Genomic DNA, 115,077 nt, shown 5'->3' with positions numbered 1-115,077 from the left:
GCTGCACAACCAGGACGTGGTCAAGCTCAAGGGCGTCCTCATCGGCGACACGGTCGTGCTGCGCAAGGCCGGTGACGTCATCCCGGAGATCCTCGGCCCGGTCGTCGACCTGCGTGACGGCAGCGAGCGCGAGTTCGTGATGCCGGCCGAGTGCCCCGAGTGCGGTACGGCGCTGCGGCCCATGAAGGAGGGCGACGTCGACCTCCGCTGCCCCAACGCCCGCACCTGTCCCGCCCAGTTGCGCGAGCGCCTGTTCTACCTCGCCGGCCGCAAGGCGCTGGACATCGAGCACTTCGGCTATGTCGCCGCGGCCGCCCTGACCAAGCCGCTGGAGCCCGAGCAGCCGCCGCTGGTCGACGAGGGCGACCTGTTCGACCTCACCATCGAACAGTTGCTGCCCATCAAGGCGTACGTCCTCGACCAGGACAGCGGCCTGCCCAAGCGCGACCCGAAGACCGGCGAGGAGAAGATCGTCACGATCTTCGCCAACCAGCAGGGGGAGCCCAGGAAAAACGCGCTCGCCATGCTGGAGAACATCGCCGCCGCCAAGGAGCGCCCGCTCGCGCGTGTCCTGACCGGGCTGTCGATCCGTCATGTCGGACCGGTCGCCGCCGAGGCGCTGGCCCGTGAATTCCGCTCGATCGAGCGCATCGAGCAGGCCACCGAAGAGGAGTTGGCGAGCACCGACGGCGTCGGATCGATCATCGCCGCCTCCCTGAAGGAGTGGTTCGCCGAGGAGTGGCACCAGGAGATCCTCCGCAAGTGGAAGGCGGCCGGCGTCCGCATGGAGGAGGAGGGCTCCGGCGAGGACGAGGGCCCGCGCCCCCTCGAAGGCCTCACCGTCGTGGTCACCGGCACCCTCGAACGCTTCACGCGCGACGGCGCGAAGGAGGCCCTGCAGAGCCGCGGAGCCAAGGTGACCGGCTCGGTTTCGAAGAAGACGTCCTTCGTCGTCGTCGGCGACAACCCGGGCTCCAAGCACGACAAGGCGATGCAGCTCAAGGTGCCCGTCCTGGACGAGGACGGCTTCGACGTCCTGCTGGAACAGGGAGCGGAGGCGGCGGCCGAAGTGGCCCTCCCGGCCCAGGAGTAGCGCGAAGGGGCGGTTGAAGGCCACCCGATCGGCGCATACCAGATGCATACGGGTGGCCGGGGCGCATTCGGGCAACCGTCGACGACCGCTGCCCGTGGAAGCCTTCCGCGGCCTACTGTTGAGATGTGCGCCGGCCGTGCCCAGCTGCGGTCGGGGCATCTCCGTGTTCGTGACGGACACGGTAAGGGCTTTCCGACGCGGCGCCGTTGACGGATGTCGGGCACCGGGCCGCGTGGCGCGGGCACCGCCGGCTGTGAGAGGGACGGGAATGGAACCGACCGAGAGCGCCGCCCCGGGCTCACGGCTGCACGGGCGCCGGTTCACCGGCGCCTGGCGGGGGAGCCGGTGGCTGACGCGGTCCGCGGAGCGCCCCGGCGCGGAGGGGCGCGTGGCCGGACAGTACACCCCCGTGGCCGGGCCCGGCCACGCCGGACTCACCGCCGCCCCCGGACTGCACGACGCGGAGCACGAACGGCACCTGTCCTGGCCCGCGTTGCCCGCGGCGGTCGTCGCGGCGGCCGGGTTCGTCCTCGGCGCGGGCTTCTACCGCGGCTTCACCGGCAGCCAGGCCCTCTTCCCGTCCGGCACCGTCGGTTGGTCGCTGGCCGTGCTCACCGGCATCATCGTCGGCCACCTGGTCATGCTGGGCCGCGCCCGCTGGTGGGGCGGCACCGGCTCCGGCGCCGCCCTCACCCTCGCCGTCCTGCTGCTGTACGGCTGGGTGTCCGCCGGCATGGTGAGCCTCACCGTCGTCGTGCTGGTCGGCATAGCCCGGCGCAACCGCTGGCGCCAGGGCGTCCTGCACGGCGCGGTGGACATCCTCGGCATCGGCGCGGGCGCCCTCGTCCTCAGCGCCTTCGGGCCCGTACCGTCCGTCGAGGCCCCCTGGACCCCGGACAGCTGGACGCTCTACACCGGCCCCCAACTGGCGCTGGTCGCGGTCACCTACCTCGCGGTCACCCGCGTCCTGCTCTGGTATCTGCACGCCCCGCGCGCCGGTCTGCCCACGGTCGCCCGTACCGCCCTGGTCAGGCAGGGCCTGGTCGCGGTCGCGCTGCTGGGTATCGCGCCGCTGGTGTGCGTGGTCGCCGTCGCCAAGCCGATCCTGCTGCCGCTGTTCGCCATCCCGCTCATCGCGCTCGACTCCACCCTGTGGATAGCCCGGGCCCGCGCCGAGGAACAACTGCGTGACCCGCTGACCGGGCTGCCCAACCGCCAGTGGCTCCTGGAACGCATCTGGACCGCCCTCGACGACGCCGAACGCATCGACGCCCGCGCCGCCCTGATGCTGATCGACCTCGATCGCTTCCGCTCGGTGAACGACACCCTCGGTCATCTCGCCGGTGACCGGCTGCTGCTCCAGATAGCCGACCGGCTGCGGCTCGCCCTCCCGCGCGGGGCGGAGGCGGCGCGGCTCGGGGGCGACGAGTTCGCGGTCTTACTGCCCGTCGCGGACTCCACCACCTCCGCGACCCGCGTTGCCCGTGGCCTGGTCGCGGCCCTCAGCTCCCCGCTGGACCTCGACGGCCTCACGCTCGTGCTGGAGGCCAGCGCGGGCGTCGCCGTCTTCCCCGACCACGCCCTCGACGCCGAGGGCCTGCTGCGTCGCGCGGACGTCGCGATGTACCAGGCGAAACGCGACCGTACGGGCGTGGAGGTCTACGAGTCCAAGCGGGACTCCAACACCCCCGACCGGCTGGGCCTCCTGGGCGATCTGCGCCGCGCCCTCGACGCCCACGAGGTGCAGCTGCACTACCAGCCGAAGGTCCGCTTCGACGGACAGGTGGCCGGCCTGGAGGCCCTGGTCCGCTGGGTGCACCCCGAGCGCGGCAAGGTGCCGCCGGACGAGTTCATAGCCATCGCCGAGTCCTCGGGGCTGATGCCCCACCTGACGGAGTACGTGCTGGAGACCGCGCTCGGCCAGGTCGCCGCCTGGCGGGCCCAGGGCCTGTTTGTGCCGGTCGCCGTCAACGTCTCCCCGCGCGACGTGCACACCCCCGGCTTCGCGGGGTCCGTCGCCGCCCGGCTCGCGCGCCATGGCGTCCCCGCGGGAGCGCTCCAACTGGAGATAACCGAACACGTCCTGCTGGAGGACCCGCAGCGGGCCGCCGACACCCTCCACGGGCTGACCGGGCACGGCGTGAAGATGTCCCTGGACGACTTCGGTACCGGCTACTCCTCCCTCGTGCACCTGAAACGGCTCCCCGTCAGCGAGCTCAAGATCGACCGCTCCTTCGTGGCGCGGCTCGCCGTCGACACCGAGGACGCCGAGATCGTGCGCTGCACGGTCGACCTCGCCCATTCGCTCGGCCTGCTCGTCGTCGCCGAGGGCGTCGAGGACGACGAGACCTGGGAGCGGCTGCGCGACCTCGGCTGTGACGCCGTACAGGGCTGGCTGGTCGCGGCCGCGATGCCGCCCGAGGAGACCACGGCCTGGCTGCGGGCCCGCGGCTCCCGCGGCTGGCAGCGTCCCGCGGCCGCCCTCCCGGCAGCGGCCACCGACGAGTAGCGCGCAGGGCCACCGGCCCTCCCGTCACGTCGTCGGTCACCGACGAATCGCGCGCAGGGCCACCGGCTGAACTGTCCACGTCGGCGGTCACCGACGAATGGCCCGCAGGGCCACCGGCCAGCCCGTCCACGTCGGCGGCCAAGCGGACGTTCCCCGTGGAGCCGCCCGCCGCCGCCGGCGGCCCTCCACGCGTCGGCTGCTCCCTCAGCAAAGCCGCCGGTGGGCCCCACGCCTCAGCTCACCCCGTCGGTGGCCCCCGCGCCTCGGCTCACCCCGCCGCGAAGTGCCCGATCAGCAGCTCCAGGCGCCTGCTGTGCGCGCCCGCCGGCAGGCGGCCGCTGTGCGTCAGGGTGACCAGGCCGTGGAGGCTCGCCCAGTACGTTTCCGTCAGCAGGCCCGGGTCGTCGCCCTCGGTCACCGCCGGTTCCACCGCCTCGACCAGCTCGTCGAAGGCGTCCCGCAGGGCCGCGGGGGCCTCCGGGGTGGCGAACGGCAGGTCCACGGCGTGCGTGAACATCGCGTCGTAGAGGGCGGGCCGCCGCCGCGCGAACGCCGTGTACGCCTCACCCACCGCCGCCAGCCCGTCGCGCGCGCCCTCGGCCGCCGGCCGCGCGGCCCGCAGCACCGCCGCCAGCTCGGCGCAGCCCTCCACCGCGACCGCCGCCATGATCGCGTCCTTGCCCTTGAAGTGGCTGTAGAGGACGGGCTGGCTGTACTCGATCTCCGCCGCGAGGCGGCGGGTCGTCACCGCTCCCCAGCCTTCGGCCTCCGCCAACCCGCGCGCGGCCGTGACGATCAGCTTCTCGCGCTCCGCTCGTTCGCGCTCTCGGCGCCTCTGAATCGACATGCCAGGATTCTAGCGCCACTAGCCATTCTGTCGATGCTCTGATAGCTTCGCTCTTGTCCCTAGCGCTGCTAGTAAGGAGAAGAGACATGACCGTCGCCGCCTACACCCTGGCCATCGTGCTCAACCTGCTCTGCCTGCTCATCGGCTACCGGTTCCTGTTCCAGCCCGCCCCCGCCGCCGCCGGTTACGGCGTCCCGGCGAATCCCTCCGGCGACACCGGCGCCTACCTCACCATCAAGGGCCTCAGGGACGGCACGTTCGGCATCGTGGGTCTGGCGCTGCTGGCCTTCGTGGGGGCGCGCGCCGAGGCCTGGTTCATGCTCTGCGTGGCACTCGTGCCGCTCGTCGACACACGGATAGTCCTGCGGCACGGCGGCACGAAGGCCGCGGCGTTCGGGATCCACTTCGCCACCGCGGTCCTCGTACTGATCAGCGCCGCCCTGCTCTTCATCGTCTGACCACGTCAACCACATCGACCGGGGGTTTCCGACATGTCGCTGTTCGTTCCGGAGTTCGACGAGTCCGTGATCGTGCGCGAGGCCGAGGCCGAAGTCGTCGGCCGCGCGCCCACCACCATCCGCCTGCTGGCCGACAGCAGCCAGACCGGCGGCGCCCTGTCCACCCAGCGCGTCACCCTCAAAGGGGGCGCCGACGGCGCCAAGCCGCACTGGCACGACAACTCCGCCGAGATGTTCTTCCTGCTCGACGGCGCCGCGGAGATCCTCTCCGGCGAGGACGTCGTCACCGCCGGCCCGGGCGACCTCGTCATCGTCCCGCCGGGCAAGCCGCACGCCTTCGCCGCCGTCCCCGGGGCCGACGCCGACCTCCTCATCGTCATCACACCCGGCGTCGAACGCTTCGAGTACTTCCGCCACCTCCAGCGCATCGCTCTGGGCGAGGCCACCCCGGAGAGCCTCCTCGACGTGCAGGAGCTGTACGACAACCACTTTCTAGAGAGCGCGGCCTGGGAAGGAAGGCGCTAGCGGCAAACCGTTTCACGGGCACAGGGCGCCGCACCCTAGGATTGGGCCCAAACACCACACACTCACCCCAGAGGATCGCTGCATGCCTGGCATCACGCGCGAGGAGGTCGCCCACCTCGCCCGGCTGGCGCGTCTGGAGCTGAAGCCCGAAGAGCTCGACCACTTCGCAGGCCAGCTCGACGACATCATCGGCGCGGTCGCACGCGTCAGCGAGGTCGCCGACCAAGACGTACCACCGACCTCGCACCCGCTCCCGCTGACGAACGTCATGCGCGCGGACGAGGTCCGTCCCTCGCTCACCCCCGAGCAGGCGCTCTCCGGCGCCCCCGCCCAGGAGCAGCAGCGTTTCAAGGTGCCGCAGATCCTGGGGGAGGACTGACATGACCGAGATCATCAAGCTCACCGCCGCCGAGACCGCCGCGAAGATCGCTTCCGGCGAGCTCACCGCGGTCGAGGTCACCGAGGCCCACCTCGCCCGGATCGAGGCCGTCGACGAGAAGGTGCACGCCTTCCTGCACGTCGACCGCGAGGGCGCCCTCGCTCAGGCCCGCGCCGTCGACGCCAAGCGCGAGCGCGGCGAGAAGCTCGGCCCCCTGGCCGGCGTCCCCCTCGCGCTCAAGGACATCTTCACCACCGAGGGCGTTCCGACGACCGTCGGCTCGAAGATCCTCGAGGGCTGGATCCCGCCGTACGACGCCACCCTCACCAAGCGTCTCAAGGCCGCCGACGTCGTCATCCTCGGCAAGACCAACATGGACGAGTTCGCCATGGGGTCCTCCACCGAGAACAGCGCCTACGGCCCGACCGGCAACCCGTGGGACCTCACCAAGATCCCCGGCGGCTCCGGCGGCGGCTCGTCCGCCGCGCTCGCCTCCTTCCAGGCCCCCCTCGCCATCGGCACCGACACCGGCGGCTCCATCCGCCAGCCGGCCGCCGTCACCGGCACGGTCGGCGTCAAGCCGACGTACGGCGCGGTCTCCCGCTTCGGCATGGTGGCCTTCTCCAGCTCCCTGGACCAGGGCGGGCCCTGCGCCCGTACGGTCCTGGACGCGGCCCTCCTGCACGAGGTGATCGCCGGCCACGACCCGCTCGACTCCACCTCCATCGACGCCCCGGTCCCGCCGGTCGTCGAGGCCGCCCGCAACGGCAGCGTCGAAGGCATGCGCGTCGGTGTGGTCAAGCAGTTCCGCGGCGAGGGCTACCAGGCCGGTGTCATCCAGCGCTTCGACGAGTCCGTCGCCCTGCTGAAGGAGCTCGGCGCCGAGATCGTCGAGCTGGACTGCCCGTCCTTCGACCTGGCCCTGTCGGCGTACTACCTGATCGCCCCCTCCGAGTGCTCGTCCAACCTCGCCCGCTTCGACGGCCTGCGCTACGGCCTGCGGACCGGCGACGACGGCAACCACTCGGCCGAGGAGGTCACCTCCCTCACCCGTGAGGCGGGCTTCGGCCCCGAGGTCAAGCGCCGGATCATCCTGGGCACGTACGCCCTGTCCAGCGGCTACTACGACGCCTACTACGGCAGCGCCCAGAAGGTCCGTACGCTGATCAAGCAGGACTTCGACAAGGCGTTCGAGCAGGTCGACGTGATCGTCTCCCCGACGACCCCGACCACCGCCTTCGCGATCGGCGAGCGCGCCGACGACCCGATGGCGATGTACCTCGCCGACCTGTGCACCATCCCGACCAACCTGGCGGGCAACGCGGCCATGTCCCTGCCGTGCGGCCTCGCCCCGGAGGACAACCTCCCGGTCGGCCTGCAGATCATCGCCCCGGTGATGAAGGACGAGCGCCTCTACAAGGTCGGCGCCGCCGTCGAGGCCGCCTTCGTGGAAAAGTGGGGGCACCCGCTGATCGAGGAGGCTCCGTCGCTGTGAGTGCACTGAACAAGGCCAAGGGCTTCAAGAAGTCCAAGTCCGGTACGTACCTGTCCATGGCCGCCACGGCGTTCGGCGCGTTGGGTGTCGCCAAGCGGCTGAAGAAGGCCCGCGCCGAGAAGGACACGCTCGTCCTGATCGACGCCACCGTGTCCGCCGCCGCGATCGTCACCGGCCTCGCCATCCTCTACCGCGAGCTGAAGCGGCTGGGCGACGACGACGTCCTGCTGGGCTGAGAGGGAAGTTACACCGTGACCACCACGACCGACCTGGTGTCGTACGAGGACGCGCTGGCGTCGTACGACCCCGTCATGGGCCTCGAGGTCCATGTCGAACTCGGCACCAAGACCAAGATGTTCTGCGGCTGTTCGACCGCTCTCGGTCAGGACGCCAACACGCAGACCTGCCCGGTCTGTCTCGGCCTGCCCGGCGCGCTCCCGGTCGTCAACGCGACCGGCGTCGAGTCCGCGATCAAGATCGGTCTCGCGCTGAACTGCGAGATCGCCGAGTGGTGCCGCTTCGCCCGGAAGAACTACTTCTATCCGGACATGCCGAAGAACTTCCAGACCTCCCAGTACGACGAGCCGATCGCCTTCAACGGCTACCTCGACGTCCAGCTGGAGGACGGCGAGACCTTCCGCGTGGAGATCGAGCGCGCCCACATGGAGGAGGACACCGGCAAGTCGACCCACGTCGGCGGCGCCACCGGCCGTATCCACGGCGCGTCCCACTCCCTGCTGGACTACAACCGCGCCGGCATCCCGCTCATCGAGATCGTCACCAAGCCGATCGTCGGCGCCGGCGAGCGCGCCCCCGAGGTCGCGCGCGCCTACGTTCGTGAGCTGCGCGAGGTCATCAAGGCGCTCGGCGTCTCCGAGGCCCGTATGGAGATGGGCCAGATGCGCTGCGACGTGAACCTGTCGCTGATGCCGAAGGGCGCCGAGAAGTTCGGCACGCGTTCCGAGACGAAGAACGTGAACTCGCTGCGGTCCGTGGAGCGCGCGGCCCGCTTCGAGATCCAGCGGCACGCCGCCGTGCTCCAGAGCGGTGGCCTGATCGTCCAGGAGACCCGCCACTTCCACGAGGACACCGGGTCGACGACCCCGGGCCGCGTGAAGGAGGAGGCCGAGGACTACCGGTACTTCCCGGAGCCCGACCTCGTCCCGGTCGCCCCGTCCCGCGAGTGGGTCGAGGAGATCCGTTCCGCGCTGCCGGAGCTGCCGCTGGCCCGCCGCAACCGGCTGCTCGCGGAGTGGGGCATCAGCGCCGTCGACATGCAGTCGATCACCAACGCCGGTGCCCTGGACCTGATCGTCGCCACGATCGACGCCGGTGCCGACGCGGCCTCCGCCCGCAAGTGGTGGATGGGCGAGCTGGCCCGCGCCGCCAACGAGTCGGGCAAGGCCCTGGACGAGCTGGCGATCACCCCGGCGCAGGTCGCCCGGGTCACGGAGCTCGTCTCGAAGGGTGACCTGAACGACAAGCTGGCCCGACAGGTCATCGAGGGCGTCCTCGCGGGCGAGGGCACTCCGGACGAGGTCGTCGACAAGCGCGGTCTGAAGGTCGTCTCCGACGAGGGCGCGCTCACCGCCGCCGTCGAGGAGGCCATCGCCGGCAACCCGGGCGTCGCGGACAAGATCCGCGGTGGCAAGGTGGCCGCGGCCGGCGCCCTGGTCGGCGCGGTCATGAAGGCCACCCGTGGCCAGGCGGACGCGGCCCGCGTCAAGGAACTGATCCTGGAGAAGCTGGGCGTCAGCGAGGGCTGAGCCCTCGGCGGTGAAACCCTGGGGGGATGCATCGAACCCGATGCATCCCCCCAGTACGCGGCACCAGGCACTTACACGCGGCGACCGACGACCCGGGCGAAGCCCAGGAGGTGCTCCACGTCGGCGTGCATCAGCTCGACCGACCAGCGGGCCATCTCCGCCATGAACTCGCTGGAGCTCTCCTCGGCGCACACCTCGCTCCACAGCAGCCAGTCGCGCCAGCCGTCGTCGAGCCAGTCGGCCGTCTCGACCTCCACGGCCCCGCTCCGCGTCCACAGCCGCCGCCACCAGGCGGGGGAGTGGAACGCCCAGAATCCGGGATCCTGCTTCCAGTACTCCTTCAGGTGCGCGGGCGGCTCGTCGCCCTCCGGCTCCTCCCGCAGCGCCGGCATCACGACCCCGATCCGCCCGCCCGGCTTCAGCAACCGGGTCAGGGTGGGCAGGTAGAGGTCGTTGGTGCCGAAGTACTGGTACGCGTCGATGCTCACGATCGCGTCGAAGGTGCCCTCGCCGAACGGCAGGTCGTGCGCCTCGGCGAACACGGGCAGGACACGGTCGGCGACGCCCGCCTCGGCGATGCGCGGCGCGTTCTCGTCGGGCTTCACCCACAGGTCGGCGGCGACGACCTGGACGTCGTACTCCCTGGCGAGGAACACGGACGTCATGGCGCGGCCGCAGCCCAGGTCGAGCACGCGCGCGCCGGGGCGCAGAGCGTCGAGGCCGAGGGCGGGGGCCAGCCACTCCAGCAGCCACAGCGCGTGGGGACCCATCTGGTTCTCGGTGGTCCAGCGGGCGTCGTAACGGCTGCTGCGCGGGTAGCGCGGGTGGGTCAGCCGGCTAGTGAGTTCGTCGTTCGAGGTCGTCGATGTGATGTCGGTCGTGGTGTCGGACATCGGTGAACGGGCTCCTTGAGTCCTTCGTAGGGGAAAGAGATGCGTAGGAGCTCGGTCGGACCTTCAAACAATGCACCTGCTTCGGTCGGCGGCGATGAGCCGGAGACGACGGACGGCGGGACCGTAGCAGTGCGCCGTGCTGCCCCGCATCCGATTTCCCGGCCGGAGGCGCTACGCTCGCCCGCCATGAGTGGAAGCGGTGATTCCGAGATACCCGACGGGGCGGCTGCGGAGGATCCGGACCTCGAGGATCCGGCGGAGGACGCCCGGCGTGCCCGCTGGACGGCGGCCGGGACCGGGGTGCTGCTGGCCCTCGCGGGGCTGGCCGCCTCGGCCCTCCGTCTCACCGGCTCCGCCCCGACGCTCGTCCCGGTCGCCTACGCCGTCGGTGCCGCCGTGTGCGCGCTCGCCTCCGTCCTCGGGTCCCGGGGACGCACCCGGCGGGCCCTGTGGCTGCTGATCCTCGGGGTGATGGTGATGGCGCTGGGGGACCAGTTCGACTGAGGCGGGCGACGGGGATGACAGAGGCGACAGAGTGAACGTTACTGTCCTGTGATCTGCCTCCCATTCCTGTGAATAACCCCACGAGCGACGCAAACGATCACTTCTGCCTGCAAGAGTGGCTTCGCATTGCTCATGCGTTCTTTGCGGGCTGTTCAGTTCATGGACGACGATTCCCGGCCAAAGATCCACAATTTGACTCCGGGAGCACGATCCGTGGCAGCCCTTGCACGCTGGTGTGTCGAACGCCGCCTCGTCGCCGTTCTGCTGTGGCTCCTCGCCTTCGGCGGGGTTGCCGCGGCCGCCACCGCCACGGGCTCCGCGTACTCCAACGACTACGACGTCCCCGGCACCGAGTCGGGCCGCGCCACCCAGCTGCTGGAGGACGGCTTCCGGGGACTCGGCGGCGACAGCGACACCGTCGTCTGGCACACCACGTCCGGCACCGTCCGTGCCGCCGACGTCGAACAGACGATGACCAACACCCTGGAGAAGATCGCCGACCTGCCCGGTGTGGCCGCGGTGACCAGCCCCTACGACGACCAGGGCGCCGGGCAGATCAGTGAGAACGGCCACACCGCGTACGCCACCGTCACCTTCGACGACCCGGCGCAGGACATCGACCGGTCCGAGGCGCGGGCCGTGGTCACGACCGCCGAGGCCGCCGAGACGGACGGGCTCCAGGTCGAGCTGGGCGGCACCGCGATCGGGCTCACCGAGTCGTCCGGCGGGCACCTCGCCGAGGTCGTCGGCGTGGCCGTCGCCGCGGTCGTGCTGTTCCTCGCCTTCGGATCACTCGCGGCCTCGCTGCTGCCCATCGCGACCGCCCTGGTGAGCGTCGGCACCGCGTACGCCGGGATCGTGCTGCTCGGCCACGCCATGACCGTCGCCGACTTCGCGCCCATGCTCGGCATGCTCATCGGGCTCGGCGTGGGCATCGACTACGCGCTGTTCATCGTCACCCGGCACAGACGCGGACTGAAACGGGGGCTGCCGGTCGCCGAGGCCGTCACCAACGCCGTCGCCACCACCGGACGCGCGGTCGTCTTCGCGGGTGCGACGGTGTGCATAGCCCTCCTGGGCATGCTGATCCTGCGACTGAACTTCCTCAACGGCGTCGCGATCGCCGCGTCCCTGACCGTGGTGCTGACCGTCGGCGCCTCCGTGACCCTGTTGCCCGCGCTGCTGTCCTTCATCGGCATGCGCGCCCTCAGCCGCCGCGAACGGCGCCGTCTGGAGGAGCACGGACCCGAGCCGGAGCTGCCGACCGGGTTCGCCGCCCGCTGGTCGGCGTTCGTGGAGCGCCACCCCAAGGTGCTCGGGGCCGTCGCCGTCGTCGTCATCGCCGTGCTCGCCCTGCCCACGTTCTCCCTGCGCCTGGGCAGCTCCGACCAGGGCAACAACCCGCGGTCGTCGACCACGCGCCAGGCCTACGACCTCCTCGCCGACGGCTTCGGCCCCGGCGTCAACGGGCCCCTCACCCTCGTCACCCCTGTCGACGGCGCCGAGGACAAGCTCGCCCTCGACAACCTCGACGCCACCATCCGCACCACCGAGGGCGTCGCCTCGGTGACACCGGTGACGTACGACACCGGCGGCGACACCGCGTACTTCACGATCGTCCCGGAGTCCGCGCCGCAGTCCCAGAAGACCAGCGACCTCGTGGACCGACTGCGCACCGAGGTGCTGCCGCGTGCCGAGACGGGCACCTCGCTCGATGTGCACGTCGGCGGTGTGACGGCCTCCTACGACGACTTCGCCGCGGTCATCGTCGGCAAGCTGCCGCTGTTCGTCGGGGTCGTCGTCGGGCTCGGCTGCGTGCTGCTCCTGCTCGCGTTCCGCTCCCTCGGCATCCCGCTGAAGGCCGCCGTGATGAACATCGCCGCCGTCGCCGCCGCCTTCGGCATCGTGGTCGCGGTCTTCCAGTGGGGCTGGGGCAGCGAACTCCTCGGCCTCGGCCGCGCGGGGCCCATCGAACCCTTCCTCCCCGTGATCATGGTGTCGGTCCTGTTCGGCCTTTCCATGGACTACCAGGTCTTCCTGGTCAGCCGGATGTACGAGGAGTGGCTGGAGACCGGCGACAACCGGCGCGCGGTGCGGGTCGGTCTCGCCGAGACCAGCCGCGTGATCAACTCCGCTGCCGTCATCATGATCTCGGTGTTCCTCGCCTTCGTCCTCAGCGGCGATCGCGTGATCGCCATGTTCGGCATCGCGCTCGCCTCGGCCGTCGCCCTGGACGCCTTCGTCCTGCGCACCCTCCTGGTCCCCGCCCTCATGCACATGCTCGGCGGCGCCAACTGGTGGCTGCCCCGGTGGCTGGACCGCCGTATGCCGCGCATCAGCATCGAACCGCCCGAGAGCCGTGCCGCCCATGAGAGGCTCACGGACGTCGTGGAGGTCATGGAGAAGGAGCGGCAACAGGATGTACGCGATATCCCTGGGTGACGGAGCCGAGCTGCGCCCCCTGGAGCCCTGGCACGCCGAGGAATTCCTCGGCCATCTCGACCGGGGACGCGCGTTCATCACCCAGCACATTCCCTTCGGGGCCCACGCCACGGACGTCGCCTCCGCGCGCGCGGTCCTGCAGAACTACGCCGACAAGCGCGCCGCCGACACCGGCTCCCTGCACGGGCTGTGGCTGGAGGGGAAGCTGGTGGGCGGCCTCCTCTTCCGTGTCTTCGACGCGGCCACCGGCAGCTGCGAGATCGGCTGCTGGCTGGAGCCCGCCGCGACCGGACGGGGCCTCGTCACGCGCGGCGCGCGCGTGCTCATCGACTGGGCGTTTGACGAACGCGCCATGCACCGTGTGGAGTGGCATGCGTCGTCCGCGAACACGGCGAGCATCAGCGTGGCGCGACGGCTCGGCATGAGCCGCGACGGGGTGCTCCGCGAGGACTACCCGTACCGAGGCGTACGGCAGAACACCGAGATCTGGTCGGTGCTCGCCCCCGAGTGGCGCGAGGCACGCGCGCGTGCCGCACACAACGATCATTAAGAGACCTCTCAGAGAGCGTCCGTACGGTGCGAGGCATGGGAACCAAGACTGACGAGGCCGGCACGGCCGAGGCGAAGCACGACGACGAGACGGCGGTCGTCACCGACAAGACCACCGACGCCCCCGAGGCGACCGGGGTGACCGAGACGGACGAGATCGAGGCGGCCGACCTCGCGGCAGCGGAGGGCGCGGCGCAGGACGAGGGCCCGACCGGGGTCGGCCAGGGTGCCGGCGCCGTCGTCTCCGCCGGGCTGGGCATCGTGTCCCTGACCGGTAGCTGGGTCGGCACGGTGGCCTCCGCGCGGGAGTCCCTCATCGGCCAGCTGCAGAACTCGCAGTCCTCCAGCGTGGCCAAGATGATCAAGGAAGGCTACGGCGACGCCTGGCAGGCCACCGCGCTGTGGGGCGGCGTGTTCGCCCTGGTCGCGCTGGTCGTCGGCGTCTTCGTCCTGGCCCGGCCCGCGTTCGGCGCCCCGGGCCGCCCGCAGGCCCCGTGGATCAAGTCGGTCGCCTGGGCGGGCGTCTCGCTCGGCGTCCTCGGCCTGTTCCTCGCCGTCCTCAAGTACACGGACGTCCTGCTCGGCCTGCCGTCGGCCGGCTGATCACTGGCCCACATCACCGCGGCCCACGAGGGGTCTTAGGTTCGCCGTACGACATCTACGGCACGCCTAAGACCCCTCACACGCGTCTAAGGCCCCCTCGCCGGCCGAAGATGCGGAACTCTCCCGATGTGGCGGACCCCCCTGGGAGACGAAGGTTGAGGCATCGCAACGAGCGACGCACCACAACCCACCTCTCTCAAGGGACACACCATGTACGAGCACGACCTCCAGCGCGCCCGGTTCGCCGAACTCATGCGTCAGGCCGAGCACGAACGGCTGGTCCGCGAGGCCGCCCGCGGCCGCCGCGCCGCCCGCCGCGAAGCGGCCCGACGCACCGCCGAGCACGACTCCCATACCGACCGCCGGTGGCGGCCCTGGCCCGCCCGCGTCGCGTGAACCCGGCGACGGCCGACCCGGAGCCCTCCCTCGCCACCCGCCTTGCCACCCCCCTCACCACCTCCTCCCTCGACGAGCGCTCCCTCTCCCTCCCGAAAACCGGACCCGTGCCATCGCTCCCGCGTGCGATGCTCGAGCCCGTGGAGAACAGATGCGTCAGCCCCGTGTTCGTCGGCCGGGCCGACGAGTTGAGCGCGCTGCACGAGGCGCTCGACCGGGCCGCCGAGGGCGAGCCGCAGGCATGGGTGATCGGCGGGGAGGCGGGGGTCGGCAAGACCCGGCTGGTCGAGGAGTTCGCGGCGGCGGCCGCCCGCAGGGGCGCCGTCGTCGCGATCGGCGGCTGTGTCGAGATCGGCGCCGACGGGCTGCCCTTCGCCCCCTTCTCCACCGCCCTGCGCGCCCTGCGCCAGGCACTTCCGGACGACCTGGCCGCCGCCGCGGCGGGCCAGGAGGAGGAACTCGCCCGGCTGCTGCCCGAACTCGGCGAAGCCCCCTCGGGCAGGCACGACGAGGAGGGCACCGCCCGCCTCTTCGAACTCACCGCCCGCCTGCTGGAACGCGTCGCCGCCGACCGCACGGTCGTCGTCGCCCTGGAGGACCTGCACTGGGCCGACACCTCCACCCGTCACCTCCTCACCTACCTCCATCGCACCCTGCGCACCGGCCGCCTCGTCGTCCTCGCCACCTACCGCGCCGACGACATCCACCGCCGCCACCCCCTGCGCCCCCTGCTCGCCGAACTCGACCGGCTGCGCTCCGTCCGCCGCCTCGAACTCGCCCGCCTCACCCGCGAGGAGGTCGGCCGCCAGATCGCCGGCATCCTCGGCACCGAGCCCGCCCCCGACCAGGTCGACAAGATCTTCGCCCGCTCCGACGGCAACGCCTTCTTCGTCGAGGAACTCGCCGTGGCCGCCGCCGCCGACGGCTGCCGCACCGGCCTCACCGCCTCCCTGCGCGACCTGCTCCTCGTCCGTGTCGAACGGCTGCCCGAGACCGCCCAGCGCATCGCCCGGATCGTCGCCGAGGGCGGCTCCACCGTCGAGTACCGGCTGCTCGCCGCCGTAGCCCGGCTCGCCGAGGACGATCTCATCGAGGCGCTGCGCGCCGCCGTGAACGCCAACCTCCTGCTCGCCACGCCCAGCGGTGACGGCTACCGCTTCCGCCACTCCCTGGTCCGCGAGGCCGTCAGCGACGACCTGCTGCCCGGCGAGCGCTCCCGCCTCAACCGCCGCTACGCCGAGGCCCTGGAGGCCGACCCGTCGCTCGTCCCCGCCGACGAACGCGTCACACGCCTGGCCAGCTACTGGTACCAGGCCAACGACCCGGCCAAGGCCCTCCCCGCCGTCCTCGACGCCTCCGTCACCGCCCGCCGCCGGCACGCCTACGCCGAACAACTCCGGCTCCTTGAACGTGCGATGGAGCTGTGGGACACCACCCCCGAGGCCGTACGGGCCACCCTGCGCCCCGTCGACCACGCCGAGTTCTACCCTCCCTGCGGCTGCGACCCGGCCACCACGCCACTGCGCTACCTGGACCTGATGGCCGAGGCCGCCGTCGCGGGACGCCTCTGCGGCGAACGCGAACGCGCCTTGAAGATCACCAAGCGGGCCCTGCACCTGCTGGAGGACGAGCACGACCCCCTGCGCACCGCCTGGTTCCTGCTGCAACGCTCCCGCCTGGTCCACGCCCTGTCCCGGGGCGACGGCCGGGAGGACCTGGCCGCCGCGGAGGACCTGGTGCGCGGTCTGCCGCCCAGCGAGGTGCACGCCGAGGTGCTCGTGCACGTCGCCTGCTGGACCATGATCCACGCCCCCGGGCCCGAGGCCTACGCGGCCGCCGAGCAGGCGGTGGAGTACGCCCGCCTGGTCGGCGCCCGCGAGACCGAACTCGACGCCCGCCAGGTCCTGGGCGTCCTCAAGGTCGACGCCGGCCACATCGAGGACGGCCTCGGGGAACTGCGCGAGATCAAGGAGCAGGCGCTCGCGGAGAACATCCCCCACGTCGCGCTGAACGTCTACGTGAACCTGCCGGCCGAACTCGAGGCGGTCGGCCGCTCCCGGGAGGCCGTTGTCATCGTGGAGGAGGGCCTCGCCTTCGCCAGGCGGCACGGGCTGCCCGACACCGAGGCATGGATGTGGGGCAACCTCGCCGAGTCCCTCTTCTCCCTGGGCCGCTGGGACGAGGCGGGCCGGGCCGGAGCCACCGCACGCCGGCTCGGCCGCAGCGCCAAGACCCGCGGCTTCCACGCCACCCTGCGCGCCGAACTCGCCCTCGTACGGGGCGACCTGGCTGAGACAGCCGACCAACTGGCCGCCGCGCGAGCCCACTTCGGTGACCACGAGGACGCACCTCAGCACGAACTGCCCTTGGTCCGCCTCGAAGTCGGCGTCGCCGCCGCCGAGGGCCGCCTCCCGGACGCCCGGGCCCATCTCGAACGCGCCCTGGCTCCGGGCCTCCCGCCGGGAACCCAGCGCTACGCCTGGCCCCTGCTGCTGGCCGCCGCCACCGCGGAGGCCGAGGCCCGCAGCCCCGCCGCCCAGCAGGGGCGCACCGAGGCCCTGGAACGCCTCTTCGAGACGGCCAGGAAACTCACCACGAACGCCCCGGTCTGGTACGCCCACGAGAAGTGGGTCCGCGCCGAACTCCTGCGCGCCGAGCACCGGGACACCGCCGACACCTGGACCGACGTGGTCACCGCCTTCGAGTTGCTGGAGCGCCCCTACGACCTCGCCCGCCTGCGCCTGCGCCTGGCCGAGGCCCTCCTCACGGTCGGCGGCGACGACGAGCGCGCCCGCGCCACGGAGCTGCTGCGCCTCGCCCGTGCCGTCGCCGACCACCTCCGGGCCCGCCCGCTGGCCGACGCCGTCACGCTCCTCGCCCAGCGGGCCCGCCTGTCCCTGACCCGTGCCCCGTGCCCGGCGGCCGACCCCGTCGAGGCCCTCGGCCTCACCGGCCGGGAACGTGACGTCCTGCGCCTGGTCTCCGCGGGCCGCACCAACCGCCAGATCGCCGAGGAACTCTTCATCTCCCCCAAGACGGCCAGCGTCCACGTCTCCAACATCCTGGCCAAGCTCAACGTCTCGGGCCGAGGAGAGGCGGCGGCCGTGGCACACCGGCTGGGACTGTTCCCGCCCGACGCTCGCACGGCATCGCTGACGGGCTGAGGCGTACGCTGAAGAAAACCGGCAGGAGGCGTCGTGTTCAACATGTTCGAGGAACTGTTCGCACCCGGCCGCAAACACACCCGCGACGAGCAGAACCGGCTGGAGCTGACCCGGGTGGACGTCGGGGACGCCGATCCCGGGCGCGGACCGATAGACCTCGCCTCGGGAAAGGTCGTCGTACGCCGTCCCGAGCACCCGGCGGAGACGGACGACGGCGCGAAGACGGTCGAGGGGGAGGACTGAAACGCGGGGAGGGGGAGGCGACGGGGGAGAGGGCTCAGCTCACCCGCAGTTCGAGGATCTTGTCGTCCCCGCTCCGCGGCGAGCCGCGGCCGTCCGTCTCGCTCGTGACCAGCCACAGCTTGTCGCCGCCCGCCGACACGACCGTACGCAGGCGGCCGTAGTCGCCCTTCAGGAACGCCTGCGGAGCTGCCGAGGCCTCCGTGCCCTTCAGGGGGACGCGCCACAGGCGCTGCCCGCGCAGGCCCGCCATCCACACGGAGCCCTCGGCGTAGGCGATGCCGCTGGGGGAGGCCTCGTCGGTGTGCCACTGGGCTATCGGGTTCACGTACCCGGAGTCGTTCGACTCGCCCTCCGCCCGCGGCCAGCCGTAGTTGTCGCCGGGCTTGATCGCGTTCAGCTCGTCCCAGGTGTTCTGGCCGAACTCCGAGGCGAACAGGCGCTGCCGGGAGTCCCAGGCCAACCCCTGTACGTTGCGGTGGCCGTAGGAGTAGACGGGGGAGTCGGGGAACGGGTTGCCGGGGGCGGGTTCGCCCTCCGGGTTCAGGCGCAGGATCTTGCCGCCCAGGGACTTCCGGTCCTGCGCCAGGCCCCGGTCACCGCTCTCGCCCGTGCCGGCGTACAGCATCCGGTCCGGGCCGAAGGCGATCCGGCCGCCGTTGTGGATCACGCCCTTGGGGATGCCCTTGAAGATCGTGTCGGGGGCGCCCAGCTGCTCACCGTCGGGCTTCTTCTCGTCGTACAGCATGCGGACGATGCGGTTGTCCGAGGCCGAGGTGAAGTACGCGTAGACCATGTGGTCCGAGGCGTAGTCGGGGGAGAGCGCGATGCCCAGCAGGCCGCCCTCGCCCGCCGCCGACACCCCGGGCACCTCGCCGAGCTCGGTCTTCTTCCCGGTCTGCTCGTCGACCCGGGTGATCGTGCCCTCGTCGCGGGAGGAGACGAGCAGACCGCCGTCGGGGAGCGGGGCGAGGCCCCAGGGCGAGTCGAGGTCACCGGCGACCGTGCGGACCACCTTCACCGTGCCCTTCGCGGGCGGGGTCTCCTCGGACGTCTGCGACGGCGACTGGGAACCCGTGCGACTCGGGGTCGTGTGCGGTGTCGCACCGCCCGCGGCGCCCGTCGACCCACCGTCGTCGGAGGAGCAGCCGGCCGTCACCAGGAGCGCGGTGGCGGCCAACACGGCCGACACCGCTCGGCGTTGCACCATCATCGTCCCCCTTCGACACGGCCGGTTCTCCCTGTCATACGCACCTCGCGCGTCCCGGGTTCCCGATCACGGCCACTGCAAGCAGAACGGGTGACGCGCGCCTCGGTCGGACCCGCCAGACCCGCCAGACCCGCCAGACCCGTGGGACCCGCCGGACCCGCCCCCTCAGTCCCACGACCCCAGCGCCCTGGGCAGCCCCGCCACCTCCGCCAGGTCCAGCTCGGTGAGCCGCAGACCGGCCGCCGCCGCGTTCTCCGTCACCCAGCGCTCCTGCTTCGACCCCGGTACGGGCACCACGTGCCGCCCCTGGGCCAGCACCCACGCCAGCGCCACCTGGGCCGGTGTCACGCCCTCGCCGTGGCGGCGGGCGACGCGGCGCAGGCCGACGACGATGGGCTGGTTCGCGGCCATCATCTCCGCGGTGAAGCGGGGGTGGCGGGCGCGCAGGTCGTCGGGTTCGAAACCCTCGCCGGGGGTCAGTGTGCCGGTCAGGAAGCCGTTGCCGAGCGGCATCGCCGCCAGGAAGCCGATCCCGCGCGTCTCGCACCACGGCAGCAGCGTGTCCAGCGCCTCCGGCGACCACACCGAAAGCTCCGCCTCCACCGCGCTCACCGGGAAGACCTGCTGCACCCGCTCCAGCTGCCGGATCGTCGCGTCGTGCAGCCGCCCCCCGGACCGCCGGCCGCCCCGCGCCCCCACCGCGCACAGCCCCAACGCCCGTACCTTGCCGGCCCGCACGAGGTCCGCCATCGCACCCCAGGTCTCCTCGACCGGGACCTCGGGGTCGGCGCGGTGCAGCTGGTAGAGGTCGATCACATCCGTCTGGAGGCGTCGCAGCGACGCGTCGCAGGCCCGTCTCACGTAGCCGGGACGGCCGTTGGCCACGATGTGCTGCTCACCCACCAGCAGCCCGACCTTCGTCGACACGAAGGCGTCCTGCCGCCGCTCCTTCAACGCCCGCCCCACCAACAGCTCGTTGGTGAAGGGGCCGTACATGTCGGCCGTGTCAAGCAGCGTCGAGCCCAGATCGAGCGCCCGGTGCACGGCCCTGAGCGACTCGTCGCCCCGCTGCCGCGACCCGTTGTACGCCCAGCTCATCGGCATGCACCCGAGTCCGACGGCCCCCACCGCGAGCGCCGCCGCGCCGATCGTCCTGCGCTCCACCTGGTCGTGACCCTCCCTTTCCCGGCCCCCAACCTAACCTCTGCGCCCGCGCGTACCTGACATAGCCTCCTGAGCATGACTGCTGACGTGTGGCTGCCCATCCCGCCGGACGAGATCGAGGGACTCCCCGAGGGGCTCGCCTACCGCTTCTGGGACGGCGAGCCCGAGTTCCCCGCCGACCCGGCCGACTGCGTCTTCTACGTCGTCCCGTACATGAAGCCGCCCCAGGTCGGACAACGCCCGCTGCCCGGGATGAGCTCCGTCCAGGTCGTCCAGACCCTCTCCGCCGGCATCGACCACGTCGAGCCCGCCCTGAGGCACCTGCCTCCCGGGGTGCGGCTGTGCAACGCGCGCGGAGTGCACGAGGCGAGCACCGCCGAGCTCACGCTGACCCTCGTCCTCGCCTCGCTGCGCGGGATCCCCGACTTCGTGCGGGCGCAGGACAGGGGCGAGTGGCTCGGCGGATTCCGGCCCGCGCTCGCCGACAAGAACGTGCTCATCGTGGGGTACGGATCGATCGGGTCGGCGATCGAGGACCGGCTCGTTCCGTTCGAGGTCGCGCGGGTGGCGCGCGTTGCGCGCTCCGAGCGCACCACGGCGCGCGGGCCGGTGCATCCGCTCACCGACCTGCCCGCCCTGCTCCCCGAGGCGGACGTGGTGATCCTCTCGACGCCCCTGACGGAGAGCACGCGCGGCCTCGTCAACGCCGACTTCCTCGCCCGGATGAAGGACGGCGCGCTCCTGGTGAACGTGGCCCGCGGCCCCGTCGTCGACACCAAGGCCCTGCTCGCCGAGCTGGACAGCGGCCGCATCACCGCCGCCCTCGATGTCACCGAACCCGAGCCGCTGCCCCTCGCGCATCCCCTGTGGCGTGCGCCGGGTGTGCTGATCAGCCCCCACGTCGGCGGCCCGACGTCCGCGTTCCTGCCCCGGGCGAAGCGACTGCTGGTGGATCAGTTGAACCGTTTCGTGAACCGGGAGCCGCTCGGCAACGTGATCCTTACGACGGGCGCCACAGACGTCTAGCCCGGTTCGAGCACCCTCCGCAGTCCCGTGAAAGCGGTCCGTACTCGCATCGCCGCTGGTCGTCACGGAGCGTAGAGGAACTATGTCCCTGAGTGACGAGACTGGTGTATCGTCCCGACAGGGGCTGCGCCGCGTACCGTTCGGCGCCGGGGATGGACATTTCAGACTTGTGAGGGGGGCGACGGGCGATGCACGGCCTATGGACGAACGATCCGACGCGGCGGGGCCGCCGACGGCGACCCTGCGACCCGACCGCGCGCAGGCGCGGCCGCCACGGCAGCGACAACGGCCACCACAGTCACTACCACCCCCACCGCGACAACCGCCGCAGGCACGCCCCGCCGGCGCACCGCGGCCTCCGGGACCCGGGAGCGACACGGGCCGGGAGGGACCGGTGAGTTCGCCCCCGCCTCCCGCGACCACACTCGACGGAGCGCTGCGGGCACAGCCCCCGACAGCGGCGCCGCCCGCCCGGCCACCGGCCCCCCGCGACGGGACGAGCCTGGTCCGTCAACTCGTACTGGCCCTGGTCTGCGCGGGATACGCCGTCGGTTCCGCGCTCGGCTGGGGCTCCGACGAACTCGCGCTGATCATGGGCGACTTCGGGCTGAGCGCCGCGGCGGGCACCGCAGCGGTCTCCTGCTTGCTCTACGCGCGCACCCGCCGCGTCCGCTTTCGATCCGCCTGGCTGCTGTTCTCCCTCTCCTCGGCGATGGCGTCCCTGGGCAACCTGGTCTGGGGGTGGTACGAGGTCGTCCTCGCACAGCCCGTGCCCAGTCCCAGTTACGCCGACGGGTTCTTCCTGTGCTTCGCGCCCCCCGCCATCGTCGGCCTGCTCGTGCTGGCCAAGCGGCCCGTGACCAAGGCCGGCTGGGTGTGCCTCGGCCTGGACGCCTCGCTGATCGGCGGCTCGCTGCTCACCCTGTCGTGGAGCCTGGCGCTCGCCCAGGCGGCCAGGACCGAGGGCTCCAGCGTCTCGCACACCGCCCTGTCGCTGGCCTACCCGCTGCTCGACATCGCCCTGGTCAGCATGGTGCTGGCGCTGCACTTCCGGCGCTCGGCGGTCAACCGCACCGCGGTCAACACCGCGATCGGCGCGCTCGCCCTGACCGTGATGTGCGACGCCCTGTTCACCTCACCCCTGCTGCACCACAGCTACCGCTCGGGCCAGCTCCTCGACGCGGGCTGGTTCGCCGGCTCGCTGCTCCTGGCGTACGCCCCCTGGGCCGTGCCCCGGCACGGGCAGCCCGAGGCCGGCCGGCGCCACCCGGACCGGCACGTCCCGGACGGACACACGCGCGTGGTCCACGAACACCTGCCCGGCCGACGCGCCGCCGACCACCACCACGCACCCCCGCAGGGAGGCGATCACAGCCGGTACCCGGCCACCCGGCCCATCACCGGCTCCCTGGCCGCCCTCACGCCCTACCTGGCCGCCGCGGTCTGCACCCTGGGGATCCTCTACAACGTCCTCAACGGCCGCAGCGTCGACCGCGTCGTCCTCCTGACCGGCGGCACCGTCGTGCTCGCCCTCGTGATGCGCCAGGGCATCATGCTGCTCGACAACATCACCCTCACCCAGGAACTTGCGCAGAAGGAGAACCACTTCCGCTCCCTGGTCCAGGGCTCCAGCGACGTCATCATGATCGCCGCGCCCAACGGCATCCTGCGCTACGTCTCCCCGGCCGCCGCCGGGGTCTACGGCCGGCCCGCCGAGGAACTCGTCGGCACCGAACTGGCCAACCTCATCCACCCGGAGGACCTGGGCTGCGTGGTGCACGAGGTGCGCCGCTTCCTCGCCGCCAGCCCGCTCGAGGAACCCACCACCCGCATCGAGTGCCGCTTCCGCTCGGGCGGTGGGGGAGGCTGGCTCAACGTCGAGTCGACCGTCAACCGCCACCACGGCGGCCTCATCTTCAACAGCCGGGACGTCACCGAACGCGTGCGGCTGCAGGCGCAGCTCCAGCACAACGCCGAGCACGACCCGCTCACCGACCTGCCCAACCGCGCGCTGTTCACCCAGCGCGTCCAGCAGGCCGTGTCCGGCCGCCGCGCCACCGACCGCGGCGCCATCCTGCGCGGCACGGCCGTCCTCTTCATCGACCTCGACGGCTTCAAGGCCGTCAACGACACGATCGGTCACCAGGCCGGGGACCAACTGCTCGTCCAGGCCGCCCGCAGACTCCAGGAAGCGGTCCGGCACGGGGACACGGCGTCCCGGCTGGGCGGCGACGAGTTCGCGGCGCTGATCATCGGCGACGGCACCCGCGACCGCGCCGCCCGGGAACGCCACATCGTGGAACTCGCCGACCGCCTCAGGCTCACGCTCTCCCAGCCGTACCTCATCGACGGCAACGACGTCCGTGTCGCCGCCTCCATCGGCGTCGCCTTCGCCGAGCCCGGCCTGGGCGCGGGAGAACTGCTGCGCAACGCCGACCTCGCCATGTACCGCGCCAAGGCGGGCGGCAAGGGCCGGGTCGAGCTGTACAAGCCGCAGATGCAGCAGGACGTCGTACGCAAGGCGGAGCTGGCCACACGTCTGCGGGCCGCGCTGCACGACGGCGAGTTCGCGCTGCTGCACCAGCCCGTGGTGTGCCTGGAGGACGGCCGGATCACCTCGGTCGCCGCCCAGGCCCGCTGGCGCTCCTCGCAGGGCGTGCTGTTCACACCCGCCGAGTTCCTGCGGGTGGCGGAGGACAGCGACAAGACCGCGGAGCTCGGCCGCTGGGTGCTCCAGGAGGCCGTCGAACAGGCCGCCGAGCGCGCGGCGAACGGCATCGACGTACCGGTGGTGGTCCGGACGAGCGCCCGGCGCCTCCTCGACCGGTCGATGCCGCTGGGCACCGTGGAGGCCCTGCTGACCCGGCACGGGCTGCCGTCCGGGTCGCTGGTGATCGAGCTGTCCGACACGGACCCGCGGGTCCCGCTGGACGAGCTGGAACGCCGACTGAGCGCGCTGAGGCGAGTCGGAGTCCGGATCGCGCTCGACGGGTTCGGCAGCGGCTACGGCGCGATCACAGCCCTGCGGCGACTCCCCGTCGACGTGATGAAGCTCGACCGCACGCTCGTCGAGGGAGTCGTGGAGTCGGCGCGGCTGCACAAGATCACCAGCGGGCTGCTGCGCATCGCCACCGACCTCGGGCTCCAGTCCGTCGCCGACGGCGTGGACCTCCCCGAGCAGGTCGTCGCCCTGCGCGCGATGGGCTGCACGCACGGGCAGGGCATGGCGTTCTCCGGGCCGCTGGACGAGTACCGGCTGCGCCGAGCGCTGGGTTCCGGCCACTGTCCGGTGCCGCACGGGCCGGCCGAACCGGCGTTCGCGGGCGGCGTGCGGGAACCACAGGGGCGCGTCGGGGGCACGGGGGTGTACACCAGTGGTGTCACCGCCGTTCTCGGAGGCGGAAGTGCGCTGCGCCCACATAATGAGACTCCCGTCCCACCCACTTGACAGTCGGTGCGTGCCGGGGGGAGGGTCAGAGCCATGCGCACCCGAATTCTCGTACTTGGACAGCGCGTCGGCTGAGCTGGGACGCACCGGACGATCCGGAACCCCCAGCGACCACACCCGGCGCGCTCCCCTCGCTTGCCTTGCGGCACGAGGGGTTTTTTGTTGCACGGGCGCGAGTCGAACTCCGTCCGGGCACGAGCCCAACGTCGTACAAACCTCGCACAAACCCTCAGCATCGAGAAGAGAATGCCGATGACCGAGCAGGCCACCGGGGCCAATCATCCGCAGCCGCGGCCCCGATCCGGAGGAACGCACTCCGCGCCCATTGAGCACGTCACGGGTGCGAAGTCCCTCATCCGCTCTCTCGAGGAGGTCGGGGCCGACACGGTATTCGGCATTCCCGGCGGTGCGATCCTTCCCGCCTACGACCCGCTGATGGACTCGACCCGGGTGCGCCACGTCCTGGTCCGTCACGAGCAGGGCGCGGGCCACGCGGCCACCGGCTACGCGCAGGCCACCGGCAAGGTCGGCGTCTGCATGGCCACCTCCGGACCGGGCGCCACCAACCTGGTCACCCCGATCGCCGACGCGCACATGGACTCCGTGCCGCTGGTCGCGATCACCGGTCAGGTCGCCTCCTCGGCCATCGGCACGGACGCCTTCCAGGAGGCGGACATCGTCGGCATCACCATGCCGGTCACCAAGCACAACTTCCTGGTCACCAAGGCCGAGGACATCCCCCGGGTCATCGCGCAGGCGTTCCACATCGCCTCCACCGGCCGCCCCGGCCCCGTCCTGGTCGACATCGCCAAGGACGCACTCCAGGCGAAGACCACCTTCACCTGGCCGCCCACCATGGACCTGCCCGGCTACCGCCCGGTGACCAAGCCGCACGCCAAGCAGATCCGCGAGGCCGCCAAGCTGATCACCGCCGCCAAGCGGCCGATCCTCTACGTCGGCGGCGGCGTCCTCAAGGCCGGCGCCACCGCCGAGCTGAAGGTCCTCGCCGAGCTGACCGGCGCCCCCGTCACCACCACCCTGATGGCGCTGGGAGCGTTCCCCGACAGTCACCCGCAGCACCTCGGCATGCCGGGCATGCACGGGTCGGTGGCCGCCGTCACGGGCCTGCAGAAGGCCGACCTGATCGTCGCCCTCGGCGCCCGCTTCGACGACCGCGTCACCGGCAAGCTCGACAGCTTCGCCCCGTACGCCAAGATCGTCCACGCCGACATCGACCCGGCGGAGATCGGCAAGAACCGTGCCGCCGACGTGCCGATCGTCGGTGACGCCCGCGAGGTCATCGCCGACCTGATCCAGGCCGTGCAGAAGGAGCACAGCGAGGGCGGCGCGGGCGACTACACCGCCTGGTGGACCGACCTCAACCGCTGGCGCGAGACCTACCCGCTCGGCTACGACCAGCCCGGCGACGGCTCGCTCTCCCCGCAGCAGGTCATCGAGCGCATCGGACAACTCGCCCCCGAGGGCACGATCTTCGCGGCCGGCGTCGGCCAGCACCAGATGTGGGCCGCGCACTTCATCCAGTACGACAAGCCCGCCACCTGGCTGAACTCCGGCGGCGCCGGAACCATGGGCTACGCCGTCCCCGCCGCCATGGGCGCCAAGGCCGGCGCCCCCGGCAAGGCCGTCTGGGCGATCGACGGCGACGGCTGCTTCCAGATGACCAACCAGGAGCTCACCACCTGCGCCCTGAACAACATCCCGATCAAGGTCGCCATCATCAACAACGGCGCCCTCGGGATGGTCCGCCAGTGGCAGACCCTGTTCTACAACCAGCGCTACTCCAACACCGTGCTGCACAGCGGCCCGAACGACGTCAACCCGGACGCCCGCGGCACCCGCGTCCCCGACTTCGTCAAGCTGTCGGAGGCCATGGGCTGCTACGCCATCCGCTGCGAGTCCCCGGACGACCTCGACAAGGTCATCGAGGAGGCGAACTCGATCAACGACCGCCCGGTCGTCGTCGACTTCATCGTCCACGAGGACGCGATGGTGTGGCCGATGGTCGCCGCCGGCACCTCCAACGACGAGATCATGGCCGCCCGGGACGTCCGCCCCGACTTCGGCGACAACGAAGACGACTGAGAGCCGTCAGGACTTTCAAGCAGAGGAAGCAGATCATGTCCAAGCACACGCTCTCCGTCCTGGTGGAGAACACCCCCGGCATCCTCGCCCGGATCGCCGCCCTGTTCTCCCGCCGCGGCTTCAACATCGACTCGCTCGCGGTCGGCGTCACCGAGCACCCCGACATCTCCCGCATCACCATCGTCGTGGGCGTGGAGGAGCTGCCGCTCGAGCAGGTGACCAAGCAGCTCAACAAGCTCGTCAACGTGCTGAAGATCGTCGAGCTGGAGCCGTCGCAGGCCGTGCAGCGCGAACTCGTTCTGGTGAAGGTGCGCGCCGACAACGAGACGCGCTCCCAGATCGTCGAGATCGTCCAGCTGTTCCGCGCCAAGACCGTCGACGTCTCCCCGGAGGCCGTCACCATCGAGGCCACCGGCAGCAGCGAGAAGCTGTCCGCGATGCTCAAGATGCTGGAGCCCTTCGGCATCAAGGAACTCGTCCAGTCCGGCACCATCGCGATCGGACGCGGCGCGCGTTCGATCACCGACCGGTCCCTGCGCGCTCTGGACCGTTCGGCGTAAGCCTTGTCACGACCGTAGACGGGCGATCGGGTGACACCGGCCGCCCGTATACCGAGACCCCGAAACCTCCCTCTCGCTCCCCGTCATACGGTGGACGCAACACCTGCATTCAAGGAGAGAACCCAAAGTGGCCGAGCTGTTCTACGACGCTGACGCCGACCTGTCCATCATCCAGGGCCGCAAGGTCGCGGTCATCGGCTACGGCAGCCAGGGCCACGCCCACGCCCTGTCGCTGCGTGACTCCGGTGTCGACGTGCGTGTCGGTCTGCACGAGGGCTCCAAGTCCAAGGCCAAGGCCGAGGAGCAGGGCCTGCGCGTGGTGACGCCGTCGGAGGCCGCCGCCGAGGCCGACGTCATCATGATCCTCATCCCGGACCCGATCCAGGCCCAGGTCTACGAGGAGTCCATCGCGCCGAACCTGAACGACGGCGACGCGCTGTTCTTCGCCCACGGCTTCAACGTCCGCTTCGGCTTCATCAAGGCCCCGGCCGGTGTCGACGTCGCCCTGGTCGCCCCCAAGGGCCCGGGTCACCTGGTGCGCCGCCAGTACGAGGAGGGTCGCGGTGTCCCCGCGATCGCCGCGGTCGAGCAGGACGCCACGGGCAACGCCTTCGACCTGGCCCTGTCGTACGCCAAGGCCATCGGCGGCACGCGTGCCGGTGTCATCAAGACGACCTTCACCGAGGAGACCGAGACCGACCTGTTCGGTGAGCAGGCCGTCCTCTGCGGTGGTACGGCCGCGCTGGTCAAGGCGGGCTTCGAGACCCTGGTCGAGGCCGGCTACCAGCCGGAGATCGCCTACTTCGAGTGCCTGCACGAGCTGAAGCTGATCGTCGACCTCATGTACGAGGGCGGCCTGGAGAAGATGCGCTGGTCCGTCTCCGAGACCGCCGAGTGGGGCGACTACGTCACCGGCCCGCGCATCATCACGGACGCCACCAAGGCCGAGATGAAGCAGGTCCTCGCCGAGATCCAGGACGGCACCTTCGCCCAGAACTGGATGGACGAGTACCACGGCGGTCTGAAGAAGTACAACGAGTACAAGGACCAGGACTCCGAGCACCTGCTGGAGACCACCGGCAAGCAGCTGCGCAAGCTGATGAGCTGGGTGAACGAAGAGGCGTAAGCCTCATGCCAGGGGGTCGGGGCACTGCTCCGGCCCTCTTGGCCATCCCCGTCCCGCCACGGACGGGTGATCCTTCCACGGAGGCATGAGGCGACCTCCGTCGCAGCACTACACTGCTGTTGTATACGCGTTCAGGCCCACAGCGTCGTGCGTCTTCCACGCGGCTAGCCCCTCCTCCGCCTGCGGCCGTCGGGACGGCCGTCCGCACGCTTTGGACTTGTGAGGACTCACGTGAGCTCGAAACCTGTCGTACTCATCGCTGAAGAGCTGTCGCCCGCGACCGTGGACGCGCTTGGTCCGGACTTCGAGATCCGGCACTGCAACGGAGCGGACCGAGCCGAACTGCTCCCGGCCATCGCCGACGTCGACGCGATCCTGATCCGCTCGGCGACCAAGGTGGACGCCGAGGCGGTCGCCGCCGCGCACAAGCTGAAGGTCGTCGCCCGCGCCGGCGTCGGCCTGGACAACGTCGACGTCTCCGCCGCCACCAAGGCCGGCGTGATGGTCGTCAACGCCCCCACCTCCAACATCGTGACCGCCGCCGAACTGGCCTGCGGTCTCCTCCTCGCCACCGCCCGCCACATCCCGCAGGCCAACGCCGCGCTGAAGAACGGCGAGTGGAAGCGCAGCAAGTACACGGGCGTGGAGCTCGCCGAGAAGACCCTCGGCGTCGTCGGCCTCGGCCGCATCGGCGCGCTCGTCGCGCAGCGCATGTCCGCCTTCGGCATGAAGGTCGTCGCCTACGACCCCTACATCCAGCCCGCCCGCGCCGCCCAGATGGGCGTCAAGGTGCTGTCGCTGGACGAGCTGCTCGAGGTCTCCGACTTCATCACCGTCCACCTGCCCAAGACCCCCGAGACGGTCGGCCTGATCGGCGACGAGGCGCTGCGCAAGGTCAAGCCGAGCGTGCGCATCGTCAACGCCGCGCGCGGCGGGATCGTCGACGAGGAGGCGCTGTACTCCGCCCTCAAGGAGGGCCGGGTCGCCGGTGCCGGTCTCGACGTGTACGCGAAGGAGCCCTGCACGGACTCCCCGCTGTTCGAGTTCGACCAGGTGGTCTCCACCCCGCACCTCGGTGCCTCCACCGACGAGGCGCAGGAGAAGGCCGGTATCGCCGTCGCGAGGTCCGTGCGCCTCGCGCTCGCCGGTGAGCTCGTGCCCGACGCCGTGAACGTCCAGGGCGGTGTCATCGCCGAGGACGTCAAGCCCGGACTGCCCCTCGCCGAGCGCCTCGGCCGCATCTTCACCGCCCTCGCGGGCGAGGTCGCGGTCCGTCTCGACGTCGAGGTGTACGGCGAGATCACCCAGCACGACGTGAAGGTGCTGGAGCTGTCCGCCCTGAAGGGTGTGTTCGAGGACGTCGTCGACGAGACCGTCTCGTACGTCAACGCCCCGCTGTTCGCCCAGGAGCGCGGCGTCGAGGTGCGGCTGACCACCAGCTCGGAGTCGGCCGACCACCGCAACGTCGTCACCGTGCGCGGCACGCTCTCGGACGGCGAGGAGGTGTCGGTCTCCGGCACGCTGGCCGGTCCGAAGCACCTCCAGAAGATCGTCGCGGTCGGCGAGTACGACGTCGACCTCGCGCTCGCCGACCACATGGTCGTCCTGAAGTACGAGGACCGTCCCGGCGTCGTCGGCACGGTCGGCCGGATCCTCGGCGAGGCGGGCATCAACATCGCCGGTATGCAGGTCGCCCGCGCGGCGGCGGGCGGGGAGGCGCTGGCCGTCCTGACCGTCGACGACACGGTGCCCTCCGGGGTGTTGGCGGAGGTCGCTGATGAGATCGGGGCGACGTCCGCTCGCGCGGTGAACCTGGTCTGAGGTTCACCGCACCAACTGGGGCTCCGCCCCCAGACCCCCGCTTTCGGCCTGAACGGCCTTGTCCTCAATCGCCGGACGGGCTGAAGCGGCGGACCCCAGCTGAAAAGGCGCCGGGGGCTGGATCACTCCAGTCCCCGGCGCCTTTTCCGTGTCCCGTTACTTCACGCGGATCCTCCGCAGCGTCACCGACGCCGCCACCGCCGCCCCCGCGAGCAGCACCGCCCCCGCGATCGCCGCCCCCTGCATCCCGCTGGTGAAGGCTTCCCGCGCGGCCGTGGCCAGGGCGTCTCCCGCGCGCCCCGGGAGCCGGTCCGCGACCGCCAGGGCGCCGCCCAGTGTCTCCTGGGCCTGAGCAGGTGCCGAGGCCGGGATCTCGTGGCGGTAGATGGCCGTACCGATGGAGCCGAGGACCGCCATGCCGAGGGCGCCGCCGAACTCGGCCCCGGTCTCCAGGAGGGAGGAGGCGGAGCCCGCCCGTTCGACCGGGGCGGCGCCCATGGCCAGGTCGGTCATCTGGGAGAGGACCATGACGATCCCGGAGGCGAGCACGCCGCAGGCGGCCAGCACGAGCCACATCGAGTCGGTGCCGGCGAGGGCCAGCAGGGCGTAGCCGGCCGCGGCGGTCGCGAAGCCCGCCGTCACGACGTAGGCCCGGTTGACGCCCTTCTGGACCAGGGAGGTGGCCAGCGGGGCGGCCATCCCGATCGGCACCGAGGGCAGCAGCGCCCACAGGGCCGCCTCCAGCGCGCTCTTGCCGAGGACCGACTGGAGGTACTGCATGGTGAAGAAGGCCGAACCCATCATCCCGAACGAGGAGACGAGGTTGAGGACCACGGCGGGCGTGAAGCCGTGGCCGCGGAACAGCGCCGGGGAGATCATCGGCGAGGCCGCCGTGCGCTGACGGTGGACGAAGAGGGCGGCGAAGAGCAGGCCGACGGTGATCGAGACGACGTACTCGGGGTGCCAGCCCTCGGAGGGGATCTCCTTGAGGCCGTAGATCACGGGGAGCACGGCGGCCATCGACAGCGGGACGCTCAGCCAGTCGAAGCGGCCGGGCGCGGGGTCGCGCGACTCGGGCAGCAGGACCGGGCCGAGGACCAGGAGCAGCGCCATCGCCGGCAGGTTGACCAGGAAGACCGAGCCCCACCAGAAGGACTCGACCAGGACACCGCTCATCACCGAGCCGAGCGCGACGCCCGCCGTCATCACGCCGGACCACAGGCCGATCGCCTTCGCGCGCTGGGCGGGGTCGGTGAACATCGTGCGGGTCAGGGCCATCGTCGAGGGCATCAGGGTCGCGCCGCCGATGCCGAGGACGGCGCGGGCCGCTATCAGGGTCTCGGCGCTGTTGGCGTAGGCCGCGATCAGCGACGCCGTGCCGAAGGCGGCCGCGCCGATCAGCAGGAGCCTGCGGCGGCCGATGCGGTCGCCGATCGAACCCATCGTCATCAGCAGACCGGCCAGCACGAACGCGTAGATGTCGAAGATCCACAGCTGCTGGGTGCCGCTCGGTTCGAGGTCGGCGCTGATCGCCGGGATCGCGAAGTAGAGGACCGAGACATCCATCGAGACCAGCAGCAGCGGAAGCATCAGGACGCCGAGGGCGGTCCATTCGCGCCGGCCGGCACGGGAGGTGGTCGTGCTCGTCGAGTTCGTCATGCCGAGAAATATACGAACGTCTTAAACGCTTGTCTAGAACGAATGTATAAGCCATGCGTCTAGGACGTTTGTATGGATTGGCGCTAGGGTGGTCCGCATGGGACATCGCGAGGATCTACTCGAAGGCGCCAAGCGCTGCCTGCTGGGCCAGGGGTTCGTGCGCACGACCGCGCGTGACATCGTCAAGGAGTCGGGGACCAACCTGGCCTCGATCGGCTACCACTACGGCTCGAAGGACGCGCTGCTGGTGCAGGCGTACATCTCGCTGCTCCAGGGGCTCGGCGACACCTTCGACCCCGGCTGGGGCGAGGCCGGGGCCGCATCGCCCCCGGGGTCGCTGGAGCGCTTCCAGGAGGTGTGGGCGACCATCATCCGCTCAGTGCCCGAGGCGCGGGCGATCTGGATGCTGAGCCTGGAGGTCGTCGTCCACGCGGACCGGCTGCAGGAGGTGCGCAAACTGCTCGCCGAGGCGCAGGAACAGGGCCGCTCGGGACTCGTGCCCCTGTTCAGCGGGGTTCCGGAGGCCGAGCTCGACAAGGAGACCGTCGACACGGAGGGGCGTTTCTACGTGACCCTCCTCAACGGGCTCATGGTCCAGTGGCTCTTCGACCCCGACACCGCGACGGACGCCGAACAGCTCACCGAGGGACTGCGCCGGGTCATCGAGGGCGCCACCAAGGGCTGAACCGCCCCGACCCGCCCGGCACCGACTCAGAGCCGATGCGCCTTGAGAGCCATGTGCAGCAGCAGCCGGTCCTCGCCGTCGTCCAGGTCCAGGCCCGTCAACTGCTCCACGCGGGACAGCCGGTAGTACAGCGTCTGGCGGTGGATGCCGAGCTCGGCAGCGGTGCGGCCGGCCTGGCCGGCGCAGTCCAGGTAGATCTCGGCGGTACGGGCGAGTTCGCGGTGGGCGGGGGAGAGGAGGGGGCCGGTCACCGGGTCGTGGGCCGCCTCCGGGGGCAGGGCGGTGAGCAGGCGGTACGGCCCGATCGACGCCCACTCGGCGACCGGACCGAGCCGCGGCTCCGCCAGCGCCGCCCGCGCCGCACCGGCCGCCTCCCACCAGGCGGCCCCCAACTCCCCGAGCCCCGGACGCGCCCCGGCGACACCGGCGACCGGCCCACTCCCGGGCCCCCCGGACCCCGAGCCCACCCCCGCCCGCTCCAGCAGCCTCCCCGCCGCCGACGTCGCCGGTGTCAGCACGTCCGACGAGCGGAGCCGTACCAGGAGGGCGAGGGAGTGGCCCTGCGCTCCCCACGGCACCGTGCACAGGGCGGTGGCCCCCGGCACCGTACGGACGGAGGGGGTGCCCTCCGGGGCGGCGGAGGGCCAGGGGGCCACGCAGACCATGGTGTGGGGGGCGTCCGCGCGGGAGCCCAGGGCCGTACGGAGCTCGGCGATCGCCATGTCGCGCGGCCAGCCGGGCTCGGCGGTGAGGACCGCCCGCAGTTCCCGGGTGAGATCCGCCCCGTGCTGTGCCTCGTCCGCGAGGAGCGCGCCGATGCGGGCCGTCACCTCCATCGCCGCCGCCAACTGCCGCTCGGAGGGCCCCGGATCGTCGGCCAGCAGCCAGACGTAGCCGAGGACGACGCCCCGATGACGTACCGGCAGACAGACGCGCCCCCGGTACACCCCCGCCTCGGGGGTCGGCGGGATGCGGACCGGGCCCGTGGCCCGGGTGATGCCGAACCCCTCGAACCAGGTGCGCACGGCCGCCGTGGAGCGCCGGGTCAGGATCGAGCGGGTCCGCACCGGGTCCAGCGCGGACGCGTCGAGCTCGCCCTCGCTGTCGTAGGCCCCGAAGGCGATCAGCTCGAAGTCGCGGTTCTCCAGGGTCGCCGGCGCGCCGAGCAGCTCGGAGATCTCGTCGACCAGCTCCTGGTAGTCACCTGCGTGGTGGGAAGACGCGGAATCGGCGGTCACCCGGGCATTCTCCCCCATGGTCGCGGGCCCTTCATACATCTGTCTGAGATCTGGGGCACGGATGCGTGACAGCTGTCGATGGCCGACGATCGGAGGGATCCTTAGGTTTCACGGTGGTTCTCCGTGCCGTTCCCGGATCTTCGGGCATCGGCCTCGTATGCGTTGGTATGGAGGTGCCCCGTGCTGGGTCCCGTGATTCTCGCCGCGTCGCGCAGCGACCGGATGCGACGTCTGATCTCGGCGGCACCGGTGACCAAGCAGGTCGTCGACCGCTTCATCCCGGGCGAGACCGTGGACGAGATCGTCCCGATCGTGCGGAACCTGACCGACCGGGGCCTGGAGCTGACGATGGACGTCGTCGGCGAGGACATCACCCGCCCCGAGCAGGCCGCCGCCGCCCGGGACGCCTACCTGAAGCTCGTCGAACGGCTCGAGGAGCTGGAGCTCGGCACCCGCGCGGAGATGTCCGTGAAGCTGTCGATGTTCGGCCAGGCGCTGGCGGACGGCCACGAGCTGGCGCTGAAGAACGTCCGCCCGGTCGTCGAGGCCGCCGCCGCCATCGGTACGACGGTCACGCTGGACGCGGAGGACCACACCACCCTCGACTCGATGTTCGCCATCCACGAGGAACTGCGCAAGGACTTCCCGCAGACAGGCTGCGTGATCCAGGCCTACCTCTTCCGCACCGAGGCCGACGCCCGCCGGCTCGCCGGGAACGGCAGCCGCGTGCGTCTGGTCAAGGGCGCGTACAAGGAGCCGGCCGAGGTCGCGTACCAGGACAAGCACGAGATCGACAAGGCGTACGTGAGGATCCTGCGGACCCTCATGGAGGGCGAGGGCTACCCGATGGTCGGCTCCCACGACCCGCGCCTGATCTCTATCGCCCAGGAACTCGCCCACCGCGCGGGACGCAAACTCGACGAGTACGAGTTCCAGATGCTCTACGGCATCCGCAGCGACGAACACCTCCGCCTCGCCGCCGAGGGCCACCGCATGCGCGTCTACACCGCCTACGGCACCGACTGGTACGGCTACTTCATGAGGCGTCTCGCTGAGAAGCCCGCCAACCTGCGGTTCTTCGCACGAAGCATGATCACAAAGGGCTGAGCCCCGCCCCCGCTCGCAGCAACACCGCTCAGTAAGGAGTTACGGAACCCATGGACGCTGTGACCCAGGTCCCCACCCCCGTCAACGAGCCGGTGCACGGCTACGCCCCCGGCTCGCCCGAGCGCGCCCGGCTGGAGGCCAAGCTGAAGGAGCTGGCCGAGAACCCGATCGACCTGCCCTGCACGATCGGCGGGGTCAAGCGGCTGGGCGGCGGCGAGCGCTTCGACGTCGTACAGCCGCACAACCACAAGTCCGTGCTCGGCACCTACGGCAACGCCACCCGGCAGGATGCCCAGGACGCCGTCGACGCGGCCCTCGCCGCCGCGCCCGCCTGGCGCGCGATGTCCTTCGACGACCGCGCCGCGATCATCCTGCGCGCCGCCGAACTGCTGTCCGGCCCCTGGCGCGAGACGCTCGCCGCCTCCACCATGCTCGGCCAGTCGAAGACCGCCCAGCAGGCCGAGATCGACACGCCCTGCGAGCTGATCGACTTCTGGCGCTTCAACGTCAAGTACGCCCGTGACCTGCTCGCCGAGCAGCCCCCGGCGAACTCCCCGGGCGTCTGGAACCGCCTCGACCACCGCCCGCTGGAGGGCTTCGTCTACGCGATCACGCCGTTCAACTTCACGGCCATCGCGGGCAACCTGCCCACCGCCCCCGCGCTGATGGGCAACGTCGTCGTCTGGAAGCCCTCCCCGACGCAGACCCACGCGGCCGTGCTGCTCATGCGGCTCCTGGAGGAGGCCGGGCTGCCCAAGGGCGTCATCAACCTCGTCACCGGCGACGGCATCGAGGTCTCCGAGGTCGCCCTCAACCACCGCGACCTCGCCGGCATCCACTTCACCGGCTCGACGAAGACCTTCCAGTACCTGTGGAAGACGGTCGGCAACAACATCGAGAAGTACCGCTCCTACCCGCGTCTGGTCGGCGAGACCGGCGGCAAGGACTTCGTCGTCGCCCACCCGAGCGCCGACCGGGCGATCCTCAAGACCGCCCTGACCCGCGGCGCCTTCGAGTACCAGGGCCAGAAGTGTTCGGCGACCTCGCGGGCGTACGTCCCGGCCTCCCTCTGGAACTCCGGCTTCAAGGAGGAGTTCGCCGCCGAGGTCGACGGCATCACCATGGGTGACGTCACCGACCTGTCCCACTTCATCGGCGCCGTCATCGACGAGCGTGCCTTCGCCAAGAACAAGGCCGCCATCGACCGCGCGAAGACGGACCCGGCCTGCACGATCGTCGCGGGCGGCAGCTACGACGACTCGGTCGGCTACTTCGTCCGCCCGACCGTCATCGAGTGCGACGACCCGGAGAACGAGGTCTTCACCACCGAGTACTTCGGCCCGATCCTCGCCGTCCACGTCTACGACGACGAGAAGTACGACGAGATGCTGACCCAGATGGAGTCGGTCTCCGCCTACGCGCTCACCGGCTCGGTCATCTCCGGCGACCGCGCGGCCGCCGCGTACACGATGGAGAAGCTGCGCTACGCCGCAGGCAACTTCTACATCAACGACAAGTCGACCGGCGCCGTCGTCGGCCAGCAGCCCTTCGGCGGCGGCCGCGCCTCCGGCACCAACGACAAGGCCGGCGCCCCGCAGAACCTGATGCGCTGGACCCTGACCCGCGCCATCAAGGAGACGCTGGTCCCGCCGACCGACTACGCCTACCCGCACATGGGCTGACAGCCCCGCACGCGAACGGGCCAGGTCTTCGTCGACCCGGCCCGTTCGCGCGTCCGGGGCGGGCAGACTGGCCGCATGACACGGACGGAGCACGTGCGGGCGGATGACGGTGTGCGCCTGTGGGCGTCCCGGTCGGGCGAGGGCACCCCCCTGGTGCTGTGCCACGGCGGCCCCGGCCTGTGGGACATGTTCACCGACGTCGCCGCGCTGCTCGCCGACCGGGCCACGGCGATCCGCTGGGACCAGCGCGGCTGCGGCCGCTCCGAACGGTGCGCCGGTCCGTGGACGAGCGAGCGGTTCGTCGCCGATCTCGACGCCGTACGCGACCACTTCGGCCTGGAACGCATGACCCTGCTCGGCCACTCCTGGGGCGCACAACTGGCGTTGAGCTACACGCTGGCCCACCCCGAGCGGGTCGACACGCTCATCTACGTCTCCGGGACCGGCATCGGCCCGGACGCCGACTGGAACCCCGCCTACCACGCGAACTTCCGCGCCCGGCTCGGCGAACACCCCGAACGCCTGGCCCGCTGGCAGGAGTTGACCGACCGTCCCGTGCTGACCGAGCCCGAGGAACGGGAACGCGCGGTCCTCCAGTGGTCCCTCGAGTTCGAGGACCGGGAACGGGCCCTGGACCACGCCGCCCGTATGGCCGACCCCTGGCTCGGCATCAACGCCGAGTGCAACAGGGCCCTGAACGCCGAGCGCCGGCGAGCCTGGGGCACCCCCGAGCTGTACGCCGTCTGCCAGGCCCTCGACGTGCCCGTGCTGATCGTCGACGGCGCCCACGACATCCGCCCGCGCTCGGCGGTGGACTCGCTGGAGCAGGCCCTGCCCCGGGGGCGGCGGGTGATCCTGCCGGACGCCGGACACCTGCCCTGGGTCGAGGACCCCGAGGGGTTCCGCCGAGCGGTGACGGACGCGCTGTGACCGAATAACAGCCGTGGTGCAGACGGGGCCGGTGATACTTCCCACCATGGCTCTCGACCTGCGCACCGCCCACACCGCCGACCTCACCCCCGCCGAACTCCGCTCCGTGCGAGGCCTGTTGTACGACGCCTTCGACGCCGACTTCGGCGACGAGGACTGGGATCACACCCTGGGCGGCGTCCACGCCCTCGCGTACGACGAGCGCGGGCTCGCCGGGCACGGCGCGGTCGTCATGCGGCGCGTGCGGTACCGGACACGATGGCTGCGCGTCGGCTACGTCGAGGGGGTCGCCGTCCGCCGGGACGTGCGACGCACCGGGGTCGGCGGCCGGATCATGGGCGCCCTCGAAGGAGTCGTCACCCGTGCGTACGCCTTCGGAGCGCTCTCGGCGAGCGACGAGGGCGCCCGGCTGTACACCTCCCGCGGCTGGCGGACCTGGGCGGGGCGGATCCACGCGCTCGGCCCCGACGGCGTGGTCCGGCTGCCCGAGGAGGAGGGCACGACCTTCGTGTGGCCCGGACCGGCCGACGTGGACGACCCCGAGGCCGAGCTGGTCTTCGACTGGCGCGACGGGGACGTCCTCTGACGTCACGTGGGTCACGTGGGTCACGTGACCACTCCGGAACCCACCTCGACCGCGGCTGTACGGGCACTGGTGAGGGAGTGGAGGGCGATGACGAAAGGCCAGGTCAGCGGCGTGTGACTCGATTCACCGTCTCAGATAGTAGGAAGCCCAAGTAATTGTGGAGACAGGCGCGCTGTCCTCACTTACTTTTGTAGAAGCCGAACGTCTCGCTCGACCAAGCGAATGGCGGTCGTGAGCCGGGCACCGCGCAGGCAACCCCTGCGGCCCGACGCTCCCCGCCCCTTCCGGCGTCTCTTGTCCGCCTCCAGGGTTTTCGAAGGAGTCGATCCCCCATGGCCGAGACGACCGTCCGCCGCCGAGTCCGTCACATCTCCCGTACGAGCGATTCCGACCGCAAGAACGCCGCCGCCGCCCTTCAGCGCGCCCTCGACCGCCGCGACAACGGCGGCGAGACCGGCCACTGAGAAGCCTCACCGGCCGCGCCGCACCTCGAAGTGGTCCACACGCCGACCGGTGTCGGTGAACGCCGACACCGTCAGGCGCGGGTCGGACCCGGCCCGCGCCCGAACCGACAGCAGCGAGAAGCCCCGGTAGCGCACCCGTGACCACTCCACCGTCTCCGGACTGTTCTGCCGTGACTTCGTCCAGTGGAAGGTGTCGACGGACTCCCGCTCGCCGGCGTGCCCCTCGTAGCTCTCCCGCACGCCGGCCGGGAAGCCGTAGAGGTCCTTGCCGCCCCCGCCGGCCGTGACGTACACGATCCCGTCCCGGGTCGGATCCGTGGACCCGCCGATCGGCACCGGCCTGCCCACCTCGCCGTTCTTCACGGCGTCGGTCCGCTCGTAGACGTGGTTGTGCCCGTTGATCACCAGGTCCACCTGGTGCCGGGCGAACAGCGGCAGCCACTCCGCGCGGACACCGCCGTCGGAGGCGTGGGCGGACGTCGAGTAGGCGCAGTGGTGGAAGAAGACCACGACGAAGTCGACCCCCTTCGCCGCCCGCAGCTCACCCAGCTTGGTGTCCAGCCACGCCGTCTGCTTGCCCTCCGAGTAGCCGAAGTTGGCTGGGATCTCGTACGACACGTCGTTCGCGTCCAGCGCCACGACACCGACGTTGCCGTACGTGAACGCGTAGACCCCCGGCGCCGTGCGCGGGTCGAAGCCGCTGTCCGGGAGGGAGAAGCGGGCCAGCTGGCCGCCGTAGCCGTCGGGCGAGTACCAGGCCTCCATGTCGTGGTTGCCGGTCGTCACCATCCACGGCACCGACCTGGCCACCGGCTCGGTCTGCTTCAGGAACAGGTCCCAGAAGCGGGCGTCGTAGCCGTCCGACTCCTTGCCGGTTCCGTTGGTGTCGGCATAGCAGATGTCGCCCGCGTGCAGATGGAAGGCGGGCTTCTCGCGCAGCAGCACATGGTCGTTGGCGGCCGCCGCCTTCCCGACGCCCTGGTCGCCGAACGCGGTGAACACGAACGTCTCCGGGTTCGCGGGCGCCGTACGGAACGAGGCGATGGTGGAGCGGTGCTCCGGGGCGGCCGGGTCGAAGCCGTCGTGGCCGACGCCGTAGTAGTACGTCGTGCCGGGCAGCAGGTCGTCCAGGGCCGCGTGCAGGTAGTACTGCTCGACGGCGGGCCGTACGCCCTCGACCCCAGGGGTGTGCAGATCGCGCACCTCCGCCGCGATCCTGCGGCCCAGGTCGTCCGGCCGCGCCCCGACGCGCACGTAGGGCTTCCTGACCGTGGACGGCACCTGCCAGGAGATCCGCATCTGCGTCCTGGGGTCGGCGCCGAACGCCAGATGGCGGCCGAAGGGGGTGACGGAGGAGCCGGGGGCCTTGTCGAGGGACGAGGCCGAGAGGGTGGGGGTCGCCCCGGCGGACGGTTTCGACCCTCCCGAGCAGCCGGTCAGCAGCCCGCCCGCCACCGCGCCCGCCGTCACCAGCGTGCGGCGCCGGGACAGCCTGGTGCGCAGGTACTCGTACTGTTCCGCCATGCTCATCCGGCTCGCGAGCCTGGGCGGGATGCCGAAGTCCGGGATCTCCATGACGGTGAACTTCCCAGCAAACCCCAACGCCCGTCCAACGTACGGGTGAACGCCACCCGACGGAATGAAGCCGTCACCCCTGGGCGTGTCCGGATGGCGGACGGTTCATGTCATCCCATGGGACGAGGAGTAGGGTGCCCGCATGTCTCGCAGCCTCAATCTCGCAGTGATCCCCGGTGACGGCATCGGCCAGGAAGTCGTGGCCGAAGGTCTGAAGGTGCTCTCCGCCGTCCTTCCGCAGGATGTGAAGCTGGAGACCAAGGAGTACGACTTCGGTGCCCGGCGCTACCACGCCACCGGTGAGACCCTCACCGACGCCGACCTCGACGCGCTGAAGCAGCACGACGCCATCCTGCTGGGCGCCATCGGTGACCCGTCGGTGCCGTCCGGCGTCCTGGAGCGCGGCTTCCTGCTCAAGCTCCGCTTCGCCTTCGACCACCACGTCAACCTGCGCCCGTCGAAGCTCCTGCCCGGGGTCGCCACCCCGCTGGCCGGCGAGCCGAACATCGACTTCGTCGTGGTCCGCGAGGGCACCGAGGGCCCGTACACCGGCAACGGCGGCACCATCCGCAAGGGCACCGAGCACGAGGTCGCCACCGAGGTCTCCGTCAACACGGCCTTCGGTGTCGAGCGCGTGGTCCGTGACGCCTTCGCCCGCGCCCAGGCCCGCCCGCGCAAGAAGCTCGCACTGATCCACAAGAACAACGTGCTGACCTTCGCCGGTCACCTGTGGACCAACACCTTCAACAAGGTGGCCGCGGAGTTCCCCGACGTCACCACCGAGTACATGCACGTCGACGCGGCCACCATCTACCTGGTGACCCAGCCCGAGCGCTTCGACGTCATCGTCACCGACAACCTGTTCGGCGACATCATCACCGACCTCGCCGCGGCCGTCTCCGGCGGCATCGGCGTCGCGGCCTCCGGCAACATCAACCCGTCCGGTGAGTTCCCGTCCATGTTCGAGCCCGTCCACGGCTCGGCCCCGGACATCGCCGGCCAGGGCAAGGCCGACCCCACCGCCACGGTCCTGTCCGTCGCCCTCCTGCTGCGCCACCTCGGCTACGACACCGAGGCCGCCCGCATCGACGAGGCCGTCTCCACCGACCTCGCCGAGCGCACCGGCCAGCCCGCCCGCTCCACCTCGGAGATCGGCGACGCCCTCGCCGTACGAGTAGCCGGCTGACCCGGGCTGCTCCTCTCTTACGCAGCCGCCGGGTCGCATCCGCACCCGGCGGCTTTTCGTATGCCTCGCCGGGTGCCACCATCATCCCGGGCCCGAATTCACCCTGTTTTCTTCCGCCGTCAGGCTCGCGAGATAATCGAACGCGGAGCCGCGGTGCGAGGAAGTGCTCGGACGTCCTAGCACTGACGACTGGCAGTACAGGCGTGAGCGCGGCCCGTCACTACAACCGGTGAAGGACAACCACTCATGACGACGCCCACGATCGAGCTCAAGCCGTCCGCCCACCCGCTCTCCGCCGCGGAGCGCGAGGCGATCCTGGCCGACCCCGGCTTCGGCCGCCACTTCACCGACCACATGGTGACGATCAAGTGGACCGAGGGCCGCGGCTGGCACGACGGCCAGCTCGTTCCGTACGCGCCGATCCCGCTCGACCCGGCGACCAACGTCCTGCACTACGCCCAGGAGATCTTCGAGGGCCTGAAGGCCTACCGTCGCCCCGACGGCTCCGTCGCCACCTTCCGCCCCGACAAGAACGCCAAGCGCTTCCAGGCCTCCGCCCGGCGCCTGGCCATGCCCGAGCTGCCCGTCGAGACGTTCATCGAGGCGTGCGACGTCCTGGTGAGCCAGGACAAGGACTGGGTCCCCGCCCACGGCGGCGAGGAGTCCCTCTACCTGCGCCCCTTCATGATCGCGACCGAGGTCGGCCTGGGTGTGAAGCCGGCCAACGAGTACCTCTTCATCGTCATCGCCTCCCCGGCCGGCGCCTACTTCCCCGGCGGCGTCCAGCCCGTCTCCATCTGGGTCTCCGAGGACCACGTCCGCGCCGTCCCCGGCGGCATGGGCGACGCCAAGACCGGCGGCAACTACGCCGCCTCCCTGCTCGCCCAGGCCGAGGCCGCCGCGCAGGGCTGCGCCCAGGTCTGCTACCTCGACGCGGTCGAGCGCAAGTGGGTCGAGGAACTCGGCGGCATGAACCTGTACTTCGTCTACGGAAACAAGATCATCACGCCGTCCCTCACCGGCTCCATCCTGGAGGGCGTCACCCGCGACAGCCTCCTCGCCGTCGCCCGCGACCTCGGCTACGAGGCCGAGGAGGGCCGCGTCTCCGTCGACCAGTGGCAGCAGGACTCGGCCGACGGCACGCTGACCGAGGTCTTCGCCTGCGGCACCGCCGCCGTCATCACCCCCGTCGGCACCGTCAAGCGTACCGGCGCCGAGTGGCAGCAGTCGGGCGGTGAGCCCGGCAAGGTCACCCTCGAACTGCGCCGGGCCCTGCTGGACATCCAGCGCGGAACGGCCGAGGACAAGCACGGCTGGATGCACGAGCTGGGCTGAACGACGCCACACGGGCCGCTGCTGGTGCGCCGGCGTGAAATCAGCAGCGGCCCGGACGGGCGACCAGCTAGAACGTACGAGTGAACGTATTGCGCTGTGCCTCTTGCGGACGCCGGCTGACCCAACCCGTCCGGCAGCTCGACGAGATGCCCCCGCACCCCGGCTGGGACGGCCTCCCCGGCCCGGACGGCCCACCGAGCGTCCCGGTACGTACGTCGTCGATCCGCTGCCCTTCGGGGCGCCGTTCGAGCCGGTCTCGGAGGACGCGGAGGACGATTACGACGGCATCGTGCCCGGCGGCATGTGGATGTCCGACGAGCGGGGTCTGCTCGTCTCGGCCGGGCCGCGCGGCACGTACGTCCTCCATCCGGACGACGTCGTGGACCTCGACTTCCACCCGGACACCTCGCGCTGGGGCGGCTGCTGCGGTGCCTCCCCCCATCGCGGCATCAACCGGGTCTGTTCCTGCGGGGCGGAGATCGCCATCCAGGCCGGCGACTGCTCGGGCGGCTACGAGACGCGGCTCGTCCCGGACGCCCGTCCGCGTGGAAGCGGCTGCGTGACCCGGCGCAGACTGCTCGCATCCTGAGACACACGTGAGACGGCGGCAGGGCTGTGCCAGACTGCCTCCGTGCTCTCGTTCGCCACGATTATTGGCAGCAGGCGCGCCGGTCCGCAGTGACCGCCACGTACGACCAGGTACGGGCGGCCATCGTGTCCTCGACCCGCGCGCAGACCTCTCGCACCCGCGAGAGGTTTTTCGTTTTCCTGGCCCACCTTCAGCCGGGAAGAGAGCGCGAGGGACCATGGGGGGACGGTGGAGCCGGTCATTCCGGTAGACCGAGTTTTCATACAGGAGCCTTGACACCATGACGGAATCCAGCGAGCTCGACGACTCGTTCCACGTCTTCGACACCACCCTCCGCGACGGCGCCCAGCGTGAGGGCATCAACCTCACCGTCGCCGACAAGCTGGCCATCGCACGGCACCTGGACGACTTCGGCGTGGGCTTCATCGAGGGCGGCTGGCCCGGCGCCAACCCCCGCGACACCGAGTTCTTCGCCCGCGCCCAGCAGGAGATCGAGTTCCGGCACGCCCAGCTCGTGGCGTTCGGCTCCACCCGCCGCGCCGGCGCCAAGGCGTCGGAGGACCCGCAGGTCAAGGCGCTCCTGGACTCCGGAGCCCCGGTGATCACCCTGGTCGCCAAGTCCCACGACCGGCACGTGGAACTGGCCCTGCGCACCACGCTCGACGAGAACCTGGAGATGGTCCGCGACACCGTCTCGTTCCTGCGCGAGCAGGGCCGCCGGGTCTTCGTCGACTGCGAGCACTTCTTCGACGGCTACCGCGCCAACCCCGAGTACGCGAAGGCGGTCGTCCGCACCGCCTCCGAGGCCGGCGCGGACGTCGTCGTCCTCTGCGACACCAACGGCGGCATGCTCCCCGCGCAGATCCAGGCCGTCGTCTCCACGGTCCTGGCCGACACCGGCGCCCGCCTCGGCATCCACGCCCAGGACGACACGGGCTGCGCGGTCGCCAACACCCTGGCCGCCGTGGACGCCGGCGCGACCCACGTGCAGTGCACCGCCAACGGCTACGGCGAGCGCGTCGGCAACGCCAACCTCTTCCCGGTCGTCGCCGCCCTGGAGCTCAAGTACGGCAAGAAGGTCCTCCCCGACGGCCGCCTGCGCGAGATGACCCGCATCTCCCACGCCATCGCCGAGGTCGTCAACCTCACCCCCTCCACCCACCAGCCCTACGTCGGCGTCTCCGCCTTCGCCCACAAGGCCGGCCTGCACGCCTCCGCCATCAAGGTCGACCCCGACCTGTACCAGCACATCGACCCCGAACTCGTCGGCAACACCATGCGGATGCTGGTCTCCGACATGGCCGGCCGCGCCTCCATCGAGCTCAAGGGCAAGGAACTCGGCATCGACCTCGGCGGCGACCGCGAACTGGTCGGCCGGGTCGTCGAGCGGGTCAAGGAACGCGAGCTCAAGGGCTACACGTACGAGGCGGCCGACGCGAGCTTCGAACTGCTCCTGCGCACGGAGGTCGACGGCGGGCCGTTCAAGTACTTCGACGTCGAGTCCTGGCGCGCCATCGTCGAGGACCGCCCCGACGGCACCCACGCCAACGAGGCCACGGTCAAGCTCTGGGCCAAGGGCGAGCGCATCGTCGCCACCGCGGAGGGCAACGGCCCGGTCAACGCCCTCGACCGCGCCCTGCGCGTCGGCCTGGAGAAGATCTACCCGCAGCTGGCCAAGCTCGACCTGGTCGACTACAAGGTCCGCATCCTGGAGGGCGTCCACGGCACCCAGTCCACGACCCGCGTCCTGATCTCCACCACCGACGGCTCGGGCGAGTGGTCCACGGTGGGCGTCGCCGAGAACGTCATCGCGGCGTCGTGGCAGGCCCTGGAGGACGCGTACACGTACGGGCTGCTGCGGGCGGGTGTGACGCCGGCGGAGTGACCGACGAAGAATCGTCGCGTATGTCTGGCATTGAGACACTTTGGGTAGCTTCACAGTATGAAGGTCGTGACACCGACCCGAGGCCTCGCCGGACTGCTGATCGCGCTGGCGCTCGCCGCCCTGACCCTGCTGTCGGCGGGCGCCCCGCGTGCCGGTGCCGTCACCAGTGTGTCGACGATCGCCGCGGCCCTCCGTGAGAGCCCGGTCTACGTCGACCCCGCCGCCTCCGGCCAGCTGTCGCGGGCGGACGCGAACGCCCTGGAGAAGCAGATCAAGGACGCGGACAAACCGCTGTTCATCGCGGTGCTGCCCGAGGGCTACCCGAAGCAGGACCTCTTCACGGACCTGCGCGCGGCCACCGGCGTCACCGGCCTGTACGCGATCCGCCTCGGCGACGAGTTCAGTGCCCGCGCCGACTCCGCCGTCATGTCCAACGCGGCCGTACGCAACCTCGTCACCAGCGTCAGCGACGAGCCGAACGCCAGGATCCAGCTGGACGACTTCACCGACCGCGCCCTGGTCAACATGGGCGGCTCGGCCCCGAACAGCTGGGGCTCCACCGGCGGTGACGGCGGGGTGTCGGCCGCCGGCCTGATCACCGCGGGCGCGGTCCTGGTCGCCGGCAGCGCGGGTGCGTACACCCTCGTACGCCGCAACCGCCGCCGCCACGAGAACGAACAGCGGGCCGCCCTGGAGCGACTGCGCGTGGTCGTGGACGAGGACATCACGGCCTTCGGCGAGGAACTGGACCGCCTGGACTTCCATCCGGCCGAGGCGGGCGCCGACGACGCGATGCGCGCGGACTACGAACGTGCGCTGGACGCCTACGACAAGGCGAAGACGTACATGGCGCAGGCCCGCAGACCGGAGGATGTCCGCGCGGTCACCGAGGCCGTGGAGGACGGCCGTTTCTCGCTCACGCAGCTGGCCGCCCGCCGTGAGCACCGCCCTATGCCGGAACGCCGTCCGCCCTGCTTCTTCGACCCCCGCCACGGCCCGTCGGTGGCCGACGCCACCTGGACGCCGCCCGGCGGCGCCTCCCGGGAGGTCCCGGTCTGCGCGGCCGACCGCACCCGCCTGGCCGACGGCCGCGACCCCGTCATCCGCGAGGTGGACACCGACTACGGCCGCCGCCCGTACTGGGACGCCGGCCCGGCCTACGGCCCCTGGGCCGGCGGCTACTTCGGCGGCGGCCTCCTGCCCGGCCTGCTCGTCGGCACCCTGCTCGGCAGCATGATGGCGACCCCGTCCTACGCCACCGACTACGGCTCCGGTTACGGCGACTTCGGGGGCGGCGGCTACGAGGGCGGCGACGTCTCCGGCGCGGACTTCGACGCGGGCGACTTCGGCGGGTTCGGCGGGGGAGGGGACTTCGGAGGGGGCGGCGGGGACTTCGGGGGAGGGTTCTGATCTCTGCGCGAGGCACGGGCCCGGCGCGGGGAGCGCCGGGCCCGTGGACGTCGTACGGATGAGCCGGTGCGGCGGGCGCGTCAGAGGGTGGACGCCGCCGAGGCGATGGCCGAGGCGAACGTGGAGACCTCGGTGTAGACGCCGGGGGCGTTGGGCCGGGCGCAGCCGTCGCCCCAGCTGACTATGCCGACCTGGATCCAGGCACCGGCGCTGTCCTTGCGGAACATCGGGCCGCCGGAGTCGCCCTGACAGGTGTCGACGCCGCCCGCGGCGAAGCCGGCGCAGATCTCCTGGCTGGCGACGAGGCCGTTGTAGAGGCCGCCGTACGCCTTGCAGGTGGCGTCACTGATGAACGGCACCGTGGCCTTGAGCATGTAGCGCTGCTGGGCACCGCCCTCGCGGGCCGCTCCCCACCCGGCGACGGTGAAGTCACCGGTGTTGTACTGCGTGGTGGTGGCGATCTTCAGCGTCGGCAGGTTGATCGGCTGGGCGAGCTTGATGAGCGCCCAGTCCTTGCCGGTGCCGTTGTAACCGGGTGCCTGCAGGACCTTGGTGGAGCGGACCTGGACACGGCCGCTGCTGGACTGGAGGTCCACGACCCCGGCGGTCGCCGTGATGCTGGTGTTGGCGCCGGAGCCGTCCACACAGTGCGCGGCCGTCAGCACGATCTGCTGGGTGTAGAGCGCCCCGCCACAGCCCATGGAGAGCCGGACCATGAACGGGAACTCGCCCTGCGCGGCGCGGGTTCCGCCGACCACGGGCGAGGGGGCCGCCTGCGCGGCGGAAACGGGCTGAAGGCTGGCGATCGCGAGGGCGGCGGCGCCGATGGCGGCGCATCTCTTGAGGGCCGTGAGGAGTTTCTTCAACGTGATGCCTTCCGTGGGGGGCAGACATGAAGGTGGTGACCTCGTAATGACCTGTTCATGTCAAGCTGCGACCGTAAAGATTTGATCGTGCAGTGACATGGTCTGGTCAAATTCCGCTGCTGGATTATGAGAACGCCCCGAGCCCCCGCACAAGGGGCGGGATCCGGCCACACGCCGAGCGCCCGCCCTCCCCAAGGCGGGGGAGTGGAGGGCGGGCGCGCTCAGGGGAGGGCGATCAGGAGACCGCCGTGGAGGACGGGGCCTCACGCGTTGCGGATCGCCGAGATGTCGAAGTTCAGCTTGATCTTGTCGGAGACCAGGACACCGCCCGTCTCCAGCGCGGCGTTCCAGGTCAGGCCCCACTCGGAACGCAGGATCTCCGCCTTGCCCTCGAAGCCGACGCGCTCGTTGCCGAAGGGGTCCTTCGCGGAGCCGTTGAACTCGAGGTCGATGGTGAGGGGCTTGGTGACGCCCAGGATGGTGAGGTCGCCGGTGATGCGGTAGTCGTCGCCGCCGAGCGCCTGCGCCGAGGTCGAGCGGAAGGTCATCGTCGGGAACTCCTCCGTGTTGAAGAAGTCCGAGCTCTTGAGGTGACCGTCGCGGTCGGCGGAGCCCGTGTCGATGCTCTCCATCGTGGCGTCGATGGAGGCGGTGGACGCGGACGGGTCAGTGCCGTCCAGATGCAGCGAACCGCTGAAGTCGAGGAACTTGCCCTTGACGTTGGTGACCATCGCGTGGCGTGCCACGAAGCCGAGCGTGGAGTGGGCGGCGTCGATCGTGTAGTCGCCGGTCAGCGCGGCCAGGTCGGGGTTCACGGCCGCGGCGGTGGTCTCGGCGGCGGTCGTGTCGGTGGTGTTCTTGCGGCCGAAGATGCCCATGACGTGCTCCTGGGGGATGAGTTCAGGTGTTGTTGAATCTTCAATCAGATTCAACAGTGACGACCATAGCCCCATTCTGTTCAAGATTCAACATCATCCGCAGCGTATTGAGGAAACTACACTCTGTTCATTTACGTCGCTCACCGTGATGCGGTGCAGGCCCCCTTGGTGGGGGTGGTGCGGGCGGACGCGGGGGTCGGCGTACTCTCGACGAGCCGCCGTACGGGACTCCGTGTCACTCCGGGGGCGGTATGCGTCCCATGTGTCTGTGAGCTGCCTCTCAGCCCCTGACTTTGTGTGACTCCTACAACGGGCGGGCCCTCCGAGCAGTCAGAAGGGCTGCATGGTGGTGTGGTTCTGTTCAGTGGTACCAGGAAAACGCGCCGGAGACTGTGAGGAGTCGACGGCCCGCTTTCCTTGCTTGTCTTCGTATGGTCGCTACATGACCGTTTTGGAAGAGACGACGGGTGAGTCGACCGACGGGCCGACACAGGAGCCGACGGACGCTCGCGGCCGTGTCGCCGAGCTGCACGGGATTCGTGAGCAGGCGCTGGCCGGGCCGAGCGAGAAGGCGACCCAGGCGCAGCACGCCAAGGGCAAGCTGACCGCCCGGGAGCGGATCGAGCTGCTGCTCGACGCCGGATCCTTCCAGGAGGTCGAACAGCTGCGCCGGCACCGGGCGACCGGGTTCGGTCTGGAGGCCAAGAAGCCGTACACCGACGGTGTCATCACCGGCTGGGGCACGGTGGAGGGCCGTACGGTCTTCGTCTACGCCCATGACTTCCGCATCTTCGGCGGTGCGCTGGGCGAGGCCCACGCCACCAAGATCCACAAGATCATGGACATGGCCATCGCGGCCGGTGCCCCGCTGGTGTCCCTGAACGACGGTGCCGGCGCCCGCATCCAGGAGGGCGTCTCCGCGCTCGCCGGGTACGGCGGCATCTTCCAGCGCAACACCAAGGCGTCCGGTGTCATCCCGCAGATCTCGGTGATGCTCGGCCCGTGTGCGGGCGGCGCGGCCTACAGCCCCGCCCTGACCGACTTCGTGTTCATGGTCCGCGAGACCTCGCAGATGTTCATCACCGGCCCGGACGTCGTCAAGGCGGTCACCGGCGAGGAGATCACCCAGAACGGCCTCGGCGGCGCCGACGTGCACGCCGAGACCTCCGGCGTCTGTCACTTCGCCTACGACGACGAGGAGACGTGCATCGCCGAGGTGCGCTACCTCCTCTCGCTCCTCCCGCAGAACAACCGCGAGAACCCGCCGCGCGTGGAGTCCTCCGACCCGGCCGACCGCCGCGGTGACGTGCTGCTCGACCTGGTCCCGGCGGACGGCAACCGGCCGTACGACATGGTCAAGGTGATCGAGGAGATCGTCGACGACGGCGAGTACCTGGAGGTCCACGAGCGCTGGGCGCGCAACATCATCTGCGCGCTGGCCCGCCTCGACGGCCAGGTCGTCGGCATCATCGCCAACCAGCCCCAGGTGCTGGCGGGCGTACTGGACATCGAGGCGTCGGAGAAGGCGGCACGCTTCGTCCAGATGTGCGACGCCTTCAACATCCCGATCGTCACCTTCCTGGACGTCCCCGGGTTCCTCCCCGGTGTCGACCAGGAGCACGGCGGCATCATCCGGCACGGCGCCAAGCTGCTGTACGCCTACTGCAACGCCACCGTGCCGCGGATCTCGCTGATCCTGCGCAAGGCCTACGGAGGCGCCTACATCGTCATGGACAGCCAGTCCATCGGCGCGGACCTCACCTACGCCTGGCCGACCAACGAGATCGCCGTGATGGGCGCGGAGGGTGCCGCCAACGTCATCTTCCGCCGCCAGATCGCCGACGCCGAGGACTCCGAGGCCATGCGTCAGAAGATGGTCAAGGAGTACAAGGCCGAACTGATGCACCCGTACTACGCGGCCGAGCGCGGCCTCGTCGACGACGTCATCGACCCGGCGGAGACCCGTGAGGTGCTCATCAAGTCCCTGGCGATGCTGCACACCAAGCACGCCGACCTGCCCTCCCGCAAGCACGGCAACCCCCCGCAGTAACCCGGCGGACCTTTCCCGGTACTTCCGCGGAAACCTCTCTCACGGAGACTGACAGCCATGGAAACCCCTGACATCCGCGTCGAGAAGGGCCACGCCGAGCCCGAGGAAGTCGCCGCCATCACGGCGATCCTCCTGGCCCGTGCCGCGGCCCGCACCTCCGAGCCCACCCCGACGCACCGCGGCCGCGCGAAGGCCGGCTGGCGCCGCCTTGAGCGCGAGCCGGGCTTCCGGGCGCCGCACAGCTGGCGCTAGGGCTGCGCCGCTTCAGCCGCCTCTACGCCGAGAAGGGGCCCCTCCGTCGAGGAGGGGCCCCTTCTTCGTGTGTGCGACAGGCTCCGGTCGGTTCGGCACCGCCGGTCCCCGCCGTCGTGGTTTCTCGCCGCGGCGGCGGGGAGGGAATACTCCTACCGGAGCCGCGCCATCAGCGCGTGCTCCACGAGAGTGATCAGCGCCGACTTCGCGTCCGCGCGGTGGCGCGCGTCCGTCGTGATGATCGGCGTGTCCGGGCCGATCTGGAGCGCTTCGCGGACCTCGTCAGGGTTGTACGGCTGGTTGCCGTCGAAGCCGTTGAGGGCGATCACGAAGGGAAGGCCGCTGTTCTCGAAGTAGTCGACGGCCGGGAAGCAGTCGGCAAGGCGGCGGGTGTCCACGAGGACGATCGCGCCGATGGCGCCGCGCACCAGGTCGTCCCACATGAACCAGAAGCGGTCCTGACCCGGCGTACCGAAGAGGTACAGGATCAGGTCCTGGTCCAGCGTGATGCGGCCGAAGTCCATGGCCACCGTGGTGGTGGTCTTGTCTCCGGTGTGGGTGAGGTCGTCGATGCCCGCGCTCGCGGACGTCATGACGGCCTCGGTACGCAGCGGGTTGATCTCCGAGACGGCCCCGACGAACGTGGTCTTGCCCACGCCGAAGCCACCCGCCACCACGATCTTCGCTGAGGTGGTGGAGCGGGAAGGACCGCCGCTAGAGCTTGCGAAGTCCACTGAGCACCCTTTCGAGCAGTGTCACGTCTGGCTGGCCGCCGGCGTTCTCGTCGCCGCCGGGCTGATGGATGGCGACCAGGCCCGCCTCCGCCAAGTCGGCGACGAGGATCCTGGCCACGCCGAGAGGGATCGTCAGGAGTGCCGAGATCTCGGCCACCGACTTGATCTCGCGGCACAGGTTGCAGATCCGCTGATGCTCGGGCAGTTGGCCCTGCATCTGGTGCGGCTGCGCGGTGGTGTGCACCAGCGCCTCGATGGCGAGCTGGTACCGCGGCCTGGTGCGGCCGCCCGTCATGGCGTACGGGCGCACCAGAGGGTTGTTCGACGCCCCGGCGGGCGCGGGCTCGGGGCCTCGGCGGTGCGGCTGCACGGGCTGGATACGCGGCGCCGGCGGCTGGTCGTACGGCGACGGCCCGGGGCCCTGGGGACCCTGGGGCGCGTACGGCTGCCGCCCGTGGCTGGGTGCGGAGGGGAAGTTGTACCGGTTCGCCGAGCCGTCGCCCTGGCCAGGGCCGTACGACCAGTTGCCCGAAGACGAACCGCCTGGGGGTGTTGCCACTTTCTCTCCTCCTCCGACTGTGCCGGGCACCCATCGCTGTGGAAGCCGCGTCCCGAAACTTTACGGCCACGGGACGCCAAAACGCACCGTCCGATTGTTAGTTGAGCAGGCTCCCCTGGAGCTCCGCACGAAGGTCGGGCGTCAGGACCGTGCCGGCGCGGTCCACCAGAAGGGCCATCTCGTACCCAATGAGACCGATGTCCGCTTCGGGGTGGGCCAGCACCGCGAGGGAGGAACCGTCGGAGATGGACATGAGGAAGAGGAATCCCCGCTCCATCTCCACAACTGTCTGATTCACGTGGCCGCCCTCGAAGATCCGGGAGGCGCCTGCCGTCAGTGACGTCAGACCGGAGGCGACGGCCGCGAGCTGGTCGGCGCGGTCGCGGGGGAAACCTTCGGACATCGCCAGAAGGAGGCCGTCGGCGGAGACCACCACCGTGTGGGACACCCCCGGGGTGTTGTCCACGAAGTTGGTGATCAACCAGTTCAGGTTCTGTGCCGCCTGGCTCATCGGGCTCACACTAACGCTCCTGGTTGTAGGTGCTGTCAGGACCGAAGCCCTGGCCGTTCGTTTCACTGCCTGCGCTGCGTCCGCGCTGGACGCCCCGACGCAGGTTGCTCAGCCTGCCCCGGACGTCCTCCGGGGCGCGGGAGATCTGGGGACCTCCCTGGGGGGTGGTCTCGGCGGCTCCCTCGACCAGGTTGGCCTTGGGCACCCGCCGCGGCAGACCGGACGAGGTGACCCCGCCTGCCTTGGGCTTCCGGAGCTGCGAGGCCTGCTGCCAGCGAGCGTCGTTCGCCGAACGCCAGTCGCCGTTGCTCTCCGACGTGGGGGCCGAGGCCTCCTGTCGCGTGGGCTGCGTGCCGTTCGAACCGTTCGTGTTCGAACCGCCCGCGAAGGAGCCGCGGCGAGGAAGCCCGGAGTCGGTCAGCTGGTGACCGGCGGAGGGGGCCGGTTCCGGACGGTCGAAGCCTACGCGTTCCTGCTCACCCGCGTCAGCGGCCTGCGTGGATTCCGCTTCCGGAGCGTACTGGTCCGGGTAGCCGTTCTGGAAACCGTTCTGCTGCGGCTGCTGGGGCCAGTCGTCCTGGTAGGGCTGCTCCTCGTAGGCCTGGTAGCCCTCCGGCGCGGAGGCGCGGGCCGACGCGGGCTCCTCCTGGGCCGGCTCCGCATAGGAGGGCTCAGGGTAGCCGCCGTTCGACGAGAAGGACTCGCCACCGTTGGGCGCGAAGGTGTCGTTGCGCTGCGGCAGACCGCCGTTCGGCGCGAAGTACTGCTCGTCGTACGACGGGCGCTGCTGCTCCTCGTACGCCGCCTGCTGCTGCTCGTCGTACGCCGTCTGCTGGCCGTACGCGGTCGTCTGCTCCGGGTAGCCGCCGTGGCCGTTGTCGTAGGCGGGCTGCTGAGCCTCGAACTGGTCGGGGTATCCGGGTGTCTCGGGAGACTGCTGGCCGGGCTGCTGGCCCTGTGTCTGGGCCTCCAGGGCCGCGCGGCGCTCCTCGCGCATCAGGGAGCGGCCCACGGGGTCCAGCTCCCGGATGTCGTCCGGGACCTCGGCGTAGCGGCTGTCGTCGAAGCCGAGCTCCGCTGCCGTGCGCATGGGCGGCAGCTGGTTGAAGCTCTCGCCCTGGAAGGACTGCTGCTGCTCCGGGATGATCTGCGAGACGGTGAACTCGTCGGAGCCCAGCGCGGTCTCGCCGCCACCGCCGTGCGTGATCGCGTCCGGCAGCATGACCAGCGAGGTGGTTCCGGCCTGCTCGCCCGAGGGGCGCAGCTGGACCCGGATACCGTGCCGGTCGGACAGCCGGCCGACCACGAAGAGGCCCATGCGCTGGGAGATCGCGGCGTCCACGGTCGGCGGGTTGGCCAGCTTGTGGTTGATGTCCGCGAAGTCCTCGGCCGTGAGGCCGATGCCCTTGTCGTGGATCTCGATCATGATGCGGCCGTCGGGGAGACGGGTCGCGGTCACGCGGACCTTGGTCTGCGGGGAGGAGAACGTGGTGGCGTTCTCCAGGAGCTCGGCGAGCAGGTGCACGAGGTCGGTCACGGCGCGGCCGTGGATCTCGGCCTCCGGGACGCCGGAGAGCTCGATGCGCTCGTACTGCTCCACCTCGGAGGAGGCGGCGCGCAGCACGTCGACCAGCGGGACCGGCTGGTCCCAACGGCGGCCGGGCTCCTCGCCGGCGAGGACGAGGAGGTTCTCGCCGTTGCGGCGCATACGGGTCGCGAGGTGGTCCAGCTTGAAGAGGTTCTCCAGCTGGTCCGGGTCGGCCTCGTTGTTCTCCAGGTCGGTGATCAGGGTCAGCTGGCCCTCGATCAGCGACTGGTTGCGGCGCGAGAGGTTGGTGAAGATCGCGTTGATGTTGCCCCGCAGCAGCGCCTGCTCGGAGGCGAGCCGGACGGCCTCACGGTGGACCTGGTCGAAGGCGCGGGCGACCTCGCCGATCTCGTCCGTGGTGGTGATCGGGATGGCCTGGACGCGGGTGTCGACGCGCCCGGGGTCGGTGCGGGAGAGCTGGTCGACCAGCATCGGCAGGCGCTGCTCGGCGATGCCGAAGGCGGCGTTGCGCAGCTGGCGCATCGCGCGGCTCATCTGGCGGGCCATGAGACCGGCGATGATGAACGCGGCGAGCAGGGCGACGACGACGATGGCGCCGTTGATGTAGGCGTCGCGCTGGGCGTCGGAGGCGATCTGGCCGGCGTCGGTCACGGCCCGGTTGATGAGCTCGGTCTCGACCTGGCTGTAGCCCTCGAACTTCGCGGTCGAGGCCGCCATCCAGGTGGAGGGGGTGATGCCCTGCTGTTCCAGCTGGGAGGGCTTCTGGCCACTGCCGATCGCGGTGATCATGCCGTTCAGGTCGGGCGGCGTCACGACCGTCTTGCCCGCGGCCTCCTCCTTGGCCTGGGCCGACGCGAACTGCTTCTTGGCCTCCTCGGTCTTCTGCTTCATGACCTCGGTGAGCCGGGCGGCGTCCTGCGTGGTGCCACCGGAGACGTACTCCTGGACGGCGACGTTCTCCAGGTAGGCGTACGAGGTGAAGGCGGTGACCTGCTGCCGGTAGATCTTCTGGTCGGTGCTGGGGCGGACGAGGAGGTGCATGCCGATGGAGCGCTGCAGCGACTCGGCGCCCTTGGCGAGGGCGACCGCGTACACCGTGCGGCCGTAGGCGGTGATGTTGCCGGTGCCGAGGCCGAGCTCGTTGGAGAACTCCATGAGCAGGTGCTCGACCGCGACGTAGCCCTCTTCGGTCTGCGTCGGGTCCTGGGACTCGGTGTAGGCGGCCTGGCGGATCCGCTCCAGGGCGGGCTCGGCCTTCTCCACCAGGTTCAGCCGGCGCTCCAGGCCCTGCCCGGCCGGCATGCCGACGACTTCCTTGTGGAAGGCGGCGGCCTTCTCGTCGGTGAGGGCGCGGGCGTCCTTGACGACCTGGCTGTTGCGGTCGCCGCTGAGGAGGGGCTGGGCGGAGATGTCCCGCTCGTTGAGGAGGGCCTCGGCGTAGTCACCGGCGGCGGCCACGATCTTCGCGACCTTCTCGGCGTCGCGGGCCTCCTGCCAGGTGTCGATCGAGTTCTTCACCTGGAAGCCGCCCATGACCAGGCCGACCAGCACGGGTATGAGCAGGATCGCGTTCAGCCGGGTGGGCACCCGCCAGTTGCGCGGGGAGAGACGGCCACCGCTCTTGGGAGGTGCGGCCGTCGGCTCCGGACCGGGCACAGGGGCGGGCGCCGCTCCGCGCGGCGGCGGGGTGAAGTTGCCCCGCGCCGCCGGCTCGGGACTGTTCTTGCTTCGCCTCACTCGACCAACAACCTCTCGGCGGTCGGCACCTTCGTCGTGCCGCAGTGTCTCAGAGCCCGGTCCGCCATCGACCAACCAGTACCTAGTACAAGTACGTCTTTGACTATTGGGCAGTTCAGGCATTCCAGCACGACGGCATGCGCTCTTCCAAACATGGGAAAGAGATGGTTCCGAGTGATGTAAGCCCCAGATAAAACGGTCAAAAAGAGCGAGCCCCGTCAAATGACGGGGCCTATGTGGACGCAGTGAGACCGGTTGAACGCGACGCGTGTCGATACCACCCGATTCCTCTGCCGAAACGTTATGAACACCGGAGCCGACCGTGTCAAAGGCCACAGCCGACTCCGGAACGTCTACGACAACTGCCGTACCGGTCTGATCACTTGAAAGCTATCTCAGTCGCGCCATGAGGGCGTGTTCCACCAGCGTGATCAGCGCACTCTTGGCGTCCGCGCGGTGGCGGGCGTCCGTCGTGATGATCGGGGTGTCGGGCCCGATCTGGAGGGCCTCGCGCACCTCCTCCGGCGCGTAGGGCTGCTGCCCGTCGAAGCCGTTGAGGGCGACGACGAACGGCAGGCCGCTGTTCTCGAAGTAGTCGACGGCCGGGAAGCAGTCGGCGAGACGGCGGGTGTCCACCAGGACCACCGCGCCGATGGCGCCGCGGACCAGGTCGTCCCACATGAACCAGAAGCGATCCTGGCCCGGCGTACCGAAGAGGTACAGGATCAGGTCCTGGTCGAGCGTGATGCGGCCGAAGTCCATGGCGACCGTGGTGGTGGTCTTGTCTCCGGTGTGGGTGAGGTCGTCGATGCCCGCGCTCGCGGACGTCATGACGGCCTCCGTGCGCAGCGGGTTGATCTCGGAGACGGCGCCGACGAACGTGGTCTTGCCCACGCCGAAGCCGCCCGCCACCACGATCTTCGCGGAGGTGGTCGCCCGGCCCGCGTCAGAGCTTGCGAAGTCCACTGAGCACCCTTTCGAGCAGTGTCACGTCCGGTGCACCGCCGTTGTTCTCGTCGCCACCCGGCTGGTGGATGGCGACCAGGCCGGCCTCGGCGAGGTCGGCGACCAGGATCCGTGCCACACCGAGCGGCATGGCGAGCAGCGCCGAGACCTCGGCGACCGACTTCACCTCACGGCACAGGTGGCAGATCCGCTGGTGCTCGGGAAGCAGCCCCATGAGCGCTGCCGGGTCGGCCGTGGTGCTGATCAGCGCCTCGATGGCGAGCTGGTAGCGCGGCCGGGTCCGCCCGCCGGTCATCGCGTACGGACGTACCAGCGGCTGGTCGCCCTCGTCCCCGTACGGCTCCGCGTACGGATCATGAGAGGCGGTGGGCGGGGTCATGAATCCTCCGGGCGGGACAGCAAGTGGGTCAGTCAAGCCGTCTGACGAGGCCGGTGGGGGGATTGTGGCGGCCGGACGGTGTTTTGGTGAGGTGGGTGGTGCCAGAACCGATCAGTGGAGCAGACTGCCCTGGAGCTCGGCGCGCAGGTCGGGCGTGAGTACGGCGCCCGCGCGGTCGACCAGGAGCGCCATCTCGTAGCCGACGAGGCCGATGTCGCACTCGGGGTGGGCGAGGACGGCCAGCGACGAACCGTCCGAGACGGACATCAGGAAGAGGAACCCGCGTTCCATCTCGACGACCGTCTGCGCCACGCTGCCGCCCTCGAAGATCCGGGAAGCCCCGGCGGTCAGGGAGGTCAGCCCGGACGCCACCGCGGCGAGCTGGTCCGCGCGGTCGCGCGGGAAACCTTCGGACATCGCCAGAAGGAGACCGTCGGCGGACACGACGACGGTGTGGGACACACCCGGGGTGTTGTCCACGAAGTTGGTGATCAACCAGTTGAGGTTCTGTGCCGCTTGGCTCATCTGGCTCAACTAACGCTCCTGCTGGTGAGTGGGGCTCGGGAAGCTGCCGGTCTGGCCGTTGCCGGCCTGGCGACCCTGCGCGATACCCCGACGGAGATTGGTCAGCCGGCCGCGAACGTCGTCAGGCGCACGCGAGACCTGCGGACCGGTTTGGTGCTGTTGTTGCTGAGCCGTGCCCGGGACGAGGTTGGCCCGGGGTACCCGACGCGGCAGGCCGGAGGTGGTGATGCCACCTGCGGCGGGCTGCCGGACGCGTTCGGCCTGCCGGACGAGTTCATCGTTCGGCGATGTCCGCCAGCCGGAGGGTGTGGCGGGACGCTGAGGTGCGGCGGGTGCCGGAGCCGGAGCGGCCGGGGCGGGCGGCTGCGGGGCCTGCGCCGAGCCGTTGCCGTTGTCCGCCTGCTGCTGGCCGCGGAACCAGTTGGTCTCCAGCGTGTCGTACAGCGGCGTACGGCCGTCACCCGGACCGGAGGCCGGCGGCAGCGCCTCCGGCTCGGGGCGGGCGGCGGGCCGCTGCTGCGGCGCCGGCGGCTGCGGGTAGCCGTAGCCACCGCGGGAGCCGTTGACCTGGGGCCGCTCGAACTGCCCGGTGGAGGCGGGGTTCTGGCGGCCGGTGGCGGAGGCGTCGTAGCCCGTCGCCTGCTGCTGACCCATGGACGAGCTGTCGCGGCCCGGCGCGGGGAACTGGCCCGTGGAGCCGTTGTCGTAGCCCTGCGGAGCCGGGAACTGGCCCGTGCCGCCCGGCGTCCCGAAGATGTCGTTGCGGACGTACTGGTTGCTGTCCTGCGAACCGTTCACGGCCGGACGCGGGGCGTCGGCGTCGGGGCGCGGGAACTGGCCCGTGCCCTGCGGCGCGTTCGCACCCGGGCGGTTGAAGTCCTGGCGGGCGTCGGGGCCCTGCCGGTCGTCGAGCCGGGGGACCGCCGGGAACTCGGAGGTCGAGCCCGGGCCCTGCCGGTCGTCGATGCGGGGCATCGGCGCGGTCTGCGAGACGTCCGGCTCCTCGTGGCCGCGCGGGGCGTCCAGCGAGGCACGCGGCACCGGCGGCTGGGCGTTCTCGTCGCCCCAGCTGGGCGTGCGAGGCTGCTGCTGGTTGCCGCCCGGCAGTTCGGCGCGCGCACCACCGCGGCCGGGGAGCTGCGGCCGACGGCGCGTACGGCCGCCCTGCTGCTGCTCGCCGTCGTTGCCGGGGCGCTGCGGGGAGACGGGGTTGCGGGGCGCGAAGGCGTCCTGGCCCGGCCCACCGGTACCGGCGGCCTGCAGGCCCTGCGGCGCACCCGGCGCCTGGCCGAAGCCACCCGCGCCGGCCGGGGCCGGACGGCCCTGCTGCGGCGGGGTCTGGGGTCCGCGCGGGGCGCCCGGCGCACCCGGACGGCCGCCCTGGCCCGCACCGGGCAGCGCGGCCCGCGGGCCCTGACCGGCGCCGAGAAGGCCACCGCCGGAGGCGGGAGCGCCACCGAGGGCACCGCCCGGCGCACCTGAGCCGAAGGCACCGCCGCCGAGGGCGCCACCACCGGCCTGACCGGCCTGGCGACGGGCAGCGGCCGCACCGGCGGCGGCCTGCGCGGCGGCGGGACCGCCGGACGAGCCGCCCTGGCCGGGCTTGGGCTGCGGCTTCTTGCCGCCCTGGGCGACGTCGACGGGCAGCATGACCAGCGCGGTCGTACCACCGGAGTCGGAGGGGCGCAGCTGGATGCGGATGCCGTGGCGCTGCGACAGACGACCGACCACGAAGAGGCCCATGCGTCGGGAGACGGAGACGTCCACGGTGGGCGGCGAGGCGAGCCGCTCGTTGATCGCCGCGAGGTCCTCGGGGGAGAGGCCGATACCGGTGTCGTGGATCTCGATCAGGACGCGGCCGTCGGGCAGCGCGTGACCGGTGACCTTGACCTTGGTCTGCAGCGAGGAGAACGAGGTGGCGTTCTCGAGCAGCTCGGCGAGGAGGTGCACGAGGTCGTTGACCACGCGGCCGGCCACTTCGGTGGTCGGCACGGCGGCCAGCTCGATGCGCTCGTACTGCTCCACCTCGGACGCGGCGGCGCGGAGCACGTCGACCAGCGGGACCGGTCGGGTCCAGCGACGGCCGGGCTCTTCACCGGCGAGAACGAGGAGGTTCTCACCGTTACGGCGCATGCGGGTGGCGAGGTGGTCGAGCTTGAACAGCGAGGACAGCTGGTCCGGGTCGGCCTCGCGGGACTCCAGTTCGGAGATCAGCGACAGCTGACGCTGGATGAGGCCCTGGGAGCGGCGCGAGAGGTTGGTGAACATCGCGTTGACGTTGCCCCGCAGGAGGGCCTGCTCGGCGGCGAGGCGGACCGCCTCGCGGTGCACGTCGTCGAAGGCCGCGGCCACCTGGCCGATCTCGTCCCGGGAGTGCACACCGACGGACTCGACGGAGGTGTCCACGTCCTGCGGGTCCGACTCCGACAGCTGCTTGACCAGCTCGGGCAGGCGGTCCTGGGCGACCTTGGTGGCGGTCTCCTGGAGGCGGCGCAGCGAGCGGATCATGGAGCGGGCCACGACGAACGCGCCGACCAGCGAGACACCGAGCACGAGCAGGATCAGCGCACCGGAGATGATCGCTTCGCGCTCCGACTCGCTGCGCAGCTCGCGCGCCTTCTGCTCCATGTCGTCGAGCAGCGTGTGCTCGATCTTCTGCATCTCCTCGATCTTGGTCGAGGCGTCGTCGACCCAGTCCTTGTACGACCGCTTGTCCAGCGACTGCAGACCGCCCTGGGCGAAGGCGCGGGTCGCGTAGGTGTCGGCGGCCTCGATCGTGGGGTTGCCGTCCTCGATGGGCTTGAGCAGTTCCTCGGCGCCGTCGTCGCCGTAGATGCTGCGGAAGCTGGAGAGTTCGGACTCCTCGCTCTCCAGGGCCGACTCGGCGTAGAGCCGGTCGTTGTCGGAGAGGTCGCCGTAGGTGGTGTTGCTGGCGGGGAGCGCCGCCGCGAGGACCGCGCGCTGGATGGAGGCGTACTCCTTGGCGGAGGAGAACGCGGCCAGGGCACGGGTGCGGCTGATCATCTCCGGGTTGCTGGTCGCCTCGGCCATGTCCTGGGAGAGCTCCAGCAGGTGGGTGATGAGGCGGTGGTAGGCCTCGACCGTCTGCGTGGAGTTGCCCCTGGCCTGGTAGGCGGTGTTGCGGAACTTCGCGATGTCGCCGATCTCACCGACGAGGCCGACGAGGCTCTCGCGGACGCCCTGGAGATTGCCGTCCTTGCTGGAGGCGTCGATCTCCTCGGAGGCGTTGATGAAGTTGTCGGCGGCCCGGTCGGTCTTGTCCCGGTAGCCCTTGATCGTGTACTTCGTCGACGTCGAGCCGTGCGCCAGCGGACCGGCGGACTGGTCGCGCTCCTCCTGGAGCGCGGTGGCCAGTGCGGTGGCCTGCTTGGTCATGTCCGTCAGCAGCTTCATGTTGTCGAGCTGCTGGATGTCGTCCATGGACTGGTTGATACGGATCGCGCCCAGGGTGGTCGCCGCGACCACGGGCAGCGTGAGCAGCGCCACCAGACGCGTGGAGATGCGCCAGTTGCGCAGAGCTATTCGCGAGCCGGGGCCGGTCGGGCCCACGGGCGGCTTGACCGTCGGTACCGAGGGGGTCGGTGCCGTGGGCGCGCCGGGGCGACCCTTGCGCTCGCCGCTGTCACCGGTCGGGGCCGGACCCTGGGCGTGCTGGGGCGAGGAACTGCCGGCATTGGGGCCAGTCCCGCCATGCGGCTCCGGCTCCGCCGAAGCACTGCCATCCCTCTTGAAACGTCCCTGCACTAGCGTCGCAACCTCTGGACCAGGCGCCCCTCCGCGTGAACGGAAGGACGGGTGTCGGCGTATTGGGGGGCGCCCTGAATGCGCTCCCCGGGTGGTCTTGAGTGACCGGCGCTGGCTCCCCCTATCCCGCCGCCACTCGGCGCTGCTGAGCGCCCCCTGTGCGCCGGCTCGATCCTGCGGCGGTCCGTGAGATTCCAGCACAGTGCAGGATCTCCAACAAGGCCAGTTGGCCAGGCTGTGACATCCATGACACCGCGTGAGGGGTACGTTACGAGCCGTAGAAGCCGATCTCATCCATAAAGGACGTATGGCAGCATACTGACTCGACCCGGCACGTGTCCCAGTCGCCATGATCAGGAGCGGAATGATGCCTTCAGGGCGTCAATGTCCGTTTCGTAGCGGTCGGTTGAGGGCCTGAATTGACCGCTTTGGTTGAAGATTCGTGAGCAAACTCACACGCTGATCATGAGCCCTTCACGTCTTCCCGGGGAATCGCATGTTTAGCCTGACGCTTTACAGAGATGGCAAATCCGACAACCCGCGCTGAAGCGAAGGTCCCTGGACCCGCCACGCGCCCGAACACGACAGGGTCAGTACAACCGTGAAGACGACGACGATGTTCCGCACCATAGCCAACCCGCGACGCACGACGCTGGCCCACCTCGAGGACGCCGACGCGCTGCAGACGCCGGAACAGCCGGAGCACTCCGTCGACCTCCCCTCCCAGACCGCCAATCCCAGGCGCACCGTCCTCATGGAGGCCCCGGTCGCGGCCGCCTCCGCGCAGTAGTACGCACCCGGGCCGCCGAACGCTCAAGGCGGCCCGACACGGAGATCAAGGGCGCCCCCGACCGCGGGGGCGCCCTTCCTCCGTCCCGGGCACGCCCTCCCGCCGGGGAGACGCCCCGCGTAATGCGCGGGGCACGGCCCTCCTGCCGCGTTAGCCTGGAGCGTCAGACTCCAGCCAGCTCAGTCAAGGGGCCAAACAACCCGTGCGCATCGCCAGGTTCTCCATCGACGGGAACGTCGCCTTCGGCGCGGTCGAGGGCGAAAAGCAGGACGAACTCGTCCTCGACATCATCAAGGGCATCCCGTTCACGGACCACGAGCTCTCCGGTACGAAGGTCCCGCTGAGCAAGGTCAGGCTCCTGCCGCCGGTGCTCCCCAACAAGGTCGTCGCCTTCGGCCGCAACTACGCCGAGCACGCGCGCGAGCTGGGCAACGAGGTGCCCGACGCCCCGTTCGCCTTCTTCAAGCCCGCGACCTCGGTCATCGGCCCCGGCGACGAGATCCAGTACCCGTCCTTCTCCGAGGAACTCCACCACGAGGCCGAGCTGGCCGTGGTCATCGGCCGCATGTGCCGCGAGGTCCCACGCGAGCGCGTCAAGGACGTGATCTTCGGCTACACCTGCGCCAACGACATCACCGCCCGCGACGTCCAGAAGCGCGAGAAGCAGTGGGCCAGGGCCAAGGGCTTCGACACCTCCTGCCCCCTCGGCCCCTGGGTGGAGACCGACCTGGACCCCGCCGACCTGACCATCCAGCTCACGGTCAACGGTCAGCAGCGGCAGCTCGGCCGCACCAGCGAGATGATCCACTCCATCGAGGACCTGATCGTCAACATCACCGAGGCCATGACGCTGCTCCCCGGCGACGTGATCCTCACGGGCACCCCGGCAGGGGTCGGCCCCCTCAACGTCGGCGACGAGGTCGCCGTCACCATCGAAGGCATCGGCACTCTCACCAACAAGGTTGTCAAGCGTGGCTAGCGCACCCGGCTCCCCCGTACGCGTCCGTTTCTGCCCGTCGCCCACCGGTAACCCCCATGTGGGCCTGGTCCGCACCGCCCTGTTCAACTGGGCGTTCGCCAAGCACCACCAGGGCACTCTGGTCTTCCGCATCGAGGACACCGACGCGGCCCGCGACTCCGAGGAGTCCTACGGGCAGCTGCTCGACGCGATGCGCTGGCTGGGCTTCGACTGGGACGAGGGCCCCGAGGTCGACGGCCCCCACGCCCCCTACCGCCAGTCGCAGCGCATGGACCTCTACAAGGACGTCGCCGCCAAGCTCCTGGACGGCGGGTACGCCTACCACTGCTACTGCTCCCAGGAGGAGCTGGACACCCGCCGCGAGGCCGCCCGCGCCGCCGGCAAGCCCTCCGGCTACGACGGCCACTGCCGCGACCTGAGTGCCGAGCAGGTCGAGGACTACCGGGCCCAGGGCCGCACGCCCATCGTCCGGTTCCGCATGCCCGACGAGACGATCACCTTCACGGACCTGGTCCGCGGCGAGCTCACCTTCACCCCGGAGAACGTTCCGGACTACGGCATCGTCCGTGCCAACGGCGCCCCCCTCTACACGCTCGTCAACCCGGTCGACGACGCCCTGATGGAGATCACCCACGTCCTGCGCGGCGAGGACCTGCTCTCCTCCACCCCCCGCCAGATCGCCCTGTACAAGGCGCTGACCGAGCTGGGCATCGCCAAGCAGACCCCGCGGTTCGGGCACCTGCCGTACGTGATGGGCGAGGGCAACAAGAAGCTGTCCAAGCGCGACCCGCAGTCGTCGCTGAACCTCTACCGGGAGCGCGGCTTCCTGCCGGAGGGCCTGCTCAACTACCTCTCGCTCCTCGGCTGGTCGCTCTCCGCCGACCAGGACATCTTCACGATGGACGAGATGGTCGCGGCCTTCGACATCAAGGACGTCAACCCCAACCCGGCCCGCTTCGACCTGAAGAAGTGCGAGGCGATCAACGCCGACCACATCCGCCTGCTCGATGTGAAGGACTTCACGGAGCGCTGCCGCCCGTGGCTGAAGGCCCCGTTCGCCACCTGGGCGCCGGAGGACTTCGACGAGACCAAGTGGCAGGCGATCGCCCCGCACGCCCAGACCCGCCTGAAGGTCCTCGCCGAGATCACGGAGAACGTCGACTTCCTGTTCCTGCCGGAGCCGGTCTTCGACGAGGCGAGCTGGACGAAGGCCATGAAGGAGGGCAGCGACGCCCTGCTGCGCACGGCCCGCGAGAAGCTCGACACGGCCGACTGGGCCTCCCCGGAGTCCCTCAAGGAGGCCGTCCTGGCCGCCGGCGAGGCCCACGGCCTCAAGCTCGGCAAGGCCCAGGCCCCGGTCCGTGTCGCCGTCACCGGCCGCACGGTCGGCCTGCCGCTCTTCGAGTCCCTCGAGGTGCTTGGCAAGGAGAAGTCGCTGGCCCGCATCGACGCGGCGGTGGCGAAGCTGGCCGCGTAGCGCGTTCACACAAGGGCGGCGTCCGGTTCGGGCGCCGCCCTTCGCGCGTCCACCCATCCGTCACCCGGAGTTCACCCTTCAGGTCAACTACCGCTCACTGAGCGCAAGTTGGCTGTTCCCTGTGCACATGAAGCGCGTGTGCACCCTGTGTTGCAGGGGGAGGGGAACGTGACTCGTTCCGGAAGACTTGCCAAGGCGGCGCTCATCGGGGCAGTGGCCCTGACGTGCGCCCTGCCGATCACGCCCGCGCAGGCCGCGGGACCGTCTGTGGGCACGGTCCGGCTCAGCTCGGAGAAGCGGCAGGAGATCAGGTACACGTGGGCGGGCGCGTCCGGATTCCGGTACACGGGGGCCTCCGGCGGTACCAGCACCTGGGTCGGCTACCCGGACTTCGTCCCGCCCGCGCACCCCGGGCCGGACGACCTGGCCACCGGTACCGACGTCGTCACCACCGTCAGCGGTTCCACCGTCACGCAGAAGCACCAGTCCACGGGCGTGACCGCCACCCTCGCGATCCCGTCCGGCCAGACCTACCGGTCCGCCGCGGGCTGGAGCGTGCTCACCCGGGACCCCAGCGGTGCCCTGCACGTGCTGCGCGCCGCTCCTGACGGCAGCACCGCGGATCTGCCGGTCTCCGGCCTCCCGACGGGCGCCGAGCCCACCGGCTACGTCCTCGGCGGCTCGGTCCGCCGGCTCGCGGTCGTCTACAAGCTGGACGGGAAGACGTCTGTCGGACTCGTCGACCTCGAGGACGGCGCCTTCCGTACCTACGTCACCGGCGTGACCGAAGAAGACCCGCAGGTCGTCTTCAACGACCGTTGGCTCGTCGCCGACTGGAAGTCGATCCGCATCGACGCCGAGCCCGGCACCCAGCCCACGGCCCACACCCGACTGGGCGCCCAGCTCGAAGCGGTGGTCGGTGATCAACTCCTGATCGGCAACCCGGACTTCGTCCAGGCCGGCACCCAGCCCTCCCTGACCGCCCGCTCCCTCGTGACCGGCGCCGACACCACCCTGCTCAGCTCGTCGTTCGGCGGAATCGGTCCGACCCTGGACGGCGGTGCCCTCGCCACCGCCGGCCCCTCCAGCCTCGACTGGAACGTCCACCGGATCACGCCCACCCAGGACGGCGGGGCCGCCACCGAGAAGGTCGCCCAGGTCCCGGCCACCGCGGTCGGCGTCGAGGGACTGGCCGTCGCCGGTGGCGAGTTGTTCCTGTACGGCGCGACACCCGACGCAGCCGGCTCCTACCGCTTCAGCAGCTTCCAGCTGGACGCCACGGGTCGGCCCACCGGTCAGCAGACCCCCCGCGGCCCGGCGCTGAGTGGTGCCACCTGCCTCACCGGCGACGCCGCCTGCCCCCAGCTGGAGGCCCTGGGCGACGGCCGCGTCTCCTCCCTGTGGACCAGCGCGGAAGGCCAGGAATCCGTCCTCGACGTCGGCCTCGACACCACGACCGTCCGCAACGCGCCCACGGGCGGCGACGCCCACGGCCGCATCCCCGGCGGCACCGGCCGTTACGTGCTCTACAACGGCGGCTCCGGCACCCAGAAGGTCATCGACTTCCCGAGCGGCACGACCAACGGCCAGACCGCCCTCAGCCGCGCCCGTACCGCCGCCGCCGTCTGGGGCCAGGTGCTCTGGACCCCGGGCACCGCCCAGGGCTCCGTCGTCGGAACGCGCCTCAACACCGGCCAGACGGTCGCCACCATCGCCACGGGCGCCGCGTGCACCCCCACCGACATCCAGGCCGTCAACACCTGGCTGTACTGGTCCTGCGGCTCCACCGCGGGCGTCTACGACCGGGCGACCAACCGCAGGATCACGGTCCCGGCCGACCTGGGCCCGGCCCGCCTCGCCGACGGCTTCCTGGTCCGCGAGAACCGCACCACCCACGAACTGCTGCTCACCGACTTCCACACCGGAACGGCGACCACCCGCACGCTGGTCAAGCTGCCCAGCGCGGACCAGAACACCGGAGGCAGCAACGGCCGCTGGGCCGTCGACCGCTTCGGCGGCCACATCGCCTACCTCAACGGCACGTACGGAGAGGTCTCGATCGTCCCCAGCGGCGTCCCCGCGTCGACGCTGGCGCAGATGGAGACCCAGGCCGACGCGGTGCCGGGCGGGCCGACGAAGGCGAACCCCTGGCAGCCCGTCTGGCAGCTCAACAAGCCCGCCACCTGGACGCTCACCCTGAGCAACAGCAGCGGCACGGTGGTCCGCACCGTCACCGGCAGCACCAAGGGCGCCGCGGTCCGCCCCACCTGGGACGGCTACGGGGACGACGGCCGCCGCGTCACCGGCACGTACACCTGGAAACTCACCGCCGAGCCGCGCGACAACGAGGGTCCCGCCCTCACCGCGACCGGCACGACCACGGTCAACTGACGGACAGCCTCCGGGTCGGCGGGTTACCGTCGACCCATGAGCATCCGTGCCGTGGTCTGGGACGTCGACGACACCCTTTTCGACTACACGACCGCGGACCGCGAGGGCATGCGCAGCCACCTGGCCTCCGAGGGCCTGCTGGACGGGTACGGCACCCCGGAGGCGGCGCTCACCCTGTGGCGGGAGGTCACCGACCAGCAGTGGGCGCGTTTCTCCGCCGGAGAGCTCACGTGGGAGGAGCAGCGCCGTGACCGGGTACGGGTCTTCCTGGACCGGCGGATGACCGACGCCGAGGCCGACGACTGGTTCGAGCGCTACATCGGCCACTACGAGGCCGCCTGGGCCCTCTTCCCGGACGTCCTGCCCGTCCTGGACGCGCTCGCCGCCAGCCACCGCCACGCGGTGCTCTCCAACTCCAGCATCCACGTCCAGGACCGCAAGCTGCGCGTCCTGGGCGTGCACGACCGCTTCGAGGCGATCCTGTGCGCGGCCGAGCTCGGCGTCTCCAAACCGCAGGCCGCCGCCTTCCTCGCCGCGTGCGAGGCCCTCGACCTGCCCCCGCACCAGGTGGCGTACGTCGGTGACCACCCGGAGATCGACGGGCAGGGCTCCGCGGACGCCGGTCTGCTCTCCGTGTGGATCGACCGCTTCGGCGGTACGGCCACCGTCGAACTGCCCTCGGGGCGGCACCGGATCGCCACCCTCGCCGAACTTCCCGCGATCCTCGGCACGGATAGTCGTTTTGGAGCCCCGTCCACCTTCGGGTAATGTTCTTCCTGCGCCGCCGGAGAGCGGGCCGAAAGGCCGGAAACCCGGGGGTGCAAGCTAGAACAAGATCCCCTCAGGGGCTTGCGTTCCAGTGGCCTATGGTGTAATTGGCAGCACGACTGATTCTGGTTCAGTTAGTCTTGGTTCGAGTCCAGGTAGGCCAGCTCGCAGAGCTCATCTGCACCCGCCCCCGTTGTGTAGCGGCCTAGCACGCTGCCCTCTCAAGGCAGTAGCGCCGGTTCGAATCCGGTCGGGGGTACTGATCTCGATCAACTCGGGATCGCTAGGGCCCCCGTTGTGTAGCGGCCTAGCACGCCGCCCTCTCAAGGCGGTAGCGCCGGTTCGAATCCGGTCGGGGGTACTGACTGGTCTAAACCACATTGGTCTATGGTGTAATTGGCAGCACGACTGATTCTGGTTCAGTTAGTCTTGGTTCGAGTCCAGGTAGACCAGCTCGGACCTGCGGAAACGCAGAGTCCACGCCCCCGTTGTGTAGCGGCCTAGCACGCCGCCCTCTCAAGGCGGTAGCGCCGGTTCGAATCCGGTCGGGGGTACGTCACAGGGAAGGCCCTCCACTTCGGTGGAGGGCCTTCGCCGTTACTCGAAGCCGTATCTCCGCGCCGACTCCTCCTCCTGCGCCAGCCGGTGCAGCGACTGAAGCATCGGCTGGACGAGGACCGCTCCCAGAACCGCGATCTCGACCTTCTCCGCCTCCGTCGGAAACGTCTCCAGGAAGTCCAGGTCGAGAACGGCCGCCTGGTGCATCAACCGGGCGTAGGAGGAGAGGAGTTCGGGACTCCAGTCGTAGCCGAGCCGGCGCATCGCGGCCACCGCCACCACCAGCGAGCGGTAGGCGGGCGAGATGGTGACCAGCGCCTTGGCGTTCGACCAGCCCAGCGCCCCCAGCAGCTCCTCCGTCTCCTCGTGCGCGGCCCGGACGTACTCGTCCTCCGCGTCCGGCTCCGGAATCTGCGGCAGCGCCCACAGCGCGGCGCCCAGGCGGACGGTGCGGCCCAGGGAGTCGTCGTCGACGTGCCCGAGCACCTCGCGGACCGTCGCCACCGGCACCCGGCCGACCTGGATCATCGCGCGCACCAGACGGAGCCGGCGCAGATGCTCCTCGTCGTACTCGGCGGTGGTCGTGTTGATCTGGCGGCCGGGCGCCAACAACCCCTCGCGCAGGTAGTACTTGATCGTCGCCGTGGACACTCCGCTGCGCTCACTCAGCTCCGCCAGCCGCATCTCTTGCGCCTCTCCTTGGGCAGTGCCACTATCCAAGCATCGCCTCGGGGGATAGTTCCGCTATCCGATCGGGAACAGGGGGACGGGCATGTTCGGGAAACCGGTGCTGGGCCGTACGACCGCCGCTGCCGAAGGGGATGTGGTGGTCCTGCTGATCGGGATGCGCGTCAACCACTTCTGGGCGGTGCACCAGTGGGTGCCGGTCTTCCTGGCGATGCTCCGCATGCTGACGGAGCTCGCGCGGGACCCGGGCCGGGGGCTGCTGGGGCGCGTACTGCTGACGGCCTCACCGCGGACGTACTACGTCGTCCAGTACTGGGAGTCCAAGGAGAAGCTGTACGCGTACGCGGCCTCGCCCGACATGTTCCATCACCGGGCGTGGTCGATCATCAACCGCAAGGAGCGGGCGGGGAAGGTGCGCGGGCACGTGGGGCTGTGGCACGAGACGTATGTCGTGCCCGAGGGGTCCTACGAGGCGATCTACATCGACATGCCGCCCTTCGGCCTCGCGGCAGCCACGGGGGTGTTGCCGGTCGAGAGTCGGGGGCGGCGGGCGAGGGAGCGGTTCGCTTTTCGGCGGGGCGCCTGATCGCCGGGGGGCGCGCGTTGGGTGGCGGGTGCGAGATGTGGGTGACTTGGCGCGCCCACGCGGCGGAGCCGCACACCGATACAGCCCGCGCCCCTGGGTGGGTCACCGAGCCGTCGGGAAGAGGCTGCCGCGGCGTTGAGGCCGCCTCTTTCCGACGGTTTTCGTCGTGACCGTCAGCCCGTGCGGCGCAGCGCCTCCGACAGGCGGGCCGCGGCGTCGATGACTGCCTGGGCGTGCATGCGGCCCGGGTGGCGGGTCAGGCGTTCGATGGGGCCGGAGACCGAGACGGCGGCCACCACGCGGTTGGAGGGGCCGCGGACGGGGGCGGAGACGGAGGCGACGCCCGGCTCGCGCTCGCCGATGGACTGGGCCCAGCCGCGGCGCCGTACGCCCGACAGGGCCGTCGCCGTGAAGCGGGCGCCCTGCAGGCCCCGGTGCAGGCGCTCGGGCTCCTCCCAGGCCATGAGGATCTGCGCCGAGGAGCCCGCCTTCATCGTCAGCGTCGAGCCGACCGGGACCGTGTCCCGAAGTCCGGACAGCCGCTCCGCCGCGGCGACACAGATGCGCATGTCGCCCTGGCGGCGGTAGAGCTGCGCGCTCTCGCCGGTGATGTCGCGGAGATGGGTGAGCACCGGTCCCGCGGTCGCGAGGAGACGGTCCTCGCCGGCGGCCGCGGCCAGCTCGGCCAGCCGCGGGCCGAGAATGAAACGGCCCTGCATGTCGCGCGCCACCATACGGTGGTGTTCCAGTGCCACGGCCAGGCGGTGGGCCGTGGGTCGTGCCAGTCCGGTGGCCGCGACCAGGCCCGCGAGGGTGGCCGGACCGGACTCCAGAGCGCTCAGGACGAGGGCCGCCTTGTCCAGAACGCCGACGCCGCTACTGTTGTCCATGAAACGATACTCACGTCTCACTCTGTGAAACGCAAGTTCAATTTTCCGTGGAACACGCCACCCTGGAATACACAGCGGCCCGCAGACCGACGGGCGCGGTGGCGGACGCCCGATAACTGGGGCGCGGGCGGAACCGTCTCCTCAAGATCTCTAGTTGTGGCCGGTGCACCTTTTCCGGCCGGAGGGAAAGCGATGGGTAGGACACTCGCGGAGAAGGTCTGGGACGACCACGTCGTCCGGCGCGCCGAGGGCGAGCCCGACCTCCTCTTCATCGATCTGCACCTGCTGCACGAGGTGACCAGCCCGCAGGCCTTCGACGGTCTGCGCCAGAACGGTCGCCGGGTCCGCCGCCTCGACCTCACCATCGCGACCGAGGACCACAACACCCCGACCCTCGACATCGACAAGCCGATCGCCGACCCGGTCTCCCGCGTCCAGCTGGAGACGCTGCGCAAGAACTGCGCCGAGTTCGGCGTCCGCCTGCACCCGCTGGGCGACGTCGAGCAGGGCGTCGTCCACGTCGTGGGACCGCAGCTGGGTCTGACCCAGCCCGGCATGACCGTCGTGTGCGGCGACTCCCACACCTCCACGCACGGCGCCTTCGGCGGTCTGGCCTTCGGCATCGGCACCTCTCAGGTCGAGCACGTGCTGGCCACGCAGACGCTGCCGATGACCCGGCCCAAGACCATGGCCATCACCGTCAACGGCGAACTGCCCGAGGGAGTCACCGCCAAGGACCTGATCCTGGCGATCATCGCGAAGATCGGTACGGGCGGTGGTCAGGGCTACGTCCTGGAGTACCGCGGCGCGGCCATCGAGAAGCTCTCGATGGAGGCCCGGATGACCATCTGCAACATGTCGATCGAGGCCGGCGCCCGCGCGGGCATGATCGCCCCCGACGAGACCACCTTCGCGTACCTCAAGGGCCGCGTCCACGCCCCGCAGGGCGAGGACTGGGACGCCGCCGTCGCGTACTGGAAGACGCTGAGGACGGACGAGGACGCCGAGTTCGACGCCGAGGTCGTCATCGAGGCCGCCGAACTGTCGCCGTTCGTCACCTGGGGCACCAACCCCGGCCAGGGCGCGCCGCTTTCGGCGTCCGTCCCCGACCCGGCTTCGTACGAAGACGCTTCGGAGCGCTACGCCGCCGAAAAGGCCCTGGAGTACATGGGGTTGGAGGCCGGACAGCCGCTGCGCTCCATCAACGTGGACACGGTCTTCGTAGGTTCCTGCACCAACGGCCGCATCGAGGACCTGCGCGCCGCCGCCGAGCTGCTCAAGGGCCGCAAAGTCGCCGACGGCGTACGGATGCTGGTCGTGCCCGGCTCCGCGCGGGTCGGTCTGCAGGCCGTCTCCGAGGGCCTGGACGTCGTCTTCAAGGAGGCCGGCGCCGAGTGGCGGCACGCGGGCTGCTCGATGTGTCTGGGCATGAACCCCGACCAGCTGGCCCCGGGTGAGCGCTCCGCGTCCACCTCCAACCGCAACTTCGAGGGCCGGCAGGGCAAGGGCGGTCGTACGCACCTGGTGTCGCCGCAGGTCGCCGCCGCGACGGCGGTCCTGGGTCACCTGGCCTCCCCGGCCGACCTGTCCGACGCCGCCACCCGTACGCCCGCTGGAGTCTGATCAGTCATGGAAGCATTCACCAAGCACACCGGCCGGGCCGTCCCGCTGCGCCGCAGCAACGTCGACACCGACCAGATCATCCCTGCTCACTGGCTCAAGAAGGTCACGCGGGACGGGTTCGAGGACGGGCTGTTCGAGGCCTGGCGCAAGGACGAGAACTTCGTCCTCAACCGGCCCGAGCGCGAGGGTGCGACCGTCCTGGTCGCCGGCCCCGACTTCGGCACCGGCTCCTCCCGTGAGCACGCCGTCTGGGCGCTGCAGAACTACGGCTTCAAGGCGGTCATCTCCTCCCGCTTCGCCGACATCTTCCGCGGCAACTCGCTCAAGAACGGCCTGCTCACGGTGGTTCTCGAGCAGAAGATCGTGGACGCGCTGTGGGAGCTCACCGAGCGGGACCCGCAGGCCGTGATCACGGTCGACCTGGAGAGTCGCGAGGTGCTGGCCGAGGGCGTCACCGCCTCCTTCGAGCTCGACGAGAACTCCCGCTGGCGGCTGCTGAACGGGCTGGACGACATCTCCATCACGCTCCAGAACGAGGACCACATCGCCGCGTACGAGGCCAAGCGCCCGTCCTGCAAGCCGCGGACGCTCCAGGCATGATCCGACCGGCGTGAGCGGCAGGCTTGATCGCTCCGCGCAAGTCGAGATTCGGCCACCTCAACACCCCCGCTGTACCCCTGATCAGCCCGATCGGGGGTACAGCTGTTTCTGCACCCGAACGGCCCCGCCCGCCCGCGCGTGCTCTGCCAACTTCCCACGTTAAGGGCCTTGTTGCCGGGGTACGCGAGTGTTGAGGACGTGACTTCCGACAGCGCTGAAAGGGCCGTTAGAGGCAGGAGTTGCACCCTGAGCGGGCGACAACTCGCCCCAGATGGCACAATCTGTGCATGGAACACGACGGCCAACTCGAGCTCTATGCGGCAGTCGCGGTCCAACTCAAGGAAGCGCACGCAAGGGTGCGCGCACTGCAAGTCCCGGAGGGCGTACGGATGGCGCTGACCCGGAAGCTGCTGGTCATTACGGCCGCGGCCAAGCACGATCTCGCCGATGCGACAAGGCGTCTGGAGCGGTTCATGAAGGACCTGGACGAGGGACGAATCCCCGACGAGGAACGCTGAACGGACCAGGACAGTCGAGTCCGCAGGGGCACAACGGGTGATTAGCCCGTTTCGTGTTTGATTTGCGGTATATATCTGCCTAACGTGCGAAAAAGCTTGAACACTTTCGTTCTGGCGATGTCTCCGAAGGGGAAGACGTGAACAAGGCGCAGCTCGTAGAAGCGATTGCCGACAAGATGGGCGGCCGTCAGCAGGCCGCCGATGCTGTCGACGCGGTCCTGGATGCCATCGTCCGCGCGACCGTCGCGGGGGAGAGGGTCTCGGTCACCGGCTTCGGTTCGTTCGAGAAGGTCGACCGCCCGGCCCGCTACGCCCGCAACCCGCAGACGGGCGAGCGGGTTCGGGTCAAGAAGACCTCGGTGCCGCGCTTCCGTGCGGGCCAGGGCTTCAAGGACCTGGTCAGCGGCTCGAAGAAGCTCCCGCGCGGCGGCGAGGTCGCCGTCAAGAAGGCGCCCAAGGGCAGCCTGACCGGCGGTGCTTCCGCGACGGTCAAGAAGGCCGCCGCGAAGAAGGCCGCCCCGGCGAGGGGGGCCGCGGCCGCGAAGAAGACGACGGCGAAGAAGACCACGGCCAAGAAGACGACCGGGGCCGCCGCGGCGAAGAAGACCACGGCGAAGAAGGCGACCGCGAAGAAGACCACCGGAGCGGCCGCCAAGAAGACCTCCGCGGCGAAGACCACGGCGGCGAAGAAGACCACGGCCAAGAGCGCCCCGGCGAAGAAGACGACGGCCAAGAAGGCCCCGGCCAAGCGGTCGACGGCTCGCAAGACCGCCACCGCCAAGAAGGCCACCGCCCGCAAGTCGTAAGGGCGCAGGGCCACAAGGGCACTCACGCGCCGGGCCGGACTCCTCCGGGAGCCCGGCCCGCGGCGTGTCCGGGGTCGGTCACTCAGAGTGTCTGTAGCGTCACCAAGGTGATGCGCGGGTCGTCCTTCGCGCCCTCCACCTCGATGCGCACCCGCTGCCCGGGCCGCAGCAGCCGCAGGCCGCCCGCGTCGAACGCCGGCGCGTCGAAGGGCACCGGGGTGCCGTCGTCCAGCAGCACCTGCCCGCTGCGGGTTTCGGGGTCGTACGTGTATGCGGTGGCCTGCATGGCTGCAGCCTACTGCCCCGGGATCAACAGGCGCGCGGTCGCCGCCGCCGTCCGGGGACCCACCCCCAGCGCCAGCGCCGCACGCAGGTCGTCCCCGGTGTCCACGTCCTGCCGTACCGAATCCACCACGTCCAGACGGAGTTCCACCGCCCCGGACGCGCGGTGGCGGGCCCGGGAATCGGTGCCGAATGCCGGGAGCAATTCGCGGCCCGGGCCGGCGGCCAGCAGAGTGGTGCCGATTGCGGCCGCATCGGGGAGAAAAGCCCGGGGGAATTCCGCGGCCGCGTCCAGGACCCGGGCCAATTCCAGCGGGCGCAGGGCGGGCAGATCGGCGTTGAGGGCCGCCAGCGGGCTTTCGGGGCGTGAACCGCGGACGACGGCCGCCGCGTGCGCCAGGGCGGCGTTCAGGCCGTCGCTCGGCTCGTCGGGGATGATCCGGGCGCCCAGCGCCGCCAGCTCGCGACGCGCCAGGGCGTCGTTCGTGACGACTGCCACATCCGCCACAGGAGGCGCGGCCAGGGCGGCCGCCACCGTGTCCTGGGCGAAGGCGAGGGCCAGCCCCGGGCGCAGCCCGTCGGAAGCGGTGTCCGAGAGCCTGCTCTTGGCTCGCGCCAGAGGCTTCAGGGGTATGACCAAGGTCCACTGCACCGACGTACCGTCCCTCTCTCGTCGCGGACATTGTCCCCCGGGCCATCGGGGCGCGCGGGGGTCGGGGCGTACGGTGTTCTCGACAGACCGGCGGCCTGGGGCGACACTTGTGCGGCCCCCCAGGCCCAAGAGGAAGGTGTTCGCGTGCCCCGCCGCAGAATCGGCTTCTGGTACCGCTTCGCCGCGGTGATCTGCAAACCGCCGCTGGTGGCTCTGATCAAGCGGGACTGGCGCGGAATGGAGCACATTCCGGCCGAGGGCGGATTTATCACCGCGGTGAACCACAATTCGTACGTGGATCCCTTCGCATACGCGCACTACCAGTACAACACCGGACGGGTTCCGCGATTCCTGGCGAAGAGCGCCCTTTTCCGCAAGGGATTCGTCGGCGCCGCCATGCGCGGCACCGGGCAGATCCCCGTCTACCGCGAGAGCACGGACGCGCTCAGTGCCTTCCGGGCCGCGATCGACGCCGTGGAGCGCGGCGAGTGCGTCGCCTTCTACCCCGAGGGCACCCTCACCCGCGACCCCAACGGCTGGCCCATGACCGCCAAGACGGGCGCCGCGCGCGTGGCCCTGCAGACCAAGTGCCCGGTGATCCCCGTGGCCCAGTGGGGCTGCAACGAGCTGCTGCCGCCGTACGCCAAGAAGCCCCAGCTCTTCCCGCGCAAGACCCACCGCGTACTGGCGGGGCCGCCCGTGGACCTCTCGCGCTTCTACGGCAGGGAGATGACCGCGGACGTCCTCAAGGAGGCGACCGAGGTCATCATGGCCGCGATCACCGCCCAGCTGGAGGAGATCCGCGGCGAGAAGGCCCCCGAGACGCCCTACGACCCGCGCCGGGAGCGGATCGAGCAGCGGCGTCGCACCCAGGCGCAGACTGCGCAGGCACAGACACACACGCAAGCACAGGCGCAGTCCCCGGGTACGCAGGTGGAAGGGCAGGGCACGTGAGCAACCCGGTCAAGGCGGCGGTCCTCAGCGCCGGTTCGTGGGGCACCGCGTTCGGCATGGTGCTCGCCGACGCGGGGTGCGAGGTCACCCTGTGGGCCCGGCGGGCGGAGGTCGTCGAAGCGATCAACTCCGCCCGTGCGAACCCCGACTACTTCCCCGGTGTCGAGCTGCCGCGGAACATGCGGGCCACCACGGACGCGGCCGAGGCCACCGCGGGCGCCGACTTCACGGTCCTGTCCGTCCCCTCGCAGACGCTGCGCGCCAACCTCGCCGAGTGGGCGCCGCTGCTGGCGCGGAACACCGTCCTGGTGTCGCTGATGAAGGGCGTCGAACTCGGTACGACCATGCGGATGAGCGAGGTCGTCGAGGACGTCGCCAAGGTCCCCGCCGAACGCGTCGCCGTGGTCACCGGCCCCAACCTGGCCCGGGAGATCGCCGCCCGGATGCCGGCCGCCGCCGTGGTCGCCTGCACCGACGAGGGCGTCGCCCAGCGGCTCCAGGCCGCCTGCCACACGCCGTACTTCCGCCCGTACACCAACACCGACGTGGTCGGCTGTGAACTCGGCGGCGCCGTCAAGAACGTCATCGGTCTCGCCGTCGGCATCGCGGACGGCATGGGCCTCGGCGACAACGCCAAGGGCTCGCTCATCACGCGCGGCCTCGCCGAGACCACCCGCCTGGGCCTGGCGATGGGCGCCGACCCGCTGACGTTCTCCGGACTCGCGGGCCTGGGCGACCTGGTGGCGACCTGCTCCTCGCCGCTGTCGCGCAACCACACCTTCGGCACCAACCTCGGCAAGGGCATGACGCTCCAGGAGACGATCGCGGTCACCAAGCAGACCGCCGAGGGCGTCAAGTCCTGCGAGTCCGTGCTGGATCTGGCCCGCCGGCACGGCGTCGACATGCCCATCACCGAGACGGTCGTCGGCATCGTGCACGAGGGCAAGCCTCCGGTGGTGGCGCTGAAGGAGCTCATGTCGCGCAGCGCGAAACCGGAACGACGCTGAGCGAACCCGGCCGGGGCACGCTGCCTCGGGGCCCTACCACCGGGTACCCTCAACGCGATATGAGCACCGAGAACCTGCCCCAGAGCCCTGAGCAGCCGTCGTCCCGCAAGCCGCGGGTGGCCGTCGTGTTCGGCGGACGCAGCTCCGAACACGGGATCTCCATGGTCACCGCCGGCGCCGTCCTGCGGGCCATCGACCGGACCAAGTACGAGGTCCTGCCGATCGGTATCACGCGCGAGGGGCGTTGGGTGCTCACCGCCGACGATCCGGAGCGGATGGCGATCACCGAGCGCCGTACGCCCGAGGTCGAGGAACTGGTCGAGTCGGGCGGGGGCGGCGTGGTCCTCCCGGTCGACCCCGCGAACCGCGAGGTCGTCTACACCGAGCCGGGCTCCGTGCCCAAGGCGCTCGGCGAGGTCGACGTGGTCTTCCCCGTCCTGCACGGCCCGTACGGCGAGGACGGCACCCTCCAGGGCATGCTGGAGCTCTCCGGTGTCCCGTACGTGGGCTCGGGTGTGCTCGCCTCGGCCGTCGGCCAGGACAAGGAGTACATGAAGCGGGTGTTCACCTCGTTCGGCCTCAAGGTCGGGCCGTACGTGGTGATCCGGCCGCGCGAGTGGGAGCAGGACGAGCCGGCCGCCCGCAAGAAGATCATCGACCTCGCAGGCGAGCACGGCTGGCCTCTGTTCGTGAAGCCCGCGCGCGCGGGTTCCTCGATCGGCATCACCAAGGTCGACGACCTCTCCGGCCTGGACGAGGCGATCGCCGAGGCCCAGCGGCACGACCCGAAGATCCTCGTGGAGGCGGCGCTGCGCGGCCGCGAGATCGAGTGCGGGGTGCTGGAGTTCGAGGACGGCCCGAGGGCCTCGGCCCCCGCGGAGATCCCGCCGCCGGACGCCCACGCCTACTACGACTTCGAGGCCAAGTACATCGACTCGACCCCGGGGATCGTCCCGGCGCCCCTGACGCCGGAGGAGACGGCCGAGGTCCAGCGCCTCGCGGTCGACGCCTTCGAGGCGGCCTCCTGCGAGGGCCTGGTCCGCGCGGACTTCTTCCTCACCGAGGACGGCGAGTTCGTGATCAACGAGATCAACACGATGCCCGGCTTCACGCCGATCTCCATGTACCCGCAGATGTGGCAGGCGAGCGGGATCAGCTACCCGGAGCTGGTGGACAGGCTGGTGCAGGCGGCACTGAGGCGGTCCACCGGGCTCCGGTAGGGCCGAACCGTTCAGCAGTATCGTTCAGTCGGCGATCCCTTCGGGGATCGCCTTCTTGAGGGCTGACGCCAGGTCGATCAGCGCAGCCGAGCTGTCCCGCCCCTTCGGCACGGTGACCTCGACGTACGCCTGGCGGCTGGCCGTGGTGTAGCGGTACGCCCCGTCGCCCTGCTGCTCCATGAGCCAGTCGACCCCGTTCACGCCGCCCGCGACCGCGTCCGGGTCGTGCCCCTCGGCCACCTTCGGGTCGATCATCTTCGGCGGTCGCGGAACACCGCAGCGCAGTATGATCGGCGGGTTCCCCCAACCCGCGGTCAGCGCGGACTCGGGCTCGGGGTCCCGGCGACCCTGACCGTCGACCTTGGACGGCAGCGCCTCGTCCAGGGTCCGGCACAGCTTCACGGTCCTCGCGGACGGACTGGGAACCGCCGTCGACGCACTGTCGTCTGCTGAGGAGCAGCCCGCCGCAGCGATCAACAGAGCGAGCGCGGGCAGTCCGAAAGGCCGGTGACGGAGGAAGGTTCGCACCGGCCAAGGGTAGACGGGGGCTACAGATGCACGACCGGGCAGGTCAGGGTGCGGGTGATGCCGTCCACTTGCTGGACCTTCGCGACCACCATGCGGCCGAGGTCGTCGACGGTGTCGGCCTGGGCCCGCACGATGACGTCGTACGGCCCCGTCACGTCCTCGGCCTGGACGACTCCAGGAATCTTGCTGATCGTCTCGGCGACGGTCGACGCTTTGCCGACCTCCGTCTGGATCAGGATGTACGCCTGTACCACGGAACCTCCAGGGCGGCCACGAGGATCATGTGGGGAAAAGGAACGCCACGGTATCGCGTCGCCGCTCGCCGCGGGGAGACCTGCGGGGACCGGGACCCACGCGCCGGGGTGCGGGCATGACAGAAGTTGACGGTCACTTCGACCGTATCGAGGACACTGGTCGCGCGCGACCGGGCACGGACAGGGACAAGAAGGGGAGAAAGGGCAATGAAGGGCACTGTTGGTGAGCTCGGGGAGTTCGGGCTCATCAGGGAGCTCACCTCCCGTCTCACCACCACCCCGGCGGTCCGGGTCGGCCCCGGCGACGACGCCGCGGTGGTCGCCGCGCCCGACCGGCGGGTCGTGGCCAGCACCGACATCCTGCTGGAGGGCCGGCACTTCCGCCGCGACTGGTCCACGGCCTACGACGTCGGCCGCAAGGCGGCCGCTCAGAACCTCGCGGACATCGCCGCCATGGGCGCCGTGCCGACCGCGCTGCTGCTCGGCCTGGTCGTCCCCGCCGAACTGCCGGTGACCTGGCCGACCGAGCTGATGGACGGCCTGCGCGACGAGTGCCAGGTCGCGGGCGCCTCCGTGGTCGGCGGTGACGTCGTACGGGGCGACACCATCATGGTGTCGATCACCGCGCTCGGCGACCTGCGCAACCAGGAGCCGATCACCCGGGCCGGCGCCCAGCCCGGCGACCTCGTCGCGGTGACCGGCTGGCTGGGCTGGTCGGCCGCCGGGTACGCGGTGCTCTCGCGCGGCTTCCGCTCGCCGCGCGCCTTCGTCGAGGCGCACCGGCGCCCCGAGCCGCCGTACCACGCGGGTCCGGCCGCCGCCGGTCTCGGCGCGACCGCGATGTGCGACGTCAGCGACGGGCTGATCGCCGACCTCGGGCACATCGCGGAGGCCAGCAAGGTCCGTATCGACATCCGTTCCGGCGCGATCGACATCCCCACCCAGATGAACGACATCGGGCAGGCGGTCGGCGTCGACCCGATGCAGTGGGTGCTGACCGGGGGAGAGGACCACGCGATCGTGGCGACCTTCCCGCCGGACGTGAAACTCCCGGCCCGCTGGAAGGTGATCGGCGAGGTGCTCAACCCCTCCGCGCTGCCCCAGGTCACGGTCGACGGGGCCCCGTGGACCAGCAAGGGCGGCTGGGACCACTTCGGGGACATCGAGTCGTGAGCGCCGTCGAAGGCCCGCCCAGGGTGCTCACCGTGGCCGGCTCCGACTCCGGTGGCGGCGCGGGCGTTCAGGCCGACCTGAAGACCATGCTCGCGCTCGGTGTGCACGGCATGAGCGTCGTCACGGCGGTCACCGCGCAGAACTCCCTGGGCGTGCAGGGTGCTTGGGAGCTTCCGGTGGAGGCGGTGCGGGCCCAGTACCGCAGCGTGGTCGACGATATCGGCGTACAGGCCGTGAAGACCGGGATGCTGGCCTCCGCCGAACTCGTCGAGGCGGTGGCCGAGTTGATCGCGGCGACGGACGCGCCGGCCGTGATCGACCCGGTCGGCGTCTCCAAGCACGGGGACCCACTGCTGGCGGCCTCCGCCCTGGACTCCGTGCGCACGAAACTGCTGCCGGCCGCCACCGTCGCCACGCCGAACCTCGACGAGGTGGCCCAACTCACCGGTGTACGGGTCGAGTCGGAGGCCGGGATGCGGGAGGCCGCGGCGGCGGTGCTCGCGTTCGGGCCGCGCTGGGTGCTCATCAAGGGCGGCCATCTCCCCGGCGACGCCGTCGACCTGCTGACCGACGGGGCCGCCGAGCACTGGCTGCGCGCACCCCGCCACGACAACCGGCACACGCACGGCACGGGTTGCACCCTCGCCTCGGCGATCGCGTCGCACCTGGCGAAGGGGCAGTCCGTGCCGGAGGCGGTGACGGCGGCGAAGGAGTACGTCACCGGGGCGGTCGCGGCCGGGTTCGCCCTGGGCGGCGGCATCGGGCCGGTGGACCACGGGTGGGCGCTCACACGGGGTACTCCCGGAGCTTGATGTCCTGCGCGGCCTTCTCGGTCAGCCGCTTGAAGAAGCCGGCCAGCAGGCGTGAGCTCAGCAGGCGGTACATGCGGTCGCGGCTGCGGATCCCGCGCTCGGTGGGCGGGGCGAAGAACGGGCCCGCGTTGCCGGAGATCTTCTGGCAGCCCTTGGCGAAGTCCCGGATCCGCGTCTCGTACTCGGCGAACGCGGTGCGGTGGTCGCCGCCCGCGAGGGCCAGTTCACCGGCCAGGACCCACGCGCCGACGATCGCCACGCCCGTGCCCATGCCGCCCATGGTGGCCCCGTAGCCGGCGTCCCCGAGGAGCACCACGCGGCCCTTGGTGAGCCGGTCGACGTGGATCTGGGCGATCGCGTCGAAGTACAGGTCGTCGGCCTGCTCCAGGGCCTTGAGCACGTTCGGGGTCTCCCAGCCCATCCCCGCGAACCGTTCGGCGAGGATCCGCTTCTGCCCGGCGACGTCCCGGCGGTCGTACGTCAGCCGCTCGGAGCGGAAGACCAGCAGGGCACCCGCGCGGTCGGGGTCGCCGTCGTAGTTGCCGAGGGCGAGAGCGCGGCCGGGCTCGCTGTAGAGGCGGCCGGTGCGGTTCAGGCCCAGGTCGTTGGGGACGCCGAAGCCGGCCACGTAGTGGTCGAAGAAGCGCAGGTAGCGGGACTCGTCGCCGAAGACCAGCCGCCGGGTGTTCGAGTGCAGACCGTCGGCGCCGACGACGAGGTCGAAGCGGCGGGGCGTGCTCCGTTCGAAGGTGACGTCCACGCCGGCGCCGTCGTCGGTGAGCGTGGCGATCGAGTCGTCGAAGACGTACTCGACGCGGTCCCTGGTGCGCTCGTACATGATCTTCGCGAGTTCGCCGCGGAAGATCTCCACGTCGCCGCTCATCATCTCCGAGGGCAGGTCCACGCGCGCGTGCCCGTCGGCGTCGACGACGCTCTGCCGGCCCATGTGGGTCTGGCGGGCGTGGATCTCGTCCCAGAGGCCCATCGCCGTCAGGACCTTGCGGTGGACCTGGCCCCGGAAGTCGACCGCGAAGCCGCCCCCGCGCAGCGCCGGGGCCTTCTCGACGACCGTGACGCGGGCGCCGCGCCGGGCGAGGTTCAGGGCGAGGGCGGGGCCGGCGACGCTGGCGCCGGAGACCAGGACGTTCAGGTGACCGAGGTGGTGTGTGTTCGTCATGGCCATGAGCCTGCGGGCAGGCGCTGACCGTCTCCCTACCGTTCGCTGACCGCCGCTGACCGCCGGCTCCGCCCCCGTTCGAACGCCTCGTCGTACGCCTGCGCGGACAGCCTGGCCCGTACGTCGTCCCGCGTGCGTACGACGTCGGGGTCGCCGTCGAGCGGTTCCCCCCGCAGCCCCACGGCGGCGCCCAGGAGTTCGGCCGCCCGCGCGGGAGCCGGGGCGACCGAGGCGAGGGCGTCGGCGGTGTCGGCCAGGGTGAGGACGTCCGGTGACTCCCGGGCGTGCGCGTGGGCCTGGGCGAACCAGTCGCGAGCCTTGTCGGTGTCGCCCTCCGCCGCCGCCGTGCGGCCCAGGCCGATGAGGATCCGTACCGTCTCGCCGACGCTGAACCAGTTCGCCGCGCACGCCTCCAGGGCGTTTTCGTAGTGCACGCGTGCGTGCGCGGTGTCTCCGGAGAGCCGGGCCGCGTCACCGAGGCCCCGCCGGGCGGCCGCGACCTTGTCCGAGGCGCCCGCGCCGCGCGCGAGGGCGGCCGACTGTTCGTAGTGGACGGCCGCCGCCTCGGTGTCGCCCCGGTGCAGCAGCACGGTCCCGCGCGTGCGCAGCAGGTCCGCGGTCTCCTCGGGGGCCTCCAGCTCCCGTACGTACGGCAGGCCCTCGTCGAGCAGTTCCAGGGCCTCGTCGTAGGCGCCGCGCCGGGCCGCGAAGCCGCCCAGCGGATCCAGGCAGTTGGCCATGCCCCAACGGTCCCCGGTCACCCGGAAGGCGGTCAGGGAGCGGGCGAAGGCGGCCTCCGACTCGGCGGGACGGCCGCTGAACTGCGCCTGGTAGCCGAGCCCCAGGTCCAGCAGTGCCCGCCCCCACGGGTCGTCGCCGACCTGGACGGCCCGCAGCTCCTGGTCCGAGGCGAGCAGCGGGCCGCCGGTGAGCGACCAGAGGACCATCGTGAACGGCAGCCGCAGCGACTTCTCCAGGGCGCGCAGAACGTCGGCCACGCGCGCGATGCGGTCGGGTTCGGCCGGGTCGTCACCCCGCCCGGTGACCGTGTTCATCGCGCACAGGGCGTACTCCTCCTCCAGCCCCGCGGGCGCCTCGTCGCCGATCGTCGTCAGCAGTGCGCGGGCGAGCGTGGCGTGTTCGTCGTGCGGACCGCGCAGCCGCCAGAACCAGGAGAGGTGCGCCATGAGGCGCAGGGCGTCCGTGGGAGCCGTGCGCACGAGGTGCCGCAGCGCCGCGTCCAGGTTGCCGTGTTCGGCGGTGAGCCGGGCCAGCCAGGGCAGTTGGCCGCCGCCCCTGAGATACGGCTCCGCACCCTCGGCCAGCCGCAGGAAGTACCCCGCGTGGGCGTCCCTGGGCCGGTCCGCGCCGGTGAGTCGCTCTGCGGCGAACGCCCGGATCGTCTCCAGCATCCGGTAGCGCCCCTCGGACACCTCCAGGAACGACTTCTCGACCAGCGAGGCCAGCAGGTCCTCCGGGTGGGCCGTCGCGCACACGGCCTCCACGGCGTCGAGGGTCGCCCCGCCCGGGAAGACGGTCAGCTCCGCTGCCAGTTCGCGCTCCTCGTCGTCCAGCAGGTCCCAGCTCCACTCCACGACCGCGCGCAGGGTGCGGTGCCGAGGCGCCTTGGAGCGGTCGCCCCGGGTCAGCAGCCGGAACCGGTCGTCCAGGCGGTCGGCGAGCTCGTCCGGGGTGAGGGTGCGCAGCCGGGCCGCGGCCAGCTCGATCGCCAGCGGCAGCCCGTCGAGAGCCCGGCAGATGTCGGCCACGCGCGCGTGGTGGTCGAAGTCGGGGCGTACGGCCCGCGCGCGATCGAGGAAGAGCCGCACCGCGGGCTCCGGCGGCAGCGGTGGCACGGGGACCAGGACCTCACCGGTGATGCCGAGGGACTCCCGGCTGGTGGCGAGGACCCGGACGCCCGGGCAGGCGCCGAGGAGCAGCGCCGACAGCCGCGCCGCCTCCTCCACCAGGTGCTCGCAGTTGTCGAGCACCAGCAGCAGCTCACGCTCCTCCAGGGCGGCCAGCAGCCGGTCCGTGGTGTCCGTGGCGGGCGTGCGGAAACCTTCACGCACACCGAGGGCGGCGAGGACGGCGTACGGGATCCGGGTGCCGTCGCTGAGGGGGGCCAGCTCGACGAAGCACGCGTCGGAGCGGGAGACGGCCTGGGAGACGGCCCGGGTGCGGGCCGCCTCGATCGCCAGCCGGGTCTTGCCGACGCCGCCCGGGCCCGTGAGCGTGACCAGGCGGGACTCGGACAGGCCCCGCGCGATCCGCGCCAGCTCGGTGTCACGGCCGACGAACGGGGTGAGCTGGACCGGGACGCGCGGCCGCGCGGGTGCGCTCGTGCCGCCGCCCCGCAGCAACTCCAGGTGGAGCGCGGACAGCTCGGGCGAGGGGTCGGTGCCCAGCTCGTCGGCGAGGGTGCGCCGGGCCTCCTCGTACACGGTGAGCGCCTCGGCGGGCCGTCCGTCCGCGTGCAGCGCCCTCATCAGCTGCCCGTACAGCCGCTCGCTCAGCGGATGCGTCGACAGCAGCGCCCGCAGCTCCGCGACGAGCCCGGGCCCGCCGCCGAGCGCCAGCTCCGCCTCGATCCGGTCCTGTGCGGCGGCCAGCCGCAGCTCCTCGAGCCGTGTCCTCTCGGCGTGTGCCTCGGGGAGGTCGGGCAGCGCGGGTCCGCGCCACAGGGCGAGCGCCTCTCGCAGCCGGGCCGCCGCGCGCGTGTGGTCTCCGGTGGAGAGCGCGGTACGCCCTTCCTTGGACATGCGTTCGAATTGATGGGCGTCCACGGCCTCGGGGGAGACGGTGATGCGGTAACCGGCCGGAGTGGCCTCGATCTCCGTGTGCGGCGCCAGACGCCTGCGGAGGCGGGAGATCTGCGACTGGAGGGCGTTGGCGGCTCCTGCGGGCGGCTGGGCGCCGTACAGGCCGGCTGTCAGGCGGTCGGTGGAGACGGTGCGGCCGACGTCGAGGAGCAGGAGTGTGAGCAGGGCACGGGGGCGGGGGCCGCCGGGGTCCACGGGGGCGCCGTCGTCGGTGCGTATGTCCAGCGGACCCAGGATGGCGAAGCGCATTCGCCAGATTCTGGCAGCTCAGCGACGTGGGTGTGCGGCAAAGCGCACGGCAAAAAGCCGGTCCACCGAGGTGGACCGGCTCTGTGCAGCGAACCAGCAGTGGCCGCGCGCTCAGCTGTTGGCGTCAGCGCGAGACCTTGCCGGCCTTGATGCACGAGGTGCAAGCGTTCACGCGCTTCGGCGTCCCGCCCACCACGGTACGCACACGCTGGATGTTCGGGTTCCAGCGACGGGGCGTACGGCGGTGCGAGTGCGAGATGTTGTTGCCGAAGCCCGGCCCCTTGCCGCAGACGTCGCAGTTGGCAGCCACGGGTCACTCCAAAGACTTCAGATGCACTTACGGTTGATCCCGGCATGCCGGGATCAGGATCGAGGATCTGAGTGGCGCTGCCAGGGGAATGGCCCGATCGGGATCGGGCAACCGGAGCAGCATACAACGACTGCGCCAGTACAACGAAACTACCATGACCGGTCCGGTGCCCACTCCCGGCCCTCTTCCGGCGGAGACCGGCCCGGGGTCTACGCTGCGTCCAGTCCAGCAGCTCAGGGAGGCGCGGGTGGCGCGGGTGCCGCAGACGTTCTTCGATGCTCTCGCGGTGCGCACCTGGTGCGGTCTGGCGCTCGGGGCGTTGGGGCGGGCGCGCGAGGAGATCGACGCGATCAACGTGTATCCGGTCGCGGACGGGGACACCGGCACGAACCTCTACCTGACCGTCGAGTCGGCGGTGACCGCGGTCGAGGCGGTGTTCGCGGGGCACGGGGCGCGCCCCGGCGCCGGTTTCGGTGACGGCTCCGGTGACGACTGGCCCCTGTTGGCCGACACGGTGCGCGCGATGGCGCACGGCGCGCTCATAGGCGCGCGCGGGAACTCCGGGACGATCCTCGCGCAGCTGCTGCGCGGCATGGCCCAGGTGCTCGCCGCCGACGAGGACACCGCGCACACCGACGGAGCGGGGCTGCGGCTGGCCCTGCGGCAGGCCGCCGACTCCGCCCGGCAGGCCGTGGCCCACCCCGTGGAGGGCACGGTCCTGTCGGTCGCCTCGGCCGCCGCCGACGCGGCCCAGGAAGCGGAGGGCGACTGCGCGACGGTCGCGCGGGCGGCCTACGAGGGGGCCCGCACGGCCCTGGCCGCGACCCCCGCCCAGCTGACCGTCCTGGAGCGGGCCGGTGTGGTCGACGCGGGCGGGCGGGGACTGGTGGCGGTCCTCGGGGCGCTGGTCGAGACGTTCACAGGGGAGGCGCCGGCGGCGGTGGCCACGGCGGGCTTCACGGGGCACGCGCGCGTGCAGGGGGATCACGAGGACCTGACGGAGCCCCGCGCCGCGTCCCTCGAAGCCGTCGGAGAGTGCTCGGACGGCCCGGCCGAGCTGGAGGAGGGCGGGCCCGCCTTCGAGGTGATCTACCTCCTGGAGGCCGAGGACACGGCCGTGGTGCGGCTGCGGCAGCGGCTCGACGACCTGGGGGACTCACTGGTCGTGGTCGGCGGCGACGGGCTGTGGAACGTCCATGTGCACGTGAACGACGCGGGAGCCGCCGTGGAGGCGGGCGTCGAGGCCGGGCGGCCGCACCGGATCCGGATCACGCACTTCGGGCAGGGAGACGTGCACACGCGCGGTGGCGAGCGGCCGCCCCGGGAGCGGACCCAGCGGGCCGTCGTCGCCGTCGTGCCCGGGGAGGGCCTGGCCGGGCTGTACACCGAGGCGGGCGCGACCACCGTGCTCGCGCGCCCGGGGGAGGCACCCGCGAGCGGGGAGCTCGTCGAGGCCGTGCGGCGTGCCCACGCGCGCGAGGTCGTGCTGCTGCCCAACGACGCCGAACTGCGCCACACCGCGGCCGCCGCGGCCGAGCAGGCCCGCGCGGACGGCGTCCGCGTCGCCCTGATCCCCACCCGCTCCGCGGTCCAGGGCATCGCCGCGCTCGCCGTCCACCAACCGGACCGCCGCTTCGACGAGGACGTCGTGGCGATGACCTCCGCGGCCGGTGCCACCCGCTACGCCGAGGTCGCCGTCGCCGAACGCCAGTCCTGGACCATGGCGGGCATCTGCCAGGCCGGAGACGTCCTCGGCCTCGTCGACGGTGACGTGGCCGTGATCGGCTCGGACGTCACCGCCACCGCGGCGAGCGTCCTGGACCGCATGCTCGCGGCCGGAGGAGAGCTCGTCACCCTCGTCCTAGGCGACGAGGCGCCCGACGGCGTCGCCGAGCACCTGGAGGCACGGGTGCGGGAGGCGTACCTGGCCGTCGACACGGTGGTGTACCGGGGTGGACGGCAGGGGGCGCTGCTCCTCATCGGCGTCGAGTGAGTCCTTCTCGGCATCGGCGTCGAGTGGGTCCTGCTCAAGTCCGGGCCTGAGCGAGCCCGCCCCCGTCACCTACTCGACCGCCTGCTCCGCCACCACCTGCAGCAGTTGCTCGGCCTCCGCGCGCCGCGCCACCGCCGTCCCGTCCGCGTCGTCCGCGTCGGCCACCGCCGCGTACGCCGCCAGTACCGCACGCGCGTGTGCCTCCGCCCGTGCCGGGTGGCCAAGGTCGGCCTCCAGCCAGCCCGCGGCGAGTTCGGCGCCGGTGCGGCTGTCGAGCGCCCCGTCCCCGAGGGAGGCGAAGACGTCTATGGCCTCCGCCAGCCGCGCCAGGCCCTCCTGGAACGCGTCCTGGATCGAGCCGTCCTCGGCGTCCTCGGCGACGGAACGGGCCAGCAGGTCGCCGAACTGGCGGTGGGTGTGACCCAGTTCGTCGGTGAGCCGCTGCCGGGCCTCCTCGTCGTCCGTCGCGTCCCGCGCGGCCACGCACGCGTGGACCGCGGCCGTCATCAACTCCCGTGCCCCGTCCAGCCCGTGCTCCGTGCGCAGCGCCAGCCACGCGCGGGCGCGCAGGGAGCGGACCAGGCCGTGGACGTTGCCGAGCGAGTGCCACAGGTGACCCGCGCGCGCGTACGCCTGGTCCGCCTCGGTGTGCAGCCCCGCCTGCCCCAGTGACTCGGCGGCCAGGTGCGCGAGGGTCGCGTGGTCGTGCTGCTCGGGCCAGTGCCGGGCGATCTCGGCGGCCTGGAGCCGGCGCTCCGCGGACGCGCGGTGCTCGCCGAGCTCGCTCAGGCAGTCACCCAGCCACCACTGCGTCTGGACCACCGCGCCGTCGCCGTGCGTCTCGGCGCTCAGGTCGGCCAAAGCCGACTCCAGCACCTCCGCGGCCTCGGCGAACCGCCCCAGGCGCAGCAGGAGCCCACCGAGCTGCTGCCGGGCCCACGCGCCCAGCGTCGGCCCCTCGCCCGCCTCGTCGGCCCAGTGCGCCGCCTCCAGGGCGTGCTCCGCCGCCTCGTCCGCCCGGCCCAGGCCGCCCACGACCTCGGCGAGCTGGAGATGCAGCTGGGCCCGCCCTATCGCCTCCAGGTGCGGCCCGCCGTGCTCCAGGGCCGCCCGCAGCGCCCGCTCCGCCTGCACCGTGTCGCCGAGGTGGTGTGCCAGACCGGCCAGCCGGGCCTCGTACTCCACCGCGAACCACGGCAGCCCGGCCTCGACGAACCCCGACGCGGCCCGCGCGAACAGCTCCGCGCCCGTCTGCGCGTCCCCCTCGTGCGCCGCGATCTCCGCGAGCATCGCCTGCGCCTCCGCGACCCGCGCGGTGAGCCGTACGTCGCCCCCGGCCCGCCCGTCGACCAGCGCCAGCACCTCACGCGCGGCCCCGCGCGCCTCGGCCAGGACGCTCTCCGCCGCCGGACCCTCGGCCTCGTGCACCCGCCGCATCACGATCCGTGCCCGCGCCATCAGCACCGACGCCGTCTGCCGTACGCCCGTGCCCTCATCGGCGTAGAGCGCGAGCACCTGGTCGTACGGTTCCACGATCGCCGCCAGCGCCCCGTCGACATCGCCGGCCAGAGCGCGGACGTAGGCCGCACGCGCGTGTGCCGCCAGCGCCTCCCCGGGGTCGCCCGCCTCCGCGTACAGCTCCGCGGCGCGCTCGAACAGCTCGGTGCCCTCCGGGCCGAGGTCCATCGCCCGGTGATCGGCGATCTCCGCGCGGTCGCGTGCCTCCAGCTCCACGCCCTGCGCGGCCCGCGCGACCGCCGCCCACGCCTCGACGGCGTTCGGCTGCAGGGTGTCCGACCGGCGGCGTGCCTCCGCGATCAGGGCGGGCAGGTCCGGTTCGGCGGCCTCCTCCGGAGGCGGGGGAGGCGGCACGACCGCCACCGGGGCGGTCGGCCGCGCCGCGCGCACGCCCAGCGGCAGCCGCTCCACCAGGGGCTCCTGCGCCATCCGCGCGCGTGCCCGTTCACTGACGTACGACGTGCCGTTGCGGGCGTCGAAGCGCCCGGCCAGCGCGAGGGCCTCCCCGCGCGCGTGCTCGGCGAGTTCCCGCGCCGTCCAGGTGCGGCCCGCCGGGCCGGACACCTGCTGCTCGCCCATCCCGAGCGCGGACAGGCGGTCCATGAGCAGGACCACCACGCTCAGGAAGTCCAGCTTGCTGCGCGGATGCCCGTCGTCGGTGAAGTACGCGGGCCGCTCCGCCAGCAACTCCAGGCCGCGCGCCTCGTTGCCGGTCAGTGCGCAGAACTCCACGTGGTCCGCGTAGGCGCCGCGCATGCTCTCCATGGGCCGCACCAGCCGGAAACCCCGCAGATGGTTGCCGCGCGCCTCCTCCAGGCGGCCCAGCCGCAACAGGGGCACCAGGGAGGACGCGAGGACGGTGTGCGGCTCGTGGGCGCAGCCGAACTCGCCGTCCAGCACCGGACCCCACACCTCCAACGCCTCCGCGCTACGGCCCCGCTCCGCCTGCCACCAGCCCTGCCCGTGCAGTTCGCACGCGTGGCAGTCGGCCATGCTGTCGCGGTCCGCGGCCAGCCAGGCCTCGAACGCCCGCTCGGCCCGCGCCACGTCCCCGACATGTGCGGCCACGCTGAACTCGGCGCTGCGCACCGCCCGCTCGGAGTGCCCGGCCAGCCGGTAGCGGTGCTCCATCTCACCGAGCCACTTCTCGATGGACGCCAGCGGGACGTGCGGCTGGTCGAGCATGCCGGACGACATCCACTTGAAGACCCAGTGCAGCGAGTGCGTCTCGTACTCGTCGAAGTCCTCGGGCCGCTCGTCCCACAGGCGCAGCAGGCGCGCGAAGGGGACGAACATCTTGTCCTTCTCGGAGCTGTAGTTGTAGACCTTCAGCTGGTGTCCGAGCGCCTCGATCACCGCGAGCGGGACGTCCAGTTTCTCCGCCTCGACGAGCAACTGCTCCGCGCGCGCGTTGCGGGCCGGCCCCTCCGGCTGCTCGGAGTTCTCCGCCATCGCCCGGCGCAGGGAGTCGAAGTCCGTGATCTCACTCATCAGTGGCCGTCCTCACCGTGCGTGGCCCATTCCAGCAGGCCGATGAACGCCCGGTTCAGCAGCGCCGAGTCGGCGGGCCGCAGCGGGCGCTGCGCCATCAGCAGCGCCTGCCCGTACAGCGACTCGCTCGCGGTACCGATCAGCTCCGGGTCGTGCAGGGAACTGATCCTGCGGATCAGCGGGTTGAGATGGTTGAGCACCAGCCGCGCGCGCGGGGCACTGCCGCGCAGCGAGCCGAGAATGCCGGCCCACAGGTCGTCGGCCTGCGCCTCGGCCTCCGCGCGGGCCTGCTCGTGCCGGGCCGCCCGGTCGTCCAGGTGCAGCGCGGGCACGGACAGCGGATGGAAGGCCCGCAGGACGACATCGCAGCCGAGCGGGTCCAGCTTCGCCCGCGCGGCCGCCAGAAAGCCCGACAGCGCCAGCTCCACGGCCGGATCCACCGCGTCCAGATGGGCGGTCACGGTGTCGGCGTCCAACTCGGCGACGACCGTCCCCGGCCGCACCGAGGGCAGCGCCTCGACCAGTTCGCTGTCGTAGGTGTAACCGCCGTTGATCACCCCGACGCCCTGCGCGGACGCGATCGGCGCGACCTGCCGGTACTCCTCGACGGTCCGCGTGAAGTGCACGACCGGGTGCCGCTGCGCGAACTCCTCCAGGGACAGCCGTCCGTCCGACGTCTCGAAGGGCAGCCACGGCAACATCGTGCGCAGCATCTCCTTGTCGTGCCGCGCCAGCGACTTCACGCCCAGGTGGTGCACGGACAGGAAGGCCGCGAGCCGTTCCGGATCACCCGCCGCGAGGCCGGTGAGCCACGACCGAATCCTTTCGCCCAGCGCCTCGCGAACGGCCGCCAGCGTCTCGTCCTCGTACAGCGACTCGCGCGAGGCCGTGGGCCGCAGACTGTCCGTGTCCAGGACGCAGCGCACGAAGAACGCCCAGTCCGGCAGCAGCTGTTCGGCGCGCTCGGTCAGCAGCATGCCCTTGAGGTGCACACGATGACCCGCGCGCTGGGCCGGACTGACCGCCGACGGCAACACGTACGCCACCCCGCGGATCCCGGCGAGCGGCACGTCCAGGTCGATCGAGTCCAGCGGGGTGAACCCGAACTGGTCGTGGCAGTGCCGCGCCAGGGCCACCCGCCGGCCCGCGGGCGAGGCGTACGACCGGTCCCAGGGCGCCGGGAGGTCGGTGACCGCCTCGCCGTCGACCTGGACGTCGTACGGCAGCAGCGACCCGAAGTCCCGCGCCAGCGCGCGCACCCGCTGCGGCGTGAGCCACTCCGCGGCGCCGGCCCGCGCCACCAGGTGCACGGTGGTGCCCGGTTCGGGGCGCTCCGCGTCCGGCAGCGTCCGCACGGTGTACGAGCCGTCGTCGCGGGCCGTCCACTCCACCGGAGGCGCTCCGGGCGTGCGGGCGCTGCGGCTGACGACCCGGATCCGCTCGGCGACCACGAAACACGCCAGCAGCCCGATGCCGAACTGCCCGAGGAAGTCGGAGCGGGTCGCCTGAAGCCCCTCGGCGCGCTTGGAGCTGCGCCCGATGGTCGCCAGCAGACTGTGCACGTCGGACTCGGTGAGCCCGACACCGGAGTCCTCCACCCGCAGGGCACCGCCCTCCGTGTACAGCCGCACCCGCGCCGGGGCCTCGGGCTCCTCGGCATGCCGGGCGGTGATCGCGTCCACCGCGTTCTGCAGCAGTTCGCGCAGGTAGACCTTGGGACTGGAGTAGAGGTGATGGGACAGCAGGTCCACCAGACCACGCAGGTCGACCTGGAACGTATGAGGTGACTGTGATGCCTGGGACGGCTGTGAGGTCTGGGAGTCCATCGTCGCTGCGCCGGTGGGGGGAGTTCGCGACGGCGCGGGGTCGGGCGGTCCCGGTGAGGCGGTGACCGCGGGGAGGGATGGCCGGAGCACGCCATCCTAGGGCCCGAACGAGCGGCCTGACCAGGGGTTTCCCGGTATGTATACGGCAATGTCAGTGGCGTGGTGTGCAATGGATCTCGTGCCCGCACTGGAAGAACCACTGAAGAAGGTGCTCGGCCCCGCCACCGCGAAGGTGATGGCCGAGCATCTCGGCCTGCACTCCGTCGGCGACCTCCTGCACCACTATCCGCGCAGATACGAGGAGCGGGGACAGCTCACCCACCTCGCCGACCTCCCCATGGACGAGCACGTCACGGTGGTCGCCCAGGTCGCCGACGCCCGCCTGCACACCTTCGCCTCGGCCAAGGCCCCCCGCGGCAAGGGGCAGCGCCTGGAAGTCACGATCACGGACGGCAGCGGCCGCCTCCAACTCGTCTTCTTCGGCAACGGCGTCCACAAGCCCCACAAGGAACTCCTGCCGGGCACACGCGCGATGTTCGCGGGCAAGGTCTCCCTCTTCAACCGCCGCCTCCAACTCGCTCACCCGGCGTACGAGTTGCTGCGAGGCGATCCGGACGGTGCCGCCGAGTCCGTCGAGACCTGGGCCGGCGCCCTCATCCCGATCTACCCGGCCACCGCCAAGCTGGAGTCCTGGAAGATCGGCAAGGCGGTCCAGACGGTCCTGCCCAGCGCCCAGGAGGCCGTCGACCCCCTCCCCGACTCCCTCCGCGAGGGCCGCGGCCTGGTCCCCCTCCCCGAGGCCCTCCTCAAGATCCACCGCCCCCACACCAAGGCCGACATCGCCGACGCCCACTCCCGCCTCAAGTGGGACGAGGCCTTCGTCCTCCAGGTCGCCCTCGCCCGCCGCCGCCACGCCGACGCCCAACTCCCGGCGGTACCGAGGAGACCGGCCCCCGACGGCCTCCTCACGGCCTTCGACGCCCGCCTCCCGTTCACCCTCACCGACGGCCAGCAGAAGGTCTCGAAGGAGATCTTCGACGACCTGGCGACGGAGCATCCGATGCACCGGCTGCTGCAGGGGGAAGTGGGCAGCGGAAAGACGATGGTGGCCCTGCGCGCGATGCTCGCCGTCGTGGATGCCGGGGGACAGGCCGCCATGCTGGCTCCCACCGAAGTGCTCGCCCAGCAGCACCACCGCTCGATCGTGGAGATGATGGGCGAACTGGCCGAGGGCGGGATGCTCGGCGGATCCGAGCACGCCACCAAGGTGGTGCTGCTCACCGGATCCATGGGAGCGGCGGCCCGCCGCCAGGCCCTGCTCGACCTGGTCACCGGAGAGGCCGGCATCGTGATCGGCACGCACGCGCTGATCGAGGACAAGGTGCAGTTCCACGACCTCGGCCTGGTCGTGGTCGACGAACAGCACCGCTTCGGCGTCGAACAGCGCGACGCCCTGCGCGGCAAGGGCAAGCAGCCCCCGCACCTGCTGGTCATGACGGCCACCCCCATTCCGCGCACGGTCGCCATGACGGTCTTCGGCGACCTGGAGACCTCCGTCCTCGACCAGCTCCCGGCCGGCCGCTCACCGATCGCCAGCCATGTCGTCCCGGCCGCCGACAAGCCCCATTTCCTGGCCCGCGCCTGGGAACGGGTCCGCGAGGAGGTCGAGAACGGCCACCAGGCCTACGTCGTCTGCCCCCGCATCGGCGACGAGGAGGACGACCCGAAGAAGCAGAAGAAGTCCGCCGAGGACGAGGCCGAGAAACGGCCCCCGCTCGCCGTCCTCGACGTGGCCGACCAGCTCACCAAGGGCCCCCTCCAGGGGCTCCGGGTCGAGGTCCTGCACGGCCGTATGCACCCCGACGACAAGGACGCGGTCATGCGCCGCTTCGCCGCCGGCGAGACCCACGTCCTGGTCGCCACGACCGTCATCGAGGTCGGCGTCAACGTCCCCAACGCCACCGCGATGGTCATCATGGACGCCGACCGCTTCGGAGTCTCCCAGCTCCACCAGCTCCGCGGCCGGGTCGGCCGTGGCTCGGCGGCCGGTCTGTGCCTCCTGGTCACCGAGATGCCGGAGGCGAGCGCCGCCCGCCAGCGCCTGAACGCGGTCGCGTCGACGTTGGACGGCTTCGAGCTTTCCCGCATCGACCTGGAGCAGCGCCGCGAGGGCGACGTTCTTGGCCAGGCCCAGTCGGGGGCCCGTACCTCGTTGCGTGTCCTGGCGGTGATCGAGGACGAGGAGATCATCACGGAAGCGCGGGAGGAGGCCGTGACCCTGGTGGCGGCGGATCCGGAGCTGACGGGACTTCCGGGCCTACGGACCGCTCTGGACGCCCTCCTGGACGAGGAAAGGGAGCAGTACTTGGAGAAGGGGTGAGGGAGAATCCCTGAGGGGCGCGGGGCTGCATTGCCCATGCGGCTACCGTCGCGGGGGCGCGACCAGCCACACTGAACGTAAGGCCGCTCACAAGCAAGGACCAAAGATGACCCGCGTGATCGCCGGCGCAGCCGGTGGACGTCGCCTGGCCGTCCCGCCAGGGACCGGCACCCGTCCTACCTCCGACCGTGCGCGCGAAGGTCTCTTCTCCACCTGGCAGTCTCTTCTGGGCGGCCCCCTGGACGGCGAACGGGTCCTCGACCTCTACGCCGGATCAGGCGCGGTCGGCCTCGAAGCCCTCTCCCGCGGCGCCGGCCACACCCTCCTCGTGGAGGCCGACGCGCGAGCGGCCCGCATCGTCCGGGAGAACGTGAAGAACCTCGGCCTGCCCGGCGCCGAGGTCCGCGCGGGCAAAGCGGAACAGATCATCCGTACCTCGGCGCCCGAGGAGCCGTACGACCTCGCGTTCCTGGACCCCCCTTACCGAGTCACAGATCACGATCTTCGCGAGATTCTGCTCACACTCCGCTCAGGGGGCTGGCTCGCGGACGACGCCCTCGTCACCGTGGAGCGCAGCACCAGAGGCGGCACATTCCACTGGCCGGACGGCTTCGAGGCGGTCCGGTCCCGTCGCTACGGCGAGGGAACGTTTTGGTACGGTCGCGCCGCCTCTACGTGCGAAGACGCACGATGACCGGACCGGAGAGCGAGGGATCACTAGTGCGCCGCGCCGTCTGTCCCGGGTCGTTCGACCCGATCACCAACGGACATCTCGACATCATTTCCCGCGCCTCCCGTCTGTACGACGAGGTCTACGTCGCGGTGATGATCAACAAGTCCAAGAAGGGCCTCTTCGAGATCGACGAGCGGATCGACCTGATCCGCCAGGTCACCGCCGAGTACGGCAACGTCCGGGTCGAGGCCTTCCACGGCCTGCTCGTCGACTTCTGCAAGGAGCGGGACATCCCGGCCATCGTCAAGGGCCTGCGCGCGGTCAGCGACTTCGACTACGAGCTGCAGATGGCCCAGATGAACAACGGCCTCTCGGGCGTGGAGACCCTCTTCGTGCCCACCAACCCCACCTACAGCTTCCTTTCGTCCTCCCTGGTCAAGGAGGTCGCGACCTGGGGCGGAGACGTCTCCCACCTGGTGCCGCCCCTGGTCCTGGAGGCGCTCACCCGGCGCCTGCGGCAGGACTGACCCGCTGACGGCCCGTCACCCGGTGTCCGGCGGCCACCTCATGGCCGTACAGTCGTCCCGTCCGTCTCCAACGCATCTGTAGAGAGTGGCGAGCACACGGTGGACGTGCAGAAGAAGCTCGACGAGATCGTCGCCGCGGTCTCAGGCGCCCGGTCCATGCCCATGTCGGCCTCGTGCGTGGTCAACCGCGCCGACCTGCTCTCGATGCTGGAGGAGGTGCGGGCGGCGCTGCCCGACTCCCTCGCCCAGGCCCAGGAGCTGATCGGCGACCGCGAGCAGATGGTCGAGCAGGCCCGCCAGGAGGCCGAGCGGATCATCGAGACCGCCCACGCCGAGCGCGGCTCCCTGATCTCCGACACCGAGGTGGCCCGCCGCTCCCAGGCCGAGGCCGACCGCATCCTCGCCGAGGCCCGCAAGGAGGCCGAGGAGGTCCGAGCCGAGGCCGACGAGTACGTCGACTCCAAGCTCGCCAACTTCGAGGTCGTCCTCACCAAGACCCTCGGCTCCGTCGGCCGCGGCCGCGAGAAGCTCCTCGGCACCGGCCCGGGCGTCGACGAGCAGGGCTACGAGGACGAGGACGCCCCCGAGCGCAGCCACGACCCGGAGACCCTGCGCCGCAACGCCGATGCATACGTCGACGTCAAGCTCGGTGCCTTCGAGGCGGTCCTCGCCAAGACCCTGGAGGCCGTCGGCCGCGGCCGCCAGAAACTGCACGGTCGCATCGCCAGCGACGACCTCGGCGCCCTCGCCGACGACCTCACGACGGTCCAGCACTCCAGCGACGCCGACTACCTGGCCGACCTCGCCGCGCTCGCGGAGGCGGACACCGCGGCGGCGGCCGAGCAGCAGGCACAGCGGCAGTACGACCAGCAGCCGGCGTACGGCTACCAACAGCAGCAGGCCGACCCCTACGGCTACCAGCAGCAGGGCTACGGCCAGCAGGCGGACCCGTACGGCTACCAGCAGCAGGCCGACCCGTACGCGTACCAGGGCTACGACCCCCAGCAGGCCGCCTACGACCCGCACCAGAGCGCACAGCAGGCCCAGCAGCCCCAGCACGATCAACAGGCTCAGCACGCCCAGCAGGGTTACGCCCTCGACGAGACCAGCCTCTTCGACACCGGCATGATCAGCGCGGAGCAGTTGCGGGCCTACGAACAGGGCCGCGGCCTGTAACAACGGGGGCGCCAGGCGCGGATTGGGCTATGAGCGAATGGTCCAGTATCCTGGCTCTTCGGTCGCGTGTGCGCTTCGCTGATTTCGTATACGCCCGCGATCAAAGCTGCCCATGAACACCGAGGGCGGCATCCCCGAGCTCGGAAAGATCGAAAGCAGGAATGGCCCTGAACGCCCGCCTCGACCACCGCAACCCTCTCGTGTTCGACACGCACGAGCTGGGGCGGCGTCCTGGTGCGCTGCAGCGCCTGACCCGCACGATCGACGCTCCCAAGGACTTCGGTATCCAGGGAGTCATCGGAGTACCGGAAGGTGCCCCGGTCGAGCTCGAACTCCGGCTCGAGTCGGTCATGGAAGGGGTGCTCGTCACAGGCACCGCCCGTGCACAGGCCGAGGGGGAGTGCGTAAGGTGTCTGGAGCCGCTCGAGCTCGAACTCGAAGCGGACTTCCAGGAGATGTTCTCGTACCCTGACGCCGACGACCGTGGCCGTGTGAAAGCGGAACCGGCCGACGACGCCGAGGAAGACGAGGACAGGCTCTTTCTCGAGGACGGCCTGTTCGACCTCGAGCCCGTGCTGCGTGACGCGGTGGTGCTCGCACTGCCGATGCAGCCGGTGTGCCAGGAAGACTGCCCAGGTCTGTGCGCCGAGTGCGGTGCACGCCTTGCGGACGACCCGGACCACCACCATGACGCCGTCGACATCCGTTGGGCGGCACTGCAGGGACTCGCCGAAACCATGACGGACGGCGAGAAGGACGAGATGAGCGGCGGCGCGCCTCGATCGGCACGCCCCGACGAGAAGCAGGAGAAGTAGCCGTGGCTGTTCCGAAGCGGAAGATGTCGCGCAGCAACACGCGCCACCGCCGGTCGCAGTGGAAGGCTGCGGTCCCCACCCTGGTTGCGTGCGAGCGCTGCCACGAGCCCAAGCAGCAGCACATCGCGTGCCCGTCTTGCGGCACCTACAACAAGCGCCAGGTCCTCGAGGTCTGAGCGGCTGGTGAGAGGCACTGTGTCCACGCCGAAGAAAAACTCTGCGGACCACACGGCCTCGTCCCACACGCTTCTGGAAGGGCGGCTCGGGTACAAGCTCGAGTCCGCCCTTCTGGTGCGTGCGCTGACCCACCGTTCGTACGCGTACGAGAACGGCGGTCTGCCGACGAACGAGCGGCTGGAGTTCCTCGGGGACTCCGTGCTCGGCCTCGTCGTCACGGACACGCTGTACCGCACCCACCCCGATCTCCCCGAGGGCCAGTTGGCCAAGCTTCGGGCCGCGGTGGTCAACTCGCGTGCGCTGGCGGAGGTCGGCCGCGGCCTCGACCTGGGCTCCTTCATCCGGCTCGGCCGCGGTGAAGAGGGCACGGGCGGCCGGGACAAGGCATCCATCCTCGCCGACACCCTCGAAGCGGTGATCGGCGCGGTCTATCTCGACCAGGGCCTCGACGCGGCCTCCGAACTGGTGCACCGCCTGTTCGACCCGCTGATCGAGAAGTCCTCGAACCTCGGTGCCGGCCTGGACTGGAAGACCAGTCTCCAGGAGCTCACCGCGACCGAAGGCCTCGGCGTGCCCGAGTACCTGGTCACGGAGACCGGCCCCGACCACGAGAAGACCTTCACTGCTGCCGCCCGCGTCGGAGGCGTCTCGTACGGCACCGGCACCGGCCGCAGCAAGAAGGAGGCGGAGCAACAGGCCGCCGAGTCCGCGTGGCGCTCCATCCGCGCCGCCGCGGACGAGCGAGCCAAGGCGGCGAGGACGGCCCAGGCCGCCCAGCCGGCCGACGGCACTCCGGACCCCGAGTCCGCCTCCGCATAACACGCAGTCGGCACTCAGCACTGCTGAGTCGCACAGACGAACAGCGCGATCCGGGCGCCCGTCCCCTGCCAGGGGACGGGCGCCCGGATCGTGACCGGCTGACGGCCGCCGTGGACGGCGCGTTACGCTGCGGTTGCCCGCACACCTGTCGAAGGAGCCCCGTGCCTGAGCTGCCCGAGGTCGAGGTCGTCCGGCGTGGTCTGGAGCGGTGGGTCGCGCACCGGGTCGTCGCCGACGCCGAGGTCCTGCACCCGCGCGCGGTACGCCGGCACATCGCCGGGGCCGACGACTTCGCGCACCGTCTCAAGGGCCACCGCATCGGCGTTCCGAGCCGTCGCGGCAAGTACCTGTGGCTGCCGCTGGAGGACACGAACCAGTCCATCCTGGCGCACCTCGGGATGAGCGGTCAGCTGCTGGTGCAGCCGCAGGGGTCACCCGACGAGAAGCACCTGCGCATCCGGGTCCGGTTCGCCGACGCCCAGGCGACCGAGCTCCGCTTCGTCGACCAACGCACCTTCGGCGGGCTGTCGTTGCACGACAACACCCCCGACGGTCTGCCCGACGTCATCGCGCACATCGCCCGCGACCCCCTCGACCCGCTCTTCGACGACGAGGCGTTCCACCAGGCGCTGCGCCGCAAGCGCAGCACCATCAAACGGGCACTGCTCGACCAGTCGTTGATCAGCGGCGTCGGCAACATCTACGCGGACGAGGCCCTTTGGCGCGCCCGCGTCCACTACGAACGCCCGACCGCCGGCTTCACCCGCCCCCGCACGGCCGAACTCCTCGGCCACGTACGGGACGTGATGACCGCGGCCCTCGCCGTCGGCGGTACGAGCTTCGACAGCCTGTACGTCAACGTCAACGGCGAGTCGGGCTACTTCGACCGGTCGCTGGACGCGTACGGCCGCGAGGGGCTGCCCTGCAAGAGGTGCGCCACGCCGATGCGCAGGCGCCCCTGGATGAACCGGTCCAGTTACTTCTGCCCGAAGTGTCAGCGGGCGCCGCGCGTCTCGTCGTAACGCAGGCGCGACCGGAGGACCTCGTCCATGTTGCCCTCGACGAAGTGGATGAGGGACAGCAGGCGCTCGGCCACCTCGTGCCCCAGCGGGGTCAGCTCGTAGTCGACCCGGGGCGGGTTGGTCGGCTGGGCCTCGCGGTGCACCAGGCCGTCGCGCTCCAGTGCGTGCAGGGTCTGGGAGAGCATCTTCTCGCTGACGCCGTCGACGCGGCGGCGCAGCTCGTTGAAGCGCAGCGAGCCCTCGTGCAGCGCGCCGAGGGTGAGACCGCCCCAGCGTCCCGTGATGTGCTCCAGCGTGCCGCGCGAGGGGCAAGCCTTGGCGAAGACGTTGAAGGGGAGGTCCTGCCCCTCCGTCTCGTCCGCGCGCTGAATGATGTTCATGTGTGGAGCGTACTCGAAGGCAGCGCTAACCAACAGGTTGCACTAACCGGAAGTTAGTGCTCCCGTGTGATCGGCAGGCGGCGATCAGTACCCGAAGTCCTGGGTCCACCAGGGCCCGCCGGACCCGTAGTGCACACCGACGCCCAGCGTCTTGAAGTCGCAGTTCAGGATGTTGGCGCGGTGGCCGGGGCTGTTCATCCAGGCCTCCATGACCGCTGCCGCGTCGGCTTGGCCCCGGGCTATGTTCTCGCCGCCGAGGTTGGTGATGCCCGCCTTCGCGGCCCGGTCCCAGGGGGAGGCTCCGTCGGGGTCGGTGTGGTCGAAGAAGCCCCGCGCGGCCATGTCCTCGCTGAAGGCCTCGGCCAGCTCGGTGAGCGAGCTGTTGGCGGCCACGGCGCTGCAGCCCACCTTCGCCCGCTCCTCGTTGACCAGCTTGAGCACCTCCGCCTCGGCGGCGGCCTCCGCGGAGACCGCGCCCGGGGCGCTGCTGCGCTGCGGCTCCTTCGTCGCCTTGCGCGACGGCGTGGGCTGCGGCTTCTTCGACGGGGTCGCCGTCGTCGGCTTCTCGGACGGCTTCTCGGTCGGCGTGGCCGACGGGGTGGCGGACGAGGTCGAGGGAGAGGGTGAAGGCGAGGCGGACCGCTCTGCGTCGCGGCTGGTCGTCGTACCGCCGGCGCGGCTTTCCTCGGAGGTGGCGGCGGGACCCGAGGCGCCGCCCTGCTGGGCGTCCGAGTTGGTGGGCGTGTCGACGGCCTGCGTCGCCTCGCCGCCACTGCCGCCGCCGAGCTTGTAGCTCTCGAGGCCGGGCACCACGCCCGAGGCGACCGCGACGGTGCCGAGGGCGACCGCGGCGGAGACGCCGAGCAGACCCGCGCGGACCGGAGTCGCGGCCTTCCGCTTCCGGCGCCGGTCGCGCGCGCTGCCGCCGGAGGGCGTGTAGCCGTCCGCCGGGAAGGCGGTGGTGCCGGTGGAGTGGGCGTAGTCGTCGGTCGCGAAGAGGTACTCCTGGCTCTTCGTGTAGCTCTCGGCGTATTCCTCGGGGCGCAGATAGGGCGCGATGCCCATCGTGGCGTGCTCGCCCTCGTACGCGTCCTGCCGGCCGCGGCCCCTCGTGGAGGGGCCGTCGGTCTCCGTGACCCCCGTGGCGCGGCCCGTGGCGGCGCGGCCGGCGGCGTGGCGTCGGTGGCGTCCCATGTCCTGGCCTTCCTCGTCCTAGCGGTCAACCCCACCCATACGATCTTGTGGTCAACCTGACTCACCTGATCGAGTGAGTTTCATATGAGATGGGTTTGGGTGGGGACGGTACCGCATGGCGCTCGGGGCGGAAGTGTCCCGAGTGACTTTGGCCGGTTAGGTTGCACCCATGAGCGAGGATGTACGGCTGGTCGCCTGGGTGCGGGGACGTGTCCAAGGTGTGGGTTTCCGCTGGTTCACACGGGCCAAGGCGCTCGAGATCGGCGGGCTGAGTGGTTTTGCTCTCAATTTGGCCGACGGTCGGGTGCAGGTGGTCGCCGAGGGGGCACCCGAGGGGTGTGAGGGGCTCCTGCGGTGGCTCCAGAGTGACGACACGCCCGGACGCGTGGACGGCGTCACCGAGATCTGGGACACACCGCGCGGGGGCTACGACGGCTTCGCCGTCCGCTGACCCCGCGCCCGTAACCGGCTCCGGCGGAAGCGGAGGGGCATGCCACGGGCACCTGCCCCAAGCAGAAAGAAGCAGGTGGTTGCCAAGAAGCGCTTGCGGTGGCAGGCTCCGCAGGCAAGGATGATCGCCACGCCCCGAGGGGCCCGCAGGAGTCGCCGCGTCGCCGTTCAAGGCCGCGTGCCCCCGGGATGCCCACCAATACGGGGCGTGATCGTGTTGACCGTCAAACTTTTTGGTGAGACGCTGAAAGCACCCCGCGCACCTTAGCTGTTTGGCATGGAAGAACGGCAGCAAGAACTCAAGAGTGTCAAGCACCGCGGGTGCGAATCCCTCACGACCCACACCGCTTCGGTCGGTCACTCAGTGTGGAGGACCATCCATCATGGCAAAGGCGCTTCTCGGTTACGTCGGCGGCTCCGACCCTCGACTCCTCGCCGAGATGCGACGGCTCCAGCAGCGCGTACAGGACCTTGAATCCGAGCTCGTACGGATCCAGGCTGAAAACGACTCGCTGACGGCTGCCGCTTCTCACGACAGGATCATGGAGAGCATCGACGCACACCAGGCGGAGCCTGCGCTCACCTGATCGCTGCATCGCTCCACGACAGCACACGCATCGGTTGGGCTGCCCGTATCAACCGCTAAGTTGTCAGAGTTTGCAAGGGACGCTTCGGCGTCCCTTCTTTCTTTTCCCCCGTCGCCCCCGAATACCGCTTTTGTGTATGTCGTGTACTTTCCCCACGCATCCTTTCACTGTCTTTAACGTTTGGTGTGCCCTGCGCGTTCATGGGCGAAACCGCGGGTTCATGGAGTGAGACAACACCGGGGGGTAGAGTCCGGCGGCGTGCACCTCAAGGCCCTGACCCTCCGCGGCTTCAAGTCGTTCGCCTCCGCGACCACGCTCCGGTTCGAGCCGGGCATCACCTGTGTCGTCGGTCCGAACGGCTCGGGCAAGTCCAATGTGGTGGACGCGCTCAGCTGGGTCATGGGTGAGCAGGGTGCCAAGTCGCTGCGCGGCGGCAAGATGGAGGACGTCATCTTCGCCGGCACCACCGGCCGTCCGCCGCTGGGCCGCGCCGAGGTCTCCCTGACCATCGACAACTCCGACGGGGCCCTGCCCATCGAGTACGCCGAGGTCACCATCACGCGGATCATGTTCCGCAACGGCGGCAGCGAGTACCAGATCAATGGCGACACCTGCCGTCTCCTCGACATCCAGGAACTGCTGTCCGACTCCGGCATCGGCCGCGAGATGCACGTCATCGTCGGCCAGGGCCAGCTCGACTCCGTCCTGCACGCCGACCCCATGGGCCGTCGCGCCTTCATCGAGGAGGCGGCGGGCGTCCTCAAGCACCGCAAGCGCAAGGAGAAGGCGCTGCGGAAGCTGGACGCGATGCAGGCCAACCTCGCGCGCGTGCAGGACCTGACCGACGAGCTCCGGCGCCAGCTCAAACCGCTCGGCCGTCAGGCCGCGGTCGCCCGCCGCGCCGCCGTCATCCAGGCCGACCTGCGTGACGCGCGCCTGCGTCTGCTCGCCGACGATCTCGTACGGATGCGGGAGGCGCTCCGGACCGAGGTCGCCGACGAGGCCGCCCTCAAGGAACGCAAGGAGGCGGCCGAGGAGGAGCTGCGCAAGGCGCTCCAGCGCGAGGCGCTCCTGGAGGACGAGGTACGACAGCTCACCCCGCGCCTCCAGCGCGCCCAGCAGACCTGGTACGAGCTGTCGCAGCTCGCCGAGCGGGTGCGCGGCACGATCTCGCTGGCCGACGCGCGCGTGAAGAGCGCCACCTCCGTGCCGCCCGAGGAGCGGCGCGGCCGTGACCCGGAGGACATGGAGCGCGAGGCCGCCCGCATCCGGGAGCAGGAGGCCGAGCTGGAGGCGGCTCTGGAGGCCGCCGAGCGGGCCCTGGAGGACACGGTCGCCCACCGCGCCGACCTGGAGCGCGAACTGGCCGTGGAGGAACGCCGACTGAAGGACGTCGCCCGGGCCATCGCCGACCGCCGCGAAGGCCTGGCACGGCTCAACGGGCAGGTCAACGCGGCCCGCTCCCGCGCCGCGTCCGCCCAGGCCGAGATCGACCGCCTCGCCGCCGCCCGCGACGAGGCACAGGAGCGCGCGGTCCGGGCCCAGGAGGAGTACGAGGCACTGAAGGCGGAGGTCGACGGCCTCGACGCCGACGACGCGGAACTCGCCGAACAGCACGAGGCGGCCAAGCGACAGCTGGCCGAGGCGGAGACCGCCCTGAGCGCCGCCCGCGAGGCCGCCACCGCGACGGAACGCAAACGCGCCGCGACCCAGGCCCGCCACGAGACCCTGGCGTTGGGCCTGCGCCGCAAGGACGGCACGGGCGCGCTCCTCGGGGCGAAGGATCGGCTGAGCGGTCTACTGGGCCCCGCGGCGGAGCTGCTGACGGTGACCCCGGGCTACGAAGTGCCGCTCGCGGCCGCGTTCGGAGCGGCCGCGGACGCGATCGCCGTGACCTCACCGTCCGCCGCGGCCGAAGCGATCCGGCTGCTGCGCAAACAGGACGGTGGCCGAGCCGCGTTGCTGCTGGCAGGGGAGCAAGAGGAGCCGACTCCGACCGGTACGGCGGCTCCCCCGAGGGGCGCGGGACTGTATGGAGATGCGGCTCCGCAGCGGGGCGCGACCGGGGACGGGCCCGCAGACGAACGACGGCCTTCCCCCGCCCCTCCTGCGGAGCGCTTCGTCCGCGGCCCCTCCGACCTCCTCCCCGCCGTCCGGCGCCTCCTGCGGGACATCGTCGTGGTCGACACCCTCGAGGACGCCGAGGACGTCGTCCGCGCGCACCCCGACCTCACGGCCGTCACCGCCGAAGGCGACCTGCTGGGGGCGCACTTCGCGCACGGCGGGTCCGCGGGCGCGCCCAGCCTGCTCGAGGTGCAGGCGTCCGTGGACGAGGCCGCCGCCGAGCTGGAGGAGCTGGCGGTGCGGTGCGAGGAGCTGACGGAGGCGCAGCACGCGGCCGGTGAGCGGCGCAAGGAGTGTGCCGTCCTCGTGGAGGAGCTGGGGGAGCGGCGCCGGGCCGCCGACCGGGAGAAGTCGTCGGTCGCCCAGCAGCTCGGGCGGCTGTCCGGGCAGGCGCGCGGTGCCGCGGGTGAGGCGGAGCGGTCGGCGTCGGCGGCCGCGCGGGCGCAGGAGGCGCTGGACAAGGCACTCCAGGAGGTCGAGGAGCTGGCCGAACGGCTCGCCGTCGCCGAGGAGCTGCCGGTCGAGGAGGAGCCCGACACCTCGGTACGGGACCGGCTCGCCGCCGACGGGGCCAACGCGCGGCAGACCGAGATGGAGGCGCGCCTCCAGGTCCGTACGCACGAGGAACGGGTCAAGGGACTCGCCGGGCGGGCCGACTCGCTGGACCGGGGCGCCCGCGCGGAGCGCGAGGCACGCGCGCGTGCCGAGCAGCGGCGGGCACGTCTCAGGCACGAGGCGGCCGTCGCCGAGGCCGTGGCCTCCGGTGCCCGGCAACTGCTCGCCCACGTCGAGGTGTCGGTCGGCCGAGCCGAGGAGGAGCGGGCCGCGGCCGAGGCCGCGAAGGCCCGGCGGGAGCAGGAACTCACCACCGCGCGGGGCGCGGGACGCGATCTCAAGGCCGAGCTCGACAAGTTGACGGATTCAGTCCACCGGGGCGAGGTACTCGGCGCCGAGAAACGGCTGCGGATCGAGCAGCTGGAGACGAAGGCGCTGGAGGAACTCGGTGTGGAACCGGCGGGGCTCGTGTCGGAGTACGGCCCGCACCACTTGGTGCCGCCCTCGCCCCCCGCCGAGGGGGAGCAGCTGCCGGAGGACCCGGAGCACCCGCGCAACCAGCCCAGGCCGTTCGTGCGGGCCGAGCAGGAGAAGCGGCTGAGGGCCGCCGAGCGGGCGTACCAGCAGCTGGGCAAGGTGAACCCGCTGGCCCTGGAGGAGTTCGCGGCGCTGGAGGAGCGCCACCAGTTCCTCAGCGAGCAGCTGGAGGACCTGAAGAAGACGCGCGCCGACCTGCTCCAGGTCGTCAAGGAGGTCGACGAGCGCGTCGAGCAGGTCTTCACCGAGGCCTACCGGGACACCGCCCGGGAGTTCGAGGGGGTCTTCAGCCGGCTGTTCCCGGGTGGTGACGGGCGTCTGATCCTGACCGACCCCGACAACATGCTCACCACGGGCGTGGACGTCGAGGCACGGCCGCCGGGCAAGAAGGTCAAGCGGCTCAGCCTGCTCTCGGGCGGCGAGCGGTCACTGACCGCGGTCGCCCTGCTGGTGTCGATCTTCAAGGCGCGCCCCAGCCCGTTCTACGTCATGGACGAGGTCGAGGCCGCCCTCGACGACACCAACCTCCAGCGGCTGATCCGCATCATGCAGGAGCTCCAGGAAGCCTCCCAGCTCATCGTCATCACGCACCAGAAGCGGACGATGGAGGTCGCCGACGCCCTCTACGGCGTATCGATGCAGGGCGACGGGGTGTCGAAGGTCATCAGCCAGCGTCTGCGCTGATGGATCTGCGCTGATCGGTCTCCATTTCTTCAAGACTTGAACACATTCCCCTTACGGGCCGCATCATGCCCCCCGATTACGGCCTCGTATCTCACATCCAGGCCCTCTTGACTTCGAAACTTGAAGGCATAGTCTCTGCAGCGTTACTTTTACCTTCAGGTACCACCTACCAGAAGGGTCGCCCCCCACCCGGCAGCGTTGCCGGTGGCCCGAGGAGTACACGTGACCAGCACAGCGCAGGCATCACAGTCAGGAGCCAGGACGGCTCATCCCGATCATCTCGGGCACGTCATCTTCATCGCGGCGGCGGCCGCGATGGGCGGTTTCCTCTTCGGCTACGACAGCTCCGTGATCAACGGCGCCGTCGAGGCGATCCGTGACCGGTACGACGTGGGCTCCGCGGCGCTGGCCCAGGTCATCGCCATCGCCCTGATCGGCTGCGCCATCGGCGCAGCGACCGCCGGCCGCATAGCCGACCGCATCGGCCGCATCCGGTGCATGCAGATCGCCGCCGTGCTGTTCACCGTCAGCGCCGTCGGCTCGGCGCTGCCCTTCGCGCTGTGGGACCTCGCCTTCTGGCGCGTCGTCGGCGGCTTCGCCATCGGCATGGCCTCGGTCATCGGCCCGGCCTACATCGCCGAGGTCGCCCCGCCCGCCTACCGTGGCCGTCTCGGCTCGTTCCAGCAGGCCGCGATCGTCGTCGGCATCGCCATCTCGCAGCTGGTCAACTGGGGTCTGCTGAACGCCGCCGGCGGCGACCAGCGCGGCAAGCTGATGGGCCTGGAGGCCTGGCAGGTCATGCTGGGCGTCATGGTCGTCCCGGCCGTCCTCTACGGCCTGCTCTCCTTCGCCATCCCCGAGTCCCCCCGCTTCCTGATCTCCGTCGGCAAGCGCGAGCGCGCCCGCGAGATCCTGGAAGAGGTCGAGGGCACCCACGTCGATCTGGACGCCCGGGTCGCCGAGATCGAGCAGGCCATGAAGAGCGAGCACAGGTCCACCTTCAAGGACCTGCTCGGCGGCGGCTTCTTCTTCAAGCCGATCGTCTGGGTCGGCATCGGCCTGTCGGTCTTCCAGCAGTTCGTCGGCATCAACGTCGCGTTCTACTACTCCTCGACACTGTGGCAGTCGGTCGGCGTCGACCCGACGGACTCGTTCTTCTACTCCTTCACGACGTCGATCATCAACATCGTCGGCACCGTGATCGCGATGATCTTCGTCGACCGCGTCGGCCGCCGCCCGCTCGCCATCATCGGCTCGATCGGCATGGTCGTCGGCCTGGCGCTGGAGGCCTGGGCGTTCTCGTACGACCTGGTCGGCGGCAAGCTGCCCAGCGCGCAGGGCTGGACCGCCCTGATCGCCGCGCATGTCTTCGTCCTCTTCTTCGCCCTGTCCTGGGGTGTGGTCGTCTGGGTCATGCTCGGCGAGATGTTCCCGAACCGGCTGCGCGCCGCCGCCCTGGGTGTGGCCGCCGCCGCGCAGTGGATCGCCAACTGGGCGATCACCGCGAGCTTCCCGTCGCTGGCCGACTGGAACCTCTCCGCGACCTACGTGATCTACACCGTGTTCGCCGCCCTCTCCGTCCCGTTCGTCCTGAAGTTCGTCAAGGAGACCAAGGGCAAGGCGCTGGAGGAGATGGGCTGACCCCTCACCCCGTCCCCCCGAGTTCGGGGAGAAGGGCCAAGTCCCCGCTGCCCCTCTCCCCGTATCCGTCCGACGTACTGCCCCGGCTCACCCCCCGAGCCGGGGCAGTACGTCTTCGCAGAACAGGCGCAGGCTGCGCCACCCCTCCTCCAGCGGCATCCCGCCGACCAGCGGATGCAGGACGAGACTGTCCAGGCCCAGCGCCACGCACGCGTCCGGGGTCAGCACCCGGTACACGCCCTCGGCGCGCAGCTCCGCCACGCTCGTGGCCGCCGACTTCACCGCCGAGCGGACGGAGCCGGACTGCCAGGAGGCGTAGGTCCGCGCCTCATGGAGGAAGTGCTCGCCGTACCGCTCCCACGTCCGCTCCGGATCTTCGGCCACGTGCAGCAGCGGGGTCACGGCGCCCGGCATCATCGTCCAGCCCTCGGTGCCGTACTCCACGAGCCGCTCCTTGTAGTACGCCTCCAGCTCCGGCAGGTGGGCGCTGGGGAAGAAGGGCAGGCCGAGCCGGGCGGCCCGGCGGGCGGCGGCCCTGGAGGAGCCGCCGACCAGCAGCAGGGGGTGCGGGTCGGAGCAAGGGCGCGGGGTGACCCGTACCGTACGGCCCCGGTAGGTGAACTCCTCGCCGGTCCACGCCTTCAGCACCGTCTCCAGCAGCTCGTCCTGGAGCCGCCCGCGCTGCCCGAAGTCCACGCCGAAGTGGTCGTACTCCTCGGGCCGGTAGCCGATCCCCGCGACGGTGACGAGCCGGCCGCCGCTCAGCAGATCCAGCACGGCGATGTCCTCGGCCAGCCGCAGCGGGTCGTGCAGTGGGCCGATGACCGCCGAGACGGTGACCGCCAGGCGCCGGGTCGCCCCGAGGACCGCGCCCGCGAAGACGAACGGCGAGGGCAGCCAGTTGTTGGCGGCCCCGTGGTGCTCCTCGGTCTGCACGGTGGCGACCCCGTGCTCGTCGGCGTACGCCGCCATCTCCAGGGCCGTGCGGTAGCGGGCGCTCAGCGACGCGGGCGTGGCGCCGGGCTCGACGAGATTGAAACGGACGACCGTGACGGGCATGGCGGGCCCCCTTCGTGTGTCGGAGGGGGACCGTAGCTGACGGTGCGTCAGACAACCAGAGGACGGCCGGAGGTGTCCGGCAACCCGGCGACTTTCTCACTTGGAGGAAAGCACAAGCTGGGTCCGGCGCAGGCCCATGGCTGATACTGGACGCGTTATGGACATCGTCATCCTTGCTGTCATCATCGCCGTGCTCGTGCTCGGCGCCATCGGCGGACTCATCGTCGGCAGCCGGCGCAGGAAGCCGCAGCCCCCGCCGCCGCCCGCCGCGCCCGACATCACCGCGCCTCCAGCCGAACCGCACGTCGGCGACGAGGCCGAGACGCCGCGCGACGAACCGCGCCGCACGATAGAGGAGGTGGACCTCCCGGACGGCGGCTCGACCGGCGTCGCCGTCGAGGAACCGCCCACCATCGAGGCTCCCCCGATCGAGATCCCGGAGCCCACCGAGGGGCGGCTCGTCCGCCTCCGCGCCCGTCTCTCCCGTTCCCAGAACGCCCTGGGCCAGGGGCTGCTCACGCTGCTGTCGCGCGAGCACCTCGACGAGGACACCTGGGAGGAGATCGAGGACACCCTGCTGACCGCCGACGTCGGTGTGCAGCCCACCCAGGAACTGGTCGAGGCGCTGCGCGCCCGGGTGAAGGTGCTCGGCACCCGCACCCCCCAGGAGCTGCGCGGCCTGCTGCGCGCGGAGCTGCTCAAGCTGGTCGGTACCGACTTCGACCGCGCCGTGAAGACCGAGCCCGCCGACCGCAAGCCGGGCATCGTGATGGTCGTCGGCGTCAACGGCACCGGCAAGACCACCACCACCGGCAAGCTCGCGCGCGTGCTCGTGGCGGACGGCCGCAGCGTCGTGCTCGGTGCCGCCGACACCTTCCGTGCCGCCGCCGCCGACCAGCTGCAGACCTGGGGTGAGCGCGTGGGCGCCCACACCGTCCGCGGGCCGGAGGCCGGCGACCCCGCCTCCGTCGCGTTCGACGCGGTCAAGGAGGGCAAGGAGATGGGGGTCGACGTCGTCCTCATCGACACCGCGGGCCGCCTGCACACCAAGACCGGGCTCATGGACGAGCTCGGCAAGGTCAAGCGGGTCGTCGAGAAGCACGCCCCGCTCGACGAGGTGCTGCTCGTCCTCGACGCCACCACCGGGCAGAACGGTCTCGTCCAGGCCCGGGTGTTCGCCGAGGTCGTCGACATCACCGGCATCGTGCTGACCAAGCTGGACGGTACGGCCAAGGGCGGCATCGTCGTCGCGGTCCAGCGCGAGCTGGGCGTGCCCGTCAAGCTGGTCGGACTCGGTGAGGGCGCGGACGACCTGGCGCCCTTCGAGCCGGAGGCTTTCGTGGACGCGCTGATCGGTGAGTGAAGCCCGTCCCCGCGAGGAAGCGCCCGTCCCCGAGACAGTCGGGGGACGGGCGCTTCGCTGTGTCCGCCTGATCGTGCGGGCCCGAGCGGTGTGGCCGGACCGGCTCTACGCGCGCGAGCGGTGGGCCACGTAGGCGAGCGTGCCCAGCAGCAGCCGGGCCGCCGGTGGCTTCGTGGCCGTGTCCAGCTCGGGCGGGCGCAGCCAGCGGACCGGGCCGAGGCCGCCGCGGTCGGAGGGGGGCGCCGTGATGTGCGTACCGGGGCCGAGGCCGCGCAGGTCCAGGGAGGACGGGTCGTCCCAGCCCATGCGGTAGAGCAGCGCGGTCAGGTCCGCGACCGCGCCGGGGGCGACGAAGAAGTGGACGCGGCCCTCGGGGGTCACGGTCACCGGACCCAGGGGGAGGCCCATCCGCTCCAGCCGGACCAGCGCCCGCCGGCCGGCGGCCTCGGCCACCTCGATCACCTCGAACGCCCGCCCCACCGACAGCATCACCGCGGCCCCCGGGACCTCGCCCCACGCCTCGGTCACCTCGTCAAGCGTGGCCCCCGCGGGGATCTCCGGCGCGAAGTCCAGCGGATGCGCGCCCGGCGCCCGGCAGCCGGAGCGACCACAGGAGCACGCGCCCGCGGCGGCCCGTGCGCCCGGGACGACGTCCCAGCCCCACAGGCCGGTGAACTCGGCCACGGCCGTGCACTCGGACGAGCGGCCGCGGCGGCGTGAAGTGGACCGGAGGTCGCGCATCCCCCGACTGCTGCCGATCGTGAAGCCCATGCCCCCTCCAACGGGTCCGACGCACCGATGGTTACGAGAAGCGCCCGGAATGTTACTTTGAGTTATCAACTTCCGTGTTCGGCGGTCATTGAACCGGCGCTTGGAAGTGCATGGGGTGGTGCAGGCGTCAACACGCGCCCCCGCGTGCATCGTTCCGCTCGCTCTCGGCTGTCCTCTGTCAAGTCAATCGCGAGTGGACGACCGTTAGTTCATTCGAAGGGGTGGCGAATGGTGGCGTTTCCCTGTTCGCCATGGCTGGAAGCGTGATCGTGGGATTACGTTGAGTGCATGAATCCTGGGGGCACATGCACAGTTGGGTATGCCGGAGGCAAGGTGACTTCCCGTTCGAAGGGTGGCAACCGTCGTACGGGAGGCGGCGATTGGCGGCATTCTGATAGGGCTTGGCGCACTCGGCGACAAGTGGTTCCAGGGATGGGGGCGTTCCAGTGGGCGGCAACGGCGGAGGCGGGACGAACGCTGACAAGCGCCCCAACGCGCTGCTCGGGTCGTGGTTCGTGCGCAGCGGCTGGTCCAAGGGCGAGCTCGCGCGCCAGGTCAACCGCCGGGCCCGCCAGTTGGGCGCCAACCACATCTCCACGGACACCTCGCGCGTGCGCCGCTGGCTCGACGGCGAGAACCCCCGCGAGCCCATTCCCAGGATCCTGTCCGAGCTGTTCTCCGAGCGGTTCGGCTGTGTCGTCTCCGTCGAGGACCTCGGACTGCGCGCGGTCCGCCAGTCACCGTCCGTGTCCGGCGTGGACCTGCCCTGGACGGGCCCGCAGACCGTGGCCCTGCTCGGCGAGTTCTCGCGCAGCGACCTGATGCTGGCGAGGCGCGGCTTCCTCGGGAGCTCGCTGGCCCTGTCCGCGGGCCCGTCCCTCATCGAGCCCATGCAGCGCTGGCTCGTCCCCACGCCGCCCGCCTCGCGCACCGACGCCGAGCCGATCCCCAGCAGCCGCGCGCGCGGCCGCCTCTCCAAGCCCGAACTGGAACTGCTGGAGTCCACCACCGCGATGTTCCGGCAGTGGGACGCCCAGTGCGGCGGCGGCCTGCGCCGCAAGGCCGTCGTCGGCCAGCTGCACGAGGTCACCGACCTCCTCCAGGAGCCCCAGCCCGAGGCCACCACGAAGAAGCTGTTCAAGGTCGCCGCCGAGCTCGCCGAACTGGCCGGCTGGATGAGCTACGACGTGGGGCTGCAGCCCACCGCGCAGAAGTACTTCGTCCTCGCCCTGCACGCCGCCAAGGAAGCCGGCGACAAGCCCCTCGGCTCCTACGTCCTGTCCAGCATGAGCCGCCAGATGATCCACCTCGGCCGGCCCGAGGACGCCCTGGAACTGATCCACCTCGCACAGTACGGAAGCCGTGACTGCGCGAGCCCGCGCACCCAGTCGATGCTGTATGCGATGGAGGCCCGCGCCTACGCCAACATGGGGCAGCCCGGAAAGTGCAAGCGGGCCGTGCGGATGGCGGAGGACTCCTTCGCCGACGCCGACGACTGGGACGAGCCGGACCCCGACTGGATCCGCTTCTTCTCCGAGGCCGAGCTGCACGGCGAGAACAGCCACTCCTTCCGCGACCTCGCCTATGTCGCCGGCCGCAGCCCCACCTACGCCTCCCTGGCCGAGCCCCTCATGCGGCGGGCCGTCGCGCTGTTCGCCGAGGACACCGAGCACCAGCGGTCGTACGCACTGAACCTGATCGGGATGGCCACGGTCCACCTGCTCCAGCGCGAGCCCGAGCAGAGCACCGGACCGACCGTGCTGGCCATGCAGATCGCCAAGAAGGTGCGCTCCGAACGCGTCAACACCCGTATCCGAAAGACCGTGGACACGGCCGTACGCGACTTCGGGGACCTCACCGAGGTCGTGGACCTCACCGAACGGCTGGCGACCGAGCTGCCCGAGGCGGTCGAAGCAGCCGTCTGAACCCCTGAGCCCCGGCCGCGGCCGGCCCTCCCGAACTGCCCGACTCGGCTCCCCCGTGCCAGGTCGTCGGAGGCCGCCGCGGCCGGTTCTTCGATCCTTCGAATGAAGGTTGCGCCACGATAACGATCCACGCGGCGCGCCTCCGGCAGTTCATCGACGCGTAACACGCACGGCGCCTTCGTCACGGCGGCGAAACAACGAGGGGCTTCCACCGAAACCGCGCTGCGCCAATCTCATGGCGCATAACCGGCCCACCCCTCAATCCGCTCAGGCTTCGCCCGCACGGGGCCGTACCAATGACGAGGAGACGCCGATGGCACCAGCCATCACGCTCGCCGCAGAAGCACCCAAGCTGTCTGCCGCCAACACGGGCTTCATGCTCATCTGTTCCGCCCTGGTGCTGATCATGACTCCGGGTCTGGCCTTCTTCTACGGAGGCATGGTCCGGGTCAAGAGCACCCTGAACATGCTGATGATGAGCTTCATCAGCATCGGGATCGTCACCATCCTCTGGGTGCTGTACGGCTTCTCCATGGCCTTCGGTACGGACTCCGGCAGCGTCATCGGCTGGAACTCCGACTGGCTCGGCCTCAGCAACATCGGCCTGACGCAGCTGTGGGACGGCTACACGATCCCGATCTTCGTCTTCATGATCTTCCAGATGATGTTCGCCATCATCACTCCCGCCCTGATAAGCGGCGCTCTCGCGGACCGCGTGAAGTTCACCGCGTGGGCCCTGTTCGTCGCCCTGTGGGCCACGGTCGTCTACTTCCCGGTCGCGCACTGGGTCTGGGGCGCCGGCGGCTGGGCCTACGAGCTGGGCGTGATCGACTTCGCCGGTGGTACGGCGGTCCACATCAACGCCGGTGCCGGGGCCCTCGGCGTGATCCTCGTCATCGGCAAGCGCGTCGGCTTCAAGAAGGACCCGATGCGCCCGCACAGCCTCCCGCTGGTCATGCTCGGCGCCGGTCTGCTGTGGTTCGGCTGGTTCGGCTTCAACGCCGGCTCGTGGCTCGGCAACGACGACGGCGTCGGCGCGCTGATGTTCGTCAACACGCAGGTCGCCACCGCCGCCGCCATGCTGGCCTGGCTCATCTACGAGAAGATCCGCCACGGCGCGTTCACCACGCTGGGCGCCGCCTCCGGCGCGGTCGCCGGTCTGGTCGCCATCACCCCGTCCGGTGGCGCGGTCTCCCCGCTCGGCGCGATCGCCGTCGGCGCCATCGCCGGTGTCCTGTGCGCCATGGCCGTCGGCCTGAAGTACAAGTTCGGCTACGACGACTCCCTCGACGTCGTCGGCGTCCACCTCGTCGGCGGTGTCATCGGCTCCCTGCTGATCGGCCTCTTCGCCAGTGGCCACGGCCAGTCCGACGTCGAAGGCCTCTTCTACGGCGGCGGTCTGACCCAGTTCTGGAAGCAGTGCGCCGGTGTCTTCGCGGTCCTCGCCTACTCGCTGGTGGTCTCCGCGATCCTCGCCTTCCTCCTCGACAAGACGATCGGCATGCGCGTCACGGAGGACGAGGAGGTGGCCGGCATCGACCAGGCCGAGCACGCCGAGACCGCATACGACTTCAGCGGTGCCGGCGGCGGTGCCGCCCGGACCGCCGCCACGGCCCCGGTGGCCCCGGCCGCGAGCAAGAAGGTGGACGCATGAAGCTCATCACCGCCGTCGTGAAGCCCCACCGGCTCGACGAGATCAAGGAGGCCCTGCAGGCCTTCGGGGTACACGGTCTGACGGTCACCGAGGCGAGCGGCTACGGTCGTCAGAGGGGACACACCGAGGTCTACCGCGGTGCCGAGTACACCGTCGACCTGGTGCCCAAGATCCGCATCGAGGTCCTGGCCGAGGACGAC

At 70.9% G+C, this 115,077-nt stretch carries 98 protein-coding genes and 5 tRNA genes (2 of these 103 cut by a window edge); 71 read left to right on the top strand and 32 right to left on the bottom strand.

What is annotated here, in order from left to right; all coding sequences use genetic code 11:
- Both ligA and ACGFNV_RS30360 read left to right on the top strand, forming a co-directional pair.
- Window positions 1-1,093 carry the end of an NAD-dependent DNA ligase LigA gene (gene ligA / locus ACGFNV_RS30365; RefSeq protein WP_393626660.1) on the top strand. The gene continues 1,100 nt to the left of window position 1, outside the view, so the window shows 1,093 of its 2,193 coding nt (coding positions 1,101-2,193); its start codon lies beyond the left edge, outside the window; it ends in the stop codon at window positions 1,091-1,093.
- Window positions 1,094-1,361: 268 nt separating this feature from the next.
- A complete protein-coding gene (locus ACGFNV_RS30360) occupies window positions 1,362-3,602 on the top strand; it encodes a putative bifunctional diguanylate cyclase/phosphodiesterase (protein WP_393626659.1) in 2,241 nt (746 codons plus the stop codon).
- 268 nt (window positions 3,603-3,870) lie between these two features.
- Here ACGFNV_RS30360 and ACGFNV_RS30355 read toward each other — a convergent pair whose 3' ends face one another.
- Window positions 3,871-4,449: a TetR/AcrR family transcriptional regulator gene (locus tag ACGFNV_RS30355; RefSeq protein WP_393626657.1), complete on the bottom strand. Its 579-nt coding sequence runs from the start codon at window positions 4,447-4,449 to the stop codon at window positions 3,871-3,873.
- A gap of 86 nt (window positions 4,450-4,535) precedes the next feature.
- On the opposite strand from ACGFNV_RS30355, the gene ACGFNV_RS30350 reads away from it, so the two are divergent.
- The 6 genes from ACGFNV_RS30350 (at window position 4,536) to gatB (ending at window position 9,072) form a co-directional block, all read left to right on the top strand.
- Window positions 4,536-4,907: a DUF4267 domain-containing protein gene (locus ACGFNV_RS30350; protein ID WP_393626655.1), complete on the top strand. Its 372-nt coding sequence runs from the start codon at window positions 4,536-4,538 to the stop codon at window positions 4,905-4,907.
- Window positions 4,908-4,940: 33 nt separating this feature from the next.
- Window positions 4,941-5,432: a cupin domain-containing protein gene (locus ACGFNV_RS30345; protein ID WP_393626653.1), complete on the top strand. Its 492-nt coding sequence runs from the start codon at window positions 4,941-4,943 to the stop codon at window positions 5,430-5,432.
- Between the two features lie 82 nt (window positions 5,433-5,514).
- Window positions 5,515-5,811 (top strand): Asp-tRNA(Asn)/Glu-tRNA(Gln) amidotransferase subunit GatC, encoded by a 297-nt coding sequence (gatC, locus tag ACGFNV_RS30340; RefSeq protein ID WP_018531282.1) that lies wholly within the window; start codon window positions 5,515-5,517, stop codon window positions 5,809-5,811.
- A gap of 1 nt (window position 5,812) precedes the next feature.
- Window positions 5,813-7,306, top strand: coding sequence for an Asp-tRNA(Asn)/Glu-tRNA(Gln) amidotransferase subunit GatA (gene gatA / locus ACGFNV_RS30335; protein ID WP_393626651.1), 1,494 nt, complete (start codon window positions 5,813-5,815; stop codon window positions 7,304-7,306).
- Window positions 7,303-7,542: a hypothetical protein gene (locus ACGFNV_RS30330; RefSeq protein ID WP_389423504.1), complete on the top strand. Its 240-nt coding sequence runs from the start codon at window positions 7,303-7,305 to the stop codon at window positions 7,540-7,542. Before gatA ends, ACGFNV_RS30330 begins: the two co-directional genes overlap by 4 nt.
- 15 nt (window positions 7,543-7,557) lie before the next feature.
- Window positions 7,558-9,072, top strand: coding sequence for an Asp-tRNA(Asn)/Glu-tRNA(Gln) amidotransferase subunit GatB (gene gatB, locus ACGFNV_RS30325; protein WP_393626649.1), 1,515 nt, complete (start codon window positions 7,558-7,560; stop codon window positions 9,070-9,072).
- Window positions 9,073-9,143: 71 nt separating this feature from the next.
- Here the strand turns inward: gatB and ACGFNV_RS30320 are convergent, their stop codons facing one another.
- Window positions 9,144-9,965 (bottom strand): SAM-dependent methyltransferase, encoded by an 822-nt coding sequence (locus tag ACGFNV_RS30320; protein WP_393626647.1) that lies wholly within the window; start codon window positions 9,963-9,965, stop codon window positions 9,144-9,146.
- A 186-nt stretch (window positions 9,966-10,151) separates the two neighbouring features.
- On the opposite strand from ACGFNV_RS30320, the gene ACGFNV_RS30315 reads away from it, so the two are divergent.
- The 7 genes from ACGFNV_RS30315 to ACGFNV_RS30285 all read left to right on the top strand — a co-directional run bounded on the left by ACGFNV_RS30315 (window position 10,152) and on the right by ACGFNV_RS30285 (window position 17,866).
- On the top strand, window positions 10,152-10,469 hold the full coding sequence (locus tag ACGFNV_RS30315) for a hypothetical protein (protein ID WP_133930156.1): 318 nt from the start codon (window positions 10,152-10,154) through the stop codon (window positions 10,467-10,469).
- A gap of 213 nt (window positions 10,470-10,682) precedes the next feature.
- Complete coding sequence (locus tag ACGFNV_RS30310; RefSeq protein ID WP_393626645.1) at window positions 10,683-12,911, top strand: MMPL family transporter; 2,229 nt, start codon at window positions 10,683-10,685, stop codon at window positions 12,909-12,911.
- Window positions 12,889-13,461: a GNAT family N-acetyltransferase gene (locus ACGFNV_RS30305; RefSeq protein ID WP_393626643.1), complete on the top strand. Its 573-nt coding sequence runs from the start codon at window positions 12,889-12,891 to the stop codon at window positions 13,459-13,461. Before ACGFNV_RS30310 ends, ACGFNV_RS30305 begins: the two co-directional genes overlap by 23 nt.
- A 35-nt stretch (window positions 13,462-13,496) precedes the next feature.
- Complete coding sequence (locus ACGFNV_RS30300; RefSeq protein WP_393626641.1) at window positions 13,497-14,063, top strand: hypothetical protein; 567 nt, start codon at window positions 13,497-13,499, stop codon at window positions 14,061-14,063.
- A 210-nt stretch (window positions 14,064-14,273) separates the two neighbouring features.
- Window positions 14,274-14,459, top strand: coding sequence for a hypothetical protein (locus ACGFNV_RS30295; protein ID WP_393626640.1), 186 nt, complete (start codon window positions 14,274-14,276; stop codon window positions 14,457-14,459).
- A 128-nt stretch (window positions 14,460-14,587) separates the two neighbouring features.
- Window positions 14,588-17,623, top strand: a complete 3,036-nt coding sequence (locus ACGFNV_RS30290) for an AAA family ATPase (protein ID WP_393626898.1) — start codon at window positions 14,588-14,590, stop codon at window positions 17,621-17,623.
- Between the two features lie 42 nt (window positions 17,624-17,665).
- Window positions 17,666-17,866, top strand: a complete 201-nt coding sequence (locus tag ACGFNV_RS30285) for a DUF6191 domain-containing protein (RefSeq protein WP_393626896.1) — start codon at window positions 17,666-17,668, stop codon at window positions 17,864-17,866.
- A gap of 34 nt (window positions 17,867-17,900) precedes the next feature.
- Here ACGFNV_RS30285 and ACGFNV_RS30280 read toward each other — a convergent pair whose 3' ends face one another.
- Both ACGFNV_RS30280 and ACGFNV_RS30275 read right to left on the bottom strand, forming a co-directional pair.
- A complete protein-coding gene (locus ACGFNV_RS30280; RefSeq protein WP_393626638.1) occupies window positions 17,901-19,076 on the bottom strand; it encodes a PQQ-dependent sugar dehydrogenase in 1,176 nt (391 codons plus the stop codon).
- A 162-nt stretch (window positions 19,077-19,238) separates the two neighbouring features.
- The gene (locus ACGFNV_RS30275; RefSeq protein ID WP_393626636.1) at window positions 19,239-20,237 is read right to left on the bottom strand and encodes an aldo/keto reductase; all 999 of its coding nucleotides are present in this window, start codon (window positions 20,235-20,237) and stop codon (window positions 19,239-19,241) included.
- A gap of 75 nt (window positions 20,238-20,312) precedes the next feature.
- On the opposite strand from ACGFNV_RS30275, the gene ACGFNV_RS30270 reads away from it, so the two are divergent.
- The 6 genes from ACGFNV_RS30270 to serA all read left to right on the top strand — a co-directional run bounded on the left by ACGFNV_RS30270 (window position 20,313) and on the right by serA (window position 30,321).
- Window positions 20,313-21,263: a 2-hydroxyacid dehydrogenase gene (locus tag ACGFNV_RS30270; protein WP_393626635.1), complete on the top strand. Its 951-nt coding sequence runs from the start codon at window positions 20,313-20,315 to the stop codon at window positions 21,261-21,263.
- 394 nt (window positions 21,264-21,657) lie between these two features.
- Window positions 21,658-24,711, top strand: coding sequence for a putative bifunctional diguanylate cyclase/phosphodiesterase (locus ACGFNV_RS30265; RefSeq protein ID WP_393626633.1), 3,054 nt, complete (start codon window positions 21,658-21,660; stop codon window positions 24,709-24,711).
- A gap of 252 nt (window positions 24,712-24,963) precedes the next feature.
- Window positions 24,964-26,814, top strand: coding sequence for an acetolactate synthase large subunit (locus ACGFNV_RS30260; protein ID WP_393626631.1), 1,851 nt, complete (start codon window positions 24,964-24,966; stop codon window positions 26,812-26,814).
- A gap of 35 nt (window positions 26,815-26,849) precedes the next feature.
- Window positions 26,850-27,374 (top strand): acetolactate synthase small subunit, encoded by a 525-nt coding sequence (ilvN, locus tag ACGFNV_RS30255; protein ID WP_393626629.1) that lies wholly within the window; start codon window positions 26,850-26,852, stop codon window positions 27,372-27,374.
- 127 nt (window positions 27,375-27,501) lie between these two features.
- The gene (gene ilvC / locus ACGFNV_RS30250; RefSeq protein WP_393626627.1) at window positions 27,502-28,500 is read left to right on the top strand and encodes a ketol-acid reductoisomerase; all 999 of its coding nucleotides are present in this window, start codon (window positions 27,502-27,504) and stop codon (window positions 28,498-28,500) included.
- Between the two features lie 231 nt (window positions 28,501-28,731).
- The gene (gene serA, locus ACGFNV_RS30245) at window positions 28,732-30,321 is read left to right on the top strand and encodes a phosphoglycerate dehydrogenase (protein ID WP_393626625.1); all 1,590 of its coding nucleotides are present in this window, start codon (window positions 28,732-28,734) and stop codon (window positions 30,319-30,321) included.
- Window positions 30,322-30,477: 156 nt separating this feature from the next.
- Here serA and ACGFNV_RS30240 read toward each other — a convergent pair whose 3' ends face one another.
- Window positions 30,478-31,980, bottom strand: a complete 1,503-nt coding sequence (locus tag ACGFNV_RS30240) for an MFS transporter (RefSeq protein WP_393626623.1) — start codon at window positions 31,978-31,980, stop codon at window positions 30,478-30,480.
- A 97-nt stretch (window positions 31,981-32,077) separates the two neighbouring features.
- On the opposite strand from ACGFNV_RS30240, the gene ACGFNV_RS30235 reads away from it, so the two are divergent.
- On the top strand, window positions 32,078-32,665 hold the full coding sequence (locus tag ACGFNV_RS30235) for a TetR/AcrR family transcriptional regulator (RefSeq protein ID WP_393626622.1): 588 nt from the start codon (window positions 32,078-32,080) through the stop codon (window positions 32,663-32,665).
- 26 nt (window positions 32,666-32,691) lie between these two features.
- On the opposite strand, the gene ACGFNV_RS30230 is transcribed toward ACGFNV_RS30235, so the two are convergent.
- Window positions 32,692-33,921, bottom strand: a complete 1,230-nt coding sequence (locus tag ACGFNV_RS30230; RefSeq protein ID WP_393626620.1) for a PucR family transcriptional regulator — start codon at window positions 33,919-33,921, stop codon at window positions 32,692-32,694.
- Between the two features lie 162 nt (window positions 33,922-34,083).
- Between ACGFNV_RS30230 and ACGFNV_RS30225 the strand changes: the two genes are divergently transcribed.
- The 5 genes from ACGFNV_RS30225 (at window position 34,084) to ACGFNV_RS30205 (ending at window position 38,672) form a co-directional block, all read left to right on the top strand.
- Window positions 34,084-35,010 (top strand): proline dehydrogenase family protein, encoded by a 927-nt coding sequence (locus tag ACGFNV_RS30225; protein WP_393626618.1) that lies wholly within the window; start codon window positions 34,084-34,086, stop codon window positions 35,008-35,010.
- Between the two features lie 50 nt (window positions 35,011-35,060).
- Window positions 35,061-36,692, top strand: a complete 1,632-nt coding sequence (pruA, locus tag ACGFNV_RS30220; RefSeq protein ID WP_393626616.1) for an L-glutamate gamma-semialdehyde dehydrogenase — start codon at window positions 35,061-35,063, stop codon at window positions 36,690-36,692.
- A 75-nt stretch (window positions 36,693-36,767) separates the two neighbouring features.
- Window positions 36,768-37,622 carry an alpha/beta fold hydrolase gene (locus ACGFNV_RS30215; RefSeq protein ID WP_393626614.1) on the top strand — a complete coding sequence of 285 codons (855 nt, stop codon included), beginning with the start codon at window positions 36,768-36,770 and terminating at the stop codon, window positions 37,620-37,622.
- 46 nt (window positions 37,623-37,668) lie between these two features.
- On the top strand, window positions 37,669-38,208 hold the full coding sequence (locus ACGFNV_RS30210; protein ID WP_393626612.1) for a GNAT family N-acetyltransferase: 540 nt from the start codon (window positions 37,669-37,671) through the stop codon (window positions 38,206-38,208).
- Between the two features lie 332 nt (window positions 38,209-38,540).
- Window positions 38,541-38,672, top strand: a complete 132-nt coding sequence (locus ACGFNV_RS30205; RefSeq protein ID WP_133930177.1) for a hypothetical protein — start codon at window positions 38,541-38,543, stop codon at window positions 38,670-38,672.
- A gap of 6 nt (window positions 38,673-38,678) precedes the next feature.
- Here the strand turns inward: ACGFNV_RS30205 and ACGFNV_RS30200 are convergent, their stop codons facing one another.
- Window positions 38,679-40,247, bottom strand: coding sequence for a purple acid phosphatase family protein (locus tag ACGFNV_RS30200; RefSeq protein WP_393626609.1), 1,569 nt, complete (start codon window positions 40,245-40,247; stop codon window positions 38,679-38,681).
- Between the two features lie 142 nt (window positions 40,248-40,389).
- Here ACGFNV_RS30200 and ACGFNV_RS30195 point away from each other — a divergent pair, with 142 nt between their 5' ends.
- The 5 genes from ACGFNV_RS30195 to ACGFNV_RS30175 all read left to right on the top strand — a co-directional run bounded on the left by ACGFNV_RS30195 (window position 40,390) and on the right by ACGFNV_RS30175 (window position 46,652).
- Complete coding sequence (locus tag ACGFNV_RS30195; RefSeq protein ID WP_393626608.1) at window positions 40,390-41,433, top strand: 3-isopropylmalate dehydrogenase; 1,044 nt, start codon at window positions 40,390-40,392, stop codon at window positions 41,431-41,433.
- A gap of 246 nt (window positions 41,434-41,679) precedes the next feature.
- Entirely contained in the window at window positions 41,680-42,768 is a 1,089-nt protein-coding gene (locus ACGFNV_RS30190; RefSeq protein WP_393626606.1) for a branched-chain amino acid aminotransferase, read from the top strand.
- Window positions 42,769-42,871: 103 nt separating this feature from the next.
- On the top strand, window positions 42,872-43,357 hold the full coding sequence (locus tag ACGFNV_RS30185) for a hypothetical protein (RefSeq protein WP_393626604.1): 486 nt from the start codon (window positions 42,872-42,874) through the stop codon (window positions 43,355-43,357).
- 280 nt (window positions 43,358-43,637) lie between these two features.
- Window positions 43,638-45,242, top strand: a complete 1,605-nt coding sequence (gene cimA, locus ACGFNV_RS30180) for a citramalate synthase (protein ID WP_393626602.1) — start codon at window positions 43,638-43,640, stop codon at window positions 45,240-45,242.
- Between the two features lie 57 nt (window positions 45,243-45,299).
- Window positions 45,300-46,652, top strand: a complete 1,353-nt coding sequence (locus ACGFNV_RS30175; protein WP_393626600.1) for a hypothetical protein — start codon at window positions 45,300-45,302, stop codon at window positions 46,650-46,652.
- A gap of 80 nt (window positions 46,653-46,732) precedes the next feature.
- On the opposite strand, the gene ACGFNV_RS30170 is transcribed toward ACGFNV_RS30175, so the two are convergent.
- Together ACGFNV_RS30170 and ACGFNV_RS30165 are read right to left on the bottom strand one after the other, a co-directional pair.
- Entirely contained in the window at window positions 46,733-47,518 is a 786-nt protein-coding gene (locus ACGFNV_RS30170; protein ID WP_393626598.1) for a S1 family peptidase, read from the bottom strand.
- A gap of 263 nt (window positions 47,519-47,781) precedes the next feature.
- Window positions 47,782-48,396 (bottom strand): YceI family protein, encoded by a 615-nt coding sequence (locus ACGFNV_RS30165; RefSeq protein WP_393626596.1) that lies wholly within the window; start codon window positions 48,394-48,396, stop codon window positions 47,782-47,784.
- A gap of 442 nt (window positions 48,397-48,838) precedes the next feature.
- On the opposite strand from ACGFNV_RS30165, the gene ACGFNV_RS30160 reads away from it, so the two are divergent.
- Together ACGFNV_RS30160 and ACGFNV_RS30155 are read left to right on the top strand one after the other, a co-directional pair.
- Window positions 48,839-50,446, top strand: a complete 1,608-nt coding sequence (locus ACGFNV_RS30160) for an acyl-CoA carboxylase subunit beta (protein ID WP_393626595.1) — start codon at window positions 48,839-48,841, stop codon at window positions 50,444-50,446.
- 57 nt (window positions 50,447-50,503) lie between these two features.
- Complete coding sequence (locus ACGFNV_RS30155; RefSeq protein WP_133930187.1) at window positions 50,504-50,698, top strand: acyl-CoA carboxylase subunit epsilon; 195 nt, start codon at window positions 50,504-50,506, stop codon at window positions 50,696-50,698.
- Window positions 50,699-50,850: 152 nt separating this feature from the next.
- Here ACGFNV_RS30155 and ACGFNV_RS30150 read toward each other — a convergent pair whose 3' ends face one another.
- The 8 genes from ACGFNV_RS30150 to ACGFNV_RS30115 all read right to left on the bottom strand — a co-directional run bounded on the left by ACGFNV_RS30150 (window position 50,851) and on the right by ACGFNV_RS30115 (window position 61,423).
- Window positions 50,851-51,432 carry an ATP/GTP-binding protein gene (locus tag ACGFNV_RS30150; protein WP_026248371.1) on the bottom strand — a complete coding sequence of 194 codons (582 nt, stop codon included), beginning with the start codon at window positions 51,430-51,432 and terminating at the stop codon, window positions 50,851-50,853.
- Window positions 51,413-51,991, bottom strand: a complete 579-nt coding sequence (locus tag ACGFNV_RS30145) for a DUF742 domain-containing protein (protein ID WP_393626592.1) — start codon at window positions 51,989-51,991, stop codon at window positions 51,413-51,415. The genes ACGFNV_RS30150 and ACGFNV_RS30145 overlap by 20 nt, the downstream gene beginning before the upstream one ends.
- 97 nt (window positions 51,992-52,088) lie before the next feature.
- Window positions 52,089-52,502, bottom strand: a complete 414-nt coding sequence (locus ACGFNV_RS30140) for a roadblock/LC7 domain-containing protein (RefSeq protein WP_037625176.1) — start codon at window positions 52,500-52,502, stop codon at window positions 52,089-52,091.
- A 10-nt stretch (window positions 52,503-52,512) separates the two neighbouring features.
- Window positions 52,513-55,788 carry a nitrate- and nitrite sensing domain-containing protein gene (locus ACGFNV_RS30135; protein ID WP_393626590.1) on the bottom strand — a complete coding sequence of 1,092 codons (3,276 nt, stop codon included), beginning with the start codon at window positions 55,786-55,788 and terminating at the stop codon, window positions 52,513-52,515.
- 390 nt (window positions 55,789-56,178) lie between these two features.
- Window positions 56,179-56,754, bottom strand: coding sequence for an ATP/GTP-binding protein (locus tag ACGFNV_RS30130; protein WP_133930189.1), 576 nt, complete (start codon window positions 56,752-56,754; stop codon window positions 56,179-56,181).
- Window positions 56,735-57,133, bottom strand: coding sequence for a DUF742 domain-containing protein (locus ACGFNV_RS30125; protein ID WP_019058642.1), 399 nt, complete (start codon window positions 57,131-57,133; stop codon window positions 56,735-56,737). The genes ACGFNV_RS30130 and ACGFNV_RS30125 overlap by 20 nt, the downstream gene beginning before the upstream one ends.
- Before the next feature lie 111 nt (window positions 57,134-57,244).
- A complete protein-coding gene (locus tag ACGFNV_RS30120; protein WP_003993189.1) occupies window positions 57,245-57,658 on the bottom strand; it encodes a roadblock/LC7 domain-containing protein in 414 nt (137 codons plus the stop codon).
- 9 nt (window positions 57,659-57,667) lie between these two features.
- Complete coding sequence (locus ACGFNV_RS30115) at window positions 57,668-61,423, bottom strand: nitrate- and nitrite sensing domain-containing protein (RefSeq protein WP_393626588.1); 3,756 nt, start codon at window positions 61,421-61,423, stop codon at window positions 57,668-57,670.
- Between the two features lie 601 nt (window positions 61,424-62,024).
- On the opposite strand from ACGFNV_RS30115, the gene ACGFNV_RS30110 reads away from it, so the two are divergent.
- The 10 genes from ACGFNV_RS30110 (at window position 62,025) to ACGFNV_RS30065 (ending at window position 68,382) form a co-directional block, all read left to right on the top strand.
- Window positions 62,025-62,213, top strand: a complete 189-nt coding sequence (locus tag ACGFNV_RS30110; RefSeq protein ID WP_133930191.1) for a hypothetical protein — start codon at window positions 62,025-62,027, stop codon at window positions 62,211-62,213.
- Window positions 62,214-62,415: 202 nt separating this feature from the next.
- Window positions 62,416-63,192 (top strand): fumarylacetoacetate hydrolase family protein, encoded by a 777-nt coding sequence (locus ACGFNV_RS30105; protein WP_393626586.1) that lies wholly within the window; start codon window positions 62,416-62,418, stop codon window positions 63,190-63,192.
- Window positions 63,185-64,669 carry a glutamate--tRNA ligase gene (gene gltX, locus ACGFNV_RS30100; protein ID WP_393626584.1) on the top strand — a complete coding sequence of 495 codons (1,485 nt, stop codon included), beginning with the start codon at window positions 63,185-63,187 and terminating at the stop codon, window positions 64,667-64,669. Before ACGFNV_RS30105 ends, gltX begins: the two co-directional genes overlap by 8 nt.
- Window positions 64,670-64,837: 168 nt before the next feature.
- On the top strand, window positions 64,838-67,060 hold the full coding sequence (locus tag ACGFNV_RS30095; RefSeq protein WP_393626582.1) for a FlgD immunoglobulin-like domain containing protein: 2,223 nt from the start codon (window positions 64,838-64,840) through the stop codon (window positions 67,058-67,060).
- Window positions 67,061-67,096: 36 nt separating this feature from the next.
- On the top strand, window positions 67,097-67,828 hold the full coding sequence (locus tag ACGFNV_RS30090; protein ID WP_393626580.1) for an HAD family hydrolase: 732 nt from the start codon (window positions 67,097-67,099) through the stop codon (window positions 67,826-67,828).
- A 92-nt stretch (window positions 67,829-67,920) separates the two neighbouring features.
- Window positions 67,921-67,992, top strand: a tRNA-Gln gene (locus ACGFNV_RS30085).
- A gap of 22 nt (window positions 67,993-68,014) precedes the next feature.
- Window positions 68,015-68,087: transfer RNA gene (locus ACGFNV_RS30080), tRNA-Glu, on the top strand.
- Between the two features lie 29 nt (window positions 68,088-68,116).
- Window positions 68,117-68,189: transfer RNA gene (locus ACGFNV_RS30075), tRNA-Glu, on the top strand.
- Between the two features lie 20 nt (window positions 68,190-68,209).
- A tRNA-Gln gene (locus tag ACGFNV_RS30070) sits at window positions 68,210-68,281 on the top strand.
- 28 nt (window positions 68,282-68,309) lie between these two features.
- A tRNA-Glu gene (locus ACGFNV_RS30065) sits at window positions 68,310-68,382 on the top strand.
- A 43-nt stretch (window positions 68,383-68,425) separates the two neighbouring features.
- Here ACGFNV_RS30065 and ACGFNV_RS30060 read toward each other — a convergent pair.
- Complete coding sequence (locus tag ACGFNV_RS30060) at window positions 68,426-69,070, bottom strand: MerR family transcriptional regulator (protein ID WP_393626578.1); 645 nt, start codon at window positions 69,068-69,070, stop codon at window positions 68,426-68,428.
- Between the two features lie 88 nt (window positions 69,071-69,158).
- Between ACGFNV_RS30060 and ACGFNV_RS30055 the strand changes: the two genes are divergently transcribed.
- Window positions 69,159-69,659: a DUF4188 domain-containing protein gene (locus ACGFNV_RS30055; RefSeq protein WP_393626576.1), complete on the top strand. Its 501-nt coding sequence runs from the start codon at window positions 69,159-69,161 to the stop codon at window positions 69,657-69,659.
- 173 nt (window positions 69,660-69,832) lie between these two features.
- Here the strand turns inward: ACGFNV_RS30055 and ndgR are convergent, their stop codons facing one another.
- Entirely contained in the window at window positions 69,833-70,549 is a 717-nt protein-coding gene (gene ndgR, locus ACGFNV_RS30050) for an IclR family transcriptional regulator NdgR (RefSeq protein ID WP_007384919.1), read from the bottom strand.
- Between the two features lie 192 nt (window positions 70,550-70,741).
- On the opposite strand from ndgR, the gene leuC reads away from it, so the two are divergent.
- The 4 genes from leuC (at window position 70,742) to ACGFNV_RS30030 (ending at window position 74,096) form a co-directional block, all read left to right on the top strand.
- Window positions 70,742-72,172, top strand: a complete 1,431-nt coding sequence (leuC, locus tag ACGFNV_RS30045) for a 3-isopropylmalate dehydratase large subunit (RefSeq protein WP_393626574.1) — start codon at window positions 70,742-70,744, stop codon at window positions 72,170-72,172.
- A gap of 6 nt (window positions 72,173-72,178) precedes the next feature.
- On the top strand, window positions 72,179-72,772 hold the full coding sequence (gene leuD, locus ACGFNV_RS30040) for a 3-isopropylmalate dehydratase small subunit (RefSeq protein ID WP_393626572.1): 594 nt from the start codon (window positions 72,179-72,181) through the stop codon (window positions 72,770-72,772).
- Between the two features lie 287 nt (window positions 72,773-73,059).
- Window positions 73,060-73,290 carry a hypothetical protein gene (locus ACGFNV_RS30035; protein ID WP_133930198.1) on the top strand — a complete coding sequence of 77 codons (231 nt, stop codon included), beginning with the start codon at window positions 73,060-73,062 and terminating at the stop codon, window positions 73,288-73,290.
- Window positions 73,291-73,427: 137 nt separating this feature from the next.
- Entirely contained in the window at window positions 73,428-74,096 is a 669-nt protein-coding gene (locus ACGFNV_RS30030; protein WP_393626570.1) for an HU family DNA-binding protein, read from the top strand.
- An 82-nt stretch (window positions 74,097-74,178) separates the two neighbouring features.
- Here the strand turns inward: ACGFNV_RS30030 and ACGFNV_RS30025 are convergent, their stop codons facing one another.
- On the bottom strand, window positions 74,179-74,382 hold the full coding sequence (locus ACGFNV_RS30025; protein WP_393626568.1) for a hypothetical protein: 204 nt from the start codon (window positions 74,380-74,382) through the stop codon (window positions 74,179-74,181).
- A gap of 9 nt (window positions 74,383-74,391) precedes the next feature.
- Window positions 74,392-75,030: a 2-phospho-L-lactate guanylyltransferase gene (cofC, locus tag ACGFNV_RS30020; RefSeq protein WP_393626566.1), complete on the bottom strand. Its 639-nt coding sequence runs from the start codon at window positions 75,028-75,030 to the stop codon at window positions 74,392-74,394.
- 144 nt (window positions 75,031-75,174) lie between these two features.
- Between cofC and ACGFNV_RS30015 the strand changes: the two genes are divergently transcribed.
- From ACGFNV_RS30015 to ACGFNV_RS30005, 3 genes are read left to right on the top strand one after another with little or no spacing between them, the layout of a single operon-like run.
- The gene (locus ACGFNV_RS30015) at window positions 75,175-75,984 is read left to right on the top strand and encodes a lysophospholipid acyltransferase family protein (RefSeq protein WP_393626564.1); all 810 of its coding nucleotides are present in this window, start codon (window positions 75,175-75,177) and stop codon (window positions 75,982-75,984) included.
- Window positions 75,981-76,991: an NAD(P)H-dependent glycerol-3-phosphate dehydrogenase gene (locus tag ACGFNV_RS30010; RefSeq protein WP_133930203.1), complete on the top strand. Its 1,011-nt coding sequence runs from the start codon at window positions 75,981-75,983 to the stop codon at window positions 76,989-76,991. The genes ACGFNV_RS30015 and ACGFNV_RS30010 overlap by 4 nt, the downstream gene beginning before the upstream one ends.
- A gap of 59 nt (window positions 76,992-77,050) precedes the next feature.
- Entirely contained in the window at window positions 77,051-78,211 is a 1,161-nt protein-coding gene (locus ACGFNV_RS30005; protein WP_393626562.1) for a D-alanine--D-alanine ligase family protein, read from the top strand.
- 24 nt (window positions 78,212-78,235) lie between these two features.
- Here the strand turns inward: ACGFNV_RS30005 and ACGFNV_RS30000 are convergent, their stop codons facing one another.
- The gene (locus tag ACGFNV_RS30000; RefSeq protein ID WP_393626560.1) at window positions 78,236-78,739 is read right to left on the bottom strand and encodes a DUF3515 domain-containing protein; all 504 of its coding nucleotides are present in this window, start codon (window positions 78,737-78,739) and stop codon (window positions 78,236-78,238) included.
- A gap of 20 nt (window positions 78,740-78,759) precedes the next feature.
- Window positions 78,760-78,993: an Lrp/AsnC family transcriptional regulator gene (locus ACGFNV_RS29995; RefSeq protein WP_037677600.1), complete on the bottom strand. Its 234-nt coding sequence runs from the start codon at window positions 78,991-78,993 to the stop codon at window positions 78,760-78,762.
- A gap of 207 nt (window positions 78,994-79,200) precedes the next feature.
- Between ACGFNV_RS29995 and ACGFNV_RS29990 the strand changes: the two genes are divergently transcribed.
- Window positions 79,201-80,166, top strand: coding sequence for a thiamine-phosphate kinase (locus ACGFNV_RS29990; protein ID WP_133930206.1), 966 nt, complete (start codon window positions 79,201-79,203; stop codon window positions 80,164-80,166).
- Complete coding sequence (gene thiD / locus ACGFNV_RS29985; protein WP_393626558.1) at window positions 80,163-80,978, top strand: bifunctional hydroxymethylpyrimidine kinase/phosphomethylpyrimidine kinase; 816 nt, start codon at window positions 80,163-80,165, stop codon at window positions 80,976-80,978. Before ACGFNV_RS29990 ends, thiD begins: the two co-directional genes overlap by 4 nt.
- On the opposite strand, the gene ACGFNV_RS29980 is transcribed toward thiD, so the two are convergent.
- From ACGFNV_RS29980 to rpmB, 3 genes are all read right to left on the bottom strand, one after another.
- Window positions 80,953-82,155, bottom strand: a complete 1,203-nt coding sequence (locus tag ACGFNV_RS29980) for an FAD-dependent monooxygenase (protein ID WP_393626556.1) — start codon at window positions 82,153-82,155, stop codon at window positions 80,953-80,955. The two genes, thiD and ACGFNV_RS29980, sit on opposite strands and share 26 nt — an antisense overlap.
- Before the next feature lie 35 nt (window positions 82,156-82,190).
- A complete protein-coding gene (locus ACGFNV_RS29975) occupies window positions 82,191-85,226 on the bottom strand; it encodes a BTAD domain-containing putative transcriptional regulator (protein WP_393626554.1) in 3,036 nt (1,011 codons plus the stop codon).
- 124 nt (window positions 85,227-85,350) lie between these two features.
- The gene (gene rpmB, locus ACGFNV_RS29970; protein WP_004924906.1) at window positions 85,351-85,536 is read right to left on the bottom strand and encodes a 50S ribosomal protein L28; all 186 of its coding nucleotides are present in this window, start codon (window positions 85,534-85,536) and stop codon (window positions 85,351-85,353) included.
- 247 nt (window positions 85,537-85,783) lie between these two features.
- On the opposite strand from rpmB, the gene ACGFNV_RS29965 reads away from it, so the two are divergent.
- Complete coding sequence (locus tag ACGFNV_RS29965) at window positions 85,784-87,529, top strand: DAK2 domain-containing protein (protein WP_393626894.1); 1,746 nt, start codon at window positions 85,784-85,786, stop codon at window positions 87,527-87,529.
- A 69-nt stretch (window positions 87,530-87,598) separates the two neighbouring features.
- Here the strand turns inward: ACGFNV_RS29965 and ACGFNV_RS29960 are convergent, their stop codons facing one another.
- Window positions 87,599-90,538, bottom strand: a complete 2,940-nt coding sequence (locus tag ACGFNV_RS29960) for a tetratricopeptide repeat protein (RefSeq protein WP_393626552.1) — start codon at window positions 90,536-90,538, stop codon at window positions 87,599-87,601.
- Complete coding sequence (locus tag ACGFNV_RS29955; protein WP_393626550.1) at window positions 90,538-92,364, bottom strand: HSP90 family protein; 1,827 nt, start codon at window positions 92,362-92,364, stop codon at window positions 90,538-90,540. The genes ACGFNV_RS29960 and ACGFNV_RS29955 overlap by 1 nt, the downstream gene beginning before the upstream one ends.
- Window positions 92,365-92,533: 169 nt before the next feature.
- Between ACGFNV_RS29955 and recG the strand changes: the two genes are divergently transcribed.
- The 8 genes from recG to mutM all read left to right on the top strand — a co-directional run bounded on the left by recG (window position 92,534) and on the right by mutM (window position 99,953).
- On the top strand, window positions 92,534-94,744 hold the full coding sequence (recG, locus tag ACGFNV_RS29950; RefSeq protein ID WP_393626548.1) for an ATP-dependent DNA helicase RecG: 2,211 nt from the start codon (window positions 92,534-92,536) through the stop codon (window positions 94,742-94,744).
- A gap of 106 nt (window positions 94,745-94,850) precedes the next feature.
- The gene (rsmD, locus tag ACGFNV_RS29945) at window positions 94,851-95,438 is read left to right on the top strand and encodes a 16S rRNA (guanine(966)-N(2))-methyltransferase RsmD (RefSeq protein ID WP_393626546.1); all 588 of its coding nucleotides are present in this window, start codon (window positions 94,851-94,853) and stop codon (window positions 95,436-95,438) included.
- A 26-nt stretch (window positions 95,439-95,464) separates the two neighbouring features.
- Window positions 95,465-95,944, top strand: coding sequence for a pantetheine-phosphate adenylyltransferase (coaD, locus tag ACGFNV_RS29940; protein ID WP_208299103.1), 480 nt, complete (start codon window positions 95,465-95,467; stop codon window positions 95,942-95,944).
- Window positions 95,945-96,043: 99 nt separating this feature from the next.
- Entirely contained in the window at window positions 96,044-97,120 is a 1,077-nt protein-coding gene (locus ACGFNV_RS29935) for a cell division initiation protein (RefSeq protein WP_393626544.1), read from the top strand.
- A 161-nt stretch (window positions 97,121-97,281) separates the two neighbouring features.
- Window positions 97,282-97,935, top strand: a complete 654-nt coding sequence (locus ACGFNV_RS29930; RefSeq protein WP_393626542.1) for a YceD family protein — start codon at window positions 97,282-97,284, stop codon at window positions 97,933-97,935.
- A gap of 2 nt (window positions 97,936-97,937) precedes the next feature.
- Window positions 97,938-98,111 carry a 50S ribosomal protein L32 gene (gene rpmF / locus ACGFNV_RS29925; protein ID WP_003951102.1) on the top strand — a complete coding sequence of 58 codons (174 nt, stop codon included), beginning with the start codon at window positions 97,938-97,940 and terminating at the stop codon, window positions 98,109-98,111.
- 19 nt (window positions 98,112-98,130) lie between these two features.
- Complete coding sequence (gene rnc / locus ACGFNV_RS29920; RefSeq protein WP_133930363.1) at window positions 98,131-98,931, top strand: ribonuclease III; 801 nt, start codon at window positions 98,131-98,133, stop codon at window positions 98,929-98,931.
- Window positions 98,932-99,092: 161 nt separating this feature from the next.
- Window positions 99,093-99,953, top strand: coding sequence for a bifunctional DNA-formamidopyrimidine glycosylase/DNA-(apurinic or apyrimidinic site) lyase (gene mutM, locus ACGFNV_RS29915; RefSeq protein WP_393626540.1), 861 nt, complete (start codon window positions 99,093-99,095; stop codon window positions 99,951-99,953).
- Here the strand turns inward: mutM and ACGFNV_RS29910 are convergent.
- Window positions 99,926-100,333: a winged helix-turn-helix transcriptional regulator gene (locus ACGFNV_RS29910; protein ID WP_393626538.1), complete on the bottom strand. Its 408-nt coding sequence runs from the start codon at window positions 100,331-100,333 to the stop codon at window positions 99,926-99,928. The genes mutM and ACGFNV_RS29910 overlap by 28 nt on opposite strands.
- An 84-nt stretch (window positions 100,334-100,417) precedes the next feature.
- Window positions 100,418-101,527, bottom strand: a complete 1,110-nt coding sequence (locus ACGFNV_RS29905) for a CAP domain-containing protein (protein WP_393626536.1) — start codon at window positions 101,525-101,527, stop codon at window positions 100,418-100,420.
- Window positions 101,528-101,696: 169 nt separating this feature from the next.
- Here ACGFNV_RS29905 and ACGFNV_RS29900 point away from each other — a divergent pair, with 169 nt between their 5' ends.
- The 4 genes from ACGFNV_RS29900 (at window position 101,697) to ACGFNV_RS29885 (ending at window position 108,105) form a co-directional block, all read left to right on the top strand.
- Window positions 101,697-101,978 carry an acylphosphatase gene (locus tag ACGFNV_RS29900; RefSeq protein ID WP_393626534.1) on the top strand — a complete coding sequence of 94 codons (282 nt, stop codon included), beginning with the start codon at window positions 101,697-101,699 and terminating at the stop codon, window positions 101,976-101,978.
- A gap of 382 nt (window positions 101,979-102,360) precedes the next feature.
- The gene (locus ACGFNV_RS29895) at window positions 102,361-102,564 is read left to right on the top strand and encodes a hypothetical protein (protein ID WP_393626532.1); all 204 of its coding nucleotides are present in this window, start codon (window positions 102,361-102,363) and stop codon (window positions 102,562-102,564) included.
- A gap of 258 nt (window positions 102,565-102,822) precedes the next feature.
- A complete protein-coding gene (smc, locus tag ACGFNV_RS29890; RefSeq protein WP_393626530.1) occupies window positions 102,823-106,464 on the top strand; it encodes a chromosome segregation protein SMC in 3,642 nt (1,213 codons plus the stop codon).
- Between the two features lie 222 nt (window positions 106,465-106,686).
- Window positions 106,687-108,105 carry a sugar porter family MFS transporter gene (locus ACGFNV_RS29885; RefSeq protein WP_393626529.1) on the top strand — a complete coding sequence of 473 codons (1,419 nt, stop codon included), beginning with the start codon at window positions 106,687-106,689 and terminating at the stop codon, window positions 108,103-108,105.
- Window positions 108,106-108,192: 87 nt separating this feature from the next.
- Here ACGFNV_RS29885 and ACGFNV_RS29880 read toward each other — a convergent pair whose 3' ends face one another.
- Complete coding sequence (locus tag ACGFNV_RS29880) at window positions 108,193-109,164, bottom strand: LLM class flavin-dependent oxidoreductase (RefSeq protein WP_393626527.1); 972 nt, start codon at window positions 109,162-109,164, stop codon at window positions 108,193-108,195.
- Between the two features lie 157 nt (window positions 109,165-109,321).
- On the opposite strand from ACGFNV_RS29880, the gene ftsY reads away from it, so the two are divergent.
- Window positions 109,322-110,527, top strand: coding sequence for a signal recognition particle-docking protein FtsY (gene ftsY, locus ACGFNV_RS29875; protein WP_393626525.1), 1,206 nt, complete (start codon window positions 109,322-109,324; stop codon window positions 110,525-110,527).
- Window positions 110,528-110,632: 105 nt separating this feature from the next.
- On the opposite strand, the gene ACGFNV_RS29870 is transcribed toward ftsY, so the two are convergent.
- Window positions 110,633-111,298, bottom strand: a complete 666-nt coding sequence (locus tag ACGFNV_RS29870; protein ID WP_393626523.1) for a bifunctional DNA primase/polymerase — start codon at window positions 111,296-111,298, stop codon at window positions 110,633-110,635.
- Between the two features lie 446 nt (window positions 111,299-111,744).
- Here ACGFNV_RS29870 and ACGFNV_RS29865 point away from each other — a divergent pair, with 446 nt between their 5' ends.
- The 3 genes from ACGFNV_RS29865 to ACGFNV_RS29855 all read left to right on the top strand — a co-directional run.
- On the top strand, window positions 111,745-113,223 hold the full coding sequence (locus tag ACGFNV_RS29865; protein ID WP_393626521.1) for a hypothetical protein: 1,479 nt from the start codon (window positions 111,745-111,747) through the stop codon (window positions 113,221-113,223).
- Between the two features lie 313 nt (window positions 113,224-113,536).
- On the top strand, window positions 113,537-114,877 hold the full coding sequence (locus tag ACGFNV_RS29860) for an ammonium transporter (protein ID WP_393626519.1): 1,341 nt from the start codon (window positions 113,537-113,539) through the stop codon (window positions 114,875-114,877).
- On the top strand, window positions 114,874-115,077 hold the 5' portion of the coding sequence (locus tag ACGFNV_RS29855) for a P-II family nitrogen regulator (RefSeq protein ID WP_030990174.1). The gene runs 135 nt beyond the window's last position; only the first 204 of its 339 coding nucleotides appear in the window; it begins with the start codon at window positions 114,874-114,876; its stop codon lies off the right edge, out of view. Before ACGFNV_RS29860 ends, ACGFNV_RS29855 begins: the two co-directional genes overlap by 4 nt.

Source organism: Streptomyces sp. NPDC048751, assembly GCF_043198595.1.
Taxonomy (GTDB): Bacteria; Actinomycetota; Actinomycetes; order Streptomycetales; family Streptomycetaceae; genus Streptomyces.
The sequence above is the reverse complement of the archived record's forward strand: the minus strand, read 5'-3'. Positions and strand labels throughout refer to the sequence as shown.

Bases quoted from the DNA above. Each gene is read 5' to 3' on its own strand.
- ACGFNV_RS30125 (WP_019058642.1), bottom strand. From the start codon at position 57,133: ATGACCCCGCCCACCGCCTCTCATGATCCGTACGCGGAGCCGTACGGG.
- ACGFNV_RS30270 (WP_393626635.1), top strand. From the start codon at position 20,313: ATGACTGCTGACGTGTGGCTGCCCATCCCGCCGGACGAGATCGAGGGA.
- ACGFNV_RS30290 (WP_393626898.1), top strand. From the start codon at position 14,588: ATGCTCGAGCCCGTGGAGAACAGATGCGTCAGCCCCGTGTTCGTCGGC.
- ACGFNV_RS30280 (WP_393626638.1), bottom strand. From the start codon at position 19,076: ATGATGGTGCAACGCCGAGCGGTGTCGGCCGTGTTGGCCGCCACCGCG.
- rsmD (WP_393626546.1), top strand. From the start codon at position 94,851: ATGACCCGCGTGATCGCCGGCGCAGCCGGTGGACGTCGCCTGGCCGTC.
- ACGFNV_RS30055 (WP_393626576.1), top strand. From the start codon at position 69,159: ATGTTCGGGAAACCGGTGCTGGGCCGTACGACCGCCGCTGCCGAAGGG.
- leuD (WP_393626572.1), top strand. From the start codon at position 72,179: ATGGAAGCATTCACCAAGCACACCGGCCGGGCCGTCCCGCTGCGCCGC.
- ACGFNV_RS30260 (WP_393626631.1), top strand. From the start codon at position 24,964: ATGACCGAGCAGGCCACCGGGGCCAATCATCCGCAGCCGCGGCCCCGA.
- ACGFNV_RS30120 (WP_003993189.1), bottom strand. From the start codon at position 57,658: ATGAGCCAAGCGGCACAGAACCTCAACTGGTTGATCACCAACTTCGTG.
- ACGFNV_RS30035 (WP_133930198.1), top strand. From the start codon at position 73,060: ATGGAACACGACGGCCAACTCGAGCTCTATGCGGCAGTCGCGGTCCAA.
- ACGFNV_RS30155 (WP_133930187.1), top strand. From the start codon at position 50,504: ATGGAAACCCCTGACATCCGCGTCGAGAAGGGCCACGCCGAGCCCGAG.
- ACGFNV_RS30200 (WP_393626609.1), bottom strand. From the start codon at position 40,247: ATGGAGATCCCGGACTTCGGCATCCCGCCCAGGCTCGCGAGCCGGATG.
- leuC (WP_393626574.1), top strand. From the start codon at position 70,742: ATGGGTAGGACACTCGCGGAGAAGGTCTGGGACGACCACGTCGTCCGG.
- ACGFNV_RS29905 (WP_393626536.1), bottom strand. From the start codon at position 101,527: ATGGGACGCCACCGACGCCACGCCGCCGGCCGCGCCGCCACGGGCCGC.
- ACGFNV_RS30165 (WP_393626596.1), bottom strand. From the start codon at position 48,396: ATGGGCATCTTCGGCCGCAAGAACACCACCGACACGACCGCCGCCGAG.
- ilvN (WP_393626629.1), top strand. From the start codon at position 26,850: ATGTCCAAGCACACGCTCTCCGTCCTGGTGGAGAACACCCCCGGCATC.
- ACGFNV_RS30190 (WP_393626606.1), top strand. From the start codon at position 41,680: ATGACGACGCCCACGATCGAGCTCAAGCCGTCCGCCCACCCGCTCTCC.
- ACGFNV_RS30315 (WP_133930156.1), top strand. From the start codon at position 10,152: ATGAGTGGAAGCGGTGATTCCGAGATACCCGACGGGGCGGCTGCGGAG.
- cimA (WP_393626602.1), top strand. From the start codon at position 43,638: ATGACGGAATCCAGCGAGCTCGACGACTCGTTCCACGTCTTCGACACC.
- ACGFNV_RS29975 (WP_393626554.1), bottom strand. From the start codon at position 85,226: ATGCGCTTCGCCATCCTGGGTCCGCTGGACATACGCACCGACGACGGC.
- ACGFNV_RS30140 (WP_037625176.1), bottom strand. From the start codon at position 52,502: ATGAGCCAGGCGGCACAGAACCTGAACTGGTTGATCACCAACTTCGTG.
- ACGFNV_RS30215 (WP_393626614.1), top strand. From the start codon at position 36,768: ATGACACGGACGGAGCACGTGCGGGCGGATGACGGTGTGCGCCTGTGG.
- ACGFNV_RS30305 (WP_393626643.1), top strand. From the start codon at position 12,889: ATGTACGCGATATCCCTGGGTGACGGAGCCGAGCTGCGCCCCCTGGAG.
- ACGFNV_RS29860 (WP_393626519.1), top strand. From the start codon at position 113,537: ATGGCACCAGCCATCACGCTCGCCGCAGAAGCACCCAAGCTGTCTGCC.
- ACGFNV_RS30345 (WP_393626653.1), top strand. From the start codon at position 4,941: ATGTCGCTGTTCGTTCCGGAGTTCGACGAGTCCGTGATCGTGCGCGAG.
- ACGFNV_RS30360 (WP_393626659.1), top strand. From the start codon at position 1,362: ATGGAACCGACCGAGAGCGCCGCCCCGGGCTCACGGCTGCACGGGCGC.
- recG (WP_393626548.1), top strand. From the start codon at position 92,534: ATGGATCTCGTGCCCGCACTGGAAGAACCACTGAAGAAGGTGCTCGGC.
- ACGFNV_RS30300 (WP_393626641.1), top strand. From the start codon at position 13,497: ATGGGAACCAAGACTGACGAGGCCGGCACGGCCGAGGCGAAGCACGAC.
- ACGFNV_RS30090 (WP_393626580.1), top strand. From the start codon at position 67,097: ATGAGCATCCGTGCCGTGGTCTGGGACGTCGACGACACCCTTTTCGAC.
- ACGFNV_RS29990 (WP_133930206.1), top strand. From the start codon at position 79,201: ATGAAGGGCACTGTTGGTGAGCTCGGGGAGTTCGGGCTCATCAGGGAG.
- ACGFNV_RS30350 (WP_393626655.1), top strand. From the start codon at position 4,536: ATGACCGTCGCCGCCTACACCCTGGCCATCGTGCTCAACCTGCTCTGC.
- ACGFNV_RS30025 (WP_393626568.1), bottom strand. From the start codon at position 74,382: ATGCAGGCCACCGCATACACGTACGACCCCGAAACCCGCAGCGGGCAG.
- ACGFNV_RS30160 (WP_393626595.1), top strand. From the start codon at position 48,839: ATGACCGTTTTGGAAGAGACGACGGGTGAGTCGACCGACGGGCCGACA.
- ACGFNV_RS30355 (WP_393626657.1), bottom strand. From the start codon at position 4,449: ATGTCGATTCAGAGGCGCCGAGAGCGCGAACGAGCGGAGCGCGAGAAG.
- ACGFNV_RS29980 (WP_393626556.1), bottom strand. From the start codon at position 82,155: ATGACGAACACACACCACCTCGGTCACCTGAACGTCCTGGTCTCCGGC.
- ACGFNV_RS30295 (WP_393626640.1), top strand. From the start codon at position 14,274: ATGTACGAGCACGACCTCCAGCGCGCCCGGTTCGCCGAACTCATGCGT.
- ACGFNV_RS30175 (WP_393626600.1), top strand. From the start codon at position 45,300: ATGAAGGTCGTGACACCGACCCGAGGCCTCGCCGGACTGCTGATCGCG.
- ACGFNV_RS30005 (WP_393626562.1), top strand. From the start codon at position 77,051: ATGAGCACCGAGAACCTGCCCCAGAGCCCTGAGCAGCCGTCGTCCCGC.
- ACGFNV_RS29930 (WP_393626542.1), top strand. From the start codon at position 97,282: ATGGCCCTGAACGCCCGCCTCGACCACCGCAACCCTCTCGTGTTCGAC.
- ACGFNV_RS30210 (WP_393626612.1), top strand. From the start codon at position 37,669: ATGGCTCTCGACCTGCGCACCGCCCACACCGCCGACCTCACCCCCGCC.
- ACGFNV_RS29910 (WP_393626538.1), bottom strand. From the start codon at position 100,333: ATGAACATCATTCAGCGCGCGGACGAGACGGAGGGGCAGGACCTCCCC.
- ACGFNV_RS30195 (WP_393626608.1), top strand. From the start codon at position 40,390: ATGTCTCGCAGCCTCAATCTCGCAGTGATCCCCGGTGACGGCATCGGC.
- ACGFNV_RS30285 (WP_393626896.1), top strand. From the start codon at position 17,666: ATGTTCGAGGAACTGTTCGCACCCGGCCGCAAACACACCCGCGACGAG.
- ACGFNV_RS30205 (WP_133930177.1), top strand. From the start codon at position 38,541: ATGGCCGAGACGACCGTCCGCCGCCGAGTCCGTCACATCTCCCGTACG.
- ACGFNV_RS30320 (WP_393626647.1), bottom strand. From the start codon at position 9,965: ATGTCCGACACCACGACCGACATCACATCGACGACCTCGAACGACGAA.
- ACGFNV_RS29895 (WP_393626532.1), top strand. From the start codon at position 102,361: ATGGCAAAGGCGCTTCTCGGTTACGTCGGCGGCTCCGACCCTCGACTC.
- ftsY (WP_393626525.1), top strand. From the start codon at position 109,322: ATGGACATCGTCATCCTTGCTGTCATCATCGCCGTGCTCGTGCTCGGC.
- ACGFNV_RS29870 (WP_393626523.1), bottom strand. From the start codon at position 111,298: ATGGGCTTCACGATCGGCAGCAGTCGGGGGATGCGCGACCTCCGGTCC.
- ACGFNV_RS29955 (WP_393626550.1), bottom strand. From the start codon at position 92,364: ATGGACTCCCAGACCTCACAGCCGTCCCAGGCATCACAGTCACCTCAT.
- ACGFNV_RS30240 (WP_393626623.1), bottom strand. From the start codon at position 31,980: ATGACGAACTCGACGAGCACGACCACCTCCCGTGCCGGCCGGCGCGAA.
- ACGFNV_RS29900 (WP_393626534.1), top strand. From the start codon at position 101,697: ATGAGCGAGGATGTACGGCTGGTCGCCTGGGTGCGGGGACGTGTCCAA.
- gatA (WP_393626651.1), top strand. From the start codon at position 5,813: ATGACCGAGATCATCAAGCTCACCGCCGCCGAGACCGCCGCGAAGATC.
- pruA (WP_393626616.1), top strand. From the start codon at position 35,061: ATGGACGCTGTGACCCAGGTCCCCACCCCCGTCAACGAGCCGGTGCAC.
- ACGFNV_RS30060 (WP_393626578.1), bottom strand. From the start codon at position 69,070: ATGCGGCTGGCGGAGCTGAGTGAGCGCAGCGGAGTGTCCACGGCGACG.
- ACGFNV_RS29880 (WP_393626527.1), bottom strand. From the start codon at position 109,164: ATGCCCGTCACGGTCGTCCGTTTCAATCTCGTCGAGCCCGGCGCCACG.
- ndgR (WP_007384919.1), bottom strand. From the start codon at position 70,549: ATGGACAACAGTAGCGGCGTCGGCGTTCTGGACAAGGCGGCCCTCGTC.
- gatC (WP_018531282.1), top strand. From the start codon at position 5,515: ATGCCTGGCATCACGCGCGAGGAGGTCGCCCACCTCGCCCGGCTGGCG.
- ACGFNV_RS30235 (WP_393626622.1), top strand. From the start codon at position 32,078: ATGGGACATCGCGAGGATCTACTCGAAGGCGCCAAGCGCTGCCTGCTG.
- ACGFNV_RS30230 (WP_393626620.1), bottom strand. From the start codon at position 33,921: ATGGGGGAGAATGCCCGGGTGACCGCCGATTCCGCGTCTTCCCACCAC.
- ACGFNV_RS29960 (WP_393626552.1), bottom strand. From the start codon at position 90,538: ATGAGTGAGATCACGGACTTCGACTCCCTGCGCCGGGCGATGGCGGAG.